Source organism: Enterococcus malodoratus ATCC 43197 (assembly GCF_000407185.1).
GTDB classification, from domain to species: Bacteria; Bacillota; Bacilli; order Lactobacillales; family Enterococcaceae; genus Enterococcus_A; species Enterococcus_A malodoratus.
In genome coordinates this window covers 664508-778649 of the sequence record NZ_KE136481.1, presented here as the reverse complement: position 1 = coordinate 778649, position 114142 = coordinate 664508, and the positions used below count along the sequence as shown (strand labels likewise).

General features: G+C 39.2%; 135 protein-coding genes and 2 tRNA genes. 112 read left to right on the top strand and 25 right to left on the bottom strand.

Annotated features, from left to right (window positions below; translation table 11 throughout):
• Window positions 1–241 precede the first annotated feature (241 nt).
• From I585_RS03895 to I585_RS03850, 10 genes are all read left to right on the top strand, one after another.
• Window positions 242–1078, top strand: a complete 837-nt coding sequence (locus I585_RS03895; protein WP_010739735.1) for a class II aldolase — start codon at window positions 242–244, stop codon at window positions 1076–1078.
• 24 nt (window positions 1079–1102) lie between these two features.
• The gene (locus tag I585_RS03890; RefSeq protein WP_010739734.1) at window positions 1103–3004 is read left to right on the top strand and encodes a BglG family transcription antiterminator; all 1902 of its coding nucleotides are present in this window, start codon (window positions 1103–1105) and stop codon (window positions 3002–3004) included.
• A gap of 44 nt (window positions 3005–3048) precedes the next feature.
• Window positions 3049–3462: a PTS sugar transporter subunit IIA gene (locus tag I585_RS03885; RefSeq protein ID WP_010739733.1), complete on the top strand. Its 414-nt coding sequence runs from the start codon at window positions 3049–3051 to the stop codon at window positions 3460–3462.
• A gap of 26 nt (window positions 3463–3488) precedes the next feature.
• Entirely contained in the window at window positions 3489–3965 is a 477-nt protein-coding gene (locus tag I585_RS03880) for a PTS sugar transporter subunit IIB (protein WP_010739732.1), read from the top strand.
• Window positions 3966–4128: 163 nt separating this feature from the next.
• Window positions 4129–4893, top strand: coding sequence for a PTS mannose/fructose/sorbose/N-acetylgalactosamine transporter subunit IIC (locus I585_RS03875; protein ID WP_010739731.1), 765 nt, complete (start codon window positions 4129–4131; stop codon window positions 4891–4893).
• On the top strand, window positions 4886–5716 hold the full coding sequence (locus I585_RS03870) for a PTS system mannose/fructose/sorbose family transporter subunit IID (RefSeq protein WP_010739730.1): 831 nt from the start codon (window positions 4886–4888) through the stop codon (window positions 5714–5716). Before I585_RS03875 ends, I585_RS03870 begins: the two co-directional genes overlap by 8 nt.
• A gap of 89 nt (window positions 5717–5805) precedes the next feature.
• A complete protein-coding gene (locus tag I585_RS03865) occupies window positions 5806–6849 on the top strand; it encodes a zinc-dependent alcohol dehydrogenase (protein WP_010739729.1) in 1044 nt (347 codons plus the stop codon).
• A gap of 18 nt (window positions 6850–6867) precedes the next feature.
• The gene (locus I585_RS03860) at window positions 6868–8337 is read left to right on the top strand and encodes a xylulokinase (protein ID WP_010739728.1); all 1470 of its coding nucleotides are present in this window, start codon (window positions 6868–6870) and stop codon (window positions 8335–8337) included.
• Window positions 8334–8873 carry a DUF4428 domain-containing protein gene (locus I585_RS03855; RefSeq protein WP_010739727.1) on the top strand — a complete coding sequence of 180 codons (540 nt, stop codon included), beginning with the start codon at window positions 8334–8336 and terminating at the stop codon, window positions 8871–8873. Before I585_RS03860 ends, I585_RS03855 begins: the two co-directional genes overlap by 4 nt.
• Window positions 8867–9733: a class II fructose-bisphosphate aldolase gene (locus I585_RS03850; protein ID WP_010739726.1), complete on the top strand. Its 867-nt coding sequence runs from the start codon at window positions 8867–8869 to the stop codon at window positions 9731–9733. The genes I585_RS03855 and I585_RS03850 overlap by 7 nt, the downstream gene beginning before the upstream one ends.
• A gap of 56 nt (window positions 9734–9789) precedes the next feature.
• Here the strand turns inward: I585_RS03850 and hxlB (I585_RS03845) are convergent, their stop codons facing one another.
• The gene (gene hxlB, locus I585_RS03845) at window positions 9790–10347 is read right to left on the bottom strand and encodes a 6-phospho-3-hexuloisomerase (protein ID WP_010739725.1); all 558 of its coding nucleotides are present in this window, start codon (window positions 10345–10347) and stop codon (window positions 9790–9792) included.
• A gap of 189 nt (window positions 10348–10536) precedes the next feature.
• On the opposite strand from hxlB (I585_RS03845), the gene I585_RS03840 reads away from it, so the two are divergent.
• The 26 genes from I585_RS03840 (at window position 10537) to trhA (ending at window position 38129) form a co-directional block, all read left to right on the top strand.
• Entirely contained in the window at window positions 10537–12000 is a 1464-nt protein-coding gene (locus I585_RS03840; protein WP_010739724.1) for a PTS transporter subunit EIIC, read from the top strand.
• 62 nt (window positions 12001–12062) lie between these two features.
• Entirely contained in the window at window positions 12063–14054 is a 1992-nt protein-coding gene (locus I585_RS03835; protein ID WP_010739723.1) for a BglG family transcription antiterminator, read from the top strand.
• Between the two features lie 16 nt (window positions 14055–14070).
• Window positions 14071–14502, top strand: a complete 432-nt coding sequence (locus I585_RS03830) for a PTS mannitol transporter subunit IIA (protein WP_010739722.1) — start codon at window positions 14071–14073, stop codon at window positions 14500–14502.
• Entirely contained in the window at window positions 14502–15662 is a 1161-nt protein-coding gene (locus I585_RS03825; protein ID WP_010739721.1) for a mannitol dehydrogenase family protein, read from the top strand. The genes I585_RS03830 and I585_RS03825 overlap by 1 nt, the downstream gene beginning before the upstream one ends.
• A 6-nt stretch (window positions 15663–15668) precedes the next feature.
• Complete coding sequence (gene dhaL / locus I585_RS03820) at window positions 15669–16319, top strand: dihydroxyacetone kinase subunit DhaL (RefSeq protein WP_010739720.1); 651 nt, start codon at window positions 15669–15671, stop codon at window positions 16317–16319.
• Window positions 16320–16322: 3 nt separating this feature from the next.
• Window positions 16323–17315 (top strand): dihydroxyacetone kinase subunit DhaK, encoded by a 993-nt coding sequence (locus I585_RS03815; RefSeq protein WP_010739719.1) that lies wholly within the window; start codon window positions 16323–16325, stop codon window positions 17313–17315.
• Between the two features lie 20 nt (window positions 17316–17335).
• Complete coding sequence (gene hxlA, locus I585_RS03810) at window positions 17336–17971, top strand: 3-hexulose-6-phosphate synthase (RefSeq protein ID WP_010739718.1); 636 nt, start codon at window positions 17336–17338, stop codon at window positions 17969–17971.
• Window positions 17972–17987: 16 nt separating this feature from the next.
• On the top strand, window positions 17988–18548 hold the full coding sequence (gene hxlB, locus I585_RS03805; RefSeq protein ID WP_010739717.1) for a 6-phospho-3-hexuloisomerase: 561 nt from the start codon (window positions 17988–17990) through the stop codon (window positions 18546–18548).
• A gap of 50 nt (window positions 18549–18598) precedes the next feature.
• Entirely contained in the window at window positions 18599–19252 is a 654-nt protein-coding gene (locus I585_RS03800; RefSeq protein WP_010739716.1) for an HAD family hydrolase, read from the top strand.
• Between the two features lie 130 nt (window positions 19253–19382).
• Complete coding sequence (locus I585_RS03795) at window positions 19383–20504, top strand: aminotransferase (RefSeq protein WP_010739715.1); 1122 nt, start codon at window positions 19383–19385, stop codon at window positions 20502–20504.
• Between the two features lie 157 nt (window positions 20505–20661).
• Entirely contained in the window at window positions 20662–21744 is a 1083-nt protein-coding gene (locus I585_RS03790) for a helix-turn-helix domain-containing protein (protein ID WP_010739714.1), read from the top strand.
• Window positions 21745–21823: 79 nt separating this feature from the next.
• The gene (locus I585_RS03785; RefSeq protein ID WP_010739713.1) at window positions 21824–22198 is read left to right on the top strand and encodes a hypothetical protein; all 375 of its coding nucleotides are present in this window, start codon (window positions 21824–21826) and stop codon (window positions 22196–22198) included.
• A 279-nt stretch (window positions 22199–22477) separates the two neighbouring features.
• Window positions 22478–25138 (top strand): HAD-IC family P-type ATPase, encoded by a 2661-nt coding sequence (locus tag I585_RS03780; protein ID WP_010739712.1) that lies wholly within the window; start codon window positions 22478–22480, stop codon window positions 25136–25138.
• A 178-nt stretch (window positions 25139–25316) separates the two neighbouring features.
• Complete coding sequence (locus tag I585_RS03775) at window positions 25317–25622, top strand: PTS sugar transporter subunit IIB (protein WP_034708337.1); 306 nt, start codon at window positions 25317–25319, stop codon at window positions 25620–25622.
• 3 nt (window positions 25623–25625) lie between these two features.
• On the top strand, window positions 25626–26891 hold the full coding sequence (locus I585_RS03770; RefSeq protein WP_010739710.1) for a PTS sugar transporter subunit IIC: 1266 nt from the start codon (window positions 25626–25628) through the stop codon (window positions 26889–26891).
• 41 nt (window positions 26892–26932) lie between these two features.
• Complete coding sequence (locus I585_RS03765; RefSeq protein WP_010739709.1) at window positions 26933–27274, top strand: PTS sugar transporter subunit IIA; 342 nt, start codon at window positions 26933–26935, stop codon at window positions 27272–27274.
• Window positions 27275–27308: 34 nt separating this feature from the next.
• Window positions 27309–28751 (top strand): glycoside hydrolase family 1 protein, encoded by a 1443-nt coding sequence (locus I585_RS03760; protein ID WP_010739708.1) that lies wholly within the window; start codon window positions 27309–27311, stop codon window positions 28749–28751.
• Window positions 28752–28806: 55 nt separating this feature from the next.
• Window positions 28807–30702, top strand: a complete 1896-nt coding sequence (locus I585_RS03755; protein WP_010739707.1) for a BglG family transcription antiterminator — start codon at window positions 28807–28809, stop codon at window positions 30700–30702.
• Window positions 30695–31330, top strand: coding sequence for a YczE/YyaS/YitT family protein (locus I585_RS03750; protein WP_010739706.1), 636 nt, complete (start codon window positions 30695–30697; stop codon window positions 31328–31330). Before I585_RS03755 ends, I585_RS03750 begins: the two co-directional genes overlap by 8 nt.
• Before the next feature lie 134 nt (window positions 31331–31464).
• Window positions 31465–32499, top strand: coding sequence for a proline racemase family protein (locus I585_RS03745; protein ID WP_010739705.1), 1035 nt, complete (start codon window positions 31465–31467; stop codon window positions 32497–32499).
• A gap of 83 nt (window positions 32500–32582) precedes the next feature.
• Complete coding sequence (locus tag I585_RS03740) at window positions 32583–33344, top strand: DeoR/GlpR family DNA-binding transcription regulator (protein ID WP_010739704.1); 762 nt, start codon at window positions 32583–32585, stop codon at window positions 33342–33344.
• A 227-nt stretch (window positions 33345–33571) separates the two neighbouring features.
• Window positions 33572–34954, top strand: a complete 1383-nt coding sequence (locus I585_RS03735) for a M24 family metallopeptidase (RefSeq protein WP_010739703.1) — start codon at window positions 33572–33574, stop codon at window positions 34952–34954.
• 132 nt (window positions 34955–35086) lie between these two features.
• Window positions 35087–35752 carry a TetR/AcrR family transcriptional regulator gene (locus I585_RS03730; protein ID WP_010739702.1) on the top strand — a complete coding sequence of 222 codons (666 nt, stop codon included), beginning with the start codon at window positions 35087–35089 and terminating at the stop codon, window positions 35750–35752.
• 72 nt (window positions 35753–35824) lie between these two features.
• Window positions 35825–36769 carry a DUF4097 family beta strand repeat-containing protein gene (locus tag I585_RS03725; RefSeq protein ID WP_010739701.1) on the top strand — a complete coding sequence of 315 codons (945 nt, stop codon included), beginning with the start codon at window positions 35825–35827 and terminating at the stop codon, window positions 36767–36769.
• Window positions 36770–36821: 52 nt separating this feature from the next.
• On the top strand, window positions 36822–37439 hold the full coding sequence (locus tag I585_RS03720; RefSeq protein ID WP_010739700.1) for a putative ABC transporter permease: 618 nt from the start codon (window positions 36822–36824) through the stop codon (window positions 37437–37439).
• 27 nt (window positions 37440–37466) lie between these two features.
• Window positions 37467–38129, top strand: a complete 663-nt coding sequence (gene trhA, locus I585_RS03715) for a PAQR family membrane homeostasis protein TrhA (protein ID WP_010739699.1) — start codon at window positions 37467–37469, stop codon at window positions 38127–38129.
• Between the two features lie 100 nt (window positions 38130–38229).
• Here the strand turns inward: trhA and I585_RS03710 are convergent, their stop codons facing one another.
• Window positions 38230–39078, bottom strand: a complete 849-nt coding sequence (locus tag I585_RS03710; RefSeq protein WP_010739698.1) for a MurR/RpiR family transcriptional regulator — start codon at window positions 39076–39078, stop codon at window positions 38230–38232.
• Window positions 39079–39381: 303 nt separating this feature from the next.
• On the opposite strand from I585_RS03710, the gene I585_RS03705 reads away from it, so the two are divergent.
• The 9 genes from I585_RS03705 (at window position 39382) to I585_RS03665 (ending at window position 46994) form a co-directional block, all read left to right on the top strand.
• On the top strand, window positions 39382–40380 hold the full coding sequence (locus I585_RS03705; RefSeq protein WP_010739697.1) for a D-isomer specific 2-hydroxyacid dehydrogenase family protein: 999 nt from the start codon (window positions 39382–39384) through the stop codon (window positions 40378–40380).
• A 31-nt stretch (window positions 40381–40411) separates the two neighbouring features.
• Window positions 40412–41515 carry an iron-containing alcohol dehydrogenase family protein gene (locus I585_RS03700; protein WP_010739696.1) on the top strand — a complete coding sequence of 368 codons (1104 nt, stop codon included), beginning with the start codon at window positions 40412–40414 and terminating at the stop codon, window positions 41513–41515.
• Window positions 41516–41552: 37 nt separating this feature from the next.
• The gene (locus tag I585_RS03695; RefSeq protein WP_010739695.1) at window positions 41553–42395 is read left to right on the top strand and encodes a PTS mannose/fructose/sorbose/N-acetylgalactosamine transporter subunit IIC; all 843 of its coding nucleotides are present in this window, start codon (window positions 41553–41555) and stop codon (window positions 42393–42395) included.
• Window positions 42396–42421: 26 nt separating this feature from the next.
• Window positions 42422–43291 (top strand): PTS system mannose/fructose/sorbose family transporter subunit IID, encoded by an 870-nt coding sequence (locus I585_RS03690; RefSeq protein ID WP_010739694.1) that lies wholly within the window; start codon window positions 42422–42424, stop codon window positions 43289–43291.
• Between the two features lie 22 nt (window positions 43292–43313).
• On the top strand, window positions 43314–43820 hold the full coding sequence (locus I585_RS03685) for a PTS sugar transporter subunit IIB (RefSeq protein WP_010739693.1): 507 nt from the start codon (window positions 43314–43316) through the stop codon (window positions 43818–43820).
• Between the two features lie 34 nt (window positions 43821–43854).
• Window positions 43855–44727, top strand: a complete 873-nt coding sequence (locus tag I585_RS03680; protein WP_010739692.1) for a hypothetical protein — start codon at window positions 43855–43857, stop codon at window positions 44725–44727.
• A gap of 17 nt (window positions 44728–44744) precedes the next feature.
• On the top strand, window positions 44745–45188 hold the full coding sequence (locus I585_RS03675; RefSeq protein WP_010739691.1) for a PTS sugar transporter subunit IIA: 444 nt from the start codon (window positions 44745–44747) through the stop codon (window positions 45186–45188).
• A 72-nt stretch (window positions 45189–45260) separates the two neighbouring features.
• Window positions 45261–46346, top strand: a complete 1086-nt coding sequence (gene uxuA, locus I585_RS03670) for a mannonate dehydratase (protein ID WP_010739690.1) — start codon at window positions 45261–45263, stop codon at window positions 46344–46346.
• Between the two features lie 9 nt (window positions 46347–46355).
• Complete coding sequence (locus I585_RS03665) at window positions 46356–46994, top strand: bifunctional 4-hydroxy-2-oxoglutarate aldolase/2-dehydro-3-deoxy-phosphogluconate aldolase (RefSeq protein WP_010739689.1); 639 nt, start codon at window positions 46356–46358, stop codon at window positions 46992–46994.
• A 47-nt stretch (window positions 46995–47041) separates the two neighbouring features.
• Here the strand turns inward: I585_RS03665 and I585_RS03660 are convergent, their stop codons facing one another.
• The 3 genes from I585_RS03660 to I585_RS03650 form a co-directional block, all read right to left on the bottom strand.
• Window positions 47042–49420 carry a phosphoketolase family protein gene (locus tag I585_RS03660; RefSeq protein ID WP_010739688.1) on the bottom strand — a complete coding sequence of 793 codons (2379 nt, stop codon included), beginning with the start codon at window positions 49418–49420 and terminating at the stop codon, window positions 47042–47044.
• 439 nt (window positions 49421–49859) lie between these two features.
• Window positions 49860–50522 (bottom strand): C39 family peptidase, encoded by a 663-nt coding sequence (locus tag I585_RS03655; protein WP_010739687.1) that lies wholly within the window; start codon window positions 50520–50522, stop codon window positions 49860–49862.
• Window positions 50523–50589: 67 nt separating this feature from the next.
• Window positions 50590–52509, bottom strand: a complete 1920-nt coding sequence (locus I585_RS03650) for an ABC-F family ATP-binding cassette domain-containing protein (protein WP_010739686.1) — start codon at window positions 52507–52509, stop codon at window positions 50590–50592.
• A 203-nt stretch (window positions 52510–52712) separates the two neighbouring features.
• On the opposite strand from I585_RS03650, the gene I585_RS03645 reads away from it, so the two are divergent.
• Entirely contained in the window at window positions 52713–53351 is a 639-nt protein-coding gene (locus I585_RS03645) for a redox-sensing transcriptional repressor Rex (protein ID WP_010739685.1), read from the top strand.
• A 28-nt stretch (window positions 53352–53379) separates the two neighbouring features.
• Here the strand turns inward: I585_RS03645 and I585_RS03640 are convergent, their stop codons facing one another.
• Window positions 53380–53718, bottom strand: a complete 339-nt coding sequence (locus I585_RS03640) for a thioredoxin family protein (protein ID WP_010739684.1) — start codon at window positions 53716–53718, stop codon at window positions 53380–53382.
• 132 nt (window positions 53719–53850) lie between these two features.
• On the opposite strand from I585_RS03640, the gene I585_RS03635 reads away from it, so the two are divergent.
• A tRNA-Gly gene (locus tag I585_RS03635) sits at window positions 53851–53921 on the top strand.
• Between the two features lie 97 nt (window positions 53922–54018).
• Here the strand turns inward: I585_RS03635 and I585_RS23610 are convergent.
• From I585_RS23610 to I585_RS03600, 9 genes are all read right to left on the bottom strand, one after another.
• On the bottom strand, window positions 54019–54621 hold the full coding sequence (locus tag I585_RS23610) for a site-specific integrase (protein ID WP_371198563.1): 603 nt from the start codon (window positions 54619–54621) through the stop codon (window positions 54019–54021).
• Between the two features lie 78 nt (window positions 54622–54699).
• The gene (locus tag I585_RS23605) at window positions 54700–55161 is read right to left on the bottom strand and encodes a phage integrase SAM-like domain-containing protein (protein ID WP_010739682.1); all 462 of its coding nucleotides are present in this window, start codon (window positions 55159–55161) and stop codon (window positions 54700–54702) included.
• 1 nt (window position 55162) lies between these two features.
• Window positions 55163–55387, bottom strand: coding sequence for a hypothetical protein (locus I585_RS03625; protein WP_010739681.1), 225 nt, complete (start codon window positions 55385–55387; stop codon window positions 55163–55165).
• Between the two features lie 157 nt (window positions 55388–55544).
• On the bottom strand, window positions 55545–56378 hold the full coding sequence (locus I585_RS03620) for a DUF3037 domain-containing protein (RefSeq protein WP_010739680.1): 834 nt from the start codon (window positions 56376–56378) through the stop codon (window positions 55545–55547).
• Between the two features lie 4 nt (window positions 56379–56382).
• The gene (locus I585_RS03615) at window positions 56383–57183 is read right to left on the bottom strand and encodes a HipA family kinase (protein ID WP_034708635.1); all 801 of its coding nucleotides are present in this window, start codon (window positions 57181–57183) and stop codon (window positions 56383–56385) included.
• 101 nt (window positions 57184–57284) lie between these two features.
• Window positions 57285–57437, bottom strand: coding sequence for a hypothetical protein (locus I585_RS23345; RefSeq protein ID WP_010739678.1), 153 nt, complete (start codon window positions 57435–57437; stop codon window positions 57285–57287).
• Window positions 57438–57498: 61 nt separating this feature from the next.
• Window positions 57499–58164 (bottom strand): hypothetical protein, encoded by a 666-nt coding sequence (locus I585_RS03610; protein WP_010739677.1) that lies wholly within the window; start codon window positions 58162–58164, stop codon window positions 57499–57501.
• 68 nt (window positions 58165–58232) lie between these two features.
• A complete protein-coding gene (locus I585_RS03605) occupies window positions 58233–58637 on the bottom strand; it encodes an ImmA/IrrE family metallo-endopeptidase (RefSeq protein ID WP_010739676.1) in 405 nt (134 codons plus the stop codon).
• Window positions 58638–58651: 14 nt separating this feature from the next.
• Window positions 58652–59014, bottom strand: coding sequence for a helix-turn-helix domain-containing protein (locus I585_RS03600; RefSeq protein WP_010739675.1), 363 nt, complete (start codon window positions 59012–59014; stop codon window positions 58652–58654).
• Window positions 59015–59180: 166 nt separating this feature from the next.
• Here I585_RS03600 and I585_RS03595 point away from each other — a divergent pair, with 166 nt between their 5' ends.
• The 19 genes from I585_RS03595 to I585_RS03510 all read left to right on the top strand — a co-directional run bounded on the left by I585_RS03595 (window position 59181) and on the right by I585_RS03510 (window position 67675).
• Entirely contained in the window at window positions 59181–59423 is a 243-nt protein-coding gene (locus I585_RS03595) for a helix-turn-helix transcriptional regulator (protein ID WP_010739674.1), read from the top strand.
• Window positions 59423–59677, top strand: a complete 255-nt coding sequence (locus I585_RS03590; RefSeq protein WP_010739673.1) for a hypothetical protein — start codon at window positions 59423–59425, stop codon at window positions 59675–59677. The genes I585_RS03595 and I585_RS03590 overlap by 1 nt, the downstream gene beginning before the upstream one ends.
• Before the next feature lie 91 nt (window positions 59678–59768).
• Window positions 59769–60305 (top strand): helix-turn-helix transcriptional regulator, encoded by a 537-nt coding sequence (locus I585_RS03585; RefSeq protein ID WP_010739672.1) that lies wholly within the window; start codon window positions 59769–59771, stop codon window positions 60303–60305.
• Complete coding sequence (locus tag I585_RS03580) at window positions 60306–60581, top strand: helix-turn-helix domain-containing protein (protein WP_010739671.1); 276 nt, start codon at window positions 60306–60308, stop codon at window positions 60579–60581.
• A complete protein-coding gene (locus I585_RS03575) occupies window positions 60578–60778 on the top strand; it encodes a hypothetical protein (RefSeq protein ID WP_010739670.1) in 201 nt (66 codons plus the stop codon). Before I585_RS03580 ends, I585_RS03575 begins: the two co-directional genes overlap by 4 nt.
• 53 nt (window positions 60779–60831) lie before the next feature.
• Entirely contained in the window at window positions 60832–60987 is a 156-nt protein-coding gene (locus I585_RS23340) for a hypothetical protein (protein WP_010739669.1), read from the top strand.
• On the top strand, window positions 60944–61885 hold the full coding sequence (locus tag I585_RS03570; protein ID WP_172463181.1) for a YqaJ viral recombinase family nuclease: 942 nt from the start codon (window positions 60944–60946) through the stop codon (window positions 61883–61885). Before I585_RS23340 ends, I585_RS03570 begins: the two co-directional genes overlap by 44 nt.
• Entirely contained in the window at window positions 61886–62809 is a 924-nt protein-coding gene (locus I585_RS03565) for a recombinase RecT (RefSeq protein WP_010739667.1), read from the top strand. It abuts the gene before it with no gap.
• A 39-nt stretch (window positions 62810–62848) separates the two neighbouring features.
• Window positions 62849–63742, top strand: coding sequence for a Lin1244/Lin1753 domain-containing protein (locus tag I585_RS03560; protein ID WP_010739666.1), 894 nt, complete (start codon window positions 62849–62851; stop codon window positions 63740–63742).
• A 19-nt stretch (window positions 63743–63761) separates the two neighbouring features.
• Window positions 63762–64013: a LexA family protein gene (locus I585_RS03555; RefSeq protein ID WP_010739665.1), complete on the top strand. Its 252-nt coding sequence runs from the start codon at window positions 63762–63764 to the stop codon at window positions 64011–64013.
• Window positions 64010–64306: a hypothetical protein gene (locus I585_RS03550; protein ID WP_010739664.1), complete on the top strand. Its 297-nt coding sequence runs from the start codon at window positions 64010–64012 to the stop codon at window positions 64304–64306. Before I585_RS03555 ends, I585_RS03550 begins: the two co-directional genes overlap by 4 nt.
• Window positions 64303–64506: a hypothetical protein gene (locus I585_RS03545; RefSeq protein WP_010739663.1), complete on the top strand. Its 204-nt coding sequence runs from the start codon at window positions 64303–64305 to the stop codon at window positions 64504–64506. Before I585_RS03550 ends, I585_RS03545 begins: the two co-directional genes overlap by 4 nt.
• 20 nt (window positions 64507–64526) lie before the next feature.
• Entirely contained in the window at window positions 64527–65528 is a 1002-nt protein-coding gene (locus tag I585_RS03540; RefSeq protein WP_034708328.1) for a tyrosine-type recombinase/integrase, read from the top strand.
• A gap of 22 nt (window positions 65529–65550) precedes the next feature.
• Window positions 65551–65943 carry a hypothetical protein gene (locus I585_RS03535; protein ID WP_010739661.1) on the top strand — a complete coding sequence of 131 codons (393 nt, stop codon included), beginning with the start codon at window positions 65551–65553 and terminating at the stop codon, window positions 65941–65943.
• Between the two features lie 44 nt (window positions 65944–65987).
• Window positions 65988–66449 carry a class I SAM-dependent methyltransferase gene (locus I585_RS03530; RefSeq protein ID WP_010739660.1) on the top strand — a complete coding sequence of 154 codons (462 nt, stop codon included), beginning with the start codon at window positions 65988–65990 and terminating at the stop codon, window positions 66447–66449.
• Between the two features lie 36 nt (window positions 66450–66485).
• Window positions 66486–66782: a hypothetical protein gene (locus I585_RS03525; RefSeq protein ID WP_010739659.1), complete on the top strand. Its 297-nt coding sequence runs from the start codon at window positions 66486–66488 to the stop codon at window positions 66780–66782.
• A gap of 32 nt (window positions 66783–66814) precedes the next feature.
• Complete coding sequence (locus I585_RS03520; protein ID WP_010739658.1) at window positions 66815–67147, top strand: nucleoside triphosphate pyrophosphohydrolase family protein; 333 nt, start codon at window positions 66815–66817, stop codon at window positions 67145–67147.
• 28 nt (window positions 67148–67175) lie between these two features.
• The gene (locus I585_RS03515; protein WP_010739657.1) at window positions 67176–67457 is read left to right on the top strand and encodes a hypothetical protein; all 282 of its coding nucleotides are present in this window, start codon (window positions 67176–67178) and stop codon (window positions 67455–67457) included.
• Complete coding sequence (locus I585_RS03510; RefSeq protein WP_010739656.1) at window positions 67454–67675, top strand: hypothetical protein; 222 nt, start codon at window positions 67454–67456, stop codon at window positions 67673–67675. The genes I585_RS03515 and I585_RS03510 overlap by 4 nt, the downstream gene beginning before the upstream one ends.
• 103 nt (window positions 67676–67778) lie before the next feature.
• Here the strand turns inward: I585_RS03510 and I585_RS03505 are convergent, their stop codons facing one another.
• Window positions 67779–68189: a hypothetical protein gene (locus I585_RS03505; protein WP_010739655.1), complete on the bottom strand. Its 411-nt coding sequence runs from the start codon at window positions 68187–68189 to the stop codon at window positions 67779–67781.
• 777 nt (window positions 68190–68966) lie between these two features.
• Between I585_RS03505 and I585_RS23335 the strand changes: the two genes are divergently transcribed.
• Window positions 68967–69140, top strand: coding sequence for a hypothetical protein (locus I585_RS23335; RefSeq protein ID WP_010739654.1), 174 nt, complete (start codon window positions 68967–68969; stop codon window positions 69138–69140).
• On the top strand, window positions 69137–69415 hold the full coding sequence (locus I585_RS03495) for a hypothetical protein (protein ID WP_010739653.1): 279 nt from the start codon (window positions 69137–69139) through the stop codon (window positions 69413–69415). Before I585_RS23335 ends, I585_RS03495 begins: the two co-directional genes overlap by 4 nt.
• Before the next feature lie 245 nt (window positions 69416–69660).
• Here I585_RS03495 and I585_RS03485 read toward each other — a convergent pair whose 3' ends face one another.
• The gene (locus tag I585_RS03485; RefSeq protein ID WP_002330482.1) at window positions 69661–70620 is read right to left on the bottom strand and encodes an IS30 family transposase; all 960 of its coding nucleotides are present in this window, start codon (window positions 70618–70620) and stop codon (window positions 69661–69663) included.
• A 174-nt stretch (window positions 70621–70794) separates the two neighbouring features.
• Here I585_RS03485 and I585_RS03480 point away from each other — a divergent pair, with 174 nt between their 5' ends.
• The 31 genes from I585_RS03480 to I585_RS03340 all read left to right on the top strand — a co-directional run bounded on the left by I585_RS03480 (window position 70795) and on the right by I585_RS03340 (window position 97040).
• Window positions 70795–70995: a hypothetical protein gene (locus I585_RS03480; RefSeq protein WP_010739652.1), complete on the top strand. Its 201-nt coding sequence runs from the start codon at window positions 70795–70797 to the stop codon at window positions 70993–70995.
• Window positions 70996–71191: 196 nt separating this feature from the next.
• The gene (locus I585_RS03475) at window positions 71192–71608 is read left to right on the top strand and encodes an ArpU family phage packaging/lysis transcriptional regulator (protein WP_010739651.1); all 417 of its coding nucleotides are present in this window, start codon (window positions 71192–71194) and stop codon (window positions 71606–71608) included.
• A 1112-nt stretch (window positions 71609–72720) separates the two neighbouring features.
• Window positions 72721–72966 (top strand): hypothetical protein, encoded by a 246-nt coding sequence (locus I585_RS03470; RefSeq protein ID WP_010739650.1) that lies wholly within the window; start codon window positions 72721–72723, stop codon window positions 72964–72966.
• A gap of 161 nt (window positions 72967–73127) precedes the next feature.
• Window positions 73128–73937 carry a phage terminase small subunit gene (gene terS / locus I585_RS03465; RefSeq protein WP_010739649.1) on the top strand — a complete coding sequence of 270 codons (810 nt, stop codon included), beginning with the start codon at window positions 73128–73130 and terminating at the stop codon, window positions 73935–73937.
• Entirely contained in the window at window positions 73903–75228 is a 1326-nt protein-coding gene (locus I585_RS03460) for a PBSX family phage terminase large subunit (RefSeq protein ID WP_010739648.1), read from the top strand. Before terS ends, I585_RS03460 begins: the two co-directional genes overlap by 35 nt.
• Window positions 75222–76784: a phage portal protein gene (locus tag I585_RS03455; RefSeq protein WP_010739647.1), complete on the top strand. Its 1563-nt coding sequence runs from the start codon at window positions 75222–75224 to the stop codon at window positions 76782–76784. Before I585_RS03460 ends, I585_RS03455 begins: the two co-directional genes overlap by 7 nt.
• A gap of 2 nt (window positions 76785–76786) precedes the next feature.
• Entirely contained in the window at window positions 76787–77926 is a 1140-nt protein-coding gene (locus I585_RS03450; protein WP_010739646.1) for a phage minor capsid protein, read from the top strand.
• Window positions 77927–77941: 15 nt separating this feature from the next.
• A complete protein-coding gene (locus tag I585_RS03445) occupies window positions 77942–78169 on the top strand; it encodes a hypothetical protein (RefSeq protein WP_034708322.1) in 228 nt (75 codons plus the stop codon).
• Window positions 78170–78391: a hypothetical protein gene (locus I585_RS03440; RefSeq protein WP_010739644.1), complete on the top strand. Its 222-nt coding sequence runs from the start codon at window positions 78170–78172 to the stop codon at window positions 78389–78391.
• Between the two features lie 92 nt (window positions 78392–78483).
• Window positions 78484–79059, top strand: coding sequence for a phage scaffolding protein (locus tag I585_RS03435; RefSeq protein WP_010739643.1), 576 nt, complete (start codon window positions 78484–78486; stop codon window positions 79057–79059).
• Between the two features lie 17 nt (window positions 79060–79076).
• Window positions 79077–79949: a hypothetical protein gene (locus I585_RS03430; protein WP_010739642.1), complete on the top strand. Its 873-nt coding sequence runs from the start codon at window positions 79077–79079 to the stop codon at window positions 79947–79949.
• A 76-nt stretch (window positions 79950–80025) separates the two neighbouring features.
• Complete coding sequence (locus I585_RS03425; RefSeq protein WP_010739641.1) at window positions 80026–80421, top strand: hypothetical protein; 396 nt, start codon at window positions 80026–80028, stop codon at window positions 80419–80421.
• A complete protein-coding gene (locus I585_RS03420; protein ID WP_010739640.1) occupies window positions 80418–80765 on the top strand; it encodes a putative minor capsid protein in 348 nt (115 codons plus the stop codon). The genes I585_RS03425 and I585_RS03420 overlap by 4 nt, the downstream gene beginning before the upstream one ends.
• Window positions 80765–81100: a minor capsid protein gene (locus I585_RS03415; protein ID WP_010739639.1), complete on the top strand. Its 336-nt coding sequence runs from the start codon at window positions 80765–80767 to the stop codon at window positions 81098–81100. Before I585_RS03420 ends, I585_RS03415 begins: the two co-directional genes overlap by 1 nt.
• Complete coding sequence (locus tag I585_RS03410; RefSeq protein ID WP_010739638.1) at window positions 81100–81492, top strand: phage tail terminator protein; 393 nt, start codon at window positions 81100–81102, stop codon at window positions 81490–81492. The genes I585_RS03415 and I585_RS03410 overlap by 1 nt, the downstream gene beginning before the upstream one ends.
• Window positions 81493–81504: 12 nt before the next feature.
• The gene (locus I585_RS03405) at window positions 81505–81996 is read left to right on the top strand and encodes a phage tail tube protein (RefSeq protein ID WP_010739637.1); all 492 of its coding nucleotides are present in this window, start codon (window positions 81505–81507) and stop codon (window positions 81994–81996) included.
• Between the two features lie 79 nt (window positions 81997–82075).
• A complete protein-coding gene (locus tag I585_RS03400; protein ID WP_010739636.1) occupies window positions 82076–82273 on the top strand; it encodes a hypothetical protein in 198 nt (65 codons plus the stop codon).
• 43 nt (window positions 82274–82316) lie between these two features.
• Window positions 82317–82766, top strand: coding sequence for a hypothetical protein (locus I585_RS03395; protein WP_010739635.1), 450 nt, complete (start codon window positions 82317–82319; stop codon window positions 82764–82766).
• Window positions 82767–82771: 5 nt separating this feature from the next.
• Window positions 82772–83401 (top strand): Gp15 family bacteriophage protein, encoded by a 630-nt coding sequence (locus tag I585_RS03390; RefSeq protein ID WP_010739634.1) that lies wholly within the window; start codon window positions 82772–82774, stop codon window positions 83399–83401.
• Window positions 83402–83418: 17 nt separating this feature from the next.
• Complete coding sequence (locus tag I585_RS03385; protein WP_010739633.1) at window positions 83419–88086, top strand: tape measure protein; 4668 nt, start codon at window positions 83419–83421, stop codon at window positions 88084–88086.
• On the top strand, window positions 88087–88911 hold the full coding sequence (locus I585_RS03380; RefSeq protein ID WP_010739632.1) for a phage tail family protein: 825 nt from the start codon (window positions 88087–88089) through the stop codon (window positions 88909–88911). It abuts the gene before it with no gap.
• 8 nt (window positions 88912–88919) lie between these two features.
• On the top strand, window positions 88920–89942 hold the full coding sequence (locus I585_RS03375; RefSeq protein WP_010739631.1) for a phage tail protein: 1023 nt from the start codon (window positions 88920–88922) through the stop codon (window positions 89940–89942).
• Window positions 89942–90991 (top strand): hypothetical protein, encoded by a 1050-nt coding sequence (locus I585_RS03370; protein ID WP_010739630.1) that lies wholly within the window; start codon window positions 89942–89944, stop codon window positions 90989–90991. The genes I585_RS03375 and I585_RS03370 overlap by 1 nt, the downstream gene beginning before the upstream one ends.
• Window positions 90992–91018: 27 nt before the next feature.
• Window positions 91019–92809: a BppU family phage baseplate upper protein gene (locus tag I585_RS03365; protein ID WP_111945103.1), complete on the top strand. Its 1791-nt coding sequence runs from the start codon at window positions 91019–91021 to the stop codon at window positions 92807–92809.
• 10 nt (window positions 92810–92819) lie between these two features.
• Window positions 92820–93164 (top strand): hypothetical protein, encoded by a 345-nt coding sequence (locus I585_RS03360; protein ID WP_016249935.1) that lies wholly within the window; start codon window positions 92820–92822, stop codon window positions 93162–93164.
• Window positions 93165–93278: a CD1375 family protein gene (locus tag I585_RS23810; RefSeq protein WP_010739627.1), complete on the top strand. Its 114-nt coding sequence runs from the start codon at window positions 93165–93167 to the stop codon at window positions 93276–93278.
• Between the two features lie 37 nt (window positions 93279–93315).
• On the top strand, window positions 93316–93441 hold the full coding sequence (locus I585_RS23805; RefSeq protein WP_016249934.1) for a CD1375 family protein: 126 nt from the start codon (window positions 93316–93318) through the stop codon (window positions 93439–93441).
• 48 nt (window positions 93442–93489) lie between these two features.
• The gene (locus I585_RS03355; protein ID WP_010739625.1) at window positions 93490–93900 is read left to right on the top strand and encodes a phage holin family protein; all 411 of its coding nucleotides are present in this window, start codon (window positions 93490–93492) and stop codon (window positions 93898–93900) included.
• A gap of 105 nt (window positions 93901–94005) precedes the next feature.
• A complete protein-coding gene (locus I585_RS03350; protein ID WP_010739624.1) occupies window positions 94006–95019 on the top strand; it encodes a peptidoglycan amidohydrolase family protein in 1014 nt (337 codons plus the stop codon).
• Window positions 95020–95340: 321 nt separating this feature from the next.
• Window positions 95341–95412 (top strand) — tRNA-Met (locus I585_RS03345).
• Window positions 95413–96695: 1283 nt separating this feature from the next.
• The gene (locus tag I585_RS03340; protein WP_244265970.1) at window positions 96696–97040 is read left to right on the top strand and encodes a DUF1648 domain-containing protein; all 345 of its coding nucleotides are present in this window, start codon (window positions 96696–96698) and stop codon (window positions 97038–97040) included.
• A 20-nt stretch (window positions 97041–97060) separates the two neighbouring features.
• Here the strand turns inward: I585_RS03340 and I585_RS03335 are convergent, their stop codons facing one another.
• Window positions 97061–97753: a CPBP family intramembrane glutamic endopeptidase gene (locus tag I585_RS03335; RefSeq protein ID WP_010739622.1), complete on the bottom strand. Its 693-nt coding sequence runs from the start codon at window positions 97751–97753 to the stop codon at window positions 97061–97063.
• A gap of 165 nt (window positions 97754–97918) precedes the next feature.
• Between I585_RS03335 and I585_RS03330 the strand changes: the two genes are divergently transcribed.
• From I585_RS03330 to I585_RS03310, 5 genes are all read left to right on the top strand, one after another.
• The gene (locus I585_RS03330) at window positions 97919–98149 is read left to right on the top strand and encodes a hypothetical protein (RefSeq protein ID WP_010739621.1); all 231 of its coding nucleotides are present in this window, start codon (window positions 97919–97921) and stop codon (window positions 98147–98149) included.
• Window positions 98136–99080 (top strand): SPFH domain-containing protein, encoded by a 945-nt coding sequence (locus I585_RS03325; RefSeq protein ID WP_010739620.1) that lies wholly within the window; start codon window positions 98136–98138, stop codon window positions 99078–99080. Before I585_RS03330 ends, I585_RS03325 begins: the two co-directional genes overlap by 14 nt.
• A 148-nt stretch (window positions 99081–99228) precedes the next feature.
• Window positions 99229–99885: a DNA/RNA non-specific endonuclease gene (locus I585_RS03320; RefSeq protein ID WP_010739619.1), complete on the top strand. Its 657-nt coding sequence runs from the start codon at window positions 99229–99231 to the stop codon at window positions 99883–99885.
• A 35-nt stretch (window positions 99886–99920) separates the two neighbouring features.
• Complete coding sequence (locus I585_RS03315) at window positions 99921–100475, top strand: DUF3788 domain-containing protein (protein ID WP_244265969.1); 555 nt, start codon at window positions 99921–99923, stop codon at window positions 100473–100475.
• Window positions 100476–100646: 171 nt separating this feature from the next.
• On the top strand, window positions 100647–101288 hold the full coding sequence (locus I585_RS03310; protein WP_010739617.1) for a lactate utilization protein: 642 nt from the start codon (window positions 100647–100649) through the stop codon (window positions 101286–101288).
• A 118-nt stretch (window positions 101289–101406) separates the two neighbouring features.
• Here the strand turns inward: I585_RS03310 and clpP are convergent, their stop codons facing one another.
• Window positions 101407–102000, bottom strand: a complete 594-nt coding sequence (gene clpP / locus I585_RS03305) for an ATP-dependent Clp endopeptidase proteolytic subunit ClpP (protein ID WP_010739616.1) — start codon at window positions 101998–102000, stop codon at window positions 101407–101409.
• A gap of 332 nt (window positions 102001–102332) precedes the next feature.
• Between clpP and I585_RS03300 the strand changes: the two genes are divergently transcribed.
• The 5 genes from I585_RS03300 to I585_RS03280 all read left to right on the top strand — a co-directional run bounded on the left by I585_RS03300 (window position 102333) and on the right by I585_RS03280 (window position 107213).
• On the top strand, window positions 102333–102848 hold the full coding sequence (locus I585_RS03300) for a hypothetical protein (protein ID WP_010739615.1): 516 nt from the start codon (window positions 102333–102335) through the stop codon (window positions 102846–102848).
• A 78-nt stretch (window positions 102849–102926) separates the two neighbouring features.
• Window positions 102927–103661: a glycerophosphodiester phosphodiesterase gene (locus I585_RS03295; protein WP_010739614.1), complete on the top strand. Its 735-nt coding sequence runs from the start codon at window positions 102927–102929 to the stop codon at window positions 103659–103661.
• A complete protein-coding gene (gene miaA / locus I585_RS03290; RefSeq protein ID WP_010739613.1) occupies window positions 103658–104593 on the top strand; it encodes a tRNA (adenosine(37)-N6)-dimethylallyltransferase MiaA in 936 nt (311 codons plus the stop codon). Before I585_RS03295 ends, miaA begins: the two co-directional genes overlap by 4 nt.
• A gap of 135 nt (window positions 104594–104728) precedes the next feature.
• On the top strand, window positions 104729–105973 hold the full coding sequence (hflX, locus tag I585_RS03285; RefSeq protein WP_010739612.1) for a GTPase HflX: 1245 nt from the start codon (window positions 104729–104731) through the stop codon (window positions 105971–105973).
• Window positions 105957–107213, top strand: coding sequence for a methionine gamma-lyase family protein (locus tag I585_RS03280; protein WP_010739611.1), 1257 nt, complete (start codon window positions 105957–105959; stop codon window positions 107211–107213). Before hflX ends, I585_RS03280 begins: the two co-directional genes overlap by 17 nt.
• A gap of 30 nt (window positions 107214–107243) precedes the next feature.
• On the opposite strand, the gene I585_RS23330 is transcribed toward I585_RS03280, so the two are convergent.
• On the bottom strand, window positions 107244–107417 hold the full coding sequence (locus I585_RS23330) for a hypothetical protein (RefSeq protein WP_010739610.1): 174 nt from the start codon (window positions 107415–107417) through the stop codon (window positions 107244–107246).
• A gap of 192 nt (window positions 107418–107609) precedes the next feature.
• On the opposite strand from I585_RS23330, the gene I585_RS03275 reads away from it, so the two are divergent.
• Both I585_RS03275 and glnA read left to right on the top strand, forming a co-directional pair.
• Window positions 107610–107990, top strand: a complete 381-nt coding sequence (locus tag I585_RS03275; protein WP_010739609.1) for a MerR family transcriptional regulator — start codon at window positions 107610–107612, stop codon at window positions 107988–107990.
• A 48-nt stretch (window positions 107991–108038) separates the two neighbouring features.
• Window positions 108039–109379, top strand: coding sequence for a type I glutamate--ammonia ligase (gene glnA / locus I585_RS03270; protein ID WP_010739608.1), 1341 nt, complete (start codon window positions 108039–108041; stop codon window positions 109377–109379).
• Between the two features lie 57 nt (window positions 109380–109436).
• Here glnA and I585_RS03265 read toward each other — a convergent pair whose 3' ends face one another.
• From I585_RS03265 to I585_RS03255, 3 genes are all read right to left on the bottom strand, one after another.
• The gene (locus tag I585_RS03265; protein WP_002330482.1) at window positions 109437–110396 is read right to left on the bottom strand and encodes an IS30 family transposase; all 960 of its coding nucleotides are present in this window, start codon (window positions 110394–110396) and stop codon (window positions 109437–109439) included.
• Window positions 110397–110500: 104 nt separating this feature from the next.
• On the bottom strand, window positions 110501–111343 hold the full coding sequence (locus I585_RS03260) for an ABC transporter permease (protein ID WP_010739607.1): 843 nt from the start codon (window positions 111341–111343) through the stop codon (window positions 110501–110503).
• On the bottom strand, window positions 111324–112079 hold the full coding sequence (locus I585_RS03255; RefSeq protein ID WP_010739606.1) for an ABC transporter ATP-binding protein: 756 nt from the start codon (window positions 112077–112079) through the stop codon (window positions 111324–111326). The genes I585_RS03260 and I585_RS03255 overlap by 20 nt, the downstream gene beginning before the upstream one ends.
• A gap of 239 nt (window positions 112080–112318) precedes the next feature.
• On the opposite strand from I585_RS03255, the gene I585_RS03250 reads away from it, so the two are divergent.
• The gene (locus tag I585_RS03250) at window positions 112319–113053 is read left to right on the top strand and encodes a class I SAM-dependent methyltransferase (protein ID WP_010739605.1); all 735 of its coding nucleotides are present in this window, start codon (window positions 112319–112321) and stop codon (window positions 113051–113053) included.
• A gap of 21 nt (window positions 113054–113074) precedes the next feature.
• On the opposite strand, the gene I585_RS03245 is transcribed toward I585_RS03250, so the two are convergent.
• Both I585_RS03245 and I585_RS03240 read right to left on the bottom strand, forming a co-directional pair.
• Complete coding sequence (locus I585_RS03245; RefSeq protein ID WP_010739604.1) at window positions 113075–113500, bottom strand: DUF3021 family protein; 426 nt, start codon at window positions 113498–113500, stop codon at window positions 113075–113077.
• Entirely contained in the window at window positions 113497–113946 is a 450-nt protein-coding gene (locus I585_RS03240; protein ID WP_010739603.1) for a LytTR family DNA-binding domain-containing protein, read from the bottom strand. The genes I585_RS03245 and I585_RS03240 overlap by 4 nt, the downstream gene beginning before the upstream one ends.
• Between the last annotated feature and the right edge of the window lie 196 nt (window positions 113947–114142).

The following is a 114142-nucleotide window of genomic DNA, read 5'->3' as shown; positions in this document are numbered from 1 at the left end:
AAATTTTCGCTTCTCAGGAAACGACGATTGCATGATTCATCCTGCAACTTTTTCATCACTATGACGCGATTCTTCGTCAACCCGCTTTAAAAAGCCAGATAGGCAGGGATTTTGCATGTTTAAAGGAGACTGAACAGTTATCTGCAAAGAAATTGCATGATTCATCGTGCAGAAAGTTCGGCTCCAAGCATCCTTCTTTCATTATATGATTCAGATAGCAAGAGAGAAAGAAGGGCACAACATGCAATTAGTAAATGGTTTCAAGTTGATGGATTATGCAAAAGAAAAAGGGTTGGTCTTACCTGCATTCAATACAACCAATTATGAACTTACGGCCGGGATCATTCGCGGCTATCAGGAAAAAGGTATAGGCGGATACATCGCGATCTCATCGAGCAATTTGAAACTTTCCAGTCCAAAGATCATCGCCGACATGGTCAAGTCAGCAATGAAAGATGCATCGGTTCCAGTGGCATTGCATTTGGATCACGGAAAAAGTTTTGAAGACGTGAAGGCCTGTATCGAAGCTGGTTTTACTTCTATTATGGTGGACGCTTCACATCTGCCGTTTGAAGAAAATATTGAAGAGGTTCGGCGAACAGTCGAGTATTGCCACTTTTACGGTATTCCAGTGGAAGCAGAGTTAGGAGCAATCGGCGGCAAAGAAGACGATCATATTTCTGAAGAAGATGCCAAGACGAATCCTGAAGATGTCAAAGAATTTGTTGAACGAACCAATTGTGATCTGCTAGCCGTTTCAATCGGAAATGTGCATGGGATGGATTTGACACCGAACTTAGACTTCCCATTATTAGAAGAAATAGCAGCGATCTCAGCAGTGCCATTAGTCTTACATGGCGGTTCAGGCATTCCTTTTGATCAAGTTAGAAGAGCGAAGCAGCAAAATCTGATCAAAGTAAATTATGGTTCTGATCTTCGTCAAGCATTCATTCGCGCGTTTGGACAAGCCTATGAAAAAAATCATAATGAGTTTGATATTATGTCACTTTCAAAATTGGCGATCGACAACGTTGAGGATCGAGTGAAAGCCATCATTGCTGAGGTAAATGAAAAATAAGGTTACATCGAGGAGGGAGACACCGTGTTAAATAAGCGACAAAAAGAAATGATTCAAGAGTTTGAACGACACAGTCCCTCTTTTTTAACCGCTGACCATTTTGTAGATAAGTTTCAAGTAAGTATGCGGACGATTCAATCAGATATCAAGAAAATCAGAGAGGATCTATCGACTAGTCGTTACGCAGAATTGATTTCAGTCGCATCTAAAGGCAGTCAATTAGTTATTAGCGATTACAACGCATTTCAAGCAAACATCCCGCAAGAAAAAGCAGATAGTGAACAAAATCAGTCAGATCGAGTGCGAAAACTCTGTGTGCTGCTATTGAACAAAAAGGGTCCAATTCAGCGGCAAAAGCTGCTAGACCAGCTTTTCATCGCGCCATCGACCCTTAACACAGATTTAAAAGAAGCGGATAAGCTGCTCAGCAATTACCATCTGAGCATTGAACGAAAACGAAACTCAGGAATCTTTATCAGCGGCAATGAATACGACAAAAGAAAATGCTTGCTGAAATTAGGTCATCTTGAGATTCACCAAGAGCAGGGCGGTATGGATAGTCAAGAAACCTTTCGGCAAGATATTGAAATGGTCTTAGTCAGTGTTCTCTTGAAGCATCATTTTCATATCTCGGAAACACTGTTTCAAAATTTGATTGTACACATTGAAATGGCCATCAAACGAATGAAGAGTGGCTTCTATATTGGTTCTGACGAGTTCGAAGGCGTTTCCGACTTTGATTCGGAAATGGAAGTGTCGACAGAGATATTCCAGCGTCTCGCCGAACGTTCCTACTTTAAGATTTCGCAAGAAGAAATTATTAATCTGGCGATCTATATCAAGGGCAAAAGCGATTATGAAAACGATGATTATATCTCAGAAGAGGTCAATACATTTATCCTTCATGCGTTGAAGGAGATCAATGAAAAATTCGATATTGATTTTCGTCAGGAGATTGATTTACGAATCTCGTTGGCCTTGCACCTGATGCCATTGCTGACCCGAATCGAATACAATATTCAAAATGAAAATCAATTGCTGGATCAAATCAAACAGTCCTTTCCATTAGGCTTTGATATCGCTGCTTATATGTGTCTGCTATTGCAAAATACGATCGACAAAAAGATTGAAGAAGGCGAAATCGCGTATCTGGCAATTTACTTCAATCAATATTTAGCGAAGTACAACGATATTTCCGGCAAGAAACGTATTTTGATCATTACCAGTCTGAAACGCAGTGAAAGTATTCTCCTGAGGCAGCGGTTTGCCACATGGTTTTCAAATGAGATCACCGTGCTGACTTTAGTCAATACCCACGAGATTTCCTCGTTGGATATAGAAGATTACGATGTCATCTTTACGACGGAGCAAACAGAATTGACCGATAAAATGGGCGCGATCCTGATCAGCTTCTTTCCAAGTGAGCAAGAGTATTCCAAAATCAAATTGGCCATCGACGGCTTCAACGATAAATTTGAAATCGTCAATCTGTTTGATGAAGCACTCTTTCATTATGGACACTTTACCGATAAGAAGGAAGTCTTAGATAAAATCTGTTCCATCTCAGTTTCAAAAGTCGGCGATAAGGTTTTCCAACTAAGAGAAGCAGTGGAATTAAGAGAAGGGATCGGTAGCAGTTATTTTGGTAACGGCATCGCCTTACCGCACCCGATCAATCCAATTCTTGCCGAAACCTTTGTCTCAGTCATTTTATTAAAAAATGAACTTGATTGGGATACCGATGGCAACAGAGTACATTTAGTCATGTTAGTAGCGATCGAAAAGAATAACGCCAAAGTTTTTCAGTTGTGGAACTATTTAGCAAAAATCATTCAAGAAAAAGGCTTTGTTGACCGAGTCATCAAAGACCCGACATTTGAGAATTTTAGAGAAAACCTATCTCAGTTGTTGGATGAATATATTTAGAAAACTGTTTTTGAAAAAAATTAGTATGAATTAGGAGGATTAACATGAAATATATTTTTGTGTCACACGGGGATCTCGCAAAAAGTATTTTAGGCAGTGCGCAGATGATCGTCGGAGAACAGACGGAGGCTCAAGCTTTTGGCTTGTATCCCAAAGATGATATTGGTGGATTGAAGGATAAAGTCAAACAGGCGATTGAAGAATTTGGCGGTGGGAGCGACATTATTTGCTTTACCGATTTATTTAGCGGAAGTCCTTTCAATGCAGTAGTTGGATTAATGGGGGACTACCCGATTCGTCATATTACCGGAATGAACTTGCCAATGGTGTTGGAAGCGTTTATGTCGCGAATGAATGACACGAATTCCGCCGAGGATATTTGTGCCAAGTTAATCAGTGAAGCACCTGCCACATTTATCGATGTTAATAATTATTTAGGCGTAAATTTAGAAGATTAAAACGAGAAAGAAAAGGAGCGAGCAACATGAAAAATATTGTTTTTGCACGAGTAGATGATCGATTGATTCACGGAGAGGTAGTAACCGCTTGGACCCCCTCATACAGTATCAACCATATTGTCATTATTGATGACATCGTGGCCAGTGATCCTTTCCAAAAGAGAATATTGAAAGCGTTAGCACCGACAAAAGTCAGAGTAGATGCCTTTACTACCGAAGAAGGAATCGCAGAGTTGAAGAAACCATTTAATGAAAAAGAGCGTGTTTTACTATTAACTAAAACTCCGATCACGTATGCCAAACTTGTTGAAGGCGGGATCGAATTGCCGCAAGTAAATCTGGGTGGAATGGGTATCCGCGATGAACGGAAACCATTTATCAAAAACGTGGCCTGTGATGAAGCTGAGGTCGACGCGATTCGTCAGATGGTCGACAAAGGCGTCCATGTTTTCTATCAGTTAGTACCTGAACAACGGTTAATTGAAATCACAAATTTATTATAAGAATGTCCGTCCAACTTTTCGCAGTATCTCACTGAATCGAATAGAAAAACCAAAATGCTCAAACTATCATACCTAGCACTTTAGTTGGATGATATACGGCATGAGAATCAAACCTATTTTTGAAAAAAATAGATACATTATTAAGAATAAGGAGGAAAAATGTATGTCAGTACTTCAAGCTTTTCTATGTGGGGTCGTCTATTTCCTAGCAATAGGAAATCTCCCCTTTGTTGGGTTGTGGTCACTACAAAGACCATTGGTATGCGGACTTATTACAGGAATTATTTTAGGAGACCCAGTGATGGGGGCAATGACTGGGGCTTCAATCAACTTAGTTTATTTAGGTTTTATCTCAGCTGGGGGTTCAATGCCAGCGGATATGGCATTAGCGGGTATTTTAGGAACAGCCTTTGCGATTACCGGCGGACTTGATGCAAAAACAGCATTGTCTGTTGCTGTGCCGATCGGCTTGTTAGGAACGATTGTCTGGTATGGCCGGATGACCTTTGGTTCGATCTTTGTTCACGTGGCAGATAGATATATTGAAAATGGCGAATACAATAAGATTTGGCGAGCCAATGTTCTCTTTCCGCAGCTCCTGACGGCACTAATTACGATCATTCCTTGTGGGTTAGCTGCCTACTTCGGCGCAAGCTATATTTCAGGCTTCATTGAAGCACTGAGCGGAACAGCATTGACGATCTTTACAGTTATTGGTGGCATGATGCCGGCTTTAGGGGTTGCGATTACGCTGCAATATATCTTTAAGGGTGAGGCACGCGTCTTCTTATTCTTAGGCTTCATTTTAGCAACTTATTCTGGTCTGGACTTATTACCATTGGGTGTGATCGCCGGATTAACAGCATTGATCTATGTACAAGCGACAGGCAATAAATCTGATTCAGAGGAGGACGAAATCTATGAGTAAAGAGGCAGAAGGAAGTGTGATTCGTAAAAAGGATCTGATCCGCTCTTGGCTGATTTGGGAAAACTTACCGCAAACGTGTTATAACTACGAACGGATGATGGGCCAAGCGGTCGCACATGTTTTCGTTCCAATTTCAAAACGCTTGTACAATGATGATCCCGAGAAGAAAAAAGAAATGATGAAACGTGAAATTGAATTCTTTAACGTTCATATCGAGTTTGGTTCTTGTATCATCGGAATGATCATCGCACTGGAGGAACAAAAGGCCAAAGGTGTCGCGATTCCAAGTGAATTTATTACCAGTTTGAAAACATCTTTGATGGGTCCGTTGTCAGGGATCGGCGATACGATCTTCCAAGGGGTTTTGATCCCGATCTTGTTAGCAATCTGTATTGATTTGACATTAAAAGGAACCATTTGGGGTTCGATTATTTACGCTGTTGCTATTATCGCAATTGCTTGGGGAATGAGTTACGCCAACTTTATGTTCGGTTATCGAGCCGGGGCGGAAGCCGTCATGGACTTTCTCGAGAAGGGGCTGTTGAATAAAGTCCTGCGCGGCGCTGAAATCATGGGTTGTATGGTAATGGGCGGTCTAATCTCTAGCTATGTAAAAATGCACGTACCTTTAAAAATTGTCAGCTCGACAGCGACCTTTAAAGTTCAAGAACAATTCTTAGATGTCGTGATGCCGAATATCTTGCCATTCGCCTTCACCATGCTGATCTTCTTCTTGATGAAAAAAGGCTGGTCTTCATTGAAAATCATTGGTCTGATCGTGGCGGTCGGTGTCGTTGCTGGTTTCTTTGGAATTTTAGGCTAAGCTATCGAACTTCTCAAACCATACGTAAGTGTGGTTTGAGAAGGTTAATTGGAAAAAAATAATTACCTCAAAAGGAACGAGGATTTGAAATGAAAGCAATTGTTGAAACAGGGGTCAAGCAGTTGGAAATTCAAGAGCTGCCAATGCCCGTAATCGAAAAAGATGAAGTGTTGATGAAGGTCAGAGCGAATGGTCTCTGCACCAACGATCTGCGTGATTATTTAGGCGATATGAAATACACGTATCCAAGAATCGGCGGTCATGAATTCAGCGGAGAAGTCGTTGAAATCGGCAGCGAAGTAAATCCTGAACATTTTGATGTGGGCGACCATGTTGTTAAATACATCATTCCAGCTTGCGGAGAGTGTCATTATTGTAAAACAGGTCGTGAGAACCTTTGTATCGAAGTGTCGAAATCGACGACTTTTCAAAATCCTGACGGCATTTCCGGTTTTCTAGGAATGTCTCAGTACATCACAGTGAAAAGCCGTGATCTTTACAAATATCCGAAAGAGGTTCCTTTTACCCATAGTGCCTTTACCGAACCTTTGGCTTGTGTCGTGAACAGTGTTGAACGGGCTCAGCTTATGTTTGGGCAGGATGTAGTGATTATTGGCGGCGGTGTGATGGGGCTTTTCCATGTGGTGTTGGCAAAATTGTCCGGCACTCGCGTGATTCTCAGCGAGCCAAATGCCGAGCGCAGAAAACTGGCGGAAGAATTGGGAGCGGACTTAACTTTTGACCCGACCAAAGTTGATGCGGTGGCCTTTGTCAAAGAACAAACGGAAGGTCGCGGAGCAGAAGTCGTCTTCAATACGACTTCTGCTCCGCAAATTGCTAAACAGGCCATGGATTTCACTGCAACTGGCGGTCAAACCTTTATGTTCAGCTCGCTGCATCCGAATGATCCAGTACCGACTGATATGGGTGTCGTACATTCCTACGAAAAACTGATTACTGGAACCGTCAGTCCCAAAATACCGACCTTCTATCGTTCGGTTCAATTGATTGCGAAAGGGATCGTAGACGTCACCCCGTTATTAGCGAAAACGTTTGATTACACCGATGCGGTAGACGCCTTTGAATATGCCTTAAGACCAGATACCTTAAAGACCATTATTACCTTTGACTAGAAGAAAGTAGGAGAAAAAATGAGTGCATCTGTTTATGTTGGATTAGATATCGGAACCACATCGATCAAGGTAGCTGCTGTGACTAAGCAATTAGAAACGGTTTTTGAAAAACAGTATGCGTATGACTACCTGATTCCCCATAAGGGCTGGACGGAGATCGAACCAGATACGTGGGTCGAAATCGTGGTGAAGGGCTTGAAAGAGTTATTCCAACAGGTTTCTGCTGCAACGGTCGCAGGAATCGGTATCACCGGACAGATGCACACGACCGTGTTTGTTGACAAGCACGGTTCTTCCGTTCGCCCGGCGATTATGTGGAATGACAATCGCACAAAGAGCAGTCTTACAGCTATCAAGCAGTGTTTGGAAAGGAAAGCGGAGACGGCTCATCTGGCTAAAATTGTCTCGACAGGCAGTCCTTTAGCCAGTCTATTATGGGTAAGGGAGCATGAACCGGAGCATTATCAGCGGATCAATAAATTTCTCATCGCAAAAGACTATGTAAAATTAAAATTGACTGGAACATATACCACGGATTATTGCGATGCCTCAACTTCGTCCTTGTACGACTTACATACAGATCGCTGGTCCAAGGAAGTCCAAGAAATCTTTGAATTGAACAGTGAGCTATTTCCTGATATCCAACCAGCTTCTGCCATAATCGGCGAGTTGACCGAAGACATCTGCAAGGAATTAAGCATTGGAAAGACGCTGCCCGTCGTTTCGGGAACGGGGGATAATGTGGCTTCGGCTTTAGTATCCGGCAGCTTTGAAAATATGCAGCCGTTGATCTCACTAGGAACCTCTGGTGTGGTGGTCATTCCTAATAGTCACCATCAGCTCAAAAAGATTGGAAAGAATGTGGTCGCAAAAATCACGGAAAGCGACGATTCGATCATTACTCAAGGAACCGTTCAAGCCGGGGCAAAAGTTAACAGCTGGTGGCTGGAAAATATTTTACAAACGAAGCACTATGCTGAAGAACAAGAAGAGATTCCGCAATCATTATTGGGTGAAAATGAAGTGCTCTTTTTCCCGCACATGAATGGTGAAAAAACACTCTTCGCCAATCCGAGTCTGAAGGGTGCGTTTATCGGACTTGGTTTGGAAACAGAGCGAGCTGAGATGTATTTGGCTGTTTTAGAAGGATTGGCGTTTGGTATCCGCCAGCTCTTCCTCTCTATGAAAAATGAGGAAACGCCAGAGTATTTCACGATTGTCGGCGGCGGTGCGAAAAGTGATCTATGGATCAAAATATTCGCTAATGTGCTTGGCCATCCGATCAAACGAATGCTGACGTCTCAAGAGGCTGTTCATGGCGCGGCGATCTTAGCCATGATTGAGATCGAAGGAGGCTTCACTTTTCCAAAGAGCGAAGCGCAAGTCATTCAACCTGATCCAGCGATTATCACGAAATACGATCAACGCTATGAAACCTATTTAAAATTGACTGAACAGTTGCAACTATTCGGAGGTGACGAGAAATGAAAGAGTGTCTAATTTGCAGTGCGCCATTAAAATTGATCAAGTTCAAATGCGCGGACGGGCATGTTTGCAAAGGGTGTTATGAAAAAGTGAGCTTGAATTTTACGCAAACAATCAAAAATAAAACACAAGCAGAGCTGTTGGAAATTATCGCGGCTCCCGAGGAAGAAGCTCCGGCTGAAACCTTTGAAATTACGAGAAAGATCAATCAGTTTATCTTCTTTGACGATAAGCATCAGAAAATTTGTTTGCCTAATCATAAAAAATATACGAAAGAAGCATTGAAGCCAGAGGTTTATCCTTTTTCTGTGATTCTAAGTTGTCAGCTAGTAGAAGAACAGACGGAACAAGTAGTGAAGAAAAAGAAACAGCAGCTAGGCTCTATCAAAGTCGTTTTGACTCTTCAAGAAGAGACGCGGGAAATTTGGCTGATCCCTAATTTTATTAATCGGGACAGTATGGCCTACAAAACGATGCGTTCGTTAGCCAATAATATCGTTGCAGAAGTCAATCAGTTGAAGGAGGGTGTTGCATGCTAGCAGATCTGAAAGAGGTTTTGGAAAAGGCCCGCGCAGAAAAACAAGCGGTCGCGGCCTTCAATGTACCGAATCTAGCAATGGTTCGTGCGGCGATCCAAGCCGCCGAGAAAGTCAATCAACCGGTGATTTTACAGCATGCAGAAGGACACGGCTCCTTGATTTCGCTCGAAGAAATTGGACCGATCATGATTGACTATGCCAAACGAAGCAAGGTACCGGTAGTGGTTCATTTGGATCACGGAAAAACGTTTGATGCGATGGTCCAAGCGATGAAGCTGGGCTTTACTTCGGTCATGATCGATGCTTCGGATCTGCCCTTTGCAGAAAACATCGCACGAACCAAAGAAATTGTGAAGATTGCCCATAGTTTAGGAGTCAGTGTTGAAGCGGAACTGGGCCATGTCTTTACCTCGTCCTTAGGCGGTGGTGAAGGACGTGCGCCTGATGACGATCAAATCGGTGATACTGATATCTATACCGATCCTAAGCAAGCCAAAGAGTTTGTTGATAAGACAGGCGTAGATTGTTTAGCAGTGGCCTTCGGGACAGTACATGGTATCTATTTGAAGGAGCCAAAATTGGATTTGCCTCGAGTCAAAGCAATTTATGATGAAGTGAAGATCCCGCTGGTCATGCACGGCGGATCAGGAGTTGAGGCGGCCGATTATCAAACAGCGATCGCAAACGGCATCGCCAAAATCAATTACTATACCTATACCAATAAAGCAGGCGCCTCTGCATTAAAAGGTTATTTTGAAGCAGATCAATCCGATGTCTTTTTGGAAGAGTGTATTGAGGTTACAACGGAAGCATTAAAAGAAGACTATGTCGAAGCAATAAAAATTTTCAGTGGATTATAGAAGTGAGCAGCAAAGGGTGGGCAATCAATTAATTTTGATTACCCGCCCTTTTTTAGCTACTCCAAATCGGTATGTCTTTCTACCATCGTTTCACCAGTTTCTCCCATTCGTTCCATCAATTCCAAGATGATTCCGTCATAGGTCAAGAAACTGATTTGTTCGAATGCTGATCCCATTGGTTGGATAGAAGTGAGATTATTTTCTTTTAGCTTAGGTGAGACGCCCGGCAGAACGACTACCACGTCGGCTAATTGGGCAATCTCGGATTCCTTGTCCATCGTCAACAAAGCAAGAGAGACACCATTGCTTTTCGCCTTTTTCGCGAGTGTGACTAAACCGGGGGTGGTGCCGGAACCTGAACCGATAATCAATAAATCGCCTTTGGCAGTTCTGGGACAACTAATCTCGCCAGCCAGGTGAACGGGTAAGCCTAAATGCAGCAGCCGATTCGTAAATCCTGTAATAGCTACCCCAGATCGTCCGGCCCCAGATAAGAAAATGTTTTTCGCTTGCAAAATCGCATCGACTAATTGATCGAGTTCCTGATCCTTTTCGTAGTCTACAAATGCCAATAATTCTTCGATAATCTCCCGCGTGTGTTCTTTTACAGACATCTAAACGCCTCCAATAATTATTTGTACTCAAAGTCTAATCAACTTCGAAAACCCTCACAAGAGTATTTTTGACAGAGACACTCTGACAAAGGTGTCCCTTCAAGCGATAGCTTTTACGAATAACGCCCCCTATAATTAGTGTCAGAAGGCGCTTTCTAAAAAATGAATATTCTCAAGGAGGAAAAGAAAATGGATTTTCAGCAACCTGCAAATGCAAACAGCTGGCGAGCGAAGATTCAGCGTATGGGTGGATTTTTAAGTTCGATGGTTATGCCGAATATTGGAGTATTTATTGCTTGGGGTTTGATGGCGGCATTCTTCATCCCGACTGGTTGGACACCGAATAAGCACTTAAATGAATTGGTTCCGCCGATTTTGAATTATTTATTACCTATCTTGATCGGTTACACTGGCGGATACAACGTTTACGGCAAACGGGGCGGTGCGATCGGTGCTTTGGCAACTATGGGGGTAGTCGTCGGCGCGGATATCACGATGCTGATCGGCGGTATGATCATGGGACCGATCGGCGCGATCTTAATGAAGAAGATCGATGAGCTGTTTAAAGGAAAAGTCAAACCAGGTCTTGAAATGCTAGTCGACAACTTTTCACTAGGTTTTCTCGGGTTTGCGATTGCTCTGGTCGGATTCGTAGCAGTTGAACCAATTTTCGCAGTGATTCTATCCTTTATTTCCGGCGGAGTCGATTGGCTGATGGCCCGCAACTTGATTCCATTGACTAGTATCTTTGTCCAGCCGGCACAAGTTTTATTCTTAAATAATGCGGTCAACCATGGGATCATGATTCCGTTAGGGACGCAGCAAGTATTAGAAACAGGCAAATCGCTCTTATTCTTAGTTGAAGCAAACGGTGGTGCTTGGGTTGGTCTATTGATCGCTTTTTCGATGTTTGGAACAGGGATGGCGAAAAAATCAGCGCCCGCTTCAATGTTGATCCAATTCTTGGGCGGGATCGGTGAAGTAGCCTTTCCATATGCCATGATTAAACCAATCACCATTTTGGCACCGATTGCCGGAAACATGACGGCTTTAGCCATTGGTCAGCTCTTTGGCGGCGGAACAGTCGGCGCAGTCTCGCCGGGAAGTTTCTTAGCCTTACTAATGATGACTCCTCGCGGAAACTTTATTGTAAATATCGCAATGTACGCTTCGGCCGTTTTAGTTTCCTTTTTAGTCGGCGCCTTTTTCTTAAAATTAAGTTTGAAAAAGGACCTTGCGGCTGAAGCTGAAGCCGAATCAGAATTAGCTTTGGCCGGGGCAGACGGTTCCACTGTTGAAGCATTCGAAACAGCTGTTCCAGAACCAATCGTAACGGAGAATGTAGTTCCGACAGGAAAAATGATCAGAAACGTGATCATCGCCTGCGATGCGGGGATGGGTTCGAGTGCAATGGGTGCTTCGATGTTAAGTACGAAAGCCCGAAAAAATATGTTGGAAGTAACGGTTAAAAACGTCTCGGTTGATAGTATTCCGGATAATGCCGATTTGATCATTACGAATGAAATTTTGCTGGAGAGAGTCAAGGGTCTGACCAGTGATAGACAAGTGCCGATTTTGACGATCAAAAATTTCTTGGACAATAGTGAATACGATCGGTTCATAAAGTTTATCAAAGAAACGAATGGCGAATAAACGTACCCGCTTTCATTTGAGTGTAGTATGATGAGTTCTACTAAGGGTGGGGAGGGATCTAGATGTATTTATCTACCAGAGAAAGCTCTATCTTAACGATTTTGTTAAATAGTAGAACGAAACATACGGTACAGGACATCAGCAATCGACTGGACATTAACGAACGGACAGTTTACAGAGAATTGAAGAATATCAAGGCCACATTAAAGACGTTTCAGCTGGAATTAATTTCCATTCCCTCGGAGGGATTTGAAATCCAAGGAAAGCCGGAAAATATCTCGGCCTTAAAAAAAGCGTTCCAAAAACAAAATATTCATCAAATCTTGTCTGTTACTGAACGGGTTGATTTAGTCACATTGCTTCTATTGTTGGAAGAGGACTTTATAAAGATGCAGGCGATCGCCTCGGAATTATTAGTTTCTCTTTCAACGATCAAAAAGGATGTCGCCTTTCTAACTGATAATCTGCCTGAAAAGGGTATTCGGGTAATTTCTAAAAAGGGCGAAGGCATCAAGTTAGCAGCAGACATAATCAATCGTCATATTTTGATTTTAGATATATTGACAAAATACGTGACTTCTTCGGAATTTATTGCATGGTTTTTACTAAAAAATTCAAAGGATTCATTTTATAAAAAAATTTGTTTTCAAAAAATCAGCGAACCGCTCCACTTTGTATATGAACAACTAGGCCAGCTCAAGCCGGACATTGATGATAATGACCTGCAGGAGATTGTCATTTTATTGTCCTTGTGGCTCAATGTCTGTCATCTGACTGCATTACCGAATAACACGATCGATACAATCTCGATCGAACTGAATCAAACAGGGAATAAACTGTATCACCGAATGATTGAAAAACAAAAAACTATTTTGGCCGAAAAAAGTCATCCCGAATCATTTTTGGATTACTTAAAATGGATCATTCACCTATATTTCCAGCGAGACCAATCCAATGATTTTGAACTGCCGAGATTTGACAATGATATCGCACTTTCTGTGAAGGAAATGGTGAACCATGTCGAAGCACAGCTGGGTGTAAAACTCCACGGCAATGAAAGGCAAGTACGTGATCTTGCGGCACATCTTAGAAAGGCCGTCACTCGTATCAACAGCGGCCTGTTTGTTAGAAATCCTATGAAGGATGAGATCAAGAAAAATTATCTCTTCATCTTTGAAATCGTCAGCAAAGCCGCCGAAGAAGTTTTCGGGAAGGAATTTTTTCCAGAAGATGAATTGTGTTTCTTAGTCCTGTATTTCGTGATGATGATCGACAAATTATCTAACAAAGCTTTTCGGGTTCTGATCGTTTGTTCCAGCGGCATGGGCTCATCCAAAATGCTGACCAGCCGTTTGGAATACGAGGTACCGGAGGTTTATGTGAAGGATATTATTTCATTGACTGATTTGCACAACAAAAATGTGCACGATTACGAGTTGGTTTTATCTACGATCCCTTTACCTTTGGCACCAGAAGAGTATTTGAAGGTCTCACCGCTATTAAATGAACATGAATTGGCCTTGGTTCAAACCAAGATCAATAATCATAAATATACTGACTTAAAAACGATTCAAAGACAGAAGCATCTGACTGCGGAGGAATTTGAAAGAGACCTAACGAAAAAAATGTTTTATGCCCAAAAGATTTTGGAACTAATGAAACATTGCCGTTTTAGCGAGAAGGAGATTTTTACCACACGGATCAAGAAAAAAAGAGATGCATTGAAACAATTGGCGGTATTTTTAGAAGTTAATGAGGCTAAATTGACCAACAGTATTCAAACAACGGTGCAGCATGATCAAACGGTCCTCTTCGTCCTTCGAAAGAATGCTGGAATATCAAGTGACCGTATTCATTTGATTGCGGAGAGTTCCAAACAACTGGGGAACTACTTTCTAGTCGTAGTAGATACCTCGGAAGACTTCTCCGAAATCGGACAAAAGTTTTATCGCCAAGTAAAAGAGCTTATTTTTGATCATGTCAATGAATTGACAAAAATTGAGTCGGCGAGTGATTTGAAAACTTATTTAGTAAAAATGAATGAGATTGTATAGATTGCGAGAGGTGAAAATGAAAATATTTAAAGACGAGAACATTCAATTAAACCAACAGTACGAAAACAAACTTGAAGCTATTTTGGCCGCGGGAGAAATTCTAGTCAAGAATGGTTATGTAGCCGAAAGCTATATCCAGGATATGCTGGCAAGAGAAGAGGAAGTCTCTACGTACATTGGCAATAATATTGCGATTCCCCATGGCATCGTGAAGTCCGTGGAAAAAATCCATTCTTCTGGAATTTCCTTATTGCAAGTGCCAGAAGGTGTTGATTTTGACGGAAATACCGCCTATTTAGTTTTTGGGATCGCAGGTAAAAATAATGAACATTTAGAGATTTTAGGACAGATCGCCACTATTTGTTCAGAGCTGGAAAATGTAGAGATCATTCGTCATGCAACATCTAAAGCAGAGATTCTTAAGATTTTCGAGGAGGTCGTCGTTTAATGAAACAAGCACTGCACTTTGGCGGAGGAAGTATCGGGATCGGTTTTATCGCCGATTTGTTACATGAATCCGACTATGAGGTAACGATCGTTGATATTGACAGCGAATTAGTCAAGCAGATCAACGAAACAGCAACTTTTGATTTATATCTGATCAATGAAGACTACAAGAAAAAACAATTGACGCAAATCCATGCATTGTCTTCAATCGAAGATCAAGAAGAGATCATCAAAAAAATCAGTACCGCGGATTTGATCACCACGGCTGTCTGGGCTGAAAATTTGCCGAAGATTGCCCCCGTGCTTCTTGCGGGTCTGAAACAACGTGCGGCTATTAACGGAAAGCGTGTAAATATTTTGGCTTGTGAGAATGCAATGTTTAATAGCGAGATTTTACGCAAAGCGATCCTGTCCCTAGATGATTCAGCAAATGAATGGCTGGATCAGGTTGCGGCATTTCCTAACACCGCCGTTGATCGAATGGTATTGGCCTCTCAGCATGATGGGAAAAAGACGATCGATATTGGCCGAGATTATGAGCTGGTGATCGAAGAATCAAAACTGGTTGATCCGATAGATAAACCGATCAAGGATGCTGTTTATACGACCAATCTCCAAAAATATATTGAACGGAAACTTTACGTGGTGAACTGCGGCCATGCGTGGGCTGGCTATATCGGGTTTGTTCACGGTTATTCGATTATCCAAGATGTATTTAATAATGAAGCGTTAGTACAAAAAATCCGTGAGACCATGTGGGAATCGGCCCAGCTTTTGATGAAAAAGTACGGCTTCACCAAACAAGACATGGCGGACTATATAGATTTTATTATGGATCGTTACCAAACACCAGGAATCAAAGATATGATTACGCGCGTCTCGCGTTCGCCGATTCGCAAATTGCAGCCTGAAGAGCGTTTAGTTGGACCTTGTGTTCAATGTGAAGAACTAGGGCTAGAAAATCAACGTTTACTAGAAGGGATTGCGGCAGCCTTTCTATTCGATAATCCAGAAGATGATCAATCGGTAGAATTATTGGCTTTTGTAAAGAAACATGGCATCGATGAAGCGATCGTTCATTTCACCAAGATTCCGGCAGACAATCGGATGCATCAGGTGATTAAGGAGAATTATCAGAAATTTCTGGAAAAGAAGGGATAAATCAGTGTGAAGACCGAATTTACGAATCAAGCAGGAAGTCGAATCGTTGATGCGATTATTGCGACAATTCAGACCAATAAGGGGTATCTGAGTGAGGTCGACAGTCATGGCGGCGATGGCGATCACGGCATCAATATGAATAAAGGCATTACCTTCGCTCGTCAAGAACTAGATGAGCTGCCGAGCTATACGATGAGTGATGGATTGAAGGTAATCAGTCACGTGTTAGTCACTAAAATCGGCGGTTCAATGGGCCCATTATATGGCAGTTTCTTTAGAGGATTGAGTGCTGCATCTAGAAAAAGTGAAGTAATCAGCAACGAGCTAATGCTGAAAATGCTGCAGAAAGGCTATCAAAATCTTTCTGACCTAACCGACGCTAAAGTTGGAGATAAAAGTTTGATCGATGTACTGGTACCAACAGTAGAAACGTATGAAAAAGCCATAGCTGAAAATGATTCTTTCGAAGAATGTCTAACAAAGTCGTTAACGGCCGCAAAGGCTGGACTAGAAGCAACAAAAGAAATCCCGGCTAAGATCGGGCGAGCAAGCAGGATCGGCGATCGTTCAATCGGACATCAAGATGCTGGGGCGACTTCCTGCTATTTAATTATCGAAGCGATGGTCAACACAATAAAAGAATTGTTGGAGGAATAAGCGATGCAGATTTTTGTGAACGATCCGGATTTTATCGTTGAGGATATGCTGAAGGGCTTTACTGCGGCGCATCCCGAAGTCATGCTTTCGACATTGAATGATCATGTGGTAACGCTCAGAGATAAGCAGGAAAAGGTCGGTGTGATCACAGGCGGCGGTAGTGGACACGAACCAGCATTTCTCGGCTATATAGGTGAAGGTATGCTGGATGCAGTAGCCATCGGAGAAGTATTTGCTTCGCCGCCGGCTCAAGCTTTTTTGGACGCGATGATCGAGGCGGATAATGGTTACGGTGTAGCGTGTCTTTTTGGAAATTACGCGGGTGACAACATGAATGTTAAGATGGCAATCCAAATGGCAGAAGATGAAGATATCGAAGTGAAGTATGTAGTCGCGACAGATGACATCGCCTCTTCTCCTAAAGAAACTCGTGAAAAACGTCACGGAATCGCTGGCGGTTACTTCATGTGGAAGATCGGCGGCGCAAAGGCAGCGTCCGGCGGAACCTTAACTGAGGTCATTGAAGTTGCACAAAAAGTAGTTGATCGAACTAGAAGCATTTGTGTTGGCGTTAAGCCATGCGCTATTCCAGCGGTCGGCACGCCCAATTTCTTGATTGAATCGGGTACGCTGGAGTTTGGGATCGGCCATCATGGTGAAACCGGGATCGAAAAGCAAGCCTTAGGAAGTGCTAAGGAAATCGCGATCGAGATGACGGAAGCCATTTTGACAGACTTTGATTTTGATGGAAATAAACAATTAGCTGTCATGATTTCTGGACTAGGCTCAACGATGCTGATGGAACAATACGTGGTTTGCGGTCAAGTTTTAGCTACATTGAGAGAAAAAGGGCATCAGGTCGAGAAGGTCTACGTCGGTAATTTTGTCACTTCATTAGATATGGGTGGGATGTCGCTGACGATCGTTGATTTAGATGCAGAGATTACGCAGCTGCTTGATGCTGATGGACAAGCAGTCGGCTTGAAAAACTATTAAAGGATAGGGTGGACAAAAAAATGAAATTACAACTAGCGTTGGATGAGTTAAAATTGGAAGATGCACTAGTCTTTGCAGAAAAAGTACAAGAACATGTCGATATTATAGAAATCGGTACGCCATTCGTGATTGACTCTGGAATGGAAGCGGTTCGCCGTTTCAAAGAGAAGTTTCCCAACAAGGAAATTCTATCTGATGAAAAAATAATGGATGGCGGCTACTACGAATCGCAATTGGGATTTGAGGCGGGAGCAGAATATGTGACTGTCTTGGGCGTCACCGATGTCGCTACGATCAAGCAATGTGTTAAGGCTGGGACTGATTTTGATAAGCAAGTCGTTGTTGATATGATTTGTGTGGCAAACCTTGAAGAAAAAGTTGCCGAAATGGAAGAGCTGGGCGTAGATGTACTAGCGGTCCATACCGGAGCAGATCAGCAGGCTTGCGGTCGAACACCGCTGGATGATTTGAAGGTTATGACTAGTTGTGCGAAGAAAACTAAGATTGCGGTAGCTGGCGGTATCAGCAGTAAAACGATCGATAAGTATGTTGAATTGAATCCAGACATCATCATTGTTGGAAGCAGCATCACTCATGCGCCGGACCCTGTAGAAGAAGCACGCTTGATCAAAGAAGCGATGCTGGCGAAAGCTTAGTGGGAGGCGACAGACTATGACACCATCAAAAAATTTACTGGCGATCCTTGCTGAATTGACAGAAGACGCCCATCAAATCGAGCAGGCACAACTTGAACAGGTTCAAGCATTGATTTTAAAAGCCAAACGTATTTTTATCGCCGGTGCTGGACGCTCCGGATTTGCGGCTCGAGCATTTTCTAATCGTTTGCTGCATTTAGGCTTTACAGTTTATTTTGTCGGCGAGCCAACGACACCTTCGATTCGCGAAAATGACTTGATTATTATCGGATCAGGCTCAGGCCGCACAGAAGGGCTCGTGAATATGGCGAAAAAAGCGAAGAACGAAAAAGCGCTGTTAGCGACAATTACGATTCATCCCAAAAATTCGATCGGGACGATGGCGGATGCGCTGATTCAAATTCCCGGTATCTCAACTGGCGATAAAGCAACCGAAAAAGCACCATCGATTCAGCCAAATGGTTCATCTTTCGAACAGCTTTCATGGCTGGTATACGATTCCATGATCGTTGATTTGAAAAAAGAATTAAAACAAGCACAGACGGATATGGATTATCGTCATGCGAATTTAGAATAGAAAATCGGCATCGAGCTCTGGCTCGGTGCTCTTTGATTAGGGAGGTCAAAATGAGCGTTGTATTATTTGATTTGGATGGAACATTGATTGATTCCGAACGTTACTATTTTTCGATTTGGCAGGAGTTAATGGCTCAAGCAGGCTACCGTCTAGAAAAAGATTTTTATCAGAGTGTAGTAGGTTCACCCACTTCAATCTTAAAAGAAAAATTCCAGCAGCATTTCGGTGAGATTCCAATGTTCGATCAATTGTTTGAAGCGTTTATGGACAGGCGAAAAAAAGCACAAAAGGAGGGCGTTTTTCCTCTGACGAAAGGCTGCTATGAATATTTGGAGTACCTGAAAAGAAAGAATATTTCCTGCGGTGTCGTTACCTCCAGTTATCAAAAGGAAGCAGAGGGGATTCTTGAAAACATGGAGCTTGCGCCTTTCTTTGCTTTCGGTGTCTACGGCGATCAAGTAACTAAAGGAAAACCCGATCCCGAGATCTATCACAAGGCGATACAAATTGCGAATCAACCGGCTGATCAGATTTTGGTCTATGAGGATTCACCTAACGGAATATTATCGGCAGTTCGCGCCGGATTATCTTGTATTCATATTAAAAATTTCGTTGCTCCTACACCGGAAATCGAGCGACTAGTAAATAGTAGTCATTCGGACTTTTGGGAAGTACTAAGTTTGACCGACTCTTCCTCAAATTAAGCAGCGAAAAGGCTGCTTTTTTATTGGCAAAAACTCGAATTCCTTCTAGCTACTCAGCTTTTTATCCTCTATAATAATAGGACGATGAATTTTTGGTAATAAAAACATTAACGAGAATGAGGGCGATCATATGAAGATAGAACCATTTAAAGTTGAAATGTGGATGAATGAACACGAGGACAAGGCGATTTTTAACACGGGAGAGACTTGCGTCGACTCGCTTAGCATGGATGAACTGTTTGAAATCGTTGGTCTCGACAAGTACGAAACGTTAAATACGTTGACACAGCGGCGACTGACTTATGGACATATATTTGGTAATCCGAAATTTAAAAAAGGGATTTCCTCGCTTTATCAAACAATCAATGAAGATGATATCACGACGACCCATGGGGCGATTGGCGCGAATCACTTAGTTCTGTATTCGCTGGTTGAACCGGAGGATGAAGTGGTCGCCGTTTTACCGACCTATCAGCAATTGTATTCCATTCCGGCATCTTTTCGAGCAACGGTGAAACAACATGTTTTGACTCCAGAAAATAATTTTCTGCCTAATATTGCAGAATTGAAAAAGCAAGTAAGCCAAAAAACGAAATTGATCATTCTCAACAATCCTAACAATCCATCGGGTTCATTAATGGATCTTGAAATGTTGAAGGAAATCATCGAAATCGCTAAAGCAGCGGATGCCTACATTCTTTCTGATGAAACCTATCGCGGGCTGACTCAAGCAGACGTGGAGAGTCCATCAATTGCTGATCTCTACGAAAAAGGAATCAGTGTCAGCAGTATGTCTAAGGTTTGGTCGCTGGCTGGACTGCGTTTAGGCTGGATCGCGACGAGAAATAAGGCCGCATTAGAACAATGTCTGCTTCATCGCGACCACAATACGATCAGCTGCGGCATGATCGATGAAGAATTAGCGGCGATTGCTTTAGCCAACAAAGAGCTGATTTTAGCAAGAAACCGGAAAATCATCCAGGATAACTTGGTTATTTTAGATGAATGGGTGGCAAAGGAGCCGCATATTTCTTATGTAAAACCGCAGGCGGGCACCGTGACCTTGCTCTATTATGATTTTGACCGTTCAAGCAGAGACCTCTGTCTTGATTTGATTGACAATCATGGTTTGCTCTTCACCCCAGGCGACTGTTTTGAGTTCGAATCTTGTGTTCGCATCGGTTATGGCTGCAAGACCGAAGAATTAATCGCCGGATTAAATAAATTCTCTGAATACTTAGCTACGATCTAATAGTGAAAAGTGTAATGAATTATTTATGATTGATTGCACTTTTTTTGTAGAATTTATCGTGTTGGTTAATAAAATCCTTCATTTGGTTAACAACTGCTCCATTATCTTTACGCTTCAGCAATGGTACACTTAAGGTGATCAGAGAGGGGCGATTATCATGGCATTATTGATGGGCAAGATTATCCAAAAGCTTAGAAAAGAACAAAATCTGACGCAGGAACAAGTGGCAAATGCATTAGGTGTAACGACAGCGGCCGTCTCAAAATGGGAAACAGACAGCACTTATCCAGACATTTCCTTGTTGAGTCCGTTAGCCCGCTTATTGAAGACGACTGTAGATCAGCTTGTCAGTTTTAAGGGTGAACTAAGTGAACGCGAAGTCGAAAATTTTGAGTCCGAGGCCCGAGCCATCTTTGAAACAGGTGATAGTCAAAAAGCGATGGATTATTGCGCAGCCCTTTTGAAAGAATATCCTAGTGATGATTTGTTGAGATTTCGCTTGGCCTCGACCTATATTTTTTATCTGAGCGCTTCGTCCGATGAGGAACAAGCTGAATATCAATTGGCCGAAACAATCCGCTTATTTGAAACGGTTCGTTCTTCAAAGATCATTGAAATTCGTCATGCAACGCTGCAAGTATTGTCTAGTCTCTATACTATGAATGACGAATTAGATAAAGCGGAACAAGCGATTGAAGAATTGCCCAGTGCGGATTATGATACGCGGATGATGAAAACGAATATTCTCTATATGAAAGAGGAATATGAAGAATCGTTGAAACTAAGTCAACTTTGCTTGTTTCAGGAATTGCGAGATGCTGGGCTGCATCTCTATAATCTAGCGAAAATTGCCCGCAAATATGAGCAATTTGATAAGGCTGTAGCGATCGCGAATCTCGGAATTCAATTGGATCAATTGCTTCATGTGGATCGAATCAGCGGCTCCAATGCGAATTACTATTTGTTCAAAGCCGAAATCTTAGCCAGTCAAGGCGAGACCGAGTCAGCAATTGATGAATTGGAAAACTTTATTCCGGCGTTAAAAGCCGCTTTCGATTTAAAGGAAACAAAAGGGGATCTGCTTTTCGACAAAATTGAGCTGAAAGACTCTTCTGTGTCAACACCATACATCGCTGAACGAATGGCCGATTTGATCGAACAATCCGAAGAATTTCAGCCGCTTCTGGCGGATGACCGATTTGTTGCCTTGCTGGAGAAATTAAGAAGTTTGGGATCATGAGTTATCTCTTGGTTTTTTGAACCTTTTCCTTACTTTTACAGCCATTTTTGTTATGCTTGTAAAATGGGAGGGATTATTCATGGATTTTAGTATTGAAGATTATATCGAAAAGCATCTTAAGCGACTAGCGGCAGAGCGACACACTATTTTTACTATAAATGTTGATGATTACCCTGAAGTGACAGATATTTCAAAGAACGAACTGGATCTCATTTACGAGTTAGACAAGCTTGATGAGCTGATAAAATTATATGCCGATTTTGATACGACTATAAGCAAGAACGACTCAGAGATATATGCGTTATATCTGGAAAATAAAGAAAGCTTTATCGAATATCGCGAGATCTATCAAGCAATCTACGAAAAGATTGCCAAAGAAAGGGCTGACGAACTGCAGACGATCTCACAAATGGAGAGTCTGTTTCGAAATTTTGAGTCCGAACCTCGGTTGTAGCGCAGAGTAAAATCATAAAACTTGCAAGCAAAGATGGTCTGAGGCTGTCTTTGCTTTTTTATTAAATTAAATCGATAAAATTGACGAAAATTCGTGGATTTGTTAAATTTAAAGCAATCAAATTGATGGAGGTGAGTGGCGCATGGACCCTGACGCCGGTGAGACGTCGTTAATAAAGCAGAAGATTCCTTATTTTCAAAAAGAATAGGCTTATTTCAGTACGTTGTAAAAAAACAAGGTGCTTTTTTGTCGTATTCAAAAATGAGGAGAAGATAACGAATGAAGGAAGATTATTACCAGAGTATCAATCAATTAATGCAGGATTACCCGAATGGCGATTTTGAACAGGGCCTATCAGTTAACGAGGCCAAAGAGCGGCTGTTAGTGAATGGTCCCAATAAGTTAGAAACGAAGAAGGTCCCTAAATGGCGGCTGTTTGTCCGACAGTTTCACAATATGATCATCTATATTTTGATCATTGCGGCGTTGTTAACGATCTTAATGGGACATTTCTCGGATGCTATCATTATTGGATTGGTTGTCGTGATCAATGCTCTGATTGGCTACTATCAGGAAGCGAATGCTTCTGATGCTTTGGAGAAAATCAAGGAAATGCTGGCATCTGAAGCAACCGTCTACCGCGATGGAAAACGACTGGATGTTCCTACGGAGGAGTTGGTTGTCGGGGATGTTGTTTTCTTGGAAGCAGGAGACAAAGTACCCGCGGATTTACGAATTGTTGACAGCGATAATTTACGAATTCAAGAGGCTTCGTTGACTGGTGAAGCGGACTCGATTGAAAAAACCGCGGCGGATATTGTGGACGAGGATGTTCCATTAGCTGAACAGATCAATCGGGCGTTTGCCTCGACTTCTGTGACGAACGGAAGTGGGCTGGGGGTGGTCGCGGCAACAGCCGAAAATACTCAGATTGGTCAAATTTCTATGGAAGTTGAGCAGGTCAAAACGCGGAAATCTCCATTGATGCAGCAGATTGACGGTTTAGGCAGAGGCGTTTCCTATGTAGTAATCGGGGCGGCCGTATTGCTATTCGCTATAGGTTTTCTATTAGAAACCTATTCGCTATCAGTACTGGCGCTGGCGATCGTAACGATGATTGTCGGCTCGATACCAGAGGGTCTGCCAGCGACGACTTCGGTAATCTTAGCCATGGGTGTCAGCGATATGGCTAAGAATAAACACGCGATCGTCAAGACTTTACCAGCAGTAGAAACGCTAGGCTCGGTTGATGTGATCGCTACAGATAAGACTGGAACACTGACAAAAAATGAAATGACTGTTAAGGATATTTTTCTGACGGATCATCATTATCAGGTCAGTGGAAATGGCTATGAGCCGAAAGGAAAGATTATCGAGGTTGGACAAGCAATGGTCGCTTCTGAAACGCTGAAATTATTTTTAGAGGCCGGTTATCAAGCAAATGATACGCTGCTATACAAAGAAGATCGGCGTTGGAAGATCAATGGTGAGCCGACGGATGGCTCCTTCTTGACCCTGTATCACAAATATTTTGGCAAGAACTATGAATCAGAATATAAGGAAGTAGATATGCTGCCTTTTGATTCGGATTATCGTTATATGGCGAAGTTGGTCAAATCGGCCAATGGCAAACAGCTTATTTTTATCAAAGGGTCGCCGGATAAACTTTTTCCTATGGCAAAAGTCGAAGATGCTTATTGGACGCAAAAGGTACAGGAGCTTTCAGCGACGGGTAAGCGTGTAGTCGCAGTGGGTTTCAAAGAAGTTTCCTCTGACTTGGAAAAAATCAGTCATGAAATTCTGTTTGATGGAATCACGTTGCTCGGATTGGCGGGAATTATTGATCCACCGCGGGAAGAAGTGATTGAGTCCCTCAAAGACATGCGTAAAGCAGGAATTGAAGTGAAAATGATCACTGGGGATCATCCGTTGACAGCTAAAACGATCGGTGAAAAACTCGGATTAGCTTCCAAAATTCAAGTAATCACAGGACAAGAGTGGGATCAATTGACTCAAAGTGAGAAAGAAGCTGCCTCCGTTTCCCATCAAGTTTTTGCGCGAACAACACCAAAGAATAAGCTTGAGATCATTGAGGCGCTGCAGGCAAACGACAAAGTAACAGCTATGACTGGAGATGGAGTCAATGATGCGCCTGCGTTAAAACGAGCGGATATTGGAGTGGCGATGGGGATCGAAGGAACGGACGTCGCGAAGGATTCCGCGGATATGATTTTGACGAATGATCACTTCGCAACGATGTCGATTGCCATTCGTGAAGGTCGCCGGATTTATGACAATATCAAGAAAAGTATTCTCTTTTTATTACCGACCTCTTTTGCGGAAGGGCTGATCATTGCTTTTACGATCATAATGCAGCAGGACATGCCGCTTCAAGCGACCCAGCTTTTGTGGATCAATATGGTTTCGGCGATCACGATCCAATTTGCTTTTATCTTTGAACCTGCAGAGGATCAAATCATGGAGCGTCCGCCGCAAAAAACGGGGAGCCGATTAATGAACAGGCACGATATTTTTCAAATGGGTTATGTCTCGGTTCTGATGGCACTGATCAGTATCTTGGCTCACGATTGGCTGTTAGCACAAGGCCTTGATCAAGTGACAGCCAGCACGATGATGGTCAATATTATCGTGATCAGTAAAATTTTCTACCTATTCAATATTCGTACATCAAAATTTGCTTTATCAAAAGAATTCTTTAGCAATAAACCAGCTTTCCTAATCATTGGGATCATGGTATTGCTTCAATTACTTTTGACCTATGTGCCGTTTATGCAGCAAGCCTTCCATACAGCACCAATGAGTGTTGTTGAGTGGGGGATTACAATTTTAGCAGGCTTCTTGATCCTGGTAATTACTGAAATAGATAAATGGGTTCGCATGAAGCGCAAAGAAACACGCTTGCGAGAGCTCTATAATTAATGATAAGAAAGGCTGGACTAGTAAAATAGTTCAGTCTTTCTTTCGCGAACGTTCGAAAATTGTTTCAGCAATACGGACAAATTTTCGATTTTCCCCTCTGTAGGAAAAAAGTAAGTTTGTGAAGAGCGCTCAAAATTTCCTATACTAAACATGTAAATAAATGAAAGTGGTGAAGAAAATGAAAAACATCTTGTTAATTTGCGGTTCAGGAGCTTCAAGCGGATTTATGGCCGCAGCGATCAGAAAAGCAGCAAAGAAAAGAAAAATTGCGATAACGGTCAAGGCGGCCAGCGAATCACAATTAGATGCTCGGATTAATGAAATCGATTACTTGCTGATTGGCCCGCATTTGTCTTACATGCTGAATGATCTTCAGGAACAAACAAAGGATAAAAAAGTTCAAGCGGCAGTTATCCCGCAGGCAGTATACGGGACGTTGAATGGAGAGAAAGCGCTGGATTTAATTTTAAAAATGGAGGACTAGCTGATGGATAAAATTATGAATTTTATGACCAATACCTTTGCCCCTAAGGTAAATAAGGTCGTCAAAAACCCTTGGATCTCGGCTATTCAAGATTCGATCATGGTAGCATTGCCATTGGTTTTCGTCGGATCGTTGGTGACGGTTGTTTCCTTGCTCAAAAATATTTTCAGCGGTATGCCTGATTTCTCAATGATCAGCAACTTCTCGTTTGGGATGTATGCGTTAGTAGTGGCCTTCTTGATTCCCTACTATTTGATGGAGAAAAAAGGTTATGGCGGTCAGAAGTTAATTTCCGGGGCGGCTTCTTTAGTACTATTTATGATGCTATTATTTCCAACTATGACGGCCGATGGTGAAGCAGTATTCATTCTATCTCGTTTTGGCGCAACAGGAATGTTCTTATCAATGATTACCGGATTATTTGTGGCCTTTGTTATGAACTTTGCGGTGAAATATTCATTCTTTGATGAAGACACACCGATTCCCGATTTTGTTGTTGGTTGGTTCAACAGTCTATTGCCGATTACTTTTGTTCTGCTGGTCGGTTGGTTGATCACATTCCAATTCAAGATCGATTTCTTCGATGTAGTATTACTTGTATTCAGCCCGTTAGCAAGTATCGTTCAATCCTATCCTGGCTTTGTTTTATCTGTATTTATCCCAGTCTTCTTATACACTTTCGGAATTTCTGGCTGGGTTATGATGCCGGTTGTTTATCCAGTTTATATGTCAGGCTTGGCAGCGAATGCTGAAGCTGTCGCAAATGGCAGACAAGCACTAAACATCGCTACACAGGAAACTTGCTATGCCTTTTCTTCCATGGGCGGGATCGGGACAACCTTAGCTTTATCTGTAATGATGCTGCTGCTGAGTAAATCGGCCCAGTTAAAAGCGATCGGAAAAGCGGTTATCATTCCTTCCATCTTTAATATCAATGAGCCGTTAGTCTTTGGGGCACCGATTGCCTTCAATCCTTATCTGATGGTGCCAATGTGGATCAATAGTATTATCGTCCCAACGATTGCTTATGTCACGATGTCGCTAGGTTTGGTTAATGTTCCATCAAACACCTTCTTGTTATGGTACATGCCTTATCCGATCACATCGTACTTGGCAACACAAGATTGGCGGGCAATTGTTGTCTGCGCCTTGATTTTCGTGATCACTTGGCTGGTCTTCTTACCATTTTTCAAAGCTTACGACAATTCATTAGTGAAGCAAGAAGCACAAGAAGCTTTGGAAGAAGCGGAAGCAGAACCAGTCCATTAAAAAAATAGAGTGAATTATTAGGAACCAGCAGGAGGTCTCATATGGAAAAAACAAATTATTTAGAGGAAAATGATCAGCTTAATCAACTGTCGATGAACATTTTGGTTCATGCCGGCAATGCACGAGATCATTTGGTTCATTCGTTAGAAAGCTTAGAGGCAATGAATTTTGCAAAAGCAAAAGAGGAAGTGAAGGCGGCGCGGCAAGAAGTCGTGATCGCTCATGGATTACAAACCGATACCTTGCAATTAGAGGCATCCGGTGAGCAGATTCGTTATTCAACATTGTTTTGCCACGCGCAGGATACATTGATGACTGCTCAAAGTGAGATTTTAATCGGAGAACATCTGATCCGTTTATTTGAGACATTTAGCAAAAAATAATCATAACAGAACAGAGATACAAGGAGGAATTTCATTGAAAAATTATCAAATGCCTAAGAATTTTTTATGGGGCGGAGCGATTGCTGCCAATCAAGCAGAAGGTGCTTATAAAGTTGCTGGCAAAGGGATTAGTTTAGCCGATTTGCACAAGTATTATCCTGATAAAAGCAATGCAGAAATTGCGGAAGAACAGCATAAAGGAATGTCTTTAGCTGACGTACAAGCGAACTTAGCCGACACGGCTGGGTATTATCCAAAACGTCATGGGATTGACTTCTATCATACGTATGAGTCAGACTTGGAATTACTTAGTGAGATGGGCTTCAAAACCTTCCGTACATCGCTTGACTGGACTCGTATCTTTCCTACTGGCGATGAAACAGAGCCAAATGAAGAAGGGCTGGCCTACTACGATCGCTTAATTGATAAAATTATCGAACTAGGTATGGAGCCGATCATTACTATTTTACATTATGAAACACCAGTCGAGATTACATTGAAATACGGCGGCTGGAACAATCGCAAAGTGATTGATTTATTTGTTAAATATGGAAAAGTTGTCTTAGAACGATATCAGGCCAAAGTAAAATATTGGATCGTGATCAATCAAGTGAATCTGATCCAATTTGAACCCTTCAATTCCACGGCGATTCCTTATGACACCGTTGATAATTATGAAGAAGCAAGCTTTCAAGCGGTTCATCATCAGTTTGTGGCTAGTGCGAAATTGGCTGCGTATGCTAAAACGATTAATCCTGATATGCTGATTGGTACTATGATGGCCGATTGCACGGCTTATCCATATTCTTGCGATCCTGATGATGTGAATTTGGCTTTGCGCCGTAATCGGATGCAATATTTTTATACAGATGTTCAATTCCAAGGTGAGTATCCGCAATATGCGTTGAATTATTTTACGGAAAACGGTATTCAATTAGAAATTACAGAGGAGGATAAACAGTTACTGAAGGATCATCCGATGGATTACTTAGCACTTTCTTATTACTATTCACAGATGGTCGATGCTTCTAAAAATACAATGAGCCCATCATCAGTGACCCCGAACCCGAATTTGAAGGCCAATCCATGGGGCTGGGCTGTCGATCCACAGGGATTGTATAACTCGCTATCACAATACTGGGATCGCTATCACAAGTCGATCATTATTGCGGAAAACGGTTTTGGCATGTATGACAAATTGGAAGATGGACAAGTACATGATGACTATCGTATTTCTTATCTGTCAGAGCATATCGCACAGATGAAACGCGCAATGTATGACGGGGCGGATGTCATCGCGTATTGTGCTTGGGGCCCAATCGATATTATCAGCTGCTCTTCGGCACAAATGGAAAAACGCTACGGCTTCATTTATGTTGACTTAGATAATGAGGGACAAGGTTCCGGTCAACGGATCAAGAAGGATAGTTTTGACTGGTACAAACAAGTCATTGCTTCGAATGGTGAAACTTTATAACCAATTGAAAAGTTGATCAGTTTTGATCAACTTTTCTTTGAATGGAGGTGTAAATATGCTGACTAAAAAAGAAAAAGAGCTGATCGATTACCTAAATATAAAAAAACGCTGGGTTACCTCCGATGAATTGGCGGATTTTAGCAGCTGTACAACAAGAACGATTCGTAATCGTGTCGCTAAGATCAATCAGAATAATCCAGAACTGATTTTGACCAGTCATTTAGGCTATCAATTAAACGCGGAAGTGAAGGTGAGTACGACTGGTACGGAGGATCGAAAATCTCGTATTTTTTTAGAATTATTGAAGCATTCTTCTGAGGGCGTCGATTTTTATGAGTTGGCAGAAAAACTCTACATATCCGAATCAACCTTGAAAAACGATATTCAACAATTAAAAAAGGAAATTACCAACGATGCGATCCAAATTATTTTTGAGCAGGATTATATTAAGCTCACAGGTCCTGAACGGGCAAAACGACGGTACTTAATTTCATTGCTATACAATGAAAGTGATCTGCAAGAAAAATTAAAAGTCAGTATTCAGCAGATGATCGGTTATATCTCGCTGGAAAAATTGCAGCAGACGATTCGAGATGTGTTGTCAGAGCATAGCATCCAGATCAATCAGTATTCGTTAAACAATATCGTCTTGCATTTTGCTATCAGTATTGAACGCATTCGCCAAGGACACAGTTTAATGAAAGCTCAGATGAATAGTCAGGCACAGAGTACTTCTGAATTTTTGATTGCTGAAGAAATCAGCGATAAGTTGGCTCAGCAATACGACATTCATTTTTCTCAGGCAGAGCTAGAGCAATTATCTTTATTATTTATTGGAATGCAGAATGAAACACTAACAAAGCAGAATAACCAGCAGCTTTCCACTTTTGTTGATCAAAAAATCATCACCGCTTTACAGGATGTCTTGGCCGAAGTAGAGCGGACCTATTTAGTGGAATTGCATGATGAGGATTTTTTTAATAAGTTAGCGATTCATTTGCAAAGTCTTTATTACCGATCGCATTATGAAACCTTTACTCGTAACAGCAGCCTGTTAGATTTAAAAACCGCTTATCCATTAATTTATGATTTAGCGGTATATATTTCTTCCTTGATTCAGGATCGTTTAGCTATCTGGTTCAACGATGATGAGATTTCCTTCATAGCTTTACATATCGGTTCTTTTCTTGAAACGCAGAAGCATTATCGAAATCAAGTAACGATCCAGTTAATCGTAAATGATTACCATGATATTGGCAGAAACCTCAGCAAACAAATTGAAGAGCGTTTTGGGGAAAATGTCACTGTTTTAGTCACCGAAAAATGGAAAGTAATGAATAGTGATTGTGATTTGCTTTTGACAACGGATCGAGCTACGGCCTCTGAGTGTGCTGGCTCGGTCTTCATCCATCCCTTTTTGACCAGCAAAGATGTCAAGAAAATCGAGAAACGGATTGACTCTCTGAAGGCGCAGCGTGAAAAGCGGCGAATGTATCAAGCAATTGAAAAATTTATTCTGCCGGAACTATACTTTAATCAGGTTGATCCTGCGGGTTTAACACCTGAAGAGATTCGCAAGCAGATTAATCAGCGAATGATCCAATCCGGTTTTGTTGATGATCATTTTTCCGAAAGAGTAGAAAAACGTGAACACATGTCACCAACGAGTTTTCCATCCGGTATCGCGGTGCCGCATTCGGTTGAATTAGAGGCGATAAAAAGCGGAGTGGCCATCATGACCTTGCAGGAACCGCTGATTTGGGCCAGTCATCCAATTAAACTGATTGCTTATATTGCGATCAACAAGGATGAAGCAAATGATTTCAACGATTTTTTTGAAAAATTTATCGAGATAGTTTCTGAGCCCGTTAATACAAAGCAGTTAAGCATGAGTGAGGATTATGAGGAGTTTATCTTGCGATTAAAGGCGATGGTGGATGGTGATGAATAAAAACAAGATAGTCCGGTTGCTGGTGGTGATCATCGGAACTATTATAATGGGCATCGGGATCGAAATAATCGTGCTGGCGAATCAGGGATTTGACTCAGTCAGCACTTTGATTTTGGGGCTAATGAACTTTTCGCCAATTCCCTTCGGACGCTGGAGCCAATTGATCAGTCTCTTCTTTTTGCTGATTACTTTTTTATACAAACGCAGTATGTTAGGAATCGGCAGTATTATCAATACCCTTTTGGTAGGTGAGACGATCAGTCGAACAGCATCTTGGCTTCAAACAGTGAGCTTTTTACAAGAAAATGTATTTGCGTCGCTGGCCGGATTTATGGTCATGGCATTAGGAACAGCTCTTTATTTATCAGGAGGATTAGGGTCAGGTCCGTTAGAAGGTATGATGTTTTGTGTCTGTGATAAATTAGACGTCTCTTTACAGAAAGGCCGGATACTATTGGATTTTCTAATCGTTGCTTGCGGCTTTTTATTAGGAAGTTCACTAGGGATCGGCACTCTTTTCGCGATTTTCTTATTGGGACCAATGATTCAATTCATTTTTTCAATCATTCAAAAAATGCAGCCTATTGATTTCCAACAGCGAAGTAAGAAAGAACAATTATCAGACTAAGAAACAATTACACTCAAGAACGCGCGTAGAAGTGCGTTCTTTTTAGGGTACAGATTTTTGAAAAGCATAATCGCTAAATGAAAGCGGTTGTCTTATAATTAAGAGAAATCAGAAGGAAGCGGGGAGGAAGAAAGATGAGCCGAAATAAACAGGTAACGATTAATCCGGAGCATTTTGAAGCAAGCTTTAAAGTGATTGATGCCCATACACAAGGAGAGTTTACACGGATTGTATACGATGGGTTTCCTGAACCTGTTGGTAAAACGATGCTGGAGAAAAAGCACTATGTCTCGGATAATTATGACCATTATCGCCGAGCTTTGATGGATGAACCTAGAGGTCACAAGGATATGTTTGGCTCTCTTTGGACCGAACCGGTGAATCCTGCAGCCGATTTTGGCGCGATTTTTATGGACGGCACAGGCTATCTGCCAATGTGCGGACACGGGTCAATGGGTTCGGCAACGGCAGCGGTAGAGACTGGGATTGTTAAGGCCACGGAACCGTATACGAATGTAACGATCGATGCACCAGCTGGTTTGATCCGGGCAAAGGTCAAAGTTGAGCAAGGCAAAGCGAAGGCGGTCAGCATTACAAATGTTCCATCTTTTCTATATCAAGAAAATCTAGAAATTCAGATTGAGGGCGGAAAAATAAAGTATGATATTGCCTTTGCCGGTAATTTTGTCGCCCTGATCAATGTCGAACAGCTGGGGATTAATGTTGCAAAAGACAACTTAACCGAGCTTGTTGAGCTGGGGATAAAATTATTGACCGCGATTAATGCAGAAATTAGTGTTAATCATCCTCAACTGGCAATTAATGAAGTTGGTACATGCAATTTTTATGAGCGAATCGAATCAGAGGAAACAGATTATAAAAACGTTGTTATTTTTGGCAATCATCAAGCCGATCGATCTCCATCAGGGTCAGGCACGAGCGCCTTACTGGCGATGCTGTATGCGAAAGGAAAACTTGAATTGAAAGAGATGTTCATTAACGAAAGTATCATCGGCTCTCGTTTTGAGGGAATTCTTTTAGCAGAAAAACAAGTGGATGAGTATACAGCCGTGATCCCACAAATTACCGGCAGTTCAAATATTACCGGGTTAGCAACTTACCTAATCGATCCAGATGATCGTTTGAAATATGGCTTTCAGCTGAATTAGACTCATTGCCTAGAAATTATTGCATAAGTTGCTGACCATGTTAAAATGAGATTTAGTTTAAAGAGTTTGAGGGGGAACGCGCTGTGAATCAAAAGCAACGGCAAGAATTAATCGCTGAAAAAGTGAAGATAAAGGGCAGTATCACCAGCGTAGAAATCGCCGATGAGTTTGGCATCTCCAAAATGACTGTGGGCAGGGACCTCAAGGAATTAGAGGCCCGCGGCGTGGTTCAACTTTTCCATGGCGGAGCGATGTATAAGGATTCTAATATTTTGGAATATCCGATATCAGTAAAAACAGATTTATTTGTAAATGAAAAAAAACGAATTGGTCAAATGGCTGCGGAGCAAATTAATAATGGCAGTTCAGTCTTTTTAGAAACAGGCACGACCGTGCTGCATGTTGCGTTAGAACTCACCAAGAAAACAGAATGCAATTATTATACGAACTCGTTACTAGTCATGAATCATCTTTCAAAAGTGGATGATTTGAGTTTGCACGCAATTCCCGGGAAGTATAGAGAGTTATCCAGCGGTTTTCTTGGAATGGAAACACAAAGCTATATTGATCATTTGTCCTTTGATTATTGTATTATCGGAGCCGAAGCGGTGAATTCCGAGGGAAGAGTTAGTTTGCATAACGAAGAAGACGCATTGACAAAGCGGGCGGTGATGCAAAGATCCAAACATAAAATTTTGGTCTTTGATCGAAGCAAAATTGATCAGGATTATTTGTACGGGATTGGCTCTATCAATAGCTTCGATACGGTAGTCACTGATTATTTAGAAATTTTTGATTTTCTATCAAACGATAAAGAATCGGTTGGAAATATCTTGGTTGTTTAACTACTAAAATAGTTTAGTATGTATTTCCCGAATAACGACTGATTTTTAGACATTATCTAGTATTGGGTAATGTCTTTTTTTGTGTAAAATTTGAATGTCCAAAAAATTTTAAAGTCAAATGTTAAAACGAGTTACTAAATTAGTTGAAATATGTTACTATGTGGTAAGAAAGCAATTAGTGTTGTAAATACTAGAGATGAAAGAATACTTTTAAAGGAGAGAATTGCATGCAAATTAACACTAAACTGATCAAGCAGCCTGAGTTAACACAAGAGGTTAAACCAATCGATCTATCCGCTGAAACAATGGCTAGTAGAAAAGAAGCACTTTTAACCGAGATGAAAAAAAATGAACTCGATGTGGCGGTCATCTATGCGGATAGAGAGCATGGATCGAATTTTGAATATTTTACTGGCTTCATTCCACGGTTTGAAGAGGCTTTGCTGGTTGTCCATCAAAATGGGAAGTCCTTTTTGCTGTTAGGAAATGAAAATACTAAAATGGTTCAATATGCACGATTGGAAGCAGAATTGATCCACGTACCATTCTTTTCTTTACCGAATCAGCCAATGGAGGACGACGCACATTTTACAGATTATTTGATCAAAGCAGAAATTCATGAGGATCATAAAGTTGCCGTGATTGGATGGAAAAATTTCACCTCGACGATTGAAAAAAATCAAAAATTATTTGATCTTCCTTACTTTATTGTTGATGGATTAAAACAAGCAGTGAAAAATTCTGATCGGCTGACTAATGGGGCCTATCTTTTAATTGGACCGGAAAAGGGTATTCGAACCATCAATAATGCTAATGAAATCGCTCATTATGAATATGGAGCGACCTTAGCAGCAATCGGAGTTTTAACTACTATCAACAGCGTTGAAATTGGCAAGACAGAATTAGAGCTGGCCGGAAATTTAGCACAATTTGGACAGCCAAATTCAATCACGACTATTTGTGCAACGGGAACAAGATTTACAAATGCGACCCTTTATCCGAGAAACAAGCCAGTTGAATTAGGCGATACATTCTCTACATCAGTTGGATATAAAGGCGGACTATCTAGTCGAGCGGCTTATGTGGCCAATTCGAAAGAAGATTTGCCGGAAAAAGCCAAAGATTACGAAGAGAAAATTGCAAAACCATATTTTAGAGCCTTTTGTACTTGGTTGGAAACAATCCAAATTGGGCTTGAAGCTGGGAAAGTATATGATGAAATCGAAAAGGTTTTACCAAAAGCAGAGTATCATTGGGAACTGAATCCGGGCCATTTTGTGGCAGATGAGGAATGGATGTCCTCTCCTTTTATGGAAAATTCACAGAATAAAATCAAGAGCGGTCAATTATTCCAAATCGACATTATTCCTAAAGTAGAAGGATATGGCGGTGTAAGTTGCGAAGATGGAGTCGCTATTGCGGATAAGAAGCTTCGCGATGCGATTGAACAAGAATATCCTGAGGTATGGAATCGAATTGTACGAAGAAGAGCCTACTTGAAAGAAGTTTTAGGTATCAATCTTGCTGAAGAAGTTCTTCCTCTGAATGATACAGTCGCTTATTACCGTCCATACGTATTGAATCATGAGTTAGCCTTCTGCAAAGCTTAATAGTAAAAGCCGATGATTCTAATCATCGGCTTATTTTTTATAAATAATCAAAAGACTGTTTTGACGAATGAGTAAAAGGGCTGTATACTAAAATTGAACGAACGGTTCAATTAATAATTGGAGGCGATAATTTTGGAGAATCGTTTAGAACTGATTTATGATGCAGCCGGTCAATTATTTATTAATAAGGGCTTTGCGCGGACCCAGATGAGAGATATTGCTAAGGAGATTGGTCTATCAACAGGGATGCTCTATCAATATTTTACCAGTAAAAAAGATATTCTCAGTTTCATTTTAAAGGGAACGATTGATCCTGAATTTTTCAATAGAGAGCATCATTATCCGATTGATTCACACCTATTTGATGATTTGGATGCAGAAATTATGAAGACCTTTGAAAAGAACCAAGCACAGTTCGATAATCATTTAAAAAATAAAGACTCTGATTATTCGCTGGCGCAAATGTTTTCTGACGCGTTTGACAGTATCTCTAATTACGCGATCAGCTGCTTGATTATTGAGCATAACGAAGATGATCTAAAAAAACTAAGTGAGTATTATCGGGACTATCGCAAACGTTTCTTTAATCAGGTCCAACAATATATTCAGTTGTTTATGGAGAAAGATGAATTTAGAAAAGTAGAAAGTATTCCCTACACAACACGCGCAGTAGTGGAGAGCTTGGCTTGGTGGGGAATGCATTTGAGATATGATGCTTATGAAACGGATAAAACGATCTCAAATGAAATGGCTAAAAAAACCTGTCTGGATTTATTGTTACACGCGTATCAAAAATAGCAGAGCCTTGCTCTGTTTTTATTAGGAACAGCTATTAAATGAACCGTTCAATTATTAGAAAGGAAGATAAAAATGAAGAATTGTAAACAGAATTTATCCTTACTCTTGGGACTATTCATCGTGGCGTTCAGTTTAACCGCCTGCGGATCGGAGAAAGAAGCAAAGCTGGTCAATACGCAAACCATTTCAGCAAAAGCAATAACCAATATCTCTTTGGATTATGATGCCGATGATCTGCGCATAGAAAATTCTAGCGGCAAGGCGATTATTCTCAAGGAGTATTTAAGCAAAGATAAGCAGAAATACTATTCAACGATTGATCAAAAGAATCACACTATTTCAATGAAGGAGGGAAAACGACCGTTAGGGACAACCTTCAAAAGTAAAATAATTCTAACAATTCCTAAAGACTATCAAGGCAAACTTAATGTACATTCAACCAGCGGAAAAATTACAACAGAACTTAGTGATCAAACATTGGATGGGATCTCGCTGGATACAACTAGCGGTGTCATTGAGACCGGAGATTTAAAAAGTGAAGGAATTTTGTTAGGCACCACTAGCGGAAAAATAAAAGGGAATCGTCTAATTACTAAGAAAAACCTGCACATTCAAAGTACTAGCGGTCCGCTAGAGTTCGAACTGCTTAAAGCGAAAGAGATCGAATTACAAACAACTAGTGCCAAAGCTCAGATCAATGAAACAAAGGGCAGCTTAGACTATGAAACCAAAAGCGGAAATCTGATGTTAGAGAATTTTTCAGGCAGTGGCAAATTAATAGCTAATGGTGATGGAGAGATCAGAGCAACGTTTAAAGAGATTACGAATCATCTATCTGTCTTTTCAAAAAATGGAGACATCACACTCAAGCTGCCAAACACTGAAACGATGGATCTATTTGTGAAGACAAAAGAGGGGAAGATTGATAATCAACGACAGGAATTATCTGAAAGAAAAGACTCTCACGGAGCGAAGGTAGAAGTAGAAACAAGAAATGGCGATATCACTGTAAACTAATTTTTTTACAGTATTAATTAAATGAATGCTTCAATTATTGAGGAGGGATGAAATGAAGGCTGCGAAACTATTTTGGATTTTTATTTTAAGTTCGATGATTGGTTTTTTGATCGAAAATGGCTATCGCTTTCTTCTAACGGGTAATTTTGTTTGGCATCGAGGAGTAATCATCGGTCCCTTTCTGCCTATTTATGGAATGGGTGCCTGCGTCTTCACACTGGTACTTCGCCGGGTTCATTCAACGATAAAATTATTTATACTGGGTGCACTCATTGGAGGAGTGACCGAATTTTTAGGAAGTCTGATCAAAGAAGTTTTATTAGGAATCAAACTTTGGGATTACAGCCATCATCCGTTCAATCTACTCGGTCGTATAAGCCTTGTCTATTTATGCTTTTGGGGAATTTTGTGTGTACTGTTCATAAAAATTATCCTGCCCTTTTTATCCGATTTAATCGAAAAAAGCGGGGTAGGCCGAATGAAAAATATGACGCGAATTGTTTTTTTAGTCTTCACACTCAATCTTACATTTTCCGGTTTGGCTTTGCAGCGTTGGAATGAGCGACAATCAGGTGCGTCTGCTGAAAATCAATTTGAGCGAAGGATGGATAAACTTTTTCCAGACAAAGTGCTGGAAAAAGTTTATCCCAGTTTGGAACAAAGTAATTAGCGAGTAGAAAAAAATGGAGGGGATATGATGGAGAAAAAGCAGTTCTATTGCAGTGCAGAAAGTGTCACTAGTGGGTTATTGCATTTTTGGGGAACTCTGCTTTCAATTGGCGGAACAGTTCTCTTAATTTTAGTATCAGTCAAACAGGATGCAGCCCCAATCAAGTTAGTTTCATTTTGTATTTATGGAGCAAGTTTGATTTTATTGTTTTCGGCATCAACGATTTTCCATATTTTTTATATCTCACCAAAGGTTCATAGGGTTCTGAGGAAGATCGATCATTCAATGGTTTTTTGCTTAATCGCCGGAAGTTACACGCCAATTTGCTTGCTGGTATTAAAAGGACTGCTAGGCTGGGTCTGTCTGATTATGGTTTGGTCATTAGCGGTAGTAGGAGTCATTGGAAAAATCTTTTGGTTTAAAGATTCGAAATGGTTTAGTGCAGTTGTCTATTTACTCATGGGTTGGGGAATTGTTTTATTGATCAAACCACTTTCTCAAAGCTTGCCGTTTACGGCAATTGTTTGGTTATTTTCCAGTGGGATCTTATATTCGGTCGGAGCGTTCATTTATGCTTCTCCAAAATGTCAATTTCATTTGCCTGCATTTGGCAATCATGAACTATTCCACCTTTTCGTATTAGCGGGTGCTGCCTGCCATTACTATCTGATTTTTCAATATATTTTATAAGTGGTGGCTGCCAACTCAACAGAAAAAAAGCTCCTCTTTGATTTGTCTGGATATTTCCATACGAATCAAAGAGGAGCTTTTGTTTTTAAATCAGATTTAGTTATTCTTTTTGTTTCAATATTACTTTTCGAACTTTTGAAATAGTATCTTGTGCATTGTTCCGGTTTCGGAACATCAAGATGACATAAAGCGAATCAATAATACTTAATTGAGCGATTCGTGATGCCAAGGCTTCGGAGCGAAACTCAATTTCTTCAGAAATGGAGATGAAAACTACATCTCCTAATTTTGCTAGAGGAGAGTTGGCTTGGCTGGTTACCACGATTACTTTTGTTCCTGCTTTTTTGACAGCTTCGGCGATATGAATAGTCTCTTTGGATTTCCCTGAATGAGAAATAAACAGCGCGCAATCCTCTTCTGTCAGCAGAGAAGCTTCCATTAATTGTATATGGTAGTCCGTGCTATGACCAACAGGAATCGGAGAACGTAAAAATTTATGGTAAGCATCGGTCGCAACAATTTCTGAACCACCCACGCCGAAGAAATAAAGGCGTCTGGATTCTGAGATCATTGTTACGGCCTTTTTCAAATCTTCCTCTTTCAATAATTTACGAGTGTCCGTCAATGTCGTCATATTCGAATCGAAAACTTTCTGAGCCATGACTAACTCGGAATCGTTTTTTTGCACATTTTCATGAACTGTAATAGCAGTTAAGTCATTTTCTTGCTTCAATAAAGCCATCTTAAAATCTTTAAATCCATTAAAACCCAACGTTTTCGTAAATTGAAAGAACGTTGAGTCAGCGATCCCCAGCTCGGAAGCAAGATCACTAATGGAACCATGACTTACTTTACTAGGGTTCTCTAATATGTAATCGGCAATAGCCTGTTCTTTCGGGCTAAAATCTTTGTACAGTGATTTGATTTGTAAGTGAATTGGGCTAGACATCTGCAATCCTCCTTTATCCAATAATCTTATAATTCATAAGATACTAGGTAATCAAAAAAAAATCAACAAAAATATTTTTTTCTTTTTTCTATTTACAAAAAAATATTTTTTTGTATAATAAAGTTATAAGATTGAATGCGCTATCAGAAATCGGTTTCTATAATAGTGCTCGTGCTGCAGGACGTTTGTTTTTTTGTGAGAAGGAGTGAATGATCTGAGGAGTGAATAATCTAGTTAATGGATTGAACAAAAAGGTATTCGATAATTATTGGCAATAAGGCAAGACAAAAAGGAGCATTTGGGATGAAAAAATACAAGATTGCGATTGTAAATTCAAGTAGTTTCGGAAAAATTTTCCATGACCAATTGGAGCGACTTGAAAAAATCGGCGAGGTTCGTTCGTTTACAGTTGATGGAGAAATCGGCGGACGCGAATTAGCGGAGTTATTAGCAGGCTACAATATCATTATTGCAAGTGTCACACCATTTTTTACTCCAGAATTTTTTGATTATAAGGATGAACTTATCTTAATTACGAGACATGGCATTGGTTACAACAATATTGATCTTGAAGCAGCACGCAAGCATGACACACTGGTCTCAATCATTCCGGCTTTAGTTGAGCGAGATGCTGTGGCGGAAAATAATATCACAAATTTATTAGCACTCTTAAGGAAAACAGTAGAAGCGGATTTGAGTGTTAAGAATGATAGTTGGGAAGATCGTGCTAATTTTGTTGGTCGAACATTGTTTAACAAAACAGTCGGTGTTGTCGGTGTTGGTAATACTGGGAGCTGCGTAGTTGAAACGCTGAGAAATGGTTTTCGCTGTAATGTTTTAGCATACGATCCTTATAAATCAGCTTTGCATATCGAAAGCTACGGGGCAAAAAAAGTCGACTTGCCGCAGCTATTAAAAGAATCAGATATCATCTGCCTTTGCGCCAGCCTGAATGAAGAAAATTACCACATGATCTCTACTGAAGAAATCGCGCAGATGAAAGACAATGTTTATCTATCTAATAGTGCTCGCGGAGCATTACTTGATGAAGAGGCCATCGTCAACGCTTTAAAATCTGGAAAAATCGCTGGTATAGCAACGGATGTGCTGGAAGAAGAACCAGGACGGAAGAACCATCCTTATCTAGCCTTCACTAATGTCGTTATGACCCCGCATACTTCTGCGTACACTATGGAATGCTTACAGGAGATGGGTGCGAAATGTCTTCGTGATGTTGAAGATGTTGTTGCGGGAAAAGTCCCAGAACGTTCGGTTCAACCACAAAGCAAATGTGTCAGCTAAAGAATGATCTCAGCTTGAGAGGAGGAAATCAATGTTAACCGATTTGAAGGTCAAAGTGGGGCCGCAGTTTTATCGGTATCACGTTGGTGCGATCGAGTTCGTGCCGGAGGTATTGCAAGAGTTTTCGGCGAAAAATGTTTTAATCGTTCATGGTCAAGTTTCATTTGAAAAGGCCAAACCTTATCTGGATTTTCTAAATCATCAAGAGTTCGCTTTTCAGTATCTGCGATACACCGGCGAATGCAGCTACTATGGTGCAGAACGAATTGCTGAAGCGGTCAAAGAAAATCAGATTGATTTTATCATTGGTGTTGGTGGCGGAAAACTGACAGATCTAGTTGGTTATGCTGCTCATACACTAAACGTGAATTTCGGAGTAATTCCCACATTGGCCAGCAATTGTGCACCTTGGACGCCGCTTTCGGTGATGTATAAGGAAAGTGGAGAATCAGAAGGTAAAAGTGAACATTTCTTACGGCAAGCGGCATTTTTCATCACTGATCCTGAGCTCGTTGTTGATGCCCCCATTAACTATTTTATCGCAGGCTTAGCAGATACTATTGCAAAATGGTACGAATCAGATGCGATTTTGCAGCAAGAACATTTAAAAAATGAGCCTTTCTTACAATTGGCCGGATATACTTCCGAACTTTGTAAAACAGCCATTTTGAACAATTCAGCTAAAGCAATCGCTGATATGAAAGCTGGCGTAGCAACGGAAGAATTTATTCATTTATCAGAAATTATTTTCGCAGTCGCCGGCCTAGTAGGTGGTTTAGGTGATAAGTACGCTAGAAACGCGATCGCTCATGCCATGCATGACGGGATGAGCAAGTTCATTCCTGAGAGTCATAATTTCCTGCATGGTGAGAAAGTCGCTTATGGCATTTTTTATCAGTTAGCGGTTGAAAAAAAGTGGACACAAATTGACGCGTTGATTCCTTTTTATCAAGAGCTAGAATTGCCAACCTCGCTAAAACGAATGAATATTTTGCCAGAAGATGAGGCCGTCATTGATCAAATCGTTGCATTTATTGATTCAAAAGAAAAGGTTCATCTGCTGCCGATTCCAATTACAGTCGATTTATTGAAGGAATCAATTTTTGAACTAGAGAATTATATTAATGAGCGTTAGAAAAATTAATTATAGGAATACGAATTAGGAGGAACTTATGGATACTTTAAGTGTAATGCAGAGTCTGTTAATTGCTTTATGGGTCGCTGCGGTAATGTCAAGGTGGCTAGGAGGGGGCGCAACCCTAACGCTACGTTTTTCACCACTTATGACAGGTTTGGTTGTCGGAATTATTATGGGGGATGTTGCCCAGGCGATGATCGTTACTGCGGCTTTGCAAATGATTTATATGGGTGTTTTCTCGCCAGGCGGATCGATGCCGGCGGAACCGTCAATCGCTGCGGCAATTGCCGTTCCAGTAGCATTGTTAGGGAATTTAAAACCGGAAGCTGCGATCGCGGTGGCTGTGCCCGTTGGATTGCTAGGAAGCTACTTATACCAATTCCGTTTCTTCATTAATACATTCTTAGGAAAGTATACAGATAAAGCGGTTGAAGACTTGAACGCAAAGGCGATGAAACGCTCGATTATTTTATACCCAACGATTGCTTCATTTGTTCTATTTGTTCCATTAGTATTTATTGCTCTCTTCTTGGGTGCACCAATCATTGCGGACGTTATCAACGCTTTAGAAGGAACGGTAGTCATTCATATCCTTGAAGTAGTCGGCGGAGGGTTAGCTGCTATCGGTATTGCGACTACAGTATATGTTATTGGTCGAAAAGATTACATGGTCTTTTTCTTCCTTGCTTATTTTATGAGTGTTGTCTTGAAATCTCTTGAAATCACAATGGTTACTTATGCGATCTTTGGCATCTTGATCGCTTTGATCTTCGTTCAATCGCAAAAAGGCAAAGGAACAGCTCCAGCTGCCGAATCGGCAGGATCGAGTTCCGGTGCAACCTTTGATGATGACGATGATTATGATGATGGATTTTAATGAAATACCACGAGGAGGGAAAAAACATGACTGAAGTATCAACCAATCAAACAGTAGATAAAAATTTAGCACCTGAAGAAATTACCAGCAAAGATGTCACCAAGGCGTATCTGAGATGGCATTTCGCCAATGAGATCCCACATTCATTTGAACGCTACTTAGCACCATCACTACTTTATGCGATGATGCCGATTTTGAAGAAATTATATAAAGATGACGATTCCTTAAAAGCAGCCTACAAGCGTCAATTACTATTTTTCAATACACAGTTGAGCTGGGGCGGTGGTGTCATAACTGGTTTAATGTCATCAATGGAACAACAACGGGCACAAGAAGAATACGAGAAAAAAGAAATCTTGATGCAAGATGATTTGATGTATAACACGAAGGCTGGTTTAATGGGAGCCTTGGCCGGAATCGGGGATGCGATTGATTCTGGAACTGTTCAATATATTTTCATTGCGATCGCTGTTCCCTGGGCACAACAAGGAAGTGCTTTAGGCGCGTTGTTCCCATTTGTTTGCTTCGCAATTTACCAAGCGGCACTGGGCGTATTTTTCGCTAGACAATCATTCACAATGGGACGAAACGCTACTGGATTGATGCAAAGTACTGGAGTTCAAACAGCGATTGAAGCACTTTCCGTATTGGGTCTGTTCATGATGGGAATATTGGCCGGCAACTATGTAAAAGTCGAGTCGACACTAAAATTTGCGATCTCGGGTCGGAAATTCGTTATTCAAGAAATACTCGATCAGATCGTACCTGGTATTTTACCGTTAGTAGTCGTTATGGGTGTTTATTGGTTCTACACCAAAAAAGGCCTAAAAGTTACTCAAGCGTTGCTTTGGCTGACATTGATCTTAATTGTTTTAGCCGGAATTGGAATCTTATAAATTAGAAAAGGAAGTGTTTTAAATGGGCGTAATTAATTTAGCGCGTGTGGATGAACGTTTGATCCACGGACAAGTAATGATGACCTTATCACAAAAAAGCGGAGTTAACTCAATCTTCGTAGTGGATGAAGTAGTTGCAAAAGACAAATTCATGCGTGATTTATATAAGAATGCGGGTAGTCGGACAGGTCAGAAAACGATCGTGATCACTCCTGATAAAGCTAAATTCTATTGGGATGAGTTCAATTTTAAAGAATATAACTGTATTTTGATTACGAAAACAGTGAGTGTCATCTACGATTTAGTGAAGCACGGGGTACCGATGAAAGAACTAAATATTGGCGGCATCGCTCAAAAAGATCCAGAAAAAGATTTGTTAGTTACTAAATCGGTTTATTTGAACAAAGCAGATGCAGAAAAGTTAAAAGATATGAATGAAAATTATGGCGTCGAAGATATTTATTTCCAGGCAACACCTTCTGCACCGAAATCCAGTTTGAAAGACGTTTTAAAACAATTTGGGTTATAAGATTCATTAACTAAAAGAACAGGAGAGAGTGTAGATGGAGCAAACAGAGATCTTTAAAGACTGGCTATTTCGTTACCAATACGTTTATCGCTTGCGTCGGACAGAAAAGAGCAAGAAAAAATTTCTCGCTGCTTTAGTAACGGATATCGTTAAGATGCGCGAAGACGTTCAAGTAATCGAGTACAACCAAAAAAAGAAATACGCCGCTCGAAATGTCTACGTCGGGAATATCCAGCAGGCGGATCGTGTGATTTGTACTTTCTATGATACTCCTCCTGAAAGTTTTGGTTCTTACCAGTTATTCGATCGCAAGGATCAGGCTCAAAAGACGACCAAATTTATTTTGGCTAGTACGATTTTGGCGATTCTTTTTGGAATCATCGGGACGTTGATTTATATGCGATTTTCGGCAAACTCGTTCCAACTTAACTCGCTTAGTACATTGGGCATCATGGCCGTTTATGCAGGTTATTTTGCCTTGTTAGGAAAAGTGACCAAAGGCCTATCTAATCGAAAAACGCTGGTTAGAAATACATCATCGATCTTAGCGATGTTGAAAATGATTGGGGAGAACAATCAACCCAAAGTAGCCTATGCTTTTCTAGATGAGGGAAGTTATGGGACTCAAGGGTTGGACGAGCTGCAAAAGCAAGTGAATACGAACTGCAAAATTTATTATTTAGACAGTGTCGGTGCATCGGCTCCATTACATCTTGTGGGCGAATCGCCGAAGAGTAGTGAAGATCATAAAAATATCGATTATCAAGCAGCGGAGCAAAAGGTGAGCTATCTTTTTAGTGCAAGAAGAGATTCAGATAGCGCTGCTTTTTACTTAAATTCCGCTGATTTAAAAGAGAAACAGTTGAACATGGAAAATATTGCTGCTGTAACGGATTTGTTTCAGTGACAGAAGTGGAGGGAACTATGTTAGGAATCGTTATTGCTACACATGGAAAGCTAAGTGATGGCTTGAAAGATGCCGCGGAGGTGATCGTTGGTACAACGAACAATATTGCCACGGTCAATTTAAATCCTGGTGATGATGTTCAAGAATTAGGAAAGCAAATTGAAGCGGCTGTTAAAGAAGTAGATAAAGGGGCAGGCGTGATTGTGCTGACTGATTTAGTAAGTGCTAGTCCATACAATCAATCAGTTTTGATTACGAACAGTTTAGAACCGGAGCTTCAAGCAAATGTTTATGTGATCGGCGGCGTAAATTTACCGATGTTGTTAGAAACGATCAATCATCAAATTTTGAGTACGCCAGTTGAAGAAACAGCACCAGCCATACTAGCGCAAGGTGCTGACAGTCTGGATATTTGGCACATCTCAAAGGTTGAAGAAGAAGATAATGAAGATGATTTCTAAGAAGTAGAAATCAGTGGATTTTCGCGTTATTAAAAATCGCACAATTTAAACAAGAATAGGAGACTAAACTTAATGAAGTGGGGCTTTAGATGGTATGGAGAGAAAGGTGACTCCATTTCCTTAAATAATATCCGACAAATTCCGGGAATCAACGGAATTGTTGGAACATTACTGAATAAACTTCCGGGCGACGTTTGGGAAGTTTCTGAGATCCGTGAACTGAAGGAATCAATTGAAAAAGATAAATTGGAACTATTAGGAATTGAAAGTGTTGCGGTTCATGATGCAATCAAGGCCGGCACAGCAGAACGAGATCACTATATCAATAACTACATTCAAACAATCAGAAATTTATCTGAGTGTGGTGTTCATATGATTTGCTACAGCTTCAAACCAATTTTTGGTTGGGCAAAGACTACGTTGAACTATGAAAATGAAGACGGCAGTCTGGCTTTGCTATACGATCAAGCAGTCGTAGATAACATGGAACCAGGCGATATGTACAAATTGATCAGCAGTCAATCCAAAGGGTTCCAACTTTCTGGCTGGGAAGAAGAGCGTTTGAGTAAATTCAATTCGCTAGTTGAAATGTATGAAGGTGTAACAGAAGAAGTTCTGTTTGATAACTTACAGTATTTTCTTGAAAAAATTATTCCTGTTTGTGAAGAAACAGATATGAAAATGGGAATTCATCCGGATGATCCACCTTGGGAAATTTTCGGATTCCCACGAATCACGAAAAACTTAGAGGATTTAAAAAGGATTACCAGCATGGTAGATTCACCTTGTAATGGTGTAACTTTGTGTACTGGTGCATTGGGGGCAGACCCAGACAATGACATGGTGGAAATAGTTCATGCCATAGGCGATCGAATCAACTTCGTGCATTTTCGTAATGTTGAGTTTTTAGGTTATCGCAAATTCAAAGAAACTGCTCATTTATCTACAGAAGGATCACTTGATATGTACGCGATCATGGAAGCTTTAATCGAAGTCGGTTTTGATGGTGTGATCCGTCCAGATCACGGTCGGACACTTTGGGGAGAAGTAGCGAGACCGGGGTATGGTTTATATGATCGAGCGATGGGAATTACTTATATGCAAGGCCTGCATGAAGCAATTACTAAAAGTAAAAATGAAACATCTAGCGGAAAGTGAGCGAAAAAGATGCCAGTAAATATAAAGCATAAAGTCTATGAACAACTAGCGCAAACAAAACTTTTACCGCTGTACACAGCAACGGATTTAGATTATCTAGCTAAAGTAGAAGAGATTTTATTAGAAAATGATGTTCCATTGATCGAAGTAACTTTCCGCAGTGATTTGGCTGCTGAAGCGATCAAACGGTTGTCGGAATCCGGTAAATTAATGGTAGGAGCTGGCACTGTTCGAACACTAGCAGAAGCAAAGATTGCTGTTGAAAATGGTGCACAATTTGTTGTTTCTCCAGCAGTCGTTCCGTCAGTGATTGAGTATTGTTTAGAACAAGAAATGCCAGTCTTTCCTGGGACCGCAACACCGAGAGATATCCAATCGGCAGCAGAGTATGGGATCAATGTTGTGAAGTTTTTCCCGGCGGATATTTATGGAGGGCTCAAGGCAATCAATGCACTAAGTGGGCCTTTCTATGATATAAAGTTCTTGCCAACGGGTGGGATCAACGAGGAAAACTTTGTGGAGTACCTTGATAACCCTCATGTGATTGGAGTAGGCGGTTCCTTCATTCTTTCTGAGAAAGTAATCATGGAAGATAACGGAGAAAAGATGAAGCAGATTTTACAAACATTGGTTAAAAAAATTAAGTAAAGCTATTAAAAAGCATCAGGAGAATTTGATCTCCTGATGCTTTGTTTTTAATGCTTGACTAAAACTTTTAAAGGCGCCCATTTCCAATTTTCTACTTCTGGAAGGTCTTTTCCTTCTGAACGAATGTAATCATGGTGTTTATCCAACGTTTGGTCCATTTTTTGTGAGAAGTCTTTTGCCTTTTCACCATAAACCGCATTTGCTCCATCCTGAGCTAAGTGGAAACGATCCATTTCGCTGAAAACACGCATGTCGAAAGGAGTGGTGATATCACCATTTTCACGATACCCGTGGATATGGATATTGTGATTATGACGATTAAAGAAGATATCACGAACCATGCCTTCATATCCATGGAAGGCGAAAATGATTGGTTTATCCTTAGTGAAGATCGCATCGAACTCATCGTCGCTTAACCCGCGAGGATCAATTTCCGGATGACGTAATTTCAAGAGATCAACAACATTGACAAAACGAATTTTTAGTTCAGGGAATTGTTCATTTAGAATCGACACAGCTACTAAAGCTTCTAAGTTTGGTTCAGTACCTGCTGCGGCGATGACTAAATCAGGTTCTGAACCGTTATCTGTACTGGCCCAATCAATGATTTTCAATCCATCTTCCACAAGTACTTCGGCCTCAGCAGCTGAGTAAAATTGTGGGCGAGGGTGCTTACTTGAAACAATCAAGTTAATGACTTGTTTATCTTGCATGGCTTTATCCATAACGGCCATTAAACTATTAGCATCTGCCGGCAGATATTCACGAATAAATTCTGGCTTCTTCTCAGCCAAGTGAGTCAATACACCTGGATCTTGATGTGTGTAGCCATTGTGATCTTGCTGGAAGACCGTTGATGTCGCAATAACATTCAAAGCAGGATATTCTTTGTGCCATGCATGAGCACTAGCTTTGCGCATCCATTTGAAGTGTTGAGTCAACATAGAATCAACCACTCGCAAGAAAGATTCATAACTGGCAAAGAAACCGTGGCGACCAGTTAAAACATAGCCTTCTAAGAAACCTTCTGCTTGGTGTTCAGACAGCTGACCATCGATCACTCGACCTGCTGAAGATTGCCATTCATCAGTACTGTTTTTTGGTTCTAACCATTGACGATCAGTTACTTCAAAGACTTTATTCAATCGATTCGACTTAGTTTCATCCGGTCCGAAAATACGGAAATTTGTTGGATTCTTAGTAACCATATCACGGGCTTGCTGACCAAAAATGATCATATCTTGGGCCGTTACTGAACCGGGAACAGTCGTATCAATTGCATATTGTTTCCAATCCGGCATATCCATCGGCTTCGGATCAATCCCGCCATTGGTGATAGGATTGGTAGACATCCGTTTGTCACCCTTAGGAGAAAGTTCTTTTACTTCATCAATGATTTTTCCATTTTCATCGAATAGTTCTTCTGGACGGTAAGATTTCAACCATTCAATTAATTTATCTGCATGTTCCATATCTTCTGAACCCACGGGAATTGGTACTTGGTGGGCGCGGAACGTACCTTCAAGTCGTTCACCATCCCATGTTTGTGGACCTGTCCAGCCTTTAGGTGTTCTGAAAATAATCACGGGCCATTTTGGCATTTCAGCATCTTCAGCTTTGCCTTTACGAGCTTCACTTTGAATGGTTTTGATTTCTTCAATTACTTCATCCAATACTTTTGCCATGACTGGATGAACTTCTGCGGGATCATTGCCTGCAACAAAGTAAGGTTTCCAGCCAAGACCTTCAAAATATTTTGCCAAGTCTTCATCACTTTTACGAGATAAAATAGTCGGATTGGAAATTTTTCCACCATTCAAGTAAAGGATCGGTAATACCGCGCCATCGTTAACCGGATTGATGAAGACATTTGAGAACCAGCCACTTGAAAGTGGACCTGTTTCAGCCTCGCCATCGCCAACGACTGTTGCAGCAATAACGTCTGGATTATCTAAAATAGCACCTGTCGCATGGGAAAGGGCATAGCCTAGTTCGCCGCCTTCATGAATTGAGCCAGGTGTTTCTGGAGCAGCGTGAGAAGCAATCCCGCCAGGAAATGAGAACATTTTGCAAAGCTTTTTAAGTCCGTCTTCATTTTCTGTGATCTCTGGGTAAATCTCAGTATAGCTGCCATCAATATAGGAGTTCGAAACCATTACTTGGCCACCATGACCGGGTCCTTCAATATAAAACATGTTTAAATCATACTTATTGATCGCACGATTCAAGTGGGCATAAATAAAGTTTTGACCAGCAATCGTACCCCAATGGCCGATTGGATGGGTTTTAACATCTTCTTTTTTTAGTGGCTGTCTTAATAGAGGATTGTCTTTTAAATACATTTGTGCAACAGAAATATAGTTGGCGGCACGCCACCAGGCATCGACTTTGTTCAAGTAGTCTTTAGAATCTAGGTTGTTTGACATGTAAAAAGCTCCTTTTTAAGTAAATAATACTTTAATGTTTCCACACACAATATACCTGTAAAGAAATCACTTGTAAACCCTTTTTTGGTATTTTTTACATTAATTAGTATTGATTATTTTTTAAGATAACGGAGACTACTCAATGGTTGCTTTTGTGGCCAAATAACTAGATCGATTAATAACAACGATAGATCGTGAAAAAATTAACTTAATTTTTGTATTGATTACGAATAAAAAATAAAGATAGATTGATTGAGAGGAAACCTCAATAAATTTTTGATAGTTCATAATTCCGCCACATTTTTTTCTTATTTTTATTCAAAAAGCTCATAGCTTTTTCAAATGTTTGGCGTAAGATGAACTTAACCCTAAAAATAATTCTTTTTCCCCTGTGAAAGCAGGAACCCCCCAAAATAAGGCTGACGCGAAAGCGTCAGCCTTATTTTGTATATACCCATGCGTTAGCGAGCTGTGGCATGAGATGATCGAGTGAATATTTTTGCATATAATGTTCCTTTTCAGGTCTATCGTTTGGATCGTAAACGATGATTTGATCGCTTTGAACATCTTTTTTAATGACCATAATATGACCGACATCAGTGAACTCGCCAGGATTGACGGAAATAACAAGCGGTTGATTTTGATTTAAATGTTGTTGAATTTTTGCTTGATCTTTACCGAGATCCTGCACAGTTAATCCGTAGTTTTGGGCAAAAGCAGGGAAGATCGTCCAAGCAGTTCCCTGGCCGGATTCATAATAGTGATCGCCGCTCCATTGTAGAATCTCGGTAGGGTAGACAGTCCGTCGTTCCCAATAAGAGAGGATCATTGCTAAAGAAGTGATCGCGCAACCGTTTGTTGCCAGATCATTTTTATCGGAGCCGCTGCCATAAGATTTATCGGCCCAGCGTGTGTCTGTTTGTAATAATAATGGAAAATCCTGCCCATGTTCTTGCAAATATTGATTTGCACTTGCAGAAAAGTCCTGTTGGCTGTTGACTTTATTATCGAAGTGAAAAATTCGGGAAGAAAGCATCCCTAAACTTGCGATCACTAAAAAGGTTCCTAGTAAGATTGAAAATGGACGAATTCGTCGCCGCATAAAAAACACCTCCACTCTATTATTAAAACGAAAAAAGAGTGGGGTGTCATCGGTCAAAAGTTGTAAGTTATTCGAATTCTTCTAATTCTAAGCTAAGTTCTTCCCAACTGAAAAGCTGTTCCTCTTGTTCAGCTTTTTTTGTTTCTAGCTGATTAGTCAATTCTAACAACTGAACATGATCGTTTAGAATATCAGGCTGGCTCATTTGTGTTTCCAGTTCACTGATTTTTTGATCAAGGATAGAGAGATTCTCTTCGATCGCTTCGATCTTGCGTCGCAAACTGCGGATTAATTTTTGCTGTTCCTTGTCTTGATAAAATTTCTTTTTCGGAGCTTCGACAGGAACATTCTCTTTAGCCTGCAACTCGGCGATTTCTTCTTCTTCCTTTTTCTTTTCCAGATAGTAGTCGTAATCACCCAAATATAATTTGCTGCCTTCGGGAGATAGTTCGATTACTTTATTAGCGATACGATTGATGAAGTAGCGGTCATGGGAAACAAATAACAGCGTTCCTTGATAGTCAATCAATGCATTCTCCAAAACCTCTTTGTTATCGATATCTAAATGGTTCGTTGGTTCATCAAGAATCAGAAAGTTTTCTTTGTTCATGGACAGCTTCGCTAATGCAACACGAGCTTTTTCACCACCGCTTAATAATGGAATCGTCTTTTCGACGTCTTCACCACTGAAAAGAAAACCGCCTAAAACGTTGCGAATATCTTTTTCTGGTGTAGTTGGGTGTTCATCCCAAAGCTCGGCGAGGATCGTTTTATTCCCGTGCAGGTCGGCTTGACCTTGGTCGTAATAGCCAATTGTGACATTGGTTCCAAAATGCGGATTTCCTTTGATAAATGGAAGCTGACCGATCAAGGATTTTAACAAGGTTGACTTACCGATCCCGTTTGGTCCGACTAATGCGATGGCATCTTCCCGGCGAATATCCATATCAATTGGTTCAGAGAGCGTTTCTTCATAGCCAATCGCGGCATCTTCGACCTGTAAGACGACGTTGCCGGAAACTTTGTCGATATCAAACATAAATTTCGCCGATTTTTCATTCCCGTCTGGACGATCTAAACGATCCATTTTTTCTAACGTTTTACGACGGCTTTGTGCCCGCTTAGTTGTTGACGCACGAACCAAATTTCGAGCAACAAAATCTTCGAGCTTTTCGATCTCAACTTGCTGCTTCTCATAGGCTTTCCAATCGCTTGATAATTGAGCAGCTTTCAAATCTAGATAGCGGGAGTAATTGCCCGTATAGTGCCGAATCTTGTGGCGAGAAATTTCATAGATCTCATTAACCACACGATCCAAGAAGTAGCGGTCATGGGAAACGATCAATAACGCTCCTGGATATCCCTGCAAGTAATCCTCCAGCCAGGCCAATGTTTCGATATCTAAATGATTGGTTGGTTCATCGAGAATCAAGATATCCGGTTTAATGAGCAGCATCCGCGCCAAAGCTAGCCGAGTTTTTTGACCGCCTGACAGGGTGCTGATCTCTTTATCGTAAAAACTTTCGTCAAATTTGAAGCCATGGAGTACACTGCGAATTTCATTTTCGTAGCCGTAGCCGTTCTGATCATTGAAGTCATGCTGAAGCTGATCGTATTCCTTCAATAAAGAAGCATAACGACTATTGCTTTCAGGTGTTTCACCGATAGCTACTTCAACTTCCCGCATTCGTTGCTCCATTTGGCGAACTTTTTCAAAAGCTTTCAGCATCTCATTCCAAATAGTTTCGTTTGAATCTAAACCAGTATCTTGGGCTAGGTAGCCTAAAGTTGCTTGTTTATTTTTAATCACCTGTCCAGCATCTGGTGCTTCGGTGTTGGCGATAATTTTTAATAGAGTAGACTTGCCTGCGCCATTTCTTCCGACTAAGCCGATCCGAGCTTTGCTGGCGACTTCAAGATGAATATTTTCAAATAAAGTGTCGGCACCAAAATAGCGAGCAATTTGATTTGCTTGTAGTAAAATCATTAAATATCTTCCTTAAATTTATTTTTCCGAATGGCTTCAGTCTAACATATTTTTATCAAGGGTGCGATTGGAAGCGGTCATTTCCTTCGAATCGTGATTTTTTCACAAAACTTCGAGCAGGAGCGTTGCAATTTCACTAAGATTCTTGCTATTATAGTGCAGTAGTCAACATTTAAGAATTTTTTTAATAAAGGAGAGTTATTGTGAAAGAACATTCAATTCCAAAAGCGACTGTTAAACGATTGCCGTTATACTATCGGTATTTACGTATATTGAATAATGCAGGAAAAACCAAAGTATCATCGACAGAACTAAGCGAGGCGATCCAAGTGGACAGCGCGACGATTCGTCGTGATTTTTCTTACTTTGGGGAATTAGGCAAACGTGGATACGGATACGATGTCGAAGATTTGATGCATTTCTTCGGGAAAATCTTGAACGACGATCAATTGACTAATGTTGCATTAGTCGGTGTTGGTAACTTAGGTAGTGCCTTGTTGAAATTCAAATTCCACCAAAGCAATAGTATTCGAGTAAGTTGTGCCTTTGATGTCAAAGAAGATATCGTGGGTCGGATTGTGGACGGAATTCCCGTTTATCCGTTAGACAACATGGTCGAACAAATTAAATTGCAGCAAATTGAGATCGCGATCTTGACTTTGCCAGCACAACAAGCGCAACAAGTAGTAGACCAATTAGCTGACGCAGGGATCAAAGGAATCCTGAACTTTACAGCGGCTCGTTTGACTGCACCTGAAGATGTAATTATTCAGAGTGTTGATTTGACTAACGAGTTACAAACATTGATTTACTTTTTGCATCATAATACAGATAACAAATAAAAAGGACTGAGCGCATGCTCAGTCTTTTTTATTTGAATAATGTTTGATAATCAGTCGTTTCCGAATCTTTGGGCAGTTGTTTTAGAAGCTTTTCCAAGGAAGTGAAATCGATAAATCTTGCCTGTCGTGCAATTTCTTTTCCTTCATGATAAACCAAAACGGCGGGAACCGTTAAAACTTCAAAGACTCCGGCTAGTTCTGGTTCCTGCATAATATCCAAATGGTGGAAAGGAACATCGTTGGCTTCCGCAAGTTTTCTTGCTTTAGGCTCATCAACGTGACAGATGCTGCAAGTCTCAGAGGAAATAAAAACCACATTATTATAATCATTACGTATCGCGTCTTGAACGCTGGCTAATTTTTTCATAGGAAAGGTCCTTTCAAAAAAGTTATACTTACTATCTGTAAGATAATCAGAATTGGTCAAATTGTCAATTTTGTTGTCTGATAAAAATAGTTGTTTGATTTATTAAAAAGCGTTATACTCTCTAATGTACTCGCGGGTGTAGTTTAGTGGTAAAACAGAAGCTTCCCAAGCTTCCGTCGCGAGTTCGATTCTCGTCACCCGCTTTTGCATAGAGCGCCTAAACCTTTGTATTAAAGGGCTTTGGGCGCTCTTTTATTTACCGTTACACAAATATTCCCCAATAATATGAAAATGAGTTTTTTAGAGTATGTCTTTCAGGTAATCGAAAACTTTCTGTTTGTTCTTTTTTCGGTTCTCTTGTGTAGCTGAAGCGTACTCATATGACTGTGAAATGTTTTTGTGGCCCAGTTGCGATTTGATATAAATCGGATCAGCTTCAGCCAAAATCATAGCATCTGTTTTAGCATGCCTAAATCCATGAGAGGTAATACGAGGAACTTTAGCTAATTTACAGGTTTCTTCTATATATTTATTAACAGCATCATTAGTTATAGGCCAAGTGTTTCTTTCGTTCACAAAAACTAAATTTCTTGGGTTTCTCACTTTTCCAAGGATGACTCTCTCATTTTGTATTTTTTTATATTTTTTTAATTCCATAAACAGGGAGTAGGGCACATCTACTTTTCGAATTCCGCTAGGGGTCTTAGTATCCCCCAATCCACGATCCATCTCATCATATTGATAGGCGCGTTCAATATTAATCACACCATGAGCATCGTCCAGATCATCCCAGAAGAGAGCTGCAATTTCTTGATAACGACAACCTGTATAGAGCTGAGTGAGTACGAAATACTTGCTAATAGTATCAGGCCTAGCGAGAAGGGCTTCTCTAAACTTTTTAATATCTTTATAGCTGATCGTTATTTCTTTATTGTGTGAAGCATCAATTCCAGTGTTTTTAGCATTTCTTGCCGGATTAGATTAGATGTACTTCATGTCTAACGCTTCAAGAAATACCGCTTTACAAATTTCATGTCTATTTTTAACGGTTGTTTTTGATAATGGGTCGCCTTTTCTTCCGCCTTCTTGTCCTAACCAGTTTAAAAATTTTTGGTAGCTTAGTTTGGTAACGCCCGAAAGAGTTTGGTTTTTGCCGAAAAAGAACTCAAGGTTTTTTTCAGTGAGATAATAGCGACGAAGTGTCCGATTTGATACTTGTCCTTTTTTGAATGTCTCCACATATTCATGGAAAAAATCCAAAAGATTTGTTTGTTGAACCATTTCACCACGAGATATTTTCCCAAGGAATTCAGTTTCTAATGCTTCGACTGCTTTTCTTGTCTTGGCAGTAAACATCTTATCTTTCCAAGTATTAGTTATCGGGTCTTTATATTTGAATCGAATGCGCCATTTACCTTTTTCAATCATTTTGGGTTCTGCCATGTTACTCACTCCATAAATTATTATTATCTAAGTCAATTGTACCTAAGAGGGGGATTCTTACCGTATTGCCATCTTTGGTGGGTTTATAAATAGTTTTTTTGTGATCAAATACCATAATCTGATAATTCTGTTCACTGTAAAGCTTGTTTGGGTCTAATTGCCATTCTTTTTTTGTTTCAGGAAATCGCAAGTCAAGTTTTTGCTTTATTTGTTTTGCTGTATACATAAAAATGTTCCTTTCTGATTTTAATTATATGAATCAATAATTAGCTGGATTTCTGTTTATTTATAATTGTTTCATGATCCATTTCTCTGATTCAAAGCACCAAAATCAAACGTATGTTCTTTTTGAGTTTAAAAGAAAAGCCCGAAGGCTAATCTAGTTAAAGTTTCTGGTAAGTAATGTTTTCTGCAAACTTTGATAAAGAACAGATTGACGCATTTGGAAATTCTTTACTTAACTTAACTTTGAACTTTTGATAAATTCGATTTGTACTACTATTCAAATCCAAAACATCAAAACTATTATCAACAACAATAAGAATTTTATAGTCTTTCAAATCTGACTTATTTGAATATAAATCATACATAAGAATTTTTAACTCATTCGCTAAATTCTTATTTCGTGATTTATCGAATGATAGGGCTTTAATCGCAAAATTTTCATTTGCAAGATCAAAAATGTTATCTTCAATGAAATCATCATAAAATTCTCTTTTATTCTGTTTAAAGTTGAAATTATAGAACTTCAACTGTCTTTTCATTAATGATTTTACTTCACTTGTAGTAATTCTCTCACCCTTTGGCTTATCGTAATATAAAAAAGTATTTCTGAGATTTTCAATATCTTTAAGGTAACTTTGAAAAGTACTCTCAATCATTTCAACCGGTAAAAATCGAAATTCATTTACATAAAACCGTATGTTTTCTTCCAAAAAAGTAGGAGAGTTAATATTAGAAAATCTTTCCCCATAAGAATCTAATTGGTCTGAGTTAAACTCAAACCCAAAAGATTCAAACATTAATGAAATATAATCAGGGTCATATTCATCATCAAATGATTTAATTCGCTGACGATTTTTAATACTTTCAAATTTGCTCCAATTAAGTTCTGGAACATGAAAGACAATACCAACATTAATAGATTCTCTTCTTATAGGATCTGGCATATACTGAAGTACAGCATAATAGAGGCTAATTTTTTTCTTGATTGACATTTAATTAGCACGCTCCTTTCCATTGAGTAAAAACATCTTTTAACTGTGGCAGTAATTCTTTATAATGACCGATTTGGTGCTTAATAAGGCTCTTAACAGCATTTATATCATCTTCATTAATTCCCCATTCTATAGGGATGTTCTGAAAAAGTCCAGAAATTTCTTCGTTAGAAATAGAGGCTATTTTTTTTATTATAGTATCAAAGGGACTATTCCCGTTGATGTAATCCCTTAAGTACATGTAATTCTTACCTGAAAGATTGCTTAAAACAGTAGGAGGCATTGTTATACAATTCATAATTTGATTAGGAGTCCAATCTTGCCAGCCGCCAAAAATATGAGAGTGATCAATAATCATTAATCGTTTGGTCTTTTTATCGTAATAAAAATTACCATCATTTGTTGTTCGATCATCATTAATAATTAGTTGGTCAAAAAGAACTATACCAGGAATGTCTTTGGGATTGGTGATTGTTTTTAACATGATTGGATTGATTCGTGTTGAACCAATCATATATTCAGAGGCGAAGCAATAACATTCTTTAAATTCCAATTGGTTCATAACGAAATTCGATTTAATTTGCTCATTTGGAAGCCAAACGATTTCACATTTAGGAATTGGCAAATCAAGTAGAACGGCTAATCGATATGAAATCCATTCATTAAATAGTGTCTTTCCGCTACAATCTTGATTTATTCCTTTAAGAACATAAGTTGCGCCATCGTCACATTTAACTGAAAATGGATTTGTAGTTCCGTTTCTCATTTTTTCATTTACTCCATTAACACTTAATATGTGAACCACCTCCAAATTTTTTCTGCATTTTCTCTACTGTTAGGCCAACTAACATTTAATAATTCCCCGAACCGGAATCGAACCGGCGGCGCCAGGCGGGGAGGGTGGAGCTAATCTTTTTCTTGTAAGACTTTTTCAATGTCTTTTTTCGCTTGCACATAGTAGTTAGCTACTTGCTTGGCAGACTTGTGATCCAAGTCTACTTTTTCCAAATAAATGATTGCTACATCGTGAGCAGCTTTTCTAATTTCTTCATCTGACATTTCGATTCACCTTCTTTCAGATGGAAATCAAATTTCACTCTGTGGTGAGATCGATGGATTATTATTCTGCTTTGCCTGTAATTTCGTATTTGTCCACCGTTATCGCCGGAATGGTAATTTTCCCACCTAGAGTTGATTCATAGTCAGTAACTCCTCTGGACTCCCCATAGATTGTAACTAAATCATTTTCTAGGACACGACTAGTCAATTGTTCGCTAGAGATTTCGATTAACACCATATTATCGTAATCTTGCCCCACTGCTAGTCTATATTGAGTATAATCATCACCTTCAACAACTTGTACAATTTCTCCTGATAAAGTTACTTTTTTACCCTCATTATCATCAGGATTCCTCGCTAGGTTATCGTAAGTTATTCCTGTATTATAATCAGCAATATTCACTTCGGTAGGAACTGATGATTCTTCTTCAAATTCACTGTCAAAAGTAGATTCATCGTCAAGTTCATCAGATGATGAATCCGTTTCAGCACTTTCGCTTACAGAAGTAGCTATTTCTGATTCTGAACTTGACTTGCTAGCCGTTTCAGTTGGTGCGGTCACTCCAACGCCTATTGCACCCAATACCATTACTATAAAGGATATTCCTAAAACAATAAGACTAACTTTTTTATTCTTTTTCTTTAGTAATGCAACTACAAGCATAACGATTCCGACAATCAGAGCTAAAAAGCCTATAGTCATTATAATACCCATAAAGTCTTGCATTAAAACCCCTCCAATAAACTCAAATTTTACTCCCACTTATGGCAGGTAGTGATAGTCGCCTAAACTTATTACCCGAATGACTCTTGATATGCGTAGTCAAACGCAATTTGTTTTATTAAATCTTCATAAGCAAGATCGAGTTCATTTTGTTCTATAAATTGCATGTAGTTAAACTGATGGATATCTATGTCAGTAAGCGAAATATAAATTTTAATAAGTTCAGTAATCATAAAACAATCAGCCTGATATTCCATCTTTGAATGAAACTCATTCATTTTATAAATACCTACCAGATCATCATGTAAAAATCCATGCCCAGCTTCATGTAGAATTACTTTTATTTTTTCAAAATCATTAAGATCTGAAGAAACAAACATTGTTCTAATTTCTGAAATGTAACATCCAGGTCTGTTTAAATCGGAAAACACTAAAATAATGCCGTACTTTTCGAGAAGCGCTTTAACTTCTTCCATTATGAGCACCTCATTTATTTGCCGTATTTACCTTTCAAGTAAGCACGAATGATCTCTCTATCGTGATCGGTGATAGGTTCTCCATCGAAGCTCATGGCATTATCAAGCATTCTGTCAAGATCTGCGTCTGTGTATTTATTTTCTTTAGTTGAGTCGCTACTTTGTTTGTTTTTAATGTTTGTATTTCCTAATAAATAGTCTGTCGAGACTTCAAAAAGAGCGGCGATAGCTTTCAATTCATCAGCAGATACCTTTCTTTCGCCACTTTCTATTCTATTCATTATAGACTTATTCATATTAAGACGACGTGCAAGTTCAGCTTGGGTCCAGTCTTTTGATTCTCTTAAATTTATAATTCTTTTTGAAAGATTAGGCATAAGTAACTTTCCTTTCTATCGTTGTGATTAACACAACTATATAATATCATGTTGCAGAAAAAGAAATAAAAAAAGTTGAGGAAATATCAATTTATCTATTGACATTGCTGAAACTGCAACGTATACTATGTACATAGAGTTGCTAAAACAGAAATGAGGTGATTATATGAGCGTTACCGTGAATCTATCGCTGATAAAGAACGCTAGAGAAAAAAAGGGTTATACCCAGCAAACAATGGCGGATAAATTAGGGTTAAGAGACAAGTCTAAGTACTCTAGACGCGAGAATGGGGTATATTCTTTTCAACTAGAAGAACTTCCGCTGCTTGCCAAAGCCTTAGATATACCTTATGAAAATTTTTTTGGCTCAAACGTTGCTAAAAACGAAACGGACAAGGAGGTGGTTTGATGAAAGACAAACCACAAATGATTCGAGCATCAATCGATACACGATTCTTGAATCAATACATTAAAATGCTGATTCCTGCTATTCAACGTAAGTTTGATGTCGAACCAGGAATCGAAGGTTCACTATTTTCTGAGACGAATAGTATCGATGAAATGCATATCTTGTTTTTATCGACGGATGAACAAGCACAAGACATTTTCGATTTTATCAATTCAAAATGGCAATTCGAGAGTGAACCAATTCTAGCTTCATAGTATTGAATGAAGCGGGTTTGCCGTAATTAGAGTATGACAATAAAGGTATCTGAATTAAAGAGTTGAAAATCAGAACAAAAGGAGGGGTTTGATGAATGTAGTATCGCAAGTGTTGAGGCAACCAATCATTAATTGGCTAGTAAAAAGCGAGATAAGCAAGAAGCAGCTATCTCAAGCGTTAGGGGTTTCAAGACAAACACCTACTGACTGGACAAAAGAAAAAGCCACACCAGTAACACCAGAAAATGCAGTGCGTATGGCTGAATTTGCTGATGACAGCGAATTAACAATGAGCATTATTTATCAGTTTTTTGGAATTTTTCGCCCATTAGATGGCGACACTTATCGGAGAGATTTATCTTCATCTGATGATTTGAGAGAACTTGAAGAAAATGAGCGTGATAAAGCTAAAGTAATAGCACAACGAGTTTTATTGAAAAGGGTTCAAAAGTTAAACTCAGATGACTTTGATCTCTTGCTCAAATTTTCAAAAGAACAAGCTGAAGCGGTCTTCGCGAATATTCAATACTTAAATGCCTTGTGTGAAATTCAAAACATTTCAATAATGGATCTATTCGATATTTTTATGAAAGATTGGCAAGATGCCGGATACTTTGGAGGTGATTAGATGTCTGATTCAAATAAAGAAATGACTAGTTTAGCAAGATGCCTTTCACGAAATTTGTTTCTTTGTATGGGATACAGTAAACCAATTAAGATTTCCGAATTATCGAAAATGAGCGGGGTTTCTGTTGCTGTAATTAGTAGGATCAAGAATGATCGTGAAGGAAAAGAACGTGTACATTTGGAGACAGTAGTCAAATTGGCTTCTGCACTAGAAGTAGAAACTGTTGATCTGCTAAGCAAAGATTCGATATTCAAGAAGTTGGAGGGAACAGCATGAAGAAAATAAAAATTATTCGTGGATTTGGAATAGCCTTTGTTACTGGATTAGTACTAATGTTGAAGCTCAGCTCGATCCAATCGTTGAAAGTTTTAGTAATGATCATTTGCATAGCAGCAGCTAGCGTTTTAATCCCAACTACTATGATTTACGACGAGAAAGAATACGAACAACGCACAAAAAAAGAGACTTACTAGCCGGCAAGCAAAAGTAAGTCCCCAATGGAATAACATTCTAGGAGGATTATATCATGTTTAATTACGATACCGCAATGGCAGATCCAGATAGTCATATTTTTGTAAATGTATCACAAAATACTGACAAAGACTCTCCTGATAATTTAGAAGGGTGGGCTGATGATGGTGAAAAAATCAACAATCGAAATGACGCACAACGAATGGCTTGAAGACAGAAGAAAAGGTATTGGCGGGTCTGATGTTGGAACTATTCTTGGATTGAATAAGTGGAAATCACCTTATCAACTATGGCTAGAGAAAACAGGACAAGTAGAACTGGACGAATCAAATAGCGAACCAGCCTATTGGGGCAATGTTTTAGAAGAAATAGTCGCAAAAGAATTTACCGAACGAACTGGAAAAAAAGTTCGCCGTCGTAATCAAGTATTTGAACACCCGTTACATCCATTTTTGAGAGCTAATATCGATCGGGATGTTGTGGGTGAAAACGCCATTTTAGAATGTAAAACAGCGAATAGCTTCTTATCAAAAGAATGGGATGGCGAAGAGATCCCCATGAGCTATCTTTGTCAAATACAACATTACATGAATGTTTTAAATAGAGATTTCGCGTACGTCGCTGTCTTAATTGGTGGACAAAAGTTCATTTGGAAAAAGGTAGCACGGGATCAAGAATTGATTGACATAATAACTGAGCGACTAGTCGAATTTTGGGAAATCAATGTTATTACAGGAATGGAACCACCTATCGATGGTAGCGACGCTACCGCCGAGTTTATAAAGAATCACTATTCAACAGAGGGAACCGAAGAAATCAGTTTATCTAGCGAATATGACGAATTGATCGAAAGTAAACGGGACCTAAAGAAATCAGAAAAGGAAATTCAGACTCAGATTAAGAAGATCGATAACCAAATAAAATCGGAACTTGGAAAAAATGATGCAGTGGTCGGTATAAGCCCTAAATTCATTGTTTCGTGGAAGTCACAAGAACGGACTTCACTTGATAAAAAGCTGTTAGCTGAGAAATATCCAGAAGTAGTAAAAGATTCTAGTATTTACAAAACGTCTAGTTTTAAACGACTAGCTGAAAAGGAGATCAAATAAATGGCCACAAATGATACTTTAAAAAATCAGTTAAGCGAACAGAAATCGCAAGAAGTCAGCGCTCAATCATTAGGGTTCAAAGCATTAATGAATACACCAACTATGAAAAAGAAGTTTCAGGATATTCTCCATGAGAAGTCAGATTCCTTCATGGGATCATTGATGACTTTAGTTGGAGGAGACAACTATCTTTCAAATGCAGAACCAATGACAATTATTGCTTCTGCATTAAAAGCTGCGACCATGGATTTACCCATTGATAAAAATTTAGGTTATGCATATGTCGTTCCATTTAATAGAAAAGAAAAAGTTGGAAAAGACTGGGTCACACATAATGAAGCGCAATTCATACTAGGATACAAGGGATATATTCAACTAGCCCAACGTTCTGGTCAGTACAAAGCATTGAATGCTTTAGAAGTTTATGAAGGTCAATTGATTGAATGGAATCCCCTAACAGAAGAGTTTATTTTTGATTATTCAGCCAGGGCTTCAGATAAAGTCATCGGTTATGTAGGTTTCTTCGAATTATTGAATGGATTTAAAAAAACAGTTTATTGGACGAAACAAGAAATCGAAGCTCATCGAATTAAAAATGCTAAAGGTTACGACAAAGAAAAATTAACAGGCGCTTGGAAAGATAACTATGATTCGATGGCCATTAAAACAGTACTACGTAATCTCCTTGCTAAATGGGGAATCTTGTCGGTAGAAATGCAGACAGCAGTGACTTCCGATGAAAAAGTATTTCGACTTGGTGATAATGACGACTTGATTGAAGAGACCGCATTGAATGAAGCTGAGCCAATCAAAACTGATAGAAAAGAAGCAGAAAAGGTTAATGAAAAACCGACCAATGAAAATCAAACTGCTCTATTTAACGATAAGCAGCCACCATTGAAAGACGATAAATACCCATTTTAATAGAGGGAGTTTTCTCCCTCTACACTAGGAGGTGAAGCTGTGGCAAGGCCAATAAAAAATGGTCTTGATTATTTCCCTCTCGATGTAGATATATTTGAAGACGAAAAAATAGAAGCTATTGCTGGGGAGTTTGGCATTAAAGGTGAACTAGCGGTAATCAAGCTATTATGCGCGGTATACAAAAAAGGATACTTCGTTGTATGGAATGATTTAACACGAGCAACACTTTTAAAGCGCCTGCCCGGAGTGAGTAAGGAATTGTTGGACCAAATAGTCAACCGCTTAGTTACATGGGGATTCTTTGATGAAAGCCTGTATAACTCGGCTAAGGTCTTGACCAGTGAAAACATCCAAGCGAATTTTTTCGAAGCGACAAAGAGACGGAAATCACCAAAACCAACAGCTTATTTAATTAATGCTGACAATAATGAACAAGCAACCGTAGTTAATGCGGGCATTAAACCACAAAGTAAAGTAAAGGAAACTAAAGTAAATAAAAATATAGTATCTTCTGAATCTAGTAATACTAAACATTCAGAAAACAATGCTGTACTTTATTGGATTAATCAAGTGAACCCAGCAGAAGCACCATTCATAACTCAATCTATTCAACATTGGGTGAACGATTTTAAGGGTCAGGATGAAATTGTGATACTAGCAATTGATGATATGCTAAAAAATGGTGCTCGAAACTATAAGTATCTTGAGAAGATCCTGAAAAGCTGGGAAGCAGCCAAGTTAGATACACCCGAAAAAGTTGCAAATCATCTAGCTGGTCACTATCACAAGAAAGCACAGAGGCAGCAACGCGGACGAGTCACAAAGTTGCCTGATTATATTTCTAATCCACCTAAACCGCCTAAAATAAGTCCAGAAAAAGAGGCAGAGATAAAGCGAAAAATGGCAGAGTTTTGCCGCGATGATGATCAGTAAAAGATATTGGAGGGTGCTTATGAGTAAAATAAATAATCAACGTTTAGAGACGGTTCTACTCTATATCGATAAATTTATAAAAGAACATGATTATCCACCGACAATTCGGCAAATATCAAAAAATACAGGAATCCCTTCCACTTCAACTGTCAGCGCCTATCTCTGGCAATTGAAAGCCATGAACCTATTAAAAATTGAACCAGGAGCTTTCAGAACTATCCGAATGACCGAAAGCGGAAGAGATCGCGTCAAGGAGTTGAAGTGTTCATGAAAATGACAGATAAAGAGCGTTTTAGACACCTGATGGCCCATCCGAATTATTGGAAAGACGAGACAATCCAGAAAGAGGCTAATGCGCTAGGTAAGAAAATCTGGAACCAATCATCAAAAAGACCAAGAAAAATGATTCAAGTGAGGCTTGGAGATAAGGTCGTTTTAACTGGAACTTGTGTTGAAATAGCGAAACGGTCAAATCTCTCTGAAACACATATCAAGAACTTAGCTAGACAAAACGGAATGGATAGTTTTGGAAAAACGTATAGGTATCTGGAGGGACCGCTATGAAGTTATGGGAGCGTCGGAGAATTGATCGGCAAGTACGCTTGTTTATCAATTCTATGCCTGAGAACTATAAAATTTATACGCCCAAAGAGCAAATTATTAGCGAAATTCTAGCAGCAAATGATTGGTTTATAACCATTTCAAAGCCTATGGAAGTAATTCGGGAGGAAGTAGAAAAACAATTTGATATGTATGTGAGCTGACCTTTGGAAGGGTGATAAACGTGGAAATGAAAGAGCAGTTTATAAATTCTGTCATTCGTAACATGGAGCCTGAACTTGAAGTTAATCAACTTAAGAAATTGAAAATTGTACTAACGATCAATTTAAATCATATACGTGTAGAAAAAGAGAACACTGATCTAGTCATATACGACGAATCGGGTGACATTGCTGCATACAAACAATATTTCGTGTCAATGAAGCTGCGAAACTTATCCAACGGCACGATAGAACTCGCTATGAGGACGATCGACGCCTTCCAAAGATCAGTGAAGAAACAATACAAGGACGTAACAACCCAAGATATTCGATTGTATATCGCTTACCGCGACATGAAGGACCATTTATCAAGCGCCACTTTGAATCGTGAACGTGGGTGCATCTGCAGGTTCTATACATGGCTGTTCGAGGAAGAATATATCCCCAAGAACCCAGCAAAACGTGTTGAACCTATTAAGGTGGAGAAACGACTGAAAAAAGCCTTCACACCGATTGAAGTGGAACTAATGCGGAATTCCTGCAGAAAACCAAAAGAAAAAGCAGTGTTTGAACTATTGCTCAGCACGGGGTGCCGAGTGACTGAGTTAACCATGCTGGCTATGGAAAATTACGACCAACAAAGAGGGACCATTACAGTAATTGGAAAAGGCAATAAGGAGCGCACGGTCTTCGTCAATGCCCGCGCTAAAGTGGCAATTGATAATTACTTAATGATCAAACCGCATTTTGAAGGTTCGATCATATGCGGACTGCATGGAGTTGGAACGCAGATGACTTCGAATGGCATTCAAAAAATGGTCAAAGGGATTGCAAAGCGTGCTCATGTAGCTCACGCGCACCCGCATAAGTTTCGAAGAACTGCAGCAACATTTGCTCTGAAGAGAGGAATGAGCTTGAACGATGTAAGGCGCTTTCTTGGACACACGGATGTTGATACGACGCTGCAATATATTGATACTAGCGGATCAGATCTGAAGTTAGAACATGAGAAGTACGTTGCATAAGACAAACAAGGAGATTAAAAGCATGAAATTAAATGGTAAGTTTCAATTAATTGAAATTGGGAATATTGAAAGAGAACCACGATTGCTCGTTTCAAAACACAACATGAGATTCAATAAACCGTTATCAGCTCGAATGGATTATGTTGACCATGTGAAAATTTACTTGAATAGTGAGGAAAAACTATTGGCAGTTATGCCATGCACTAAGAACTCTCCAGGAGCTACTAAATTCTATAAGAAAGACAATAACAAATGCAAAAATCCAATTTGGTCCAATCAACGTTTTATCCATTTGTTGGAAAAGCTAAACGGATGGGATTTGGAAATGAACAGTTATGGATTATACCCTGAAAAGTTGGATGACGGTGGGCTGTACTTTGATTTTTCAAAGGCTAAAGTTCTTAGCAAAAAGTAAAAGCTCCTAAAACTGGGGCTATTACAGAGGAAAGGAGTGATCATTTGGCAAAGGTATTAGATGCTTGTTGTGGCAGCCGGATGTTTTGGTTTGATAAGAACAATCCAATCACAACATATATGGACAAAAGGCAATATTACGAGGAGTTAGATACAGGGCACATAATCAATGTTGATCCAGACGTTTTGGCCGATTTTACAGAAATGCCCTTTTCTGATAATGAGTTTGATTTAGTCGTATTTGATCCGCCGCATATGGTCAATGCTGGTGAAAATTCATGGTTGGCCAAAAAGTACGGTAAGCTTGACGGCAACTGGCCAAAAATGATTCACGATGGATTCAATGAGTGTATGAGAGTTTTAAAACCTAATGGAACGCTAGTTTTCAAATGGAATACTGATCAAATTAGTTTCAGAGAAGTATTATCCTATATCGATCACAAGCCTTTATTTGGTGATAAACGTAGTAAAACACGTTGGACAGTTTTCTTAAAAGAAGTCAGCTAACGGAGGAAATCAATCACTAGGAAAGGAAAGATTTTAGTGGAAAAAATACAAGGCTTGAAAGTCGGATCAAAAGAATGGTTGGAACGCTTGAACGGGGCAGTAACATTTCCTGAAAAATTTGCATTTTACTATAACAAAAGAGAAAACATTATCCAAATAGGCGTAGTTCGTTCTAAGGGGAAGGTTGAAAATATCAGATGGAGTGCTGTAAAGCCAAGTCTTTTACTGTTCCATCCAGAAGATTTAACAGCTTTAGTTGCTGTCAAGAACGTTGAAAGTGATGAAGAATACACGGAGCTGGTACTGAAATATCAAAAATTGTGGTGTAAATAAGCGACCACAACAGCAAAGTAGGAGGATTTGATTTGAAAACAATTAAGCAATTACAAATAGAAGTACATGAGAACGCGGTGAAGCATGGTTGGTGGGATGAAGAAAGAGAGTTCGGCACATTAGTAGCTCTTTGTCATTCGGAATTATCAGAAGCGCTTGAAGAGTCTAGAAACGGTCGCGAACTGAACGAAACCTACTTAGGCGTATACGGAAAACTCGAAGGAGTGCCGTCCGAACTTGCCGATGTCGTTATTCGTATCATGGACATGTGCGAAAGATATGGAATTGATCTGCAAGACATTATTGAACAAAAACATGAATTTAATAAAAGCAGATCGTACAAGCACGGCGGAAAGAAATTCTAGTAACGACCACTATCAAGGAGGAAAAATAATGAAATATAGAAAGAAACCAGTAGTAATCGAAGCGTTTCAGTATGACGGAGATTTGATTTATTCCGATGGCACACCTTATGCACCAGATTGGGCAATGGAAGCAAACGAGAACGGCGTGTTCGTTTGGGAAGGGCAAGGAGACTTATATATCAAAACGCTCGAAGGAAACATGCTAGTAACACCCGGAGATTATGTGATCAAAGGAGTACAAGGTGAGCTGTACCCATGTAAGCCTGATATTTTTGAAGCAACCTATGAAGCAGTGGAGGACAGCGAATGATTGCAACAACCATAATTTATACCATAGTCGGCTTCATAATAGCTGCTCTGGGATACACCTTATTTAATGCCAGCGAAAGAAGCGAAAAAGGTTGGCGAGTATTTGGGGCTATTCTGTTTGTTATAGGAGCTTTGATAATTTTTGGAGCAGAATTGAATCTCTACTTCAATGGAACGCAGGAAGAATTAATCAAGTGGATGTTTTGGATGAAAGATTAGTTCCGTTAACCACGCCTATGCAGGAAAAAATCAATAAGATTGAACATGTCAAACTTCAATAAGTAAGCCAAAAAAAGAATCTGCATACGCAGATTCTTAAGGACTAGTCTTCTTTTGCAGAATCAACAAATGAGTGAACACCGTCAATGTTCAATAAAATTCCTGCATCACGAAAACTATCTGCGAAAGCTCGGAATTCTATATCAGTCCATTGATGGCTATGGTTGGTTCTAACATTATTCAAAAATTCGCGATTATAGACTTTAAATTTATCAATTAGAGACGTAAATTCTGGTCTATCGTCCAAAGTTTCAATATTGTCTTTTAGAAATACCTCAGCGTCACAATAAAGACTATGAGCTTCAGTTAGATAGGCTAATGCGCAAGTAAGGTCAGATAATTTTTTTATCAAATCGTCATCACTTTCAATTTGGAACAGTATTTTATGACTCTTATTTGCAAAAATAAAGCCTTGTCTAACTAGTTCTGAAAATATTATTTTTTTGTTATCCAATTTTTTTCACCTCCTTATTAAGTTTATAAGAAGATTATATCAAATAAAGCACTTTCAAAACTATTGTAATTAAAAAGCAGGCTAACTCAGCCAATAGAGGAGGTTTAGAAATTGACAGTCAAAGAATTAATTGAAGAGTTAGAGAAAAATTGAAGACAAATCCCTCGAAGTCCATGTAACTGAAATGGGGATAGGTGAATTTTACACTCATGAATCATGCGAAGTTGAATTTGATGAAACAGAGAAGAAAGTTTTTGTGTGGTGAGTAGGGAACTCAGCCTAACAAGTAAAAAAAGATGGCCATTGAAAATGTAGGAAAAGGGCCATCGAAAATGTAGGTTTTCGGCAATTTAGTTCCGGTAACCGAAGCGATTGCATAGAAAAAGACCGTTGGGCTGATTCCAACGGTCAATGAATTAGATTTACTTTAAAAAGATAAATTTAATTCGGAAAAAGAGCTTTCGTCTAGTTTCCGCTAGACTTGAGTATTTTAGCACAAAAAGACCCCCGGGATAAGTCGGAGGTCTCTGAGCTAGTTGAAATATGCTTCAGATTAATGAAATCAAAAAGGAAGAACCTAGCTCGTTTAAATTATAACACAAAAAAGGACTACCGCGGTATGATACGGCAGTCCATGAGCTAGGGAATGGGGAAGCTAATTAATCGGTAAGAAGCCTAGCTCGCGCACATATTTTGTCTTCTCAAAAGACAAATATATTTTAACAAGATAGCGTTTTCGAAATCAACCGCGAACGGTAGCAAGGAGGAATATTTCCAATGAAACTAAAAGAACTAATCGAGCAGCATACGTTAAAAGTTGTTTTGTGCGGTCACTGCGAATGTGGAGAGCGCAAATATGATTTGATCACAGATCATAATCTCGCTTACCCACCAATTCATGAGTCGACCATTTTAGAAGTTAAGCCAGAATTGTTGGAGGTGGCAGAATGAAACACAAGATTTGGGGACCAGAAAAAGCTTTCACGTATTTAGGTATGTTTGGAAATAAATCTTTTTCAGGAGACAATCGATCTAAGATCAGGAGACGAAGACTCGTCGGACTTATATTTAAAGAAAAGAAACCGAAAGAGGGATATAAAACGTATACTGTTCGACGCTCAAAACCTTATTACACATGGGATGCCTCATTGATGCCAGAAGACAGTAAGTACTACTGGAGAGAAATTGAAGAATATATACAAGAGATCCGGCAATCGAAGCAATAGCAAACAAAAAAGACTAATAGAAATTAGCCTTAAATCTCGCCTTTAGAACGTTTTGTGGCAAGTACCATATTCAAAACAAAGTTTACAAAAAATAAAAAGCTAGCAACCTTTAGTATGGTACTAATGCCATTTGAGAATATTAAAAATAAGGAACAAACAAAATTAACTAAGGCAATTAAAAGGAAAATATTTAGCAAAGATCTTTTTTTCAAAGTGGTCACTCCTTTTTTTAATATTCTTAATTGTCAAATTAAGTTAGACAAATCATCAATACTTACGTAACTCAAAAATACTTCCAAAGGTGTTCGATAATCCAGTGATTTTCTAGGAATATTATTTCGTTTAGATGTGACAGATTGAATAAAAGATTCATCTACTGAATTGAAATCCATAGATTTCAATAAACCATCTCTACGTAACAATCCGTTAGAATTCTCGTTTAGGCCTCTTTGAGACGGCGTTCCTGGATCAGCGAAATAAATGGCAATATCATTGGCATTACTGATTTGTTTCCAATTTGAAAATTCCTTTCCACAATCAAAAGTGATGGATTTGAATAGATTTTTCGGTACAGATTCAAACCAATGATTTAATTTTTTTTCAATATCAATCGCTTGTCTACCACACGGTTTCAATGTGATGATAACTTTTGATAATCGTTCAACTAAGGTAATTACAGCACTTTTATGTTTCAGACCTACGATAGTGTCACCTTCAAGGTGACCAAACTCATTTGAGAATTGGCTATAATCTTTTTCACGTTCATGAATAGAGCGGCGGAAAGCTTGTTTTCCACGCCTTTCTTGATGTCCATTCGGTTTACGCTTGCCTTTCATCGGTAAGTCAGAAGGATTAAATAGCCCCTTTTTGAACATACGATAAATGGTACGAGCAGAACAACGAATAGGAAACGCTGCACGACCAACAATCACATCGGGTGTCCATCCTTGAACAACCTTTCTTTGAATATATTCTGATTGTTCCTCGGGTAAAACAAGCGGGCGTCTACCACAGTTTGATTTGTTTTTCTTATACTGTTGATAGTATTCTAAGGCTGATTTTCCTTGCTTGAAGAATAGGTATACTTTATGGATCGTTTGTCTTGAACGATTCAAGCAATGCGCAGTTTTCGCAACAGATTGATTTATTTTGAAATAAGACTCTATCATTACAAGTTCATCCGTTGTAAGATGGGTATAGGTCATTTGTACTCACTCCTTATAATTCTTTGGTCAGAACTATTTTGAGTGTAGCACAAATGGCTTTTTTAGTTGTCTAGCTTAATTTTACAATCGGCGTATCATAATAAAAGAATACCATAATCAATTTAAAAATAGAAAATTAATTCCGTAATCGTCGCAAATAAAGGAGGTTTAGAAATGATATATCGAAGGATTCGATCGCAAATAGCGTTACAAAAAGATAAGATTGTCTCGCTTGAAGAAGAATTGAAAACAAAACAAAATCCAACTGCTCGAGAGTCCATAGAAAAATATATTAATAATGAGAGAAATACTCTAAACAGACTTTATGTTGAAGCTAAAATAAACGGCATCAAAATAAGTGACTCTGAAAAATAAGAAAGAGCAGCCCACCACTGGCTGCTCTAAAAAGGACTGTTACCCGACATAACAGTCCCTGAGCTAGTTGAAATATGCTTGCGCCCATTGAAGGAAAAGCCTAGCTCACAACGATTATATCACAAAAAAACACCAAGCTTTCGCTCAGTGCTAAACGTTATCTCATCCATAATATTATAGCATAGGAGCGATCGCCTTGGAACTGTTCGAAGAGATAGATGTAAGAGAAACAAAATTCAAAGCAAAACGAATACTAGCTTCATACCGTCGTTTGAGTAGGATCGCAGGACAGGACGAGATAAATTTGCGATCACCAATTATAAGCGATATGCCGAGAACGCCGAGTTCATATACAAATAAATCAGAAGACGCTACGTGCATCAGAGTGGATGCAGAAAATGAATTGAACGAAATAAACGCAGCGTTAAACCGTATTTCACGAATAAGCAAAGAAATCATCTCGATGACCTTTTGTGAAAATGAAAAACTGACCGCTTTTGCAATCGGATTAGAACTAGGATACTCAGAACGCAGCATTAAAGATCTAAAAGCAGAAGCATTATTAGAGTTCGCTGATGTATACAGAGATGGAAAATTAATCGTGACAAAATAAATTGCCCTTTTTCTGCCCTTTTTGTTCGGAAAAAGGTGTTAGAATTATATTATGAAATAGTATGGATACAGCAGTTTAGCTGTTGAAATAAATTGTGGTCTGCTGCACAGGCCGCAACAAATAAAGAATATATGAAGGAGGTGAACAGCCTCTTCTCGTAATTATTCTTAACGATCTGACGGCACACACAAAAATATAGAAGGAAGTGAATAGCTCCTCTTCCTTTAAACTTCACGTGCCGTCTTTATGTCACTGTGGCGGAAGGATTAACGCATAAGTAGCCAATGCTAAAAACGTAGGGCGTTGGAGCTTATTAAGGGATTGACAGGTGACGACTCTTTCCCGATGAGCAAGGTTTGATTCCTTGCCAGTGACTTAGGGAGGACTTAGTAAACTGGCCAACGCTAAGTATCCGACCCGAAAGCATATGCTAGGAGGTAGCTCCTCCGGTGGACGTGTAGTCGCATTACGGCGGTGAAAAGGATAACGTGAGGTTCGACTCCTCATCACGTCAATAAAGAACCTACGGAAACAATCAATCTTATCGGATGCCGATTGATTGGCTGCATTTACCAGCGTGCTGGGACTCAGTTAAAAGGCATAAAACACTATCTCAGACGTGAGACGCTCTCAGTTGTAGGTTAGGGGAGCATTGATGTAGGCTCATTAGTGCCAGCTGAAATTTAAACTAATGGTGTAGCAACCGAGGATAGGCGGTGTAGGATGGCGAAAGCTCGTGTAGGTTGCTTAATACATAATCAAGATCGCTTAAGCGTTTTTTTATTTTGAGGAGGAATGAAATGTTTAAACTATCCGAAATCATTAAGAAGTCCGACGCTGAGAAATTAGAACAATTGAAAAAGAAGTTGAAGAAGTAGCAGTCTCCTCGTGAGACTGTTTTTATTTTGCACAAAAAAAGAGGGCTACTGTTTCCGCAACAGTCCTCAATGTAACAAGTATAAAAATATTATCATTACAGAAATGATATTTCAATACAAAAAATAGACCACCGTTTACACGATGGCCAAGTGAAAAACAAACTTTTAAAGGATTCACCCTAAAGGGATTATATCATTGTAACGCTTACAGGACAATATAAGGAGCTGATTTAAATGGGGATTCAAACTGGAACAATTAAAGGCGGAGTTATCGAAAATGCTAGACTTACAGGTTTGAACAAAGAATTCGAAGTAAAAATTGATAAGGCATTTATTCAAAAAGCAATTTTAGACAGAGCAGTGGAATTAATCAGTCAGATTGAGGGTGATGAATTAACAGATGTTGATTTCACTACCTGTGACTTAGGAGGTAGCTTCCAAGTGAGTCTTAATATTGAGTTCAAAAATACTGAAAAATAGATCCTCATCTGAGTGGTCTTTTTATTTTGCCCTTGGAGGTGTAGATAATGAGACAAGTGCTAGATCGGATTAAACGTTTATTTGGCAAGCGTAACGGGCTGGTAGCTACATAAATACAAGTTTTTCAAAACAAACACAGATAGCGAGGTGGTGGAAAATGGATGGCTAGACAACGGAATCCGTTGCGCGATGAAGCGCATAAAAGATGGCTCGAATCAGATAAAAAGAAGCCTCTAAAAGATATCGCTGAAGAGTTGGGTGTATCTGCATCAACCGTTAGAAAATGGAAATCTGAGGATAAATGGGACGACGAAACGAAACGGAGCGCTCCGAATCAAAAAGAGCGTTACGATTCAATGCGCGGCAATAACAATGCGAAAGGAAATTCTGGAGGGAAACCGCCGCCTAGAAATAAAAATGCTGTGAGCCACGGCTTGTTTGCTAACTGGCTCCCCGACGATACAAGACAAATCATTCAGGAGCTTTATACCAGTGAACCATCAGACATCCTTTGGAATAACATAATGATACAGTACACAGCCATCATAAGATCTCAAAAAATAATGAATGTTCGATCTGAATTTGATCATACAGAAGATATTACTAGTGCGGAAGTGAGCCCTATGTTTATCGATCGTGACACTGGCAAACCCATACAAACTAAAGTAACTCGTCAGTTTCAATACGCCTGGGACAAGCAAGCGAACTTTATGAACGCTCAATCACGGGCTATGGCAACTCTTGCAAATTTAATTAAACAGTTCGTTTTAATTGCAGATGAGCAAGATGAACGACGTAAGAAACTAGAATTGATGAGCGCTCAGGTTGACTTAGCAAAAGCTCAATTGAAGCAGTTAGATGACGGCTATGATCCAACAGAAGAACAGACGGTAATTATTGATGATATTCCGATAATTGAAAGAGAGGTGGATTCGAATGGCGCTGAAAGCCAAGACGAAGCCTCAGATTAAACTAACTGGAATGATTAACCCTCATTTTTATAAGATGTGGCACACACGGTGTCCATATATCTTAATGAAAGGTGGGCGTGGGTCATTTAAGTCGTCAGTTATCAGCTTAAAACTTGCGACTGAAATGAAGAAACATACGCAAGCAAAGCATAAAGTCAATGTAGTTTGCATGATGAGTCAGCATAAATATTTGCGTGATGCTGTATATTTGCAAATCAAGTGGGCTTTAAATATGTTGGGCGTTGCAAATGAGTTCAGATACCGAATGTCACCGTTGACTATTATTCATAAGAGGACTGGATCGGCGTTTTACTTCTATGGGGTTGATGATCCTTTGAAGCTTAAATCTAATGCTATCGGCGATATTATCTCACTGTGGTATGAAGAAGCTGCTAATTTTCAGAGTAGTGAAGTATTTGACCAAACCAACGCTACATTTATTCGTCAGCGTTCTGAATGGGTAGATCAAGTAAAAGTTTACTATTCATGGAATCCTCCTAAGAATCCTTATGACTGGGTAAACGAATGGGTAGAGAAATGCAAAGAATTGGATGATCATTTAGTAGACCATTCAACTTACTTAGATGATGAATTGGGTTTTACCGAATCACAACAATTAAAACTCATTCAAACTTATCGTGACAATGACGAAGACTATTACAAGTGGCTTTATTTAGGTGAAGTAATTGGTCTTGGTACTCTTATATATAATATGACTCATTTTAACTCTTTGGACGAATTACCAGAAGATGACTATATTACTCAAATTTGTTTTTCCATTGATAGTGGGCATCAAATATCAGCTACAACGTGTGGTTGCTACGCCATCACTAGAAAGAACAATGTGATTCTGTTGGACACGTACTACTATTCACCAGATGGAAAGATAAATAAAAAAGCGCCCGATGAATTGGCAAAAGATCTACATGATTTTATTGAAAAGTGTCAGACGGAATACAACAAGTTCGCTTATAAAATCACGATTGATTCCGCGGAAGGCGCGTTAAAGAATCAATATTATAAAGACTTTGGGGTAGCTTTCCACCCCGTTGCTAAAGCAAAGAAGGTTGACATGATTGACTATGTACAAAACTTACTCGCTCAGGGTAGGTTTTTTTATTTGGATACAGAAGCCAACAAAATATTTATTAAAGAGCACAGGGATTATCGGTGGGATGAAGATACATTGCAGTCTGACGACCCAAAAGTTATCAAAATTGATGATCATACATGTGACCAGTTTCAATACTTTGTAAAAGATAATCTCAGCGATCTAGGTCTGAAATGGTAGGTGAAATCATGGGAGTAATTCAAACAATCAAAAATATGTTCAAGAGAGGAGTTGATAGTGTGAACATGAGCGTTAACGGAAAAGATATAGCGAAGATCACTGATCACCCAAAAATTGGGATTGATTCGCGGGAATACGTTCGAATAGCGGAGAACTTCAAATATTATGCTAATTTATTTCCGGATATCAACTATAAAAGTTCATTTGGCGACAATAAAAAACGAGAATTTAAATCATTGAACGTGACTAAGACTGCTGCGAGGCGATTGGCTAGTATCATTTTCAATGAAAAATGTAAAGTTACGCTGAACGATCCAAATGATAGAAAGGATGTTTCTAAAGAGATTAAAGAAGCATCTGAATTTTTGGAACAAACATTATACGACAACAATTTCTATAATTTATTCGAATTGAATCTTGAGAAAGGTATCGCTGCAGGAGGATTCGCTATGCGGCCTTACGTTGATGGAGATAAGATTAAAATCTCGTGGATTCGTGCAGATCAGTTTTACCCGTTACGTTCAAATACAAACGAAGTTAGTGAGTGTGCTATTGCTACTAAATCAATTCAAACTGAAGGTGACACAAATTACTACTACACGCTCCTCGAATTTCATGAGTGGCAAGACGAAAAGTATGTTATCAGTAATGAGCTTTACAAATCTGACAACAGTAACGTTGTTGGAAAGCAAGTTCCACTGTCGATTCTATATCCTGACTTAGCTGAAACAGTCACACTAGAAGGCTTGAAGAGACCGCTTTTTGCTTACTTCAGAACGCCTGGAGCTAACAATAAATCGTTAGAGAGCCCATTAGGTGCCGGCATTGTGGATAACTCAAAAGAGATTTTAGATACGATTAACACAACACACGATCAGTTTGCTTGGGAAATTCAGTTAGGGCAGCGGCGTGTTGTTGTGCCAGCGGAATTCCTTAAAACGGATGAGACACACCCACCAATGTTCGACACGGACCAGAACGTATTCGCTGGTGTATACGGTGCACTTGAGAAAGTAGGGGTGCAGGACATCACTACACCTATTCGAACCGTTCAATATAAGGATGCTATTAGCCATCTGATTAAAGAGTTCGAGGTTCAGGTTGGTTTGTCAGTGGGTTCGATGAACTATGCAGACGACGGCATTAAAACGGCCACTGAGATTGTTTCTAACAATTCCATGACTTATCAGACACGTTCAAGCTATTTGACTATGGTTGAAAAAGTTATCAATGAGCTTATTCATTCTATTTTTGAACTTGCAGGATACGGAGAAATGTTTGAAAGTGAGAAACCGCTATTCTCTATTGAATATGATAGTTATTTAGTAATAGTTAGTTTTGAGGATGGTATATTTGTCGATCGCGATAAACAGTTGGAGAATGACCTAAAAGCTGTTACAGCTGGTGTAATGCCTAAGAAACAGTTTCTTATTCGCAACTACAACCTAAACGAAGAAGAATTGGAAGACTGGTTGTCTTCACTGAAAGAGGAGCTGCCGGAAGCAGGATCAAGTGAGCGTCGCAGCCAAGATGCGCTGTTTGATTTAGGTGATTAATTATGATTACACCGGATAAAATGCAGCGCGATGCGGATTCAATCACTAATATTTATTCAGAACTTGAAGACCGAATTTTTAACATAATCATTAAAGCGTTAAAACAATCTCGCTTTGATAATGTTGAAAAAGAAGATGTATTACTATGGCAAGCTAAGCAACTATCAAAAATGGGTGTGCTTAACGAGAATATTATTAATCTTTTGGCTAGTTACACAGGAGAAACACAAGAAGCAATCGAACAATTAATCAAAGGTAACGGCGTAAAAGTAGTTAATGAAATTGATCGAGAGTTAGAACGAATGGTCCATAAAAGTGTTCCTGTATCTGACGACGTAAACAAAATTCTAGACTCTTTGGTTCGTCAAACGTTCAAAGATTTAAACAACAATGTCAATCAAACGTTAATCACTACGAATTTCAACGAGAACGCTGTAATGCGAGCCTATCAAGCAATTCTTAAACAATCTACCCTAGAATCCATGGCGGGTCTTAAAACGCACGAGAAAGCCATTAGAGATAACGTCTACAAAATGGTTGATATGGGAATCAAATCAGGGTTCGTTGATAAAGCAGGTCGTGAGTGGTCGATGGAGGCTTACTCGAGAACAGTGATTCAATCCACCTCACACAGAACATTCAACGATTTACGATTGCAACGAATGGAAGACTTTGACTGTGTGACTGCATTAATGAGTAGTCATCCAGCAGCCCGTGAAGCGTGTGCGCCGATACAAGGCGGTTGGGTGTTGACTGTGCCGAAAAATGAAGCGCCAGAAGAATTCAGACATCTACCCTCTATTTATGATCATGGTTACGGCGAGCCAAGCGGAACGCAAGGAATTAACTGTACACATATTCTTTATCCTGGCCGTCCTGATGTGAACACAAACAATCAGCCGCGATATGATCCAGAAGAAGTACAAAGAAATGCTGAGATCCAGCAGAAGCAAAGAAGATTAGAGCGTGATATTCGTTACCAGAAGAAGCGAATGAATGCGGCGTTAGAATTAGAAGACCCCGAAACTGTACAAATGTGTAAGCAAGTGATTTCTAACAAGCAGAAACAATTAAGAGAACTTATTAATGACAATGAGTTCTTGGTCCGTGATTACAGTAGAGAACAGGTTTATTCAGACTGAAAGGATTGATGCATTTTGAAAAAATTGACCATCAAAAAGAAAAGGGTAGCTCAAGGAGATGTAATGCACACCGGAAATTACGACATTTTAGTTGATGGTGAACCAATCGATGATAAACGTTTGATAAACATCAAGATTGAGGCTGGTGCTTTTGAATATCCCACTGTATCTCTTGAATATAGACCTAAAGAGATAGAGATAGATGGGTTAGTAATTGGTATTCCTAAAGGGGAGGCTAAATAAGTGGACTTCAAACAAGCGAAAAGAAGAAAAGAACGTGGGCAAACGAACGAAGAATTTTTGAAATGGGTATTTGATGATGCTAAGGACTTCGAGCAAATATGCGTTACAGTGCAGTACCCTTCCGGAAGAGTTGAAACATTTTTTAGCCAAGAAGGGACTTTTCCGATAATAGGAATGATGGAAGTTGGAAAAATGCAAATAATTGATGATATGCAGTCCTAGAAATAGGACTTTTTATTTTGCCCCGAATACGGCGTTAAACTGTTCAATCCATCGAGGGCGTAGCCTCGTTAAACAACGAAAGGATGAATGAAATGAAACGTGAAGAACTGAAAGAATTAGGTTTAACAGACGAACAGATTGGATCAGTAATGGCTTTACATGGCGTAACTGTAAACGAACTGAACAGCAAGGTGTCTACCGCGGAACAGCAAGCGACTCAGTATCAAGAGCAATTAGACAAAAATCAAAGTGAGCTTGATGACTTTAAAGCAAAGTCAAAAGGGAACGAAGAATTGGAACAAAAAGTGACTGATTTACAAACGCGTCTTGACCAAAACAAAACCGATTCTGAGCAACAGATTGCAGATATTAAGAAATCATCAGCAATCGACTTAGCCCTAACACAAGCAGGGGCAAAGAATATTAAAGCTGCTAAAGCTTTAATAGATGGCGAGTCACTGGAATTAGCAGAGGATGGATTAAAAGGATTAGATGACCAACTGGCCGCGCTTAAAGAAAGCGACGGTTATTTATTTGGCCAATCTGAACAGGTTCCACCTAATCCCGACGGTAAGAAGGCTACCTTTTCTGGGAATGCTAGTTCTGCGCAAAACGTTGAAGAAGATGCTTTTGCTAAAGCATTAGGAATCATGCCAAACAAAAATTAAATTGGAGGGAATAAAACATGGCAATTAATTACATCACAAAAGACAATGGAATTTTCGATCAAAAAATCACCCAAGGGCTGTTAACTACTATCTTAGGTGTTCCACAAGTAGAATTAGTAAACGGTGGTAAATCATTCACCCTTACTACTATTTCAACATCAGGTTTGAAAGATCACACGCGTAACAAAGGATTTAACAGCGGTACCTATGGAAACGACAAAAAAGTGTACACAATGGGTCAAGACCGTGACGTTGAGTTTTACATCGATAAACAAGATGTTGATGAAACAAATCAAGATTTGGCAGTAGCTAATATCTCGAATGTATTTATTACAGAACACGTGCAACCTGAAATTGATGCTTATCGTTTCTCTACTTTAGCTGTAGGAGCAGGCAAGACTAAGGAAGAAACAATTACTGAGAAAAATGCTTATTCTGCAATTAAAGCTGCTATTTTACCAGCACGTAAATTCGGCCCACAAAACCTAGTAGCGTTTGTATCAACAACGGTAATGGATGCACTAGAACGATCTGCTGAGTTCACTCGTAACATTACCAATCAAAACGTTGGTCAAACCGCCTTGGAATCCCGAGTAACTTCGTTGGATGGTGTGTTGTTAGTCGAGGTTTGGGACGATACTTGTTTTAAAACAAAATACAATTTTTCAGATGGATACGCTGCTACAGCTGACGCGCAAGACATTAATATCTTGGTTGTAGCTAAGCAATCAGTTATTCCAATCGTTAAAGAAAACACTGTTTTCTTGTTTGCTCCAGGCGAACATTCTCAAGGCGACGGGTACTTGTACCAAAACCGTCTGTACCACGATTGCTTTATTAAAGAAAAACAAAAAGACGGAGTTTCTGTATCTTTAACCCCAAAAGCGTAGCCCCAGCGAAAGTTGGAAAAGTAGAAGCTACAACTGATGGGGCTAAAATCACGCTTTCTTAGAAGGGATTGATTTTATGTACCTTACTCACAGCGAGTATATGTCCCTAGGCTTCAGCAAGGTAGCTGAAGCAAAAGTATTCGACGAATTAGAACCATACGCTGAGCGCCAACTAAATCGTGTTACCGGTGATTTTTACATGAAAAACTCTTTGTCAGCTGATACTTTCAAGTATCGCGTAGACAAGTTCAAAATCGCAATGGCTGTTCAAATTGAATACCTTAAATCCGTTGGAGTTACTTCATTATCGGAGGTTTTAAGTGCTTCGCCTGCCAGTGTTAGTGTCGGTCGTATGCGCATTGAATCAGGAAATACTAATGCAGCAACGGTCGGTAGAACGATGGTTGCTACAGAGGCGTATAACGAATTGATTTATACAGGGCTTCTTTACAAAGGAGTTGATTATAGATGATTCCATTAATGCCAAAGGAGTACTGCAATCAATCCATTGTGCTGCGTCTAATACAAGGGAAAGACAAATGGCAGAAGCCTATTTTTTCCGATCCAATTACGATTAAAAACATGATCTTTCAACCGCAGACAGTATATAGTGGTACGAATAACAATAGGCAAGTGGTAGCGAACGCTATCGCTTTTCTATTTGGTGGTGTTTCTGATCCAATGCCAGCGATCAATAAGAACCATGTTGGGTCAGAACTTGATTTTGAAGGCGAAACCTACACCATCACAACGATCGTAGATAATCGTAACCCTTTCAGCAATGAAGTTTACTCGTATGAACTGGAGGTGTTGTAATGCTTTATGTGAAGGTTGAAAACGGCGGTGTAGATCGCAAGTTATCCGTAATGAACATCAATTCAGCACTTTACTATATGACCGCGCAAATGCATCCAGATATGAACCTTTATGCTCCGAAAAGACAAGGTAATTTAAGAGACAAATCCTTTGTTAATAAGAACCGAATCACATACACCGTTCCTTACGCTAAACCTCAATTTAGAGGGATGGTTAACGGCAGTAGGGTTAAGAATTATACAACGCCAGGGACAAGTCGACGTTGGGATCTTAGGGCAAAAGCAAATCATATGAATGCTTGGCGTAAAGCGTTTATCAAAGGAGGAAACCTGTAATGGATTTATGGGAAAGACTGTCCGATTCGATAGATTCTATACAGGGCCTTCCGATGCCGTGCTCAATGGGGTTCCTCGATGGAGAGGATACACTCTGCGTTTATTCAATGCCGGGTAGCCGAACAGTCGAAGAATACTTTGACGGCACGAAAGAAAGAGAAATGCTTTACGAAGTAGGATTTAATACAAAAGATCAAGAAAAAGCCAACAAAACATTATGGCTTATATCAAATCATTTAGACGAGCTCTCAACTCTGAATTCAGAGGATGAGAGTTTTGTCTTTTTAGGCATCGAAATAAGTGAGACGCCATTTGTTAGCGAACAGGACGTTCAAGGGATATCAACTTATTTACTAGGCATCAAAATCACAATTCATCAATTTAAAAATTAGGAGGAATTACACATGAAAATGGATTTACAAAAATTTGCCGAGGAACCAAAAAAAGAATTTTTACTAAACTTCAAAAACAAAGTGGAGATCGATGTTTCGGGGAAAACAGACCTCGCAGAAATTGCTAATGCGGATTTTGCACTTTTAGCAGCAGGTATTACTACCATCACTCCTGCGGCGGCCGATACAACGGATGCTTCCCCATATTACGATGGAGAAGGTTTTACTGACTCAACAGTAACAGGTAAAAATATTACCTTTGCAGTTGCCGGACATCGAGTATTTGGCGATAAAGCGCAAGATTTTGTTGCTGCCAAATTCTTAGCTATTGGGGATGAGTTACGTACACTAGCTCAATGGACGGATGCCAAAGGCAACAAAGTTCAAGCTGTGGTTACATTGACGGCTATCGTGCCTTTTGGTGGAGCTGCGAATGCTAAGCAAACATTCAGCTTTACGTTAGCCTTCAACGGCAAACCTACATTGGTGAAAGCGGGGGAGTAGTTAGCCCGGCTGTTGTAGGGAAAATAACACCAACAGCCGATGGGGCAGTAATCGAACTAACATAGAAAGGAAGCTTAAAATGGCGCGAACTTTTGAAATTAATAAAAAAGATGGAACAAATGTGGTTCCAGCAGGAGCAAGTCCATTGACTATCACTGGGTTGGCTGCTGGAACAGCAGTTAAGAAAGGTGATTATGTTGCGGTAGCAGTTGAGAATGGCACAAAGTCAATTCCGACTGATATCCCGGCTTTTACAGTTAAAACAGAAGAAGGTTAACCAATCGGTTAGCCTTTTTTATTTGAATTTAGGAGGAACATAAATGGCTATTAATAACATTATCGACTTAGATGCTAAATTAGCACTCACTAAAACAGTGAAAATCGCTGGTAAGAATTATGATATTTCAATTTCCGACGAAATTGATTGTGCGCTTTCTGATTACGCGAATATTGATGTAACAGTTCAATTGAGAGATATGGCATCCAAACTTGAGAAGTTAGATGGTGTGGAAACTACTACTGCTGATCAATATAAATCATTTACTCAAGAAGAAATGATCTCAATGAGGAATGGCGCTTTAGCGACGCTTGACGTTGTTTTAGGAGAAGGAGAAGGCAAACGTATTTACGAGCATTATGGGCAAAGTACGAAAGCCGTTAATACCGTTATTGGTCTCCTTCGAACAGAATTGGATAAAGTAATGGTCGAACGCAAAAAAGCTGCCGACAAACATTACAGTAATCGACATAAAAACAATAAAAAGAAGTGATTTAATTGTTTGATTTAATTGATGATCTTGAAACAACCATTTTGATTGAAGACCATGAAATCCCTTTGGATCTGTCTTTTGATACAGTGCTGAAATTTTACGAACTATTGGAGGACAATCGTTTACAATCCTTCGAGAAAATATATAAAGCTTTTGATCTATTTTATTTTGGAGATGAAACGCTGTCCAAAACCTTTACTTTCGAGCAAAAGAGTAAGGCTGTTGAAGATATCAGCAATTATATTCAGAGAAATCCATACGGAAATGAAGAGAGCGGAGATTCTGGGTTCGAAGGTGTTGAACCTGAAAAATTGTACTCCTATACGCAAGATGCAGGGGCAATTTACGCCTCTTTTTTTTCTGATTACGGAATTGATTTGCTGAAAGAACGAGGGAAGATGCATTACATTACGTTCAAATCACTGTTGGCCGGATTAAGTGATAAAACACAATTTCAACGAATTCTATCTATTCGATCTAGAACAGTTAGCGGATTAGAAGGAGAATCACTGACAAATCTTTTGGAGTTGCAACAGTATTATGCTTTGGAGTCCGAAAAAACTGTGGATAACTTAGATAATCAATTAGGCAGCATGTTCGATATGTTAGCTGCTCAAGCACAATCAAATAAATAAGGAGAGGAGGTACATATATGGGAGCAGATGCAACGATTAACATTGATGTCATGCTGGCTAATTTACCTAAATTCAAGAACGATGTTTCTTTTGTGGATGATGTTTTGACTAAGCTTGGTATGAATACTGGATCAAAGATTGACGACTCGTTCAAAAGTGAGACAGCAAAAATTGAAACAATTGCTAAATCCATGAAAAAAGATGTTGACCAAACTCTTGATAAACCAGTTAAGTTCACTATTAAAGCCGATAATTCAGATGCGGAAAGGGATATCAAAGAAACCAAAGCGTTCTTGAAGGACATCCCCAAAAGCAAGATTACAGAATTAAAAGCTGATAACGATGGCGCTAGTCTGAAAATAAAGTCTATTAAAAGCGAAATAGCGGGTGTTCCTGATAAAAAAAATACAACATTGAACGCAGATGCTACTCAAGCGAAGACCGAGACTCAAGAGCTAGGACGTACAGCAGAAAGAACAGAATCGAAGTTTATGAGCCTTAAAGATAAACTGACAATTGGTGCCGTTGCAGGCATTGCTTCTAATGCAATTCAAGTAATCACTGGTAGTTTTAGTGAATTAATCGGTGAATCTGTAGAAGCCTCTGACTCAATCGATAAATTTAAATCCACTATGAAACTAGGTGGATTTGGTGAAAAAGAGATCAACGAAGCGACTAAAATTGTACAAAAATATGCAGATGATACTGTATATGACCTTTCTACAGTTTCTAACACAACTGCTCAATTAGCGGCAAACGGTATTAAAAATTATACCGAATTAACTCAAGCAGCAGGGAACTTAAACGCCCAAGCAGGCGGTAGTGCTGAGACATTTAAAGCAGTAGCAATGATGCTTACCCAAACAGCTGGGGCAGGGAAACTTACTACTGAAAACTGGAATCAGTTGGCAGATGCAATACCTGGTGCATCAGGCGTGTTACAAAAAGCGATGGTCGATAACGGTGCATACACAGGTAATTTCCGTGATGCAATGGAAAAAGGCGAGATTTCGGCTGATGAGTTTAACCAAGCAATTACTAAACTAGGAATGAACGATGGCGCAATTCAAGCCGCTAAAACAACTACAACTTTTGAAGGGGCAATTGGAAATTTGCAAGCGAATATCGTTGGCGGAATTAATGATATTATTAAGCATTTAGGTAAAGATAAGCTTACAGGTATAATCAACGGTGCATCTGATTCTGTTGTCGGGTTATTCCAACATGTTTCTGATGTCTTTTCTTATTTGGATCGAAACAAGTCCACGATTGGAAATATCACAGGCAACGTTAAAGATTTAGCAAAAGCGTTAGCCTCAGGCGCTTGGGAGCAAGGAAAGGATATTCTCCTTGCCGTCGCAGATGTGTTCGGCTTGATCGATGGTAATACAAAGAAAATCAAAGATCCTCTTAAACAGTTGGATAAAATCATTGAAAATCTAGCTGACAATAAAGATAAAGTTGAATTACTGGGTAAAGCACTTGTGACTATGTTCGCAGTAAAAAAAGGTTTTGAATTCATTTCGATGATCAATCAAGCTCGTAAATCTCTACTTGAATTTACTGCAGTCGAAAAAGCCACTAGCTTTTTAAGCGGAGGATTTGGAAACGCCACTAAAGCAGGAGTGACGGAAACGGTCGCTCAAACGGCTACAACAGTAGCGCCTGCTGCTATAGGTGGAGCTGAAACTGCTGTTACGGCTGGATTATTAGGGCGATTTAGCGGTTTAGCTAAATTGTCCAACTTAACTGCTGGGTTATCAAAATTAGTTCCATTTATTGGTATTTTGGGTAGTCTCCCTGAACTTTTTAAAGAAGGATCAACAGGACAGAAAGTAGGCGGGTTTGCTGGATCAGTTGGAGGGACTGCTGCAGGTGCAGCAATAGGGACAGCTATATTGCCCGGTATCGGAACAGCTCTTGGAGCCGCAGCAGGCGCTTGGGCTGGCAGCAAGTTTGGTGAGGGATTTGGAGACAGCATTCAAAAGTCTCTGAATGGAAAACCATTGAAGCCTAAAGTAGAAAAAACAAAAGCTGAGATCGAGGTCGAAATAGACGAAAAGAAAATCAGCAAAAAGATTACCCCTGCAATTAACAAGTTAAACAAAAAACTTCTTATTAAGATGGGAATTGATACTAAGAGTGCTCAAAAAGCAAAAAAAGAATCCGACAAACTTTTTGAAGAGATGGGCAAAGACATCGATGATTACTATGACAGCAAACAAAAAAGATCCAAAAAGGATCTAGATTTACTTGTTAAACAAGGGGTTATGACACGTAAAGAAGCTGACAAACTCCTAAAAAAAGAACAAGAAAACAATGATGCTTCCAAAAAAAGTAAAAAAGATGCGCTCATAAAAATGCAGACGACCGTCAACGAGTACTACAAGAAGGTTGAAGAAATTCAAAACGATTCTAGTAAGAGTGAAAAGCAAAAAAATAAAGAACTAAACAAGCTAAGAAAACAGTTTGTTAAGGAGTATGTAGCTTATCAATTTGCCATGAATGGAAAAGCGGTCGAAGCAATTGAAAGCGGAGCTAAAGAACAAGAAGATTTGCTTAAACATCTACGTAAACAAAAAGGTAAATTAAACGCTAAAGATTTAGAAGCCACTCAAGAAGAAGCTGACAAACTATACGACGCCTCTGTTAAACCAGCAAGAAAAGCTCGGGACGATATTATCAATGCGGCTGACAAAAAGTACAAAGAGACTGTTAAAGCAGCTAAACGTCAACGAGACGAGACGGGTACTCTTTCTCAAGAACAGTATGAGAAAGTTGTAAAAGAAGCAAGAAGGCAACGTGATGGGACTAGAGATGCTGCGAATGACCAATTCAGCAAAGTAACCTCAAAAGCACGTGATCAAAAAAATAGGGTTAGTTCAGAAATTAATGCGCAAAAAAATTCAGTTGTAAGAAACGCTCAAGAGCAAGCTAGAGAACATATTGGTGCATCACAAAATGAATCAAGAACTGTTCAGGGGTCTTGGGAAGGCTTAAAAAGAAATCTGTCAAGTATTGTTGAAGCGATCGCACACGGTATAGGTAGTTTGATAAATGGACTGAACAAGGATTGGGGCAAAGGTCTCAAAAATTTCAAATTTGGCGCCCATGCAAAAGGGACAAGCGGATTACCGGAAGATGAAATTGCGCTAGTTGGTGAAGAAGGGTTTGAAATGGCGCATCATCCATCTAAGGGAATTTTCGCGGTCGGTGTAAATGGTCCCGAAATTAGACCTTTACAAGCAGGTACGTCTATTTTACCTCACGAAGCATCGAAACAGTTCTTATCTATGACAAAAGGACTTCCTGCCCATGCGGATGGCGTGTGGGGGACCATTAATAACATTGCTGACTGGGTAAAAGAGAAAGCCGAAAATGCTGCTGACTTCGTTAGCGATGGTGCTGACAAATTGTATGAAACAATAACAGATAAATTAGGCGTTTCAAAATTCTTAGGTTCACTGGGAGGAGAAGGAAACGCAGAGTTTCAAACAGCCAAAGGCGGACTGAATTACGTTAAAGACAATGTTGTCAAATACGTCCAAGAACTTTTTGATAAGTATCAGAGCGAAATAGGTGGTTCAGGTAGCAGGGGCGAATTCATTAAATACGTGTTGGCTCAACAAGGTAAACAATATGTTTGGGGAGCTGAAGGTCCAGACACATTTGACTGCTCTGGATTAATTATGTGGGCGTTAAAACAAGTCGGAATCCAATTCCCACATTACACAGGAGATCAATGGGGAGCGACAGACCATATCAACGAAAAAGAAGCGCGTCCTGGCGACTTGGTTTTCTTCGGGCCTGGAGCAAGTCGACATGTTGGAATGTATACAAAACCTGGAGAAATGTTTAATGCTTCTTCTCCTAATGCTTATGGTCCTGGAAATGGTATCGGTTATAGTCCTTATGCTGCACCTGATTTATTAGGATTTGCAAGAATAAAGCAACTGAGCGATGGTGGCGGAGGACCAGGCAAAAGTTTTCAAGGTAAGTGGGATCAAGCTATCAGTACAGCAGCGGCACAAATGAAGGTATCCGTAACAGCCTCTGATATAAGGAATATTCTTAGTCTGATTCAACATGAATCAACTGGAAATGAGAAAGTAATTCAGAGCTCTGCCGTATGGGATGTAAATACCGCATCGGGAAATCCAGCGAAAGGATTGCTTCAATTTATTCCGCAAACATTTGCAAGATACGCTATGCCAGGTCATGGCAATATTTTTAGTGGGTATGATCAACTATTGGCATTTTTTAATAATGCTCGATGGCGTTCCGAATTTAATCCAATGGGCGGGTGGAGTCCGAACGGCCCTAGGCGATTCGCCGAAGGAGGCGAAGTAAATAGTCCTACTCTTGCTTGGATTGGTGAAGATCCTAATTATGCTAAAGAATTTATTATCAATCCTGCTAAAGACAGTGCTGATTTGCTTATTCAAAAAGCGATAGCAGCTAGAGAACAGTATAAGCCAACACCTTCTTCTCAAAACTATTCTTCAAACAATAACTCAACCGGTCGCTTTGTGACTCAAACTGATTTGAATCAGTTGATAAATAAGATTAACGAACGACCAGTTAAAGTGAATAGTATTTTGGATGGAAAACAAGTTGGACATTCAGTTGATCAAACGAATGCGGGAACTTTAAAACGTAAGCTATATATGGCAAGGAGGGCTTAGATGGTAAAAACAGATGTCTTATTAAGATTTAGTGATTGTGATTACTGTTTGACGAATGATCATGATATTAAAGTTGCTTCAATTGTCATTGGAATGCCAGTCCCAAAAAATGAATTTACATCATTTCAAGGATCCGTCGGCCAAAGATTAGTTAATCATTCATTTGATTCATTTCCAATCATGCTTGATTTTGATTTAAAGGTCAGCACTTTAGACGACCTCGTTTTAAGAGAAACTGAGTTGAGAGAATTGTTTTCTCGAGAAGCTGAATACTATTTCATCTATTCGAAAGAGCCGGGAAAACGTTATCCGGTGTCTTTAGACAGTATATCGGTTACAAAAAAAGCGTTTTTCATGTCTCATTTCACTGTATCTTTTAATGTGTTTAAAGGGTACGCTGAATCGATTACCTCAACGCTATCTGATTTTAGTCTGAATAATGAATGGCAATTCAGTCAGGGACTTGTGGATGGAGATTATAAATATACTCATGAAACTAGTCGTTTTACTATCTTTAACGCTGGGAGTTTTCCTGTAGATCCTAGAGAAGTGTATTTAAAAATCACTTTACAAGGTGAGTCTGGAGGAAATGCAACCATCTTTAATAGAACTACTGGGGAAAGATTCATCTATTTTCCTGAATTCTCTACTAACTTAGGGCAAACAGTCACTTTAGATCGTGTATACCCGAAACTAAACGGTGTTAGTCGGGGTATTGATACAAATCACGGATTAATCACCCTAGTCGAAGGTATCAACAAAATTGAAATTCAAAATGTAGCTAACGTTAAATCTTTTTGGGATTTTCGTTACTTATACAAGTAGGTGGTATCATGACTGATTTGTTAGTTGGAAATTTAGAGGAGAGCAATGAAGAAATCCTTATCGGTTATGATAAGGATTCTTTCTATGAATCTTGGCAAGAAAATGAAACATGGGAAGTCAGTTTTACTATACAAAGAACAAATTTTAACGGGATTAGTTTTGATTTGATTGATTACGAAAACATTTTGATTTGGAATGGCCAACGCTTTGTAATAAAGCAAATGGCTAGTTATGCTTCAGGCTCAAAAATATATAAGGATGTGACAGCTACTCATATTTACTATACGATTCAGGACTGTAGACAATATGATGGTTCACTGACCGGGAATTTGACAATTAATCAAGTTTTATCACACATTTTCAAATCAGGAAACAATGGTTTTACCTGGGAGGTTATAGATCCGATCGGTGTATTTAGTAAAGTTGAGCAGGAAAACTTTGGAAATGGTAACTATTTGGATCTTATTAATGAGGTTATAGATGATTACAAATGTGTAGTTATTCCTGACAATAAACACCTTAGATTCTATCCTAGAGAGGACTATGGACAAACCACAGAAAAACAAATCCGATATAAATTTAATACTGATGAAGTGAAGTTTGATATTGACACGTTTGCTTTAAAGACTCAAATACGTGGTTTTGGTAAAACGGATGACAAAGATAACTATATTTTTAGTCCAATAACTTATACAAGTCCTCTGGCTGAGAAATATGGTATTAGAGTTCAAGATCCGGTTGAGGATCAAAGATATACAATACCGGGAAATATGTCTGCACGGCTAAAGCAAGAAATACATGACTTTCCTGATATTTCTGGCTCAATCTCACTAAAGTGGGTTATTGAATTGGAAAAAGGCGATAGAGTTCCATTTATCTATGAACCTTTAAATATTAATTCGCTTATACGAGTGGTAGGTATAACTTGTTACCCTGCATTGCCTGATAAACCGCCTGAAATCACGTTATCAAATACGAAGAAAACAATGACATCAATACTAGCGAACTTAGCTAGGAAAGGAGTGATTTAGTGGAACTACTAAAACTCATTAAAAATCGGATTTCAACAGAATGGAAAAAAACGTTCAACGATAATGTGGATATTTTGAACGGTATTACAAGTGACCAAAATCAAAAAATTGACGTCGTTGACAAGAGAATTGACAATTTAGTCCTGCATTCGGGCGGCGATTCCCCAAACGAAGTAGTGGACGCACGGGTAAATAACCGAGCACAACAATTCGATACACTTCAAGGGAGACTACTCGCTGGGGAGTTCACGCATGATGAAGACATGGCGGAAACACGATCAGAATTGGAAAATCAGAATGTAAGTATCTCAGAAATAAATAAGAAGCTTGATAAAATACTTGGGGAATACGGTGGTACACTAACTATCTATGTTTCAACGGAGCGAGGCAACAATAGTACAGCGGATGGGTCGCAAGCATTACCGTTTAAGACACTCCAAGCCGCAGTGAACACGATTCCACTATTAACGTCGAGCCAAGTCGTTATCCTCGTTGAAGATGGTACGTTTCTTGAAGATGTTCGCTTTAGAAACATCTATTCTGGTGGTATTTATATTCGATCGGTCCAAGATACGACGAATCTTGATCCATCAACAACTGATTGTCCAGTTAAAGTTCGGTCAATGTCGTTTATGTATTGCACTGGGTACCTTCAATTACGAGGGATCCAATTCATAGATCAAGGAAATGCACCGTCTATAGGTAATACAAGGTATTCGTTGTATCAAGAACAAGGCGGATACATGAGTTTGGCGAAGTGTAAGTTTGCAGAGAATACAAAATCAATTGCCAATCACAAATCTATTTATGTTGGAGGAAGTTCGAAAGCCACCGTTGGGTCAGATACAACTTTTATTAATCAATTGATGTGCTTGTATGCAGTAGGGATGGCTGAGGTAAATGTATCCGGTATTAAAGGGTCTTCAAATAGCGAACTGTTAGTGGTTTGGAACGGCACCGGAAGAATCCCAAGTGATTTAAATATCGCTACAACAAATACTAGAACGATCGAAAGAGGATTGATATTAACAAAGGGGTCGGTGATCTAATTGTTCAAAACAAGCGAAGAAATAATTGTGATTCAAGCTGAAGCAACCACTCCTATACCTACAGGAGTGGTTTTTTGGTCCCATGACAAAGGGACTGCTAAACTGATCATTCAGTTGAAAAAAGATCATATAAATCAGACCTTACCTCAAGGAACAATCGTTCCGATCCTTTTAGAGTTCAATTCAGACACAGCGGCTAAGGGAAAAGGACGTCATATTTACCATGCGGTAATTGAGAATGCTTTAGAAGGAATAGTCTCTATTGTTTTAGAAGACAATATTTTGGGGTACGTTGGCCGTGTAGATGGTTCGGTTTATATTGAATTACCTGATTCACGATCACTTGATACTGCCGGGAGGTTTACTTTTGACATTAAACGAAGCCCTATCGATGAGGATGTTCCTGAATTGGAGGATTATTATTGGCAAGGATTCAACGAGATTATACAAGAATCAAAACGTTTAATCGATCAAGTAGAGAGTAACTGCGAAACTGTTCTAAATGATCTGTCTTCAAAAGTCACTTCCTTAGAAATTCAGACATCAGATATAAAAAGCAAACAAGCAGAGATATTGAAAAGTATTGAAGATAATGACGTTTTCACTAAACAAGAAAGTTCTGCAAACGTGATCTATCAAGTAATTGGTAAAGAAAAAGTTCGAATGACCTTTACTCTTGATTTTTTAGGTAAAGAAGCTGGGGTCATGACTAACAACGCCAATACTTACAAAGCGTATGGAGGAACTTCTTTAGGTGTACCCTCAAATTTCACGAGTGAAATTGATCAGAATAGTTACAATAAAATTGCAAAACTGGATAATAACTTATCTTCATATCCTACAACCGGAGCCGGATATATAAGGCAAGTGCTTCTATCTTACAATGTATTGGACTTTTTAAAGAAACAGCTTGGCGAAGAATATTTTACAGCTCAAGGAGCGTTGAGTAATTCTGAACAGGTTGAACTAATCAAGCCGAAAATAACGAATGATCAGGGTAATGTTTATGGTTATGGAGTAGGTGCTGGGGGAAATAAGCTGACTTTCGCGGTATGGAATGTTCGCTGGCTTAATTGGTCCGGAACAAAATCACGTACAACTGCCACTGTTTCAAACATTTCTATTCCAATTAATAATGCTAAGGAATATATAGATAGTGATGGCAATTGTCATTTTATAGCATATGCGCCGGTTTCAGATGATAGTACAGCGTCGGCAGCAAACTTAGATTATGCAAATTATCAATTTACGATTGAGCTTTCTATGAATGAGTTTATTCAATCCATGATAGCTGCCAATCACATAGAAAATTTAGCAGCTCAAGAAGAGGCAGAAGCAAGCGAAGACAATACTAAAACGATGACTCCACTTCGGGTTTTTCAATCAATTGCTAAATGGACGAAAGATAAGTTCGTATCTATGACTGAAAATGAAACAGTATTGGGGATCAAGAATTTTGCGAACGGACTTCAGGTTAATGGGAGAAACGTGCTGTCCCAAAAAGGAGAAATTGTATTTGATCATACTAGCGAAACAGATTCGTCTATTCAATCTGGAATAGTTAGATTTAAACGATACGGAGATTGGATTTTAGTCAATTTTAACTTCCAGTGTAGAAGTACGGATATTGCCTCTGGCGGGAACCTTATCGATTCTTTAGAAGCAGATATAGTTCCATCCGGATCTATTCAGGTAGATGTTACTTTTGATAAGGCACTGACTATTGATGCTTCAGGTAAAGTAACAGCATTATGGGGGTTGGAAGCAAATAAATATTATACTGGCTCTGCTACGTACTTTGCGAAGAATAAATTATAGGAGGAAAGAAATGAAAACTATTTATAAGGTCCTATATCCAGTAGGTTACGAAGAACACGAGGTGTCGGATGATTTTCCAACGGTGTTGCCATTTGTTGAAGAAGTACCTATTCAAAATTTGGAAAATCCACAATCTCAGTTCTTTAATTTTTCTAAGAACAGATGGGAAGAGACGGTTACTCCAAATTACGCAGAAAAATTAGAGTTGATTGAGACTTTAACAGAAACTGTCCAAAAGGAAAATGAATTCTTAAAAGAAAAGGCAGAAGTCCAAGAAAACCAATTGACTGATACTCAATTAGCGTTAGCTGAAGTGTATGAAATGCTCGTTCCAGCAGACAGGGAGGTTAATTAGATGGCAAATATTTACGTCAATTTGATTCAGAAAGGTCTGAAAACTATTGAGGAAGTACCAAAGACAATTAGAAAAGAAGTACAAGCGATCTTGGATGCAGACATTGCGGATTAAGATTGCTTTTTATTTGCTCAGAAAAGAGGTGAATACAATGGCAGTAGTCTACGCGACGTTGATTATCAAAGGTAGGAAAACGATCGAACAAGTACCTGGTCTGATCCGCGAACAAGTGAGAGAAATATTGGTGGATATGGATTTACCTGAATTGGCACAGTAGCACACTTTCGAGTGTGCTTTTTATTTTGATTGGAAGGGGGAATTTATTTTGGAAAAATATTTAAATGCAGCATCTATTGTAACAGGGGTGTTGGGCGGTGTAATGGTTAGTTGGCTTGGAGGGATGGATGCAATTTTGCACGCGTTGGTATATTTGGTAATTGTGGATTACTTAACTGGATTATTAAAAGCATGGAATTTGAAAGAAATCAGTAGCAGAATCGGATTTATTGGATTGATTCGAAAGGTATTGATCTTTGTAGTTATTGCAGTAGCAGTGGAAGTAGAAAAGGTGATCGGTAGCTCGATTCCGCTTCGTGAGATCGTCATTATGTTTTATCTAGCTAACGAAGGCATTAGCTTCTTAGAAAACATTTCAGTGTTCATTAATTTTCCAGATCAAATTAAAGATGCTTTTTTGCAAATTAGAGGAACACATGATGAAAAGGAGGACAAATAACATGGATATGAAAAAAGCAAAAGAAGCTTACGAAAAATCCGATGATAAAAATGTCGGTTTGCAGCCTCAACCGAAAGAGATCGAAGAAAAGAAGGAGGAAAAATAATGGCCATTAATATTGAAACGGGTTTAGCTGTTGTTCAGCGTTTCGTAAACAACTGCAGCTACAGCATGTATGGCTCGCGATATTATACGGACGGCACTTGTGATTGTTCGGGGTCTGTCTATCGTATTTTACGTGAATCAGGCGGTTTTGATTATGGATATATTCCGAGTACCGAAACGTTGCACGATTACCTTACGAAGTTAGGATATGAAAAAATCGCCGAGAACAGTGACTTTCCGATGCAACGCGGAGATATCATCATCTGGGGACAAAAAGGATACTCTGCCGGTGCCGGCGGTCACACAGGGATTGCACTAGATAATCAAAATTGGATAGAATGCACAGGATGGAAGGATACAACAATTATTGCCAATCATGATCAACGATGGGTAATGGCTGGGTGTCCTTATTTTTATGCCTATCGGTTGAAGTCCACGCCTAAACCGAATCCAAGTCCAGCACCAGCACCTAAGCCTCAACCTTCTGGAAATAAGAATGGTATTGCGATCGATAATGTCACCAAAGATCAGGCGGTAAAAATGGTTCAGCGTATTCAAACGAAATACGCCTGGACGTTGCTTCGTGACCAAGTGAAACGTGTGTTGCAGCCGAACAAAGTCTATACGCTGGTTATCACTTGCGATTCAAAATGGAAGTATGAGAATGCGGTCAATCGTTTGAAGCAAGAGCTTAAAACATACTATCCAGGCTACATGCAGCAAAACATTGCGATCGTTGATGGAGACAAACCTATAATCAAGATCGAGGCACGGAATTTGAATGATGAGCAAAGCAAGAAGATGGAAGGCCACGTGCGCAATTTCTTGAAGGATGTGCTATTAGACCAGCAGACGTATGCAGAAGCGAACTCTTATGGAACCTATGACGTTCGCGTTAAAGGGGAAGGATTTAACAATACAGATGCGCCTATTGTATTGAAAGAGATTCAAGAAATGGGCAAAGCAAAGGATGTTGGAATTAATCCAACGCATATGAAAGGATTTAAGTATTAGAATGCGCTTGCAAGATATTAACAAAAGAGCTATTATGAATGTGTAAGTTTTGCCAGAACTTACTTCTTTTTCATAACTAAGTTTCATCTTTCAGCAACCAGTCGTGTGCAGGCTGGTTGTTTTTTTGTGGAACTTAGAAACATGAGTGTATCATTTGCAAAGAAATCGGTTTCTATGTAACATCTACTCTATTGGGAAGTCACTCGCCCATAAAAAAAGGGAACGTCAGATACAGTTACTTGGGGAAGTGGACTGTGGGGAAGATCTGACGTTCTATTTCTTTATTGTAACACGTTTAAAAAATAATAATACTCATTTAAAGTACCCTTAGTTCAATTGGTAGAATACTCCGGTTCATATCGGAAGATGCGGGTTCGAGGCCTGCGGAGTACATAAAAAAACTAAATGTAATCTAGAAAACTGATTTTAAGTTAAATAGTTATAGTAAAGACTTCTAAACTAAGCTGTTTTTTCTATTGCATATGTAACCTTAACATTATATACTAAAGATCCAAGTGAATCTTTTATTTTCTCTAGGGGCGCTCAATAATTGAGCGTCCCTTTTTGGTGCGATATCATCATATTGCTTTTCAATGTAACCGTTTCATTGTATACTAAATTTATTCTAGAGAATCTTTTATTTCTGTGGAGCACCTGAGTGATCGGGTGCTTCTTTTTATTTGTATTGCTTATGCCTTGCTTATGTAAGCGTTTTATATTAAAATGTCAGTATCCTAGAAACTTTTCTTTCATTTTATCTGCGTGCACTCGAATAATCGGGTGCTCCTTTTTATTTCAGAAATCATTTTATTTGCCATTGTAACCGCTTTATATTATCATAGAAATACTAAGTATCCTCATACCTCAACTAACAGGAGGGGCAGGCACCCTGGCGAAAGGTGCCTGTTTTTTTATTGCGCTGAAACCTAAAAGTGATATACTGCTAAGTAGAGAGTAATCCGCTCTCACATTTTCTTTTGCCCACTCTTTACCCTTGCTAGGGAGTGGGTTTTCGTATGCAGCAAACACCCTCTACAGCCTTAGTTGGATGTAGAGGGTTTATTTTTATATTCTCATTATCCCAATCAACTCGCGAACGTTATACGAACATATTCTTAAGTATTTCAAAGATAGCAGATAAATTTCTGAGAGGTGTGATTTTAAAGTGAGTATTGAATTACCTATGAGTTACCCAAAAATTTCATTCGGTGAGTAATCCAAACATCTTAAAAACAAGGTGTTTAAAGTATTTCAGATTTAAATTATTTGAGCTTAATTTAAAGAAGAAACCCGTCACCCGCTTTATTTTGAACACTGCAGCTTTGGTTTTGCTAAGCTGTGGTGTTTTTTGGTATCTTTTACTTTTCTTTTAAAGGCCCCTTGCTATTCAAACGATGATTGATGTATGCTAAGGGTGATGTGAGAGGCAACTCTCACTTAGGGTAATTTATCCTGATTAAACCAACGTTTGTGGCTGAGCGTTGGTTTTTTTATGCTTCCATAAAATGAATTATGCGAAAAAGAATATTTAAAATTGCCGTTGATTTGTAGAAAGGGCTTACTTTAATGAAGGGATTTGTTTGTATAAAAAATAGCCCTTTTTGTATTTGAAATTACTAGAGTTCTCTTGATTGTAAGAATATACTAATTGCTAAATTGAAGGAGGGAAGAAAATGATGTTTGAGGGAGTATATCGTTGGGTAATTCGAATCAGCATTGCATTAGCGGCATTTTTCTTTGGGTGGGGAATTATTTTCTATTCTCGTCTTCCAAATAGGATTCCGATCCAGTTTGGTTTTGATGGAAGCGTGAATAACTTTGGTAGCAAGCCAGCCGTCTTTTTATTTCCGATACTTTTATTACTGGTTGCGTTGATCGGCAGAAGTAATTATATTGATATGAAATATTCTACAGCGAGTGGTCAGAATCACCTGCATAAAATTATTATGTGTGGGTGTTTGATATTAATATGCGGCGTTGGAATGTATTTATTTCTCTTGTATGCACAGATGTTGAAATAAAAAAATCCTCACAGGGAGGACTAAGAAGTAGTGATGCCAAATAGACTTAAGATCAAAAGCAGTAGGGCCGGCAGCATTGAATTCATCGTGTTTAGCATCCAATGAACCATGATAGAGCTCCAAATATTTTTGGAAATCAGATAAATTAAACCGAAATAGACGCCTATAACCATGTAAGGGACCATAGCGTATATATTCCCATTAAAATTGTTCCAATGAATCAATCCAAATAAAATACCTTGGACAAAAAGCATGATCACTTGCAGTGCTTTGCTAGAAAAGCTTCCTAACAATAAGTAGCGAAAGGTCAATTCTTCAGCAAAAGGAGCAAGAAAAGGTGCAACCGCAGCTAAAAGTACCCATCCTGAACTAAGTGTTTTTGAAGAATCGTTTGTCGAGGAGCGAACTTGAAGGAGTTCACTAGGAATTAAATTACGAACGACCTGCAGCAATATGAAAGCACCAGCAACTAAAAGGATGCTCAGCAACAACCGTCGAAAAAGTTTTTGTCGGAAAAGTTGCCATTGAGCCTTTAAAAAATCTCGGAACAGATAAATCATGACTAAAAATCCTGTTAAAAAAAGCAGCGTTGAAACTAACAAGGCAATTTTTGGATTTTTATCAACGTGAAGAAGTGGAAAAAGGACATTTCCAATCAGTAATTCTAATGGAATAACTAGAAGTCCCCACCATTGTTTTTTATTTGTTACCATATTTTATCCCCCATTCTTTTCATAGTGTAAAAAAATAGAGTGAAAGTGTAAAGCAATATGGAACATTATAGATTTCGACTTTGATTGTTTTGGTATACTAGTACTTGGAACGTATTTCGCTTTTTTGTTTTAGCGCAGTATATGAGTTTAAAAGGAGTTGAGGGTTTGTCGGATTATCAAATGCAAAAAACGATGGGGAAATGTTTCCGCAGTAAAGGGTCCAGTATAACTGGAATTATTCGGATTTTGGGTAGCTGGTATGATTATAAAGTGATTTACGGGCCGCCCGAGCCTGAGGATATGCTGGAAGTAATTGACTTTACTAGTCGGGAATTGTTAGTGGTCATCAATAATAATCTAAAAGAAAGTGATGTGAATTATATTGGTAGTATTTAATATTATTTTATTAGTATTAGCTGTTGTTGTAGTTTTGTTTGTTGTAAGTCAATTGATTGTAATCGTTCAACAAGGTGAGGTTAAGGTCGTTGAAAGTTTTGGGAAATACGTCAAGACGCTAGATCCAGGGTTACACTTTTTGGTTCCAATTTTATATGTGGTTCGCCGTCGAGTGTCGTTAAAGCAAACGCCGATCCAAATTGAGCCTCAAAGTGTCATTACTCGTGATAATGTAATTGTTGAGATTGATGAAGCAATCAAGTATCATGTGACAGATGCAAGAGCTTTTGTATATGATAACGAAGACTCTGTCACGTCAATGATCCAGGATTGTCAATCCAACTTACGAGGAATTATTGGTAAGATGGAATTAAACGAAGTATTAAACGGAACTGAAGAAATCAACGTAAATCTTTATGAGAGTGTCAAAGATATTACTGCAGGCTACGGTTTGTCGATTGATCGAATCAATATTGGTGAAATTTCGGTTTCTGATGAGATCGTGAACTCAATGAATAAATTAATTACGGCAAGTCGAGATAAGGAATCGCTGATTACAATTTCTGAGGGGAAAAAACAATCGGTCATTTTAGAATCTGAAGCAAAATCCTCTGAAATGCAGATTGATGCAGAAGCGCGAGCAAGACAAACCAAAATTGATGCGGATGCACGAGCAGACCGTACACGAATTGATGCAGCGGCGGAAGCTGATCGAATTGCCAAAATTACGGAAGCAGAGACGGCAAGAATCAAAGAAATTAATAAAGCGATTGCCGAAAGCAACCTAACTGATGAAATGATTGCTTATCTAGGCATTGAGGCATTTAAACATGTGGTTGAGAATAATGGCAATACCGTCATTATGCCAAGTAATTTGACCGAGCTTGGCAACGTTCCGGCAATTAAAGAAATTTGGCAACAAACTAAATAGACTGTTGGTTCTGTTTTTCAGTTTCGGCAGTTCTAGTAGATCGAATGACGTGATCAGGCATTAACTTATTTTTAAATGAACTAGGAGCTGAAGTATCATCGCAACAAAGAAACAAGCACCTAAAATAGTTTCGGCAATCGTTGTTCTATTGGCGGGGCTCTACGGTGTCTACTCACAGGTAGGATCCAATAATGATTCAAGTAATGAAGTAAAAGAAGTCAGTGTCAGCAAAATTTCAGAAGTTCCAGATTATGATGGTAAACATCAAACGATTCAATTGAATCATAACCGTCCTAATTTTTCTAAAAACGATCTTTCATTAGAAGATGGAACTTGGACGCGCTTTTCTGACCTGGATCAGCTGAATCGTGTAGGCTCGGCTAATGCAATGTTGGGCAAAGAGTTGATGCCTCATCAAGAGCGCGAGCGATTATATGTGAAGCCGACTGGCTGGCATCAAAAATTTTATAATGATAAGCCACTATATAATCGAGCACATCTGATCGCGTTTCAATTTTCGGGAGAAAACAATAATCTGAAAAATTTAATGACCGGTACAGCATCCTTGAATGATCCAGGGATGAATGAGCATGAAATTGCAATCGGAAACTATATTCGAAAAACCAATCATCATGTGCGCTACCGTGTGACTCCTTATTTTAAAGGGGAAGAGTTAATTGCTCGGGGTGTTCAGATGGAGGCTCAGAGCATTGAAGATGATCAAATCTCATTTAATCTCTTCGTTTATAATGTTCAGGACGGCATCAAGATCGATTATCAGAACGGGTATTCACAAAAGGAATAGAAAAGAGAATCATCCATTTTTTTGGATGATTTTTTTTGCAAAAAAGACACTGTGAGACAAGCCGCTCAAACCACTATCAGGTAAAATGGATGTATATATCAATAAATAATAAGAAAGCGGGTGTTATGATGCAATGGAATGAATTATTCAACGCTGATCAAGAGCCGACTGAACGACAAATTACAGAGTTTATTTCGAGTCCTTTATGGCACGATTTAGCTAATCATTTGATCCAAACCTATCAAGTGAAACCTAAAAGTGTCTATAGTGGTTGTTCAATGGGCGATGATTATTGGAAAGGCTGGAACATAAAATTTAAAAAAAGCGGAAAAGCGCTATGTACGGTTTATCCAAAGGAAGGTTACTTTGTTGCGATGGTCTCTTTTAGCGCGAAGGAATTAGATGAAGCGGATTTATTGGTGCAAATTTGCGATGAATATACTAAAAATAAGTACCAACAGGCAAAATCCAGTAAGTTAGGTAAATCGATATCCTTCGAGGTAACAAATGAAGATATTTTACAAGATATAAAAGAACTTGCTGCACTGAGAGCTCGTTCGACAAAAAAGAATAAGCTTCAGAGTGTCTAAGAGAATTTTCTTAGGCATTTTTTTATTAATTTTTAAAATGCTATTGTCAATGAGAGATATATAATCGAAAATGGATATGGGATTTGAAAAGATGCCATCCTATATCTATTATTTAATATAAGAATGATGCTATACAATTAAATAGGAATAGTTATGGTTAAGGAGAAGTATATGAAGGATTATCAGAGGGAACGCTATAATGCGGCTGCATTAACATTGAGTAAAAAATTAGAACGAAGAAATTTTGTCGCGATTATTTGTCAAAATTTGACGGCGGCGAAGAATCAAGCTTTAGAATTGATCGATCAGGATAAATCAGTTGGTTTTGGCGGTTCGATCACGGTTGAACAGTCTGGAATTATTGATGAGTTGTATCAACGAAACCAAAAGATGATTGACCGTGAAAAAACAAGTTCAGCGGAAGAACGACATCAAGTCATGAAACAAGCATTAACAGCCGACTACTTTTTGACGAGTATCAATGGTGTCACAGAAGACGGGGAGTTAGTGAACATCGATAGCGTAGGAAATCGTGTAGCTGCTTTAACTTTTGGACCGGATAAAGTATTGGCATTTGTAAGTATGAGGAAAGTCTATGGTAATCTGGCCACAACTCTTGAGATGGTCCGTAAGAACACTGCGCCATTGAATGCTCATCGTCTAGGATTGGAAAAAACACCCTGTATCAAAAGGGGAAATTGCGGAGATTGTTTACAGTCTGAATGTATTTGCAATACAATTGCGGTAACAAGACGTTCGATGTCTAAGGAACGTATCATAGTCTTTCTAATTATTGATGAGATTGGATTGTAAAAATAATTATTAAACGTAAAAAGAATCGTATTTGCTATTGATAATTGAAAACCGTTGATCTAGCAAGATATAGAGAAAAATAAAAAAACCGAGGAAAACTCCTCGGTTTTTTTATTGCTTAACTTAATGAGCTGCTATTTTCCATAACTTCATCAATCAACCCATAAGCTTTTGCTTCATCGGCGCTCATAAAGTTATCACGATCAGTGTCACGTTCAATGACTTCGATCGGTTGTCCAGTACGTTCAGACAAAATATTGTTCAAACGTTCGCGTGTTTTTAAAATGTGACGTGCAGCGATTTCGATTTCAGTTGCTTGACCTTGTGCACCGCCAAGAGGTTGGTGAATCATGATCTCAGCATTAGGCAAAGCGAAACGTTTGCCTTTTGCACCAGCTGTTAATAGGAAGCTACCCATTGAAGCAGCCATACCAAGAACGATTGTTTGTACATCAGCTTTAACAAAATTCATTGTATCAAAAATTGCTAAGCCGGCAGATACGCTACCGCCTGGTGAGTTGATGTAAAGATAAATATCTTTTTCAGAATCTTGGGCATCCAAGAAAAGTAATTGGGCGATGATAGTGTTCGCCATATCGTCGTTTACCTCGCCGCTTAACATGATGATACGGTCTTTCAATAAACGAGAATAAATGTCGTAAGCACGTTCGCCACGAGATGATTGTTCAATGACTGTAGGAACTAAATTCATAGTGAATCCTCCTTAAAATATTGTTCGTAGATTATTTTAGCACAAACAAGGTTAGATTGCTAAAACTTAAGGAAAGTATACATCCTTGGTCAGTTTTGGTCAAATAGAAGGCTCCGTTTTTTTAAACAGGTCAAACTATCCTAGATTCATGAAAATATGGTACTATTAATAGCGCATAGAACAGTGTGTGGTTGAACTTAAAATTTTTTAAAAAATTTATTTTTTTTCGGCTGATATTGCCGCACTTTCAATAATTTAGCGGAGTGCAAACGTGCCGGAGACCGGTTTTATTTAAAAAATAATTCCGTAATTATGAAATAGGAGGGAAAAACGTGGAAATCGCATTTATTGGACTTATCGGCGTATTAATTGGGGCAGGATTAACGGGGATCGCGGTCTTTTTTGTCTTCAAATATATTGACCTGCGCCATCATCGTGAAAGAGAATTGGAACATCAGGTAAAAGAAATCGAAACGATTAATCTCTTAAATAAGAAAGTCAATGAGATCTTATCTAAACGTAATGTTTTAATGCAAGATTATGTGGCGTTCAATTCATTTGACGACTGTTACATCACAATCGATGATTTCATTTATTTGAACTCATTCGCCGCACAAAATAATTTTTATCTGCCTAATTATTTGATTGAAGAGTTCTTCAAAAATATTTCACATCGTAAAGTTATTTTATCTCCCGAGGAAACAGTTAAGATTGGCGGGTATACGTATAAAGGCGGACGAATTGTCATGGAAACTTTTTCCGAACAGCTTTTGGAGATCTTGGATGAAAAGAAACAACAATTGTCTCGTTTGACAAAACAGCCTTTACGCCATTTCAATGTGCAATAGTAAGTTCACGAAAAAACGTGAACAGATTTAAATCAGATTGTATTTTATAATCTGTGATTACAGACGAGGTGATAATAGATGACAGTGATTATTGCTCATCGCGGGAGTGCTGGGACTCACCCAGAGAATACATTACCTGCGTTTATGGAAGCAGTGCGGACAGGTGCGGACGGTATCGAGTTGGATGTCCATTTGACGGCTGATCAGCAATTAGTTGTGATTCATGATGAGAGTGTTGATCGTACGACAGACGGCAAAGGTCTGATTCGTGAATTGACATTAGAAGAAATAAAAGAATTAGACGCTGGCAGTTGGTTCGATGAAAAATATCAAGCGACGAAAATTTCAACGTTGCAAGAAGTTTTGAATTTATTGTTGCAGATGCGTTTTCGTGGTTTTTTATGTATTGAAATTAAGACGAATAAGTTTCATTATCCAGGTATTGAAGAAAAAATTTCATCGGTCATGACTAGTAAAGAATGGCCCTTTACCTATTGGTATACGAGTTTTAATATTGATTCGTTACGGATCATGCACGAATATGAACCAGATGCACAATATGATCTGATCCAGAAAAATGATTTAGAAAAATATAAGACTGTTTTGGATAGCGATTTTATTGAAGGGGTTCATCCGAGTTATGATTGGGTGAAGCAAAATCCTAGTATCGTCAAGGAATATGAAAAGGCGATTCGTCCATGGACACCTAATTTATATGAAACGATGATGGCTTGTTTTGAAAACAAACTAGCTGGAATCATTACTGACTTCCCAGAAAAGGCGATTCGAGCAAGAAGCAGGTATAATAAATGAAAGTAATCGCAATCGTGGGCCCGACTGCTGTAGGCAAAACGAGCCTGAGTATTGACTTGGCCAAACGTTTTAATGGGGAAATTATTAGCGGTGATTCTATGCAAGTGTATCGTGGATTGGATATCGGAACTGCTAAAGTTACGGTAGAAGAGATGGAAGGAATTCCGCATCATCTGATTGATGTACGTGATATTGATGAAAGCTATTCGGCAGCTGATTTTCAAAAAGCGGCTAGACAGGCGATTCAAGAAATCAGTCAACGAAATAAGTTGCCAATTATTGTAGGTGGTACAGGACTGTATATTCAGTCTTTGCTATGGGATTTCAAACTTGGCAGCGAGGGCGAACCAGAGGATGACTCGTTACGGGAAAAGTACGAAGCCTTTGCAGAGAAAAATGGAAACCAAGCTTTGTGGAAAAAACTGCAAATAGTTGATTCCTTAGCTGCAGAAAAAATTCATTATAATAATCGAAAAAAAATAGTTCGTGCGTTAGAGGTTTTCGAACTGACAGGGCACTCAATCTTGAAGCCAAAGGATCGGCCAAAGAAACTTTACGATAGTTTTTTGATCGGTTTGAATACGGACCGAGCTGTTTTGTATCAACGAATCAATCAACGCGTAGATTTGATGGTTGAACGGGGCCTTTTAAGTGAGGTCGAAATGCTTGCAAAAAATCCGAATGTCCAAGCTGCGCAAGGGATTGGCTACAAAGAATTGTTTCCTTATTTAGCGGGGGATTCTTCACTGTCGGAGTCGCTTGAAGAAGTGAAGCTGCATTCGCGCCGTTATGCTAAGCGACAATTGACATGGTTTCACAATCGTATGTCTGTTCATTGGTTCGATCTGGTACAACAACCAGAATTAATTACAGAAATCGAAGAAACTTTAGCCGATTGGTTAGCGGATGACACTTCTGATTTTTGCCGCTAGTCATGGTCGAGACGAAAATATTTTCACATGGAACTAGTATTGGAAATATGAAATTAAGAATCTGTTTGAATGCTACATTCTGAGAGGCACATTAGATAAGAGAATCGTTTTTAGTATAAGCAAGGGGGAAGCGGATTGTCAGAAAGAGTCATTTTAGTCGGCGTCGAGACAGACGAGAGTAAATATAACTATTTAGAATCAATGCATGAGTTGGCCGGACTAACCAAGACGGCTCATGGCGAGATAGTTTTTTCATTAACACAAAAACGTCCAAAAGTTGATCGACAAACGATTATCGGCAAGGGAAAGGTGGAAGAATTGGCGCAACTGGTTGATGCCCATGAAGCAGAACTTGTGATCTTTAACCACGCCTTATCACCACGTCAAAGCCAAACAATCGAAGAGCAAGTCGGTGTTCCGGTAATTGATCGAATTCAGTTGATTTTGGATATCTTTGCACAGCGTGCGCGTTCGAAAGAAGGAAAACTTCAGGTTGAATTAGCGCAGTTAGATTATTTATTACCACGTTTAGTAGGTCAAGGCCATAGTTTATCACGTCTAGGTGGCGGTATCGGTACGCGTGGTCCCGGAGAAACTAAGCTGGAAACTGATCGTCGGCACATTCGTCGACGTATTTCAGCAATTAAAAAGGAATTAAAAGAAGTTGGGGCTCACCGTGAACGCAGTCGTCAAAAACGCCAACAATCCAGTGTTTTCCAGATGGGACTGATTGGTTATACGAATGCTGGAAAGTCAACAATTTTGAATTTATTGACAAATGCGGATACGTACTCTGAAGATCAATTATTTGCGACCTTAGATCCGCTAACGAAGCGATGGCATTTGCCTCAAGGAATGGAAACAACCATTACTGATACGGTTGGGTTTATTCAGGACTTGCCGACACAATTAGTCGATGCCTTTCAATCAACTTTGGAAGAAAGCAGGGGTATGGATCTTTTGTTACATATCGTAGATGCCAGTGCTGAAGATCGTCAACAAGAAGAAAGAACAGTGATGAATTTGTTGAAAGAGCTTGAGATGGATACCATTCCAATGCTGACTATCTATAATAAGGCTGATCGAATCGATGAGTTTACTTTTACGCCGACGTTGTTTCCAAATGTTTTGATTTCTGCAAAAACGACCAAAGGGAAAGAATTGCTGGCTGAGGCGATCAAACGTGAGATTATGGACCTGCTGGATCCGTACTTGCTTACCTTGAATGCTGATGAAGGTCAGGCGTTAAGTGAGATGAAACGAGAGACTCTTGTCTTGAGCGAAACCTTTGATGAGGAAAAGGAACAATATATCGTACGAGGATTTGCAAAGAAGAAGTCTCTCTGGATTAGGAGAATGGAAGATGAATTGGACAACTGAGCTGGCGCCAGAGTTAGTTGAAAAGATCGATAAAGTTGACCACAAAATTGCTGACCGGCTTCAGGCAGTACGAGAAGTTGCTTTGTCGAATCAAGCTAAAGTATTATCGGCTTTTAGAGAGAATCATGTTTCGGAAAGTCATTTTTTAGCGTCAACTGGGTATGGAAACGACGACCAAGGGCGCGATGTTTTAGAAGCTGTTTATGCGCAAACGTTTGAGGCGGAAGCCGTTTTAGTTCGTCCGCAAATCGTTTCAGGGACCCATGCGATTTCTACTGCACTATTCGGCGTGCTGCGGCCGGGTGATGATTTGCTTTATATTACTGGAACTCCTTATGATACTTTGTTAGAAGTCATAGGGGTGCAGGGAAATGGAATCGGATCTTTTAAGGAATATAATATTGGATACGATGAAGTGGATCTTTTAGCGGACGGAAATGTTGATTTTGATGGGATTAAGCAGAAAATAACTGATAAAACGAAGGTCATAGCGATTCAAAGATCACGTGGTTATGCATCGCGACCATCATTTACTATAGAAAAAATCAAAGAGATGTGTGATTTCGTTAAAACCATCGCACCGAATATCGTTATTTTCGGTGATAATTGCTATGGCGAGTTTGCAGAACTAATGGAACCAACGCAAGTCGGGGCAGACTTGATGGCGGGTTCATTGATCAAGAATCCAGGTGGTGGGATTGCCAAAACAGGTGGATATATTGCTGGAAAACAGGATTTGATTGAGCGCTGCGCTTATCGTTTAACTACACCAGGTGTAGGAGCGGAAGGCGGGGCAATGTTGGGCAGTGTTTTTGATATGCTGCAAGGCTTTTTCTTAGCGCCGCATGTAGTCAGTCAAGCTGTTCAAGGAGCCATTTTTTCTGCTGCCTTATTAGCGGAGTACAACTTAGACTCAACACCGAAGTGGGATGAACCGCGAACGGACTTGATTCAGTTGATTGATTTCCATAATCGTGAAAAAATGATTCAATTCTGTCAGGCAATTCAAAAATATTCACCAATCGATGCTTATGTTGCGCCGATACCCTCTTATATGGCTGGGTATGAAGACGATATTATCATGGCGGCAGGAACGTTTATTCAAGGCGCAAGTATCGAATTAAGTGCGGATGGACCGTTGAGAGAACCATATTCATTATATCTTCAAGGCGGTTTGACCTTTGAACATGTCAAGGTTGCAGTAGCGAATGCTGTGAATGAGGTCTATCATCAATCATAAAAAAACCGAAGTCCAAACGACTTCGTTTTTTTATGCATTCATTTTAGCCAACTCTTCTTCAAGAAAAATTAATACTTGATCATGACTGAAACGTACAAGATAGGTATGGTTCTCATTTTGATAAGCTACAACTATTCCAATATATCCCGTCATTGAATGTTTCTTCTTTATTTGAACGGTCTCACCAATTTTGAATTTTGGCAATATTACACCTTCTCGCTTCTTTTTATCTATTATAACAATTTTTTTCTCTTTTTAAACGTTGATTTAATCAGCTTCGCTTTGAAAAAACGAACATTCCGGAATTCTATGTAAGGAAATCTGACATTAGCCCTTGACGATTGGTCTATCGGGTGGTATCCTTTTTTCAACATCAAAAAACAAGGAGGAGATGTTATGCGGGAAAAAGAATTGCGACGTTCACTTGCTGTTTTTCCAATTGGTACAGTTATGAAGCTAACAGATTTGACTGCAAGGCAGATTCGGTACTATGAGGAGCAAGAACTGATTCATCCAGAACGAAGTGAAGGTAACCGTAGGATGTATTCTCTAAATGACATTGATGTGTTGTTAGAAATAAAAGATTATTTATCCGATGGACTTAATATGGCAGGAATTAAACGGGTCTATCAAATGCGTCAAGAAGAAATCAAAGCTGCCAAAGAGAAACCGTCATTGACCGACAAAGATGTCCGCCGTATTTTTTATGACGAAATGTTAACCCAAGGTGGGTTACAACAGCAAAATCCATATCAATCACAAGGCCCAAAGCTGTAGTGATTGTGGAATATAAAAAAATGAAGTGCGAGGAAGGGATTAGATATTATGCCGAAAAGAGATCTAAGTAAAGAGGATATCAAACGAATTGTCGAAGAAGAAAACGTCCGCTTTTTACGTCTGATGTTTACAGATATTATGGGGACTATAAAAAATGTTGAAGTACCAGTTAGTCAAATGGATAAAGTTCTGGATGATAAAATGATGTTCGACGGTTCATCTATCGAAGGGTTTGTACGAATCGAAGAAAGCGATATGTATTTATATCCAGATTTGACTACTTGGATGATCTTCCCATGGGAAAGTGATCATGGAAAAGTTGGACGTTTGATTTGTGATATTTATGGTCCGGATGGCGAACCGTTTGCTGGAGATCCGCGCGGAAACTTGAAGCGTGTGTTAAAGGGAATGGATGAATTTGGTTTCACTTCATTCAACTTAGGTCCTGAACCAGAGTTCTTCTTATTCAAGATGGACGAAAATGGCGATCCAACATTAGACTTGAATGACAAAGGTGGATACTTTGACTTTGCTCCAACGGATTTAGGTGAAAATTGTCGTCGCGACATCGTGTTAGAACTTGAAAGTTTAGGCTTTGAAGTAGAAGCTTCGCACCATGAAGTAGCTCCTGGACAACATGAAATTGACTTTAAATATGCGGACGCGATCGAAGCTTGTGATAATATCCAAACCTTTAAATTAGTTGTTAAGACAATTGCTCGCAAACATGGACTACATGCGACATTTATGCCAAAACCTCTTTATGGTATCAATGGATCAGGTATGCACTGCAACATGTCATTGTTCAATGACGAAGGCAATGTATTCTACGATGAAGACGGTCCAATGAAATTAAGCAAAACTGCTTACCAATTTTTAGCAGGCTTATTGAAACACGCACGCGCATACACGGCAGTATGTAATCCAATCGTTAACTCTTATAAACGTTTAGTTCCTGGTTTTGAAGCACCCGTTTATGTAGCTTGGAGCGGTCGCAACCGTTCACCACTGATTCGTATTCCAGAATCACGTGGACTATCAACTCGTCTAGAATTACGTTCAGTTGATCCGGCTGCTAATCCATACTTGACGATGGCTGTTTTATTAGAAGCAGGCTTAGATGGTATCCGTAATGATCTAACACCGCCTGCAGCGGTTGATCGTAACATCTATGTGATGACAGAAGAAGAACGCAAAGAAGCAGAAATCTATGATTTACCATCTACTATCCACAATGCGATCAAAGCATTGCGTAAGGATCAAATCATGGTCGATGCTTTAGGTAATCATATCTATACGAATTTCAATGAAGCAAAACGTATGGAATGGGCAGCTTTCCGTCAAACTGTCTCAGAATGGGAACGCGATCAATATTTAGAACTTTACTAATCCAAACTCGCAAAACTCTTGAGGGCATCCTCAAGAGTTTTTTTGTCATCTTAATTGTCAAATTAAGTTAGACAAATCATCAATACTTACGTAACTCAAAAATACTTCCAAAGGTGTTCGATAATCCAGTGATTTTCTAGGAATATTATTTCGTTTAGATGTGACAGATTGAATAAAAGATTCATCTACTGAATTGAAATCCATAGATTTCAATAAACCATCTCTACGTAACAATCCGTTAGAATTCTCGTTTAGGCCTCTTTGAGACGGCGTTCCTGGATCAGCGAAATAAATGGCAATATCATTGGCATTACTGATTTGTTTCCAATTTGAAAATTCCTTTCCACAATCAAAAGTGATGGATTTGAATAGATTTTTCGGTACAGATTCAAACCAATGATTTAATTTTTTTTCAATATCAATCGCTTGTCTACCACACGGTTTCAATGTGATGATAACTTTTGATAATCGTTCAACTAAGGTAATTACAGCACTTTTATGTTTCAGACCTACGATAGTGTCACCTTCAAGGTGACCAAACTCATTTGAGAATTGGCTATAATCTTTTTCACGTTCATGAATAGATCGGCGGAAAGCTTGTTTTCCACGCCTTTCTTGATGTCCATTCGGTTTACGCTTGCCTTTCATCGGTAAGTCAGAAGGATTAAATAGCCCCTTTTTGAACATACGATAAATGGTACGAGCAGAACAACGAATAGGAAACGCTGCACGACCAACAATCACATCGGGTGTCCATCCTTGAACAACCTTTCTTTGAATATATTCTGATTGTTCCTCGGGTAAAACAAGCGGGCGTCTACCACAGTTTGATTTGTTTTTCTTATACTGTTGATAGTATTCTAAGGCTGATTTTCCTTGCTTGAAGAATAGGTATACTTTATGGATCGTTTGTCTTGAACGATTCAAGCAATGCGCAGTTTTCGCAACAGATTGATTTATTTTGAAATAAGACTCTATCATTACAAGTTCATCCGTTGTAAGATGGGTATAGGTCATTTGTACTCACTCCTTATAATTCTTTGGTCAGAACTATTTTGAGTGTAGCACAAATGGCTTTTTTAGTTGTCTAGCTTAATTTTACAATCGGCGTCATTAAAAAATTAACGTTTTACTTCTACTCGTTTAACATTCCAAAGAGCGAGTACTAAGAATAGAAGGCTTGAGAGAATTAAAATTGCGATAGGCAGCAGAACGTCATTTTGTCCATTCATCACAATACCTAATTCTTCTTTTATTGTGTCCATCGCTGGTTTATCTGCGGCGGTAAAAACATTTTCGGTTAGAATACGGCGAATCAGAACGACACCACTAGTTAAAGGGAAGTACTGGACAACCGTTTGAGCTGTTTCAGGCAGACTGCCGATAGGAACATAACAGCCCGTTAGAAAACCGATCAATGGACCAATGATAGAAGTCATAGTTGAAAAGGTGTCAATGCGACGGAAAAAGCTGGCGATAAAGAACATGAAAGCCGATGAACAAAAAACTGTCAAAAGACTTACAAGAAATAGCAACCCAAATTGGGGCAAGGATAATAATGTTCCTTTTGAGAGAGTAACAATATAAATTTCAGCAACGATGATTACGACGGAAGTAACTAATAATGAGATTAGGAAAGTACTAAAGAAGTAACCAAGCATAATTTTGCTTTTTGAAATCGGTGAAATCATAAAATCAGTATAAACACTCCGTTCTTTGTCACGGATCATCAAACTGACTGAGCCAAGAGTAGAGCTTGCCGACGAGATACCAATAACACCTGCCAGCATCCATGTGTCCACAACCAATTTAGGATGAGAAAGTACTGATAATGAGTTTACTAAAGAGTCATCCAGTAAAAAGACATATAAAATAATCATAATCAGTGCTCCGATAAATGAACCGATCACGGCTTGTTTGTTTTTGAAAAATAATAATAGACCTCTATAGACTAATGCATTCATAATTTTCTCTCCCTTTTTCGATAATTGCTAAAAAGACATCTTCTAGTGTTAAGCATTGATACGTTTGTTTCAGCATCTCTGGCGCATCATAAGCCATCACTTTTCCACCATCCAGCATCAATATATTGTCGGAATCTCTTGCTTCCTCCATATAATGCGTGGTCAAAACAATGGTCATGGAATATTTTTCTTTTAATTGATGGATTAATCGCCACATTTCAGCTCTCGAACTGATATCAAGTCCAGTTGTTGGTTCGTCCAAGAATAATAATTTAGGTGTGTTCAACAACGCTCGTGCAATATCGACTTTTCTTCTTTCACCGCCAGATAACACACCGTAACGTTTATCTAAGAGGTGGCTAGCTTGTACATCGGCCAATTTTTCTTTCGCTAATTTTTTGGCTTCCTTCCAATTATTGGTATAAAAATAGGCACGTAAGAATAGATTCTCTCTGACCGATAAATCTGAATCCAAAATACTATTTTGAAAGACTACGGAGATCATGGATTTATGTTGGATAGAATCGGAATCGAGTTTAACTCCTTCAAATAGAATGTCACCAGTATCCGGTTTTGTTAGGCCGAGGATCAATGAAATTAACGTTGATTTTCCTGCACCATTAGGTCCAAGAATGGAAAATAATTCTCCATCCATAATAGAAAATGAAATGGCTTTTAGTACTTCTTGCTGATTGTATTGCTTTCCTAGATCTGTGATTTTTACGAGTTCTGTCATAATGATTACTCCTATTCTATTTTTTTAGTTGAACTATTTTCACCGCAAAATGTCAGTGATGTCTGGCTCAAAGCCTGTGTTCTTCTTGATAAACCCACTATAATCAAGTTCTCTAACTGAAACAACGAGATTTCTCCAAGTGGTCGTTAACTCTTTCTAAGATGAACAAAATAGGTGAGAGAGCAAAATTGACGAGACTTATTTGATATAATGAGAAAAATTGGTGTGGGGTGAGAAGGATGGAGGATAAGTATCGTACATTTGCTTATGACTATGATGAGTTTGGGGAAATTAATGAATATCTTGGTGCAGAAAAGGTCTTTTTTGAAAACCTGTTCAGTGAGTTTGGAATCCAAAATGTTTTAGATTGTGCTTGTGGGACCGGGCAACATCTCTATATGTTATCTGAAATGGGGTTAGATGTTGCAGGTTCGGATTATTCTGAAGCGATGCTGGAGATGGCAGAAAAGAATTTAGCTGCAAGGGGGAAAGAACTTCCGCTGCAACAGTGTGATTTCCGGTATTTAGAAAAAGTCTACACGGAGAAATTCGATGCTGTCGTTTGTCTAACAACTGCCCTGCCGCATTTGCATTCGGAGACAGATTTGATAACTGCTCTTAAATCTATGAAGGCAAGATTAAGTGATAAGGGCATGCTGATTTTGACACAGGGGACGACCCACTACAATTTGTCGTTGCCGGCGATTGAGGTGGTGGTGAATCGGGAGGATTTTTCGCGCGTGTTCGTAAAGGAACAGGATGATCAGTTTCAAACAATTCATGTATTGGATTTGTATCACTCAACAAAGCGAATGGAAAGTAATCAATACGATATCGTTTATAAAATTATTCTCGATGAGGAATACCGTTCATTGCTGACTAACGCGGGATTCAACCAAATTCAAATTTATGGGGATTATGATAGAAGTCCCTATGATCAGAAAAGTAAACGACTGGTTGTCGTAGCTCGTTAAAACAAATGAAAGAGAATCAGATTACTCCGATTCTCTTTCATTTGTTCTTTTTTTTAGTTGAATTTGTTGATTTATTTCAGCGGCTTCTTTTTTATCGTTGCTGTAGATGAAAAATTTGATAAAAGCATAAATGAACAAAGTAATTCCAAAATTTTTTATGAGACCCACAACGCCTAAATCCCACCTATACCAAATATCACCGATAATGATTTGCAAGAAAATCAGTCCGATGTAGAGAAGTTGATTTAAAACAATTCGCCGATTTGTATAATTCTCATTGTCTTCAATAATAAAATGCAGCAAACCAGATATTACGGAAACAACCAGCATATATTCAATGATTTCGAATAATGTTTGTTTATCAATAAGTAAATTTATCGCGGCTAATAGAGTAAAGATCATAGATGACAATCGAAACACATTTTTTAAATACTCGACTATTCTCATATTCGTTTCCTCATTCCTAAGCCCTTTTTCAAATCCGGAACATATTTTCTTGAAACGGCGACTCGTTCATCGTTAATCAAAGTGGCTTCAAAGCGTCCGCTTAATGTAGGGGAAACGGCTTTTATAGCATCGATATTAAGCAGCATTGACTTGCCGACTCGAATAAACTTATGGGGAAGCAGCTTTTCTTCAAGCTGATACAGTTTTTCAGTGCTTTGACACACTCTGTTTTTAGTATAAATAAAGCTCTTTTTATCTACTACTTCTATATACAGAATTTTTGAGAAAGGAATCTTGTAGTGATCTCCATTTTCTTCACCGACTAAAAAAAGTTTTTCCTCTTTAAGAATAGCCAAAACATTTTGCAGCGTATCTGTTACTTCATGAACTTTAAAGTCAACACGCTCTTCTTTAGATGTTTCAATGATTTCAACAGATGTCTTCAATTCGGCACCCTTTCTATAAGTGGTTTCTATTCTTAAAAAGTATAGCAAGTCTTATCAGCAAAGGTCAAATCGAGTCAAGAGGTGGTAAGAATGAGAAATATGATTTTGCAGTGTTATACGGAAACGAGGTATGGTGTGTGGGACACTTAGGTTGGTAAGTTCTTTCGATAAACTAAAAAGACATCAGCGCATGTCT

What these genes read in the sequence shown, in the direction of transcription:
- I585_RS03895 (WP_010739735.1), top strand. Translation starts at nt 242, where the DNA reads ATGCAATTAGTAAATGGTTTCAAGTTGATGGATTATGCAAAAGAAAAA.
- I585_RS03885 (WP_010739733.1), top strand. Translation starts at nt 3,049, where the DNA reads ATGAAATATATTTTTGTGTCACACGGGGATCTCGCAAAAAGTATTTTA.
- I585_RS03880 (WP_010739732.1), top strand. Translation starts at nt 3,489, where the DNA reads ATGAAAAATATTGTTTTTGCACGAGTAGATGATCGATTGATTCACGGA.
- I585_RS03875 (WP_010739731.1), top strand. Translation starts at nt 4,129, where the DNA reads ATGTCAGTACTTCAAGCTTTTCTATGTGGGGTCGTCTATTTCCTAGCA.
- I585_RS03870 (WP_010739730.1), top strand. Translation starts at nt 4,886, where the DNA reads ATGAGTAAAGAGGCAGAAGGAAGTGTGATTCGTAAAAAGGATCTGATC.
- I585_RS03865 (WP_010739729.1), top strand. Translation starts at nt 5,806, where the DNA reads ATGAAAGCAATTGTTGAAACAGGGGTCAAGCAGTTGGAAATTCAAGAG.
- I585_RS03860 (WP_010739728.1), top strand. Translation starts at nt 6,868, where the DNA reads ATGAGTGCATCTGTTTATGTTGGATTAGATATCGGAACCACATCGATC.
- I585_RS03855 (WP_010739727.1), top strand. Translation starts at nt 8,334, where the DNA reads ATGAAAGAGTGTCTAATTTGCAGTGCGCCATTAAAATTGATCAAGTTC.
- I585_RS03850 (WP_010739726.1), top strand. Translation starts at nt 8,867, where the DNA reads ATGCTAGCAGATCTGAAAGAGGTTTTGGAAAAGGCCCGCGCAGAAAAA.
- hxlB (WP_010739725.1), bottom strand. Translation starts at nt 10,347, where the DNA reads ATGTCTGTAAAAGAACACACGCGGGAGATTATCGAAGAATTATTGGCA.
- I585_RS03840 (WP_010739724.1), top strand. Translation starts at nt 10,537, where the DNA reads ATGGATTTTCAGCAACCTGCAAATGCAAACAGCTGGCGAGCGAAGATT.
- I585_RS03835 (WP_010739723.1), top strand. Translation starts at nt 12,063, where the DNA reads ATGTATTTATCTACCAGAGAAAGCTCTATCTTAACGATTTTGTTAAAT.
- I585_RS03830 (WP_010739722.1), top strand. Translation starts at nt 14,071, where the DNA reads ATGAAAATATTTAAAGACGAGAACATTCAATTAAACCAACAGTACGAA.
- I585_RS03825 (WP_010739721.1), top strand. Translation starts at nt 14,502, where the DNA reads ATGAAACAAGCACTGCACTTTGGCGGAGGAAGTATCGGGATCGGTTTT.
- I585_RS03815 (WP_010739719.1), top strand. Translation starts at nt 16,323, where the DNA reads ATGCAGATTTTTGTGAACGATCCGGATTTTATCGTTGAGGATATGCTG.
- hxlA (WP_010739718.1), top strand. Translation starts at nt 17,336, where the DNA reads ATGAAATTACAACTAGCGTTGGATGAGTTAAAATTGGAAGATGCACTA.
- hxlB (WP_010739717.1), top strand. Translation starts at nt 17,988, where the DNA reads ATGACACCATCAAAAAATTTACTGGCGATCCTTGCTGAATTGACAGAA.
- I585_RS03800 (WP_010739716.1), top strand. Translation starts at nt 18,599, where the DNA reads ATGAGCGTTGTATTATTTGATTTGGATGGAACATTGATTGATTCCGAA.
- I585_RS03795 (WP_010739715.1), top strand. Translation starts at nt 19,383, where the DNA reads ATGAAGATAGAACCATTTAAAGTTGAAATGTGGATGAATGAACACGAG.
- I585_RS03790 (WP_010739714.1), top strand. Translation starts at nt 20,662, where the DNA reads ATGGCATTATTGATGGGCAAGATTATCCAAAAGCTTAGAAAAGAACAA.
- I585_RS03785 (WP_010739713.1), top strand. Translation starts at nt 21,824, where the DNA reads ATGGATTTTAGTATTGAAGATTATATCGAAAAGCATCTTAAGCGACTA.
- I585_RS03780 (WP_010739712.1), top strand. Translation starts at nt 22,478, where the DNA reads ATGAAGGAAGATTATTACCAGAGTATCAATCAATTAATGCAGGATTAC.
- I585_RS03775 (WP_034708337.1), top strand. Translation starts at nt 25,317, where the DNA reads ATGAAAAACATCTTGTTAATTTGCGGTTCAGGAGCTTCAAGCGGATTT.
- I585_RS03770 (WP_010739710.1), top strand. Translation starts at nt 25,626, where the DNA reads ATGGATAAAATTATGAATTTTATGACCAATACCTTTGCCCCTAAGGTA.
- I585_RS03765 (WP_010739709.1), top strand. Translation starts at nt 26,933, where the DNA reads ATGGAAAAAACAAATTATTTAGAGGAAAATGATCAGCTTAATCAACTG.
- I585_RS03755 (WP_010739707.1), top strand. Translation starts at nt 28,807, where the DNA reads ATGCTGACTAAAAAAGAAAAAGAGCTGATCGATTACCTAAATATAAAA.
- I585_RS03750 (WP_010739706.1), top strand. Translation starts at nt 30,695, where the DNA reads ATGAATAAAAACAAGATAGTCCGGTTGCTGGTGGTGATCATCGGAACT.
- I585_RS03745 (WP_010739705.1), top strand. Translation starts at nt 31,465, where the DNA reads ATGAGCCGAAATAAACAGGTAACGATTAATCCGGAGCATTTTGAAGCA.
- I585_RS03735 (WP_010739703.1), top strand. Translation starts at nt 33,572, where the DNA reads ATGCAAATTAACACTAAACTGATCAAGCAGCCTGAGTTAACACAAGAG.
- I585_RS03725 (WP_010739701.1), top strand. Translation starts at nt 35,825, where the DNA reads ATGAAGAATTGTAAACAGAATTTATCCTTACTCTTGGGACTATTCATC.
- I585_RS03720 (WP_010739700.1), top strand. Translation starts at nt 36,822, where the DNA reads ATGAAGGCTGCGAAACTATTTTGGATTTTTATTTTAAGTTCGATGATT.
- trhA (WP_010739699.1), top strand. Translation starts at nt 37,467, where the DNA reads ATGGAGAAAAAGCAGTTCTATTGCAGTGCAGAAAGTGTCACTAGTGGG.
- I585_RS03710 (WP_010739698.1), bottom strand. Translation starts at nt 39,078, where the DNA reads ATGTCTAGCCCAATTCACTTACAAATCAAATCACTGTACAAAGATTTT.
- I585_RS03705 (WP_010739697.1), top strand. Translation starts at nt 39,382, where the DNA reads ATGAAAAAATACAAGATTGCGATTGTAAATTCAAGTAGTTTCGGAAAA.
- I585_RS03700 (WP_010739696.1), top strand. Translation starts at nt 40,412, where the DNA reads ATGTTAACCGATTTGAAGGTCAAAGTGGGGCCGCAGTTTTATCGGTAT.
- I585_RS03695 (WP_010739695.1), top strand. Translation starts at nt 41,553, where the DNA reads ATGGATACTTTAAGTGTAATGCAGAGTCTGTTAATTGCTTTATGGGTC.
- I585_RS03690 (WP_010739694.1), top strand. Translation starts at nt 42,422, where the DNA reads ATGACTGAAGTATCAACCAATCAAACAGTAGATAAAAATTTAGCACCT.
- I585_RS03685 (WP_010739693.1), top strand. Translation starts at nt 43,314, where the DNA reads ATGGGCGTAATTAATTTAGCGCGTGTGGATGAACGTTTGATCCACGGA.
- I585_RS03680 (WP_010739692.1), top strand. Translation starts at nt 43,855, where the DNA reads ATGGAGCAAACAGAGATCTTTAAAGACTGGCTATTTCGTTACCAATAC.
- I585_RS03675 (WP_010739691.1), top strand. Translation starts at nt 44,745, where the DNA reads ATGTTAGGAATCGTTATTGCTACACATGGAAAGCTAAGTGATGGCTTG.
- uxuA (WP_010739690.1), top strand. Translation starts at nt 45,261, where the DNA reads ATGAAGTGGGGCTTTAGATGGTATGGAGAGAAAGGTGACTCCATTTCC.
- I585_RS03665 (WP_010739689.1), top strand. Translation starts at nt 46,356, where the DNA reads ATGCCAGTAAATATAAAGCATAAAGTCTATGAACAACTAGCGCAAACA.
- I585_RS03660 (WP_010739688.1), bottom strand. Translation starts at nt 49,420, where the DNA reads ATGTCAAACAACCTAGATTCTAAAGACTACTTGAACAAAGTCGATGCC.
- I585_RS03655 (WP_010739687.1), bottom strand. Translation starts at nt 50,522, where the DNA reads ATGCGGCGACGAATTCGTCCATTTTCAATCTTACTAGGAACCTTTTTA.
- I585_RS03650 (WP_010739686.1), bottom strand. Translation starts at nt 52,509, where the DNA reads ATGATTTTACTACAAGCAAATCAAATTGCTCGCTATTTTGGTGCCGAC.
- I585_RS03640 (WP_010739684.1), bottom strand. Translation starts at nt 53,718, where the DNA reads ATGAAAAAATTAGCCAGCGTTCAAGACGCGATACGTAATGATTATAAT.
- I585_RS23605 (WP_010739682.1), bottom strand. Translation starts at nt 55,161, where the DNA reads ATGGCAGAACCCAAAATGATTGAAAAAGGTAAATGGCGCATTCGATTC.
- I585_RS03625 (WP_010739681.1), bottom strand. Translation starts at nt 55,387, where the DNA reads ATGTATACAGCAAAACAAATAAAGCAAAAACTTGACTTGCGATTTCCT.
- I585_RS03620 (WP_010739680.1), bottom strand. Translation starts at nt 56,378, where the DNA reads ATGTCAATCAAGAAAAAAATTAGCCTCTATTATGCTGTACTTCAGTAT.
- I585_RS23345 (WP_010739678.1), bottom strand. Translation starts at nt 57,437, where the DNA reads ATGTCAGATGAAGAAATTAGAAAAGCTGCTCACGATGTAGCAATCATT.
- I585_RS03610 (WP_010739677.1), bottom strand. Translation starts at nt 58,164, where the DNA reads ATGCAAGACTTTATGGGTATTATAATGACTATAGGCTTTTTAGCTCTG.
- I585_RS03605 (WP_010739676.1), bottom strand. Translation starts at nt 58,637, where the DNA reads ATGGAAGAAGTTAAAGCGCTTCTCGAAAAGTACGGCATTATTTTAGTG.
- I585_RS03600 (WP_010739675.1), bottom strand. Translation starts at nt 59,014, where the DNA reads ATGCCTAATCTTTCAAAAAGAATTATAAATTTAAGAGAATCAAAAGAC.
- I585_RS03595 (WP_010739674.1), top strand. Translation starts at nt 59,181, where the DNA reads ATGAGCGTTACCGTGAATCTATCGCTGATAAAGAACGCTAGAGAAAAA.
- I585_RS03590 (WP_010739673.1), top strand. Translation starts at nt 59,423, where the DNA reads ATGAAAGACAAACCACAAATGATTCGAGCATCAATCGATACACGATTC.
- I585_RS03585 (WP_010739672.1), top strand. Translation starts at nt 59,769, where the DNA reads ATGAATGTAGTATCGCAAGTGTTGAGGCAACCAATCATTAATTGGCTA.
- I585_RS03580 (WP_010739671.1), top strand. Translation starts at nt 60,306, where the DNA reads ATGTCTGATTCAAATAAAGAAATGACTAGTTTAGCAAGATGCCTTTCA.
- I585_RS03575 (WP_010739670.1), top strand. Translation starts at nt 60,578, where the DNA reads ATGAAGAAAATAAAAATTATTCGTGGATTTGGAATAGCCTTTGTTACT.
- I585_RS23340 (WP_010739669.1), top strand. Translation starts at nt 60,832, where the DNA reads ATGTTTAATTACGATACCGCAATGGCAGATCCAGATAGTCATATTTTT.
- I585_RS03565 (WP_010739667.1), top strand. Translation starts at nt 61,886, where the DNA reads ATGGCCACAAATGATACTTTAAAAAATCAGTTAAGCGAACAGAAATCG.
- I585_RS03555 (WP_010739665.1), top strand. Translation starts at nt 63,762, where the DNA reads ATGAGTAAAATAAATAATCAACGTTTAGAGACGGTTCTACTCTATATC.
- I585_RS03550 (WP_010739664.1), top strand. Translation starts at nt 64,010, where the DNA reads ATGAAAATGACAGATAAAGAGCGTTTTAGACACCTGATGGCCCATCCG.
- I585_RS03545 (WP_010739663.1), top strand. Translation starts at nt 64,303, where the DNA reads ATGAAGTTATGGGAGCGTCGGAGAATTGATCGGCAAGTACGCTTGTTT.
- I585_RS03535 (WP_010739661.1), top strand. Translation starts at nt 65,551, where the DNA reads ATGAAATTAAATGGTAAGTTTCAATTAATTGAAATTGGGAATATTGAA.
- I585_RS03515 (WP_010739657.1), top strand. Translation starts at nt 67,176, where the DNA reads ATGAAATATAGAAAGAAACCAGTAGTAATCGAAGCGTTTCAGTATGAC.
- I585_RS03510 (WP_010739656.1), top strand. Translation starts at nt 67,454, where the DNA reads ATGATTGCAACAACCATAATTTATACCATAGTCGGCTTCATAATAGCT.
- I585_RS23335 (WP_010739654.1), top strand. Translation starts at nt 68,967, where the DNA reads ATGAAACTAAAAGAACTAATCGAGCAGCATACGTTAAAAGTTGTTTTG.
- I585_RS03495 (WP_010739653.1), top strand. Translation starts at nt 69,137, where the DNA reads ATGAAACACAAGATTTGGGGACCAGAAAAAGCTTTCACGTATTTAGGT.
- I585_RS03485 (WP_002330482.1), bottom strand. Translation starts at nt 70,620, where the DNA reads ATGACCTATACCCATCTTACAACGGATGAACTTGTAATGATAGAGTCT.
- I585_RS03480 (WP_010739652.1), top strand. Translation starts at nt 70,795, where the DNA reads ATGATATATCGAAGGATTCGATCGCAAATAGCGTTACAAAAAGATAAG.
- I585_RS03470 (WP_010739650.1), top strand. Translation starts at nt 72,721, where the DNA reads ATGGGGATTCAAACTGGAACAATTAAAGGCGGAGTTATCGAAAATGCT.
- terS (WP_010739649.1), top strand. Translation starts at nt 73,128, where the DNA reads ATGGCTAGACAACGGAATCCGTTGCGCGATGAAGCGCATAAAAGATGG.
- I585_RS03460 (WP_010739648.1), top strand. Translation starts at nt 73,903, where the DNA reads ATGGCGCTGAAAGCCAAGACGAAGCCTCAGATTAAACTAACTGGAATG.
- I585_RS03455 (WP_010739647.1), top strand. Translation starts at nt 75,222, where the DNA reads ATGGTAGGTGAAATCATGGGAGTAATTCAAACAATCAAAAATATGTTC.
- I585_RS03450 (WP_010739646.1), top strand. Translation starts at nt 76,787, where the DNA reads ATGATTACACCGGATAAAATGCAGCGCGATGCGGATTCAATCACTAAT.
- I585_RS03435 (WP_010739643.1), top strand. Translation starts at nt 78,484, where the DNA reads ATGAAACGTGAAGAACTGAAAGAATTAGGTTTAACAGACGAACAGATT.
- I585_RS03430 (WP_010739642.1), top strand. Translation starts at nt 79,077, where the DNA reads ATGGCAATTAATTACATCACAAAAGACAATGGAATTTTCGATCAAAAA.
- I585_RS03425 (WP_010739641.1), top strand. Translation starts at nt 80,026, where the DNA reads ATGTACCTTACTCACAGCGAGTATATGTCCCTAGGCTTCAGCAAGGTA.
- I585_RS03420 (WP_010739640.1), top strand. Translation starts at nt 80,418, where the DNA reads ATGATTCCATTAATGCCAAAGGAGTACTGCAATCAATCCATTGTGCTG.
- I585_RS03415 (WP_010739639.1), top strand. Translation starts at nt 80,765, where the DNA reads ATGCTTTATGTGAAGGTTGAAAACGGCGGTGTAGATCGCAAGTTATCC.
- I585_RS03410 (WP_010739638.1), top strand. Translation starts at nt 81,100, where the DNA reads ATGGATTTATGGGAAAGACTGTCCGATTCGATAGATTCTATACAGGGC.
- I585_RS03405 (WP_010739637.1), top strand. Translation starts at nt 81,505, where the DNA reads ATGAAAATGGATTTACAAAAATTTGCCGAGGAACCAAAAAAAGAATTT.
- I585_RS03400 (WP_010739636.1), top strand. Translation starts at nt 82,076, where the DNA reads ATGGCGCGAACTTTTGAAATTAATAAAAAAGATGGAACAAATGTGGTT.
- I585_RS03395 (WP_010739635.1), top strand. Translation starts at nt 82,317, where the DNA reads ATGGCTATTAATAACATTATCGACTTAGATGCTAAATTAGCACTCACT.
- I585_RS03385 (WP_010739633.1), top strand. Translation starts at nt 83,419, where the DNA reads ATGGGAGCAGATGCAACGATTAACATTGATGTCATGCTGGCTAATTTA.
- I585_RS03380 (WP_010739632.1), top strand. Translation starts at nt 88,087, where the DNA reads ATGGTAAAAACAGATGTCTTATTAAGATTTAGTGATTGTGATTACTGT.
- I585_RS03375 (WP_010739631.1), top strand. Translation starts at nt 88,920, where the DNA reads ATGACTGATTTGTTAGTTGGAAATTTAGAGGAGAGCAATGAAGAAATC.
- I585_RS03360 (WP_016249935.1), top strand. Translation starts at nt 92,820, where the DNA reads ATGAAAACTATTTATAAGGTCCTATATCCAGTAGGTTACGAAGAACAC.
- I585_RS23810 (WP_010739627.1), top strand. Translation starts at nt 93,165, where the DNA reads ATGGCAAATATTTACGTCAATTTGATTCAGAAAGGTCTGAAAACTATT.
- I585_RS23805 (WP_016249934.1), top strand. Translation starts at nt 93,316, where the DNA reads ATGGCAGTAGTCTACGCGACGTTGATTATCAAAGGTAGGAAAACGATC.
- I585_RS03350 (WP_010739624.1), top strand. Translation starts at nt 94,006, where the DNA reads ATGGCCATTAATATTGAAACGGGTTTAGCTGTTGTTCAGCGTTTCGTA.
- I585_RS03340 (WP_244265970.1), top strand. Translation starts at nt 96,696, where the DNA reads ATGTTTGAGGGAGTATATCGTTGGGTAATTCGAATCAGCATTGCATTA.
- I585_RS03335 (WP_010739622.1), bottom strand. Translation starts at nt 97,753, where the DNA reads ATGGTAACAAATAAAAAACAATGGTGGGGACTTCTAGTTATTCCATTA.
- I585_RS03310 (WP_010739617.1), top strand. Translation starts at nt 100,647, where the DNA reads ATGAAGGATTATCAGAGGGAACGCTATAATGCGGCTGCATTAACATTG.
- clpP (WP_010739616.1), bottom strand. Translation starts at nt 102,000, where the DNA reads ATGAATTTAGTTCCTACAGTCATTGAACAATCATCTCGTGGCGAACGT.
- I585_RS03295 (WP_010739614.1), top strand. Translation starts at nt 102,927, where the DNA reads ATGACAGTGATTATTGCTCATCGCGGGAGTGCTGGGACTCACCCAGAG.
- miaA (WP_010739613.1), top strand. Translation starts at nt 103,658, where the DNA reads ATGAAAGTAATCGCAATCGTGGGCCCGACTGCTGTAGGCAAAACGAGC.
- I585_RS03280 (WP_010739611.1), top strand. Translation starts at nt 105,957, where the DNA reads ATGAATTGGACAACTGAGCTGGCGCCAGAGTTAGTTGAAAAGATCGAT.
- I585_RS03275 (WP_010739609.1), top strand. Translation starts at nt 107,610, where the DNA reads ATGCGGGAAAAAGAATTGCGACGTTCACTTGCTGTTTTTCCAATTGGT.
- glnA (WP_010739608.1), top strand. Translation starts at nt 108,039, where the DNA reads ATGCCGAAAAGAGATCTAAGTAAAGAGGATATCAAACGAATTGTCGAA.
- I585_RS03265 (WP_002330482.1), bottom strand. Translation starts at nt 110,396, where the DNA reads ATGACCTATACCCATCTTACAACGGATGAACTTGTAATGATAGAGTCT.
- I585_RS03260 (WP_010739607.1), bottom strand. Translation starts at nt 111,343, where the DNA reads ATGAATGCATTAGTCTATAGAGGTCTATTATTATTTTTCAAAAACAAA.
- I585_RS03255 (WP_010739606.1), bottom strand. Translation starts at nt 112,079, where the DNA reads ATGACAGAACTCGTAAAAATCACAGATCTAGGAAAGCAATACAATCAG.
- I585_RS03250 (WP_010739605.1), top strand. Translation starts at nt 112,319, where the DNA reads ATGGAGGATAAGTATCGTACATTTGCTTATGACTATGATGAGTTTGGG.
- I585_RS03245 (WP_010739604.1), bottom strand. Translation starts at nt 113,500, where the DNA reads ATGAGAATAGTCGAGTATTTAAAAAATGTGTTTCGATTGTCATCTATG.